Source organism: Acinetobacter sp. SA01, from assembly GCF_011319235.1.
GTDB lineage: Bacteria > Pseudomonadota > Gammaproteobacteria > Pseudomonadales > Moraxellaceae > Acinetobacter.
In genome coordinates, this window is record NZ_WXXM01000001.1 from 286,593 (window position 1) to 401,935 (window position 115,343).

Annotated in this window: 99 protein-coding genes, 2 tRNA genes and 4 pseudogenes (2 of these 105 cut by a window edge); 54 read left to right on the forward strand and 51 right to left on the reverse strand. The window is 41.5% G+C overall.

Annotated features, from left to right (window positions below; translation table 11 throughout):
- Positions 1 to 43, reverse strand: the beginning of a protein-coding gene (locus tag GTU69_RS01505) for a YqfO family protein (protein WP_166167236.1). The gene continues 272 nt to the left of window position 1, outside the view; only the first 43 of its 315 coding nucleotides appear in the window; it begins with the start codon at positions 41 to 43; the stop codon falls past the left edge of the window.
- Positions 44 to 411: 368 nt separating this feature from the next.
- Here GTU69_RS01505 and GTU69_RS01510 point away from each other — a divergent pair, with 368 nt between their 5' ends.
- Positions 412 to 1,026 carry a hypothetical protein gene (locus GTU69_RS01510; protein ID WP_166167239.1) on the forward strand — a complete coding sequence of 205 codons (615 nt, stop codon included), beginning with the start codon at positions 412 to 414 and terminating at the stop codon, positions 1,024 to 1,026.
- Positions 1,027 to 1,247: 221 nt separating this feature from the next.
- Here GTU69_RS01510 and GTU69_RS17270 read toward each other — a convergent pair whose 3' ends face one another.
- Together GTU69_RS17270 and purL are read right to left on the reverse strand one after the other, a co-directional pair.
- A complete protein-coding gene (locus tag GTU69_RS17270) occupies positions 1,248 to 1,379 on the reverse strand; it encodes a KGW motif small protein (protein WP_277343559.1) in 132 nt (43 codons plus the stop codon).
- Positions 1,380 to 1,600: 221 nt separating this feature from the next.
- Positions 1,601 to 5,437, reverse strand: a complete 3,837-nt coding sequence (gene purL, locus GTU69_RS01515) for a phosphoribosylformylglycinamidine synthase (protein WP_166167242.1) — start codon at positions 5,435 to 5,437, stop codon at positions 1,601 to 1,603.
- A gap of 534 nt (positions 5,438 to 5,971) precedes the next feature.
- On the opposite strand from purL, the gene GTU69_RS01520 reads away from it, so the two are divergent.
- The 3 genes from GTU69_RS01520 to ruvB all read left to right on the forward strand — a co-directional run bounded on the left by GTU69_RS01520 (position 5,972) and on the right by ruvB (position 9,295).
- Positions 5,972 to 7,309, forward strand: coding sequence for a deoxyguanosinetriphosphate triphosphohydrolase (locus GTU69_RS01520; protein ID WP_166167245.1), 1,338 nt, complete (start codon positions 5,972 to 5,974; stop codon positions 7,307 to 7,309).
- A 122-nt stretch (positions 7,310 to 7,431) separates the two neighbouring features.
- Positions 7,432 to 8,034, forward strand: a complete 603-nt coding sequence (ruvA, locus tag GTU69_RS01525) for a Holliday junction branch migration protein RuvA (protein ID WP_166167248.1) — start codon at positions 7,432 to 7,434, stop codon at positions 8,032 to 8,034.
- A gap of 253 nt (positions 8,035 to 8,287) precedes the next feature.
- Positions 8,288 to 9,295, forward strand: a complete 1,008-nt coding sequence (gene ruvB, locus GTU69_RS01530) for a Holliday junction branch migration DNA helicase RuvB (RefSeq protein ID WP_166167252.1) — start codon at positions 8,288 to 8,290, stop codon at positions 9,293 to 9,295.
- 11 nt (positions 9,296 to 9,306) lie between these two features.
- Here ruvB and GTU69_RS01535 read toward each other — a convergent pair whose 3' ends face one another.
- Both GTU69_RS01535 and GTU69_RS01540 read right to left on the reverse strand, forming a co-directional pair.
- Positions 9,307 to 9,954: a hypothetical protein gene (locus GTU69_RS01535; protein ID WP_166167256.1), complete on the reverse strand. Its 648-nt coding sequence runs from the start codon at positions 9,952 to 9,954 to the stop codon at positions 9,307 to 9,309.
- Between the two features lie 352 nt (positions 9,955 to 10,306).
- Positions 10,307 to 10,888, reverse strand: a complete 582-nt coding sequence (locus GTU69_RS01540; protein WP_166167259.1) for a hypothetical protein — start codon at positions 10,886 to 10,888, stop codon at positions 10,307 to 10,309.
- Between the two features lie 309 nt (positions 10,889 to 11,197).
- Here GTU69_RS01540 and GTU69_RS01545 point away from each other — a divergent pair, with 309 nt between their 5' ends.
- From GTU69_RS01545 to pal, 7 genes are all read left to right on the forward strand, one after another.
- A complete protein-coding gene (locus tag GTU69_RS01545) occupies positions 11,198 to 12,547 on the forward strand; it encodes an amidohydrolase (RefSeq protein ID WP_166167837.1) in 1,350 nt (449 codons plus the stop codon).
- A 240-nt stretch (positions 12,548 to 12,787) separates the two neighbouring features.
- Positions 12,788 to 13,198 (forward strand): tol-pal system-associated acyl-CoA thioesterase, encoded by a 411-nt coding sequence (ybgC, locus tag GTU69_RS01550; protein ID WP_086196177.1) that lies wholly within the window; start codon positions 12,788 to 12,790, stop codon positions 13,196 to 13,198.
- Between the two features lie 25 nt (positions 13,199 to 13,223).
- On the forward strand, positions 13,224 to 13,922 hold the full coding sequence (tolQ, locus tag GTU69_RS01555; protein WP_086196178.1) for a protein TolQ: 699 nt from the start codon (positions 13,224 to 13,226) through the stop codon (positions 13,920 to 13,922).
- A complete protein-coding gene (gene tolR, locus GTU69_RS01560; RefSeq protein WP_166167262.1) occupies positions 13,922 to 14,371 on the forward strand; it encodes a protein TolR in 450 nt (149 codons plus the stop codon). The genes tolQ and tolR overlap by 1 nt, the downstream gene beginning before the upstream one ends.
- Before the next feature lie 3 nt (positions 14,372 to 14,374).
- Entirely contained in the window at positions 14,375 to 15,718 is a 1,344-nt protein-coding gene (tolA, locus tag GTU69_RS01565; protein ID WP_166167265.1) for a cell envelope integrity protein TolA, read from the forward strand.
- Between the two features lie 206 nt (positions 15,719 to 15,924).
- Positions 15,925 to 17,208, forward strand: coding sequence for a Tol-Pal system beta propeller repeat protein TolB (gene tolB, locus GTU69_RS01570; RefSeq protein ID WP_166167840.1), 1,284 nt, complete (start codon positions 15,925 to 15,927; stop codon positions 17,206 to 17,208).
- A gap of 56 nt (positions 17,209 to 17,264) precedes the next feature.
- Positions 17,265 to 17,834, forward strand: coding sequence for a peptidoglycan-associated lipoprotein Pal (gene pal / locus GTU69_RS01575; protein WP_166167268.1), 570 nt, complete (start codon positions 17,265 to 17,267; stop codon positions 17,832 to 17,834).
- A gap of 38 nt (positions 17,835 to 17,872) precedes the next feature.
- On the opposite strand, the gene GTU69_RS01580 is transcribed toward pal, so the two are convergent.
- Positions 17,873 to 18,067 carry an NF038105 family protein gene (locus tag GTU69_RS01580; RefSeq protein ID WP_086196183.1) on the reverse strand — a complete coding sequence of 65 codons (195 nt, stop codon included), beginning with the start codon at positions 18,065 to 18,067 and terminating at the stop codon, positions 17,873 to 17,875.
- A 186-nt stretch (positions 18,068 to 18,253) separates the two neighbouring features.
- Between GTU69_RS01580 and GTU69_RS01585 the strand changes: the two genes are divergently transcribed.
- From GTU69_RS01585 to GTU69_RS01605, 5 genes are all read left to right on the forward strand, one after another.
- Positions 18,254 to 19,228, forward strand: a complete 975-nt coding sequence (locus tag GTU69_RS01585; protein WP_166167271.1) for a class 1 fructose-bisphosphatase — start codon at positions 18,254 to 18,256, stop codon at positions 19,226 to 19,228.
- 56 nt (positions 19,229 to 19,284) lie between these two features.
- Positions 19,285 to 20,061 carry an RNA methyltransferase gene (locus tag GTU69_RS01590; RefSeq protein WP_166167274.1) on the forward strand — a complete coding sequence of 259 codons (777 nt, stop codon included), beginning with the start codon at positions 19,285 to 19,287 and terminating at the stop codon, positions 20,059 to 20,061.
- A gap of 166 nt (positions 20,062 to 20,227) precedes the next feature.
- Positions 20,228 to 20,842 (forward strand): RNA polymerase sigma factor, encoded by a 615-nt coding sequence (locus GTU69_RS01595; RefSeq protein WP_086196186.1) that lies wholly within the window; start codon positions 20,228 to 20,230, stop codon positions 20,840 to 20,842.
- Complete coding sequence (locus tag GTU69_RS01600; protein WP_166167277.1) at positions 20,839 to 21,162, forward strand: hypothetical protein; 324 nt, start codon at positions 20,839 to 20,841, stop codon at positions 21,160 to 21,162. Before GTU69_RS01595 ends, GTU69_RS01600 begins: the two co-directional genes overlap by 4 nt.
- Positions 21,152 to 21,556: a DUF3106 domain-containing protein gene (locus GTU69_RS01605; protein WP_086196188.1), complete on the forward strand. Its 405-nt coding sequence runs from the start codon at positions 21,152 to 21,154 to the stop codon at positions 21,554 to 21,556. The genes GTU69_RS01600 and GTU69_RS01605 overlap by 11 nt, the downstream gene beginning before the upstream one ends.
- A gap of 61 nt (positions 21,557 to 21,617) precedes the next feature.
- Here the strand turns inward: GTU69_RS01605 and GTU69_RS01610 are convergent, their stop codons facing one another.
- The 4 genes from GTU69_RS01610 to cxpE form a co-directional block, all read right to left on the reverse strand.
- Entirely contained in the window at positions 21,618 to 24,035 is a 2,418-nt protein-coding gene (locus GTU69_RS01610) for a CSLREA domain-containing protein (protein WP_166167281.1), read from the reverse strand.
- A 17-nt stretch (positions 24,036 to 24,052) separates the two neighbouring features.
- Entirely contained in the window at positions 24,053 to 25,855 is a 1,803-nt protein-coding gene (rbtA, locus tag GTU69_RS01615; protein ID WP_166167285.1) for a rhombotarget A, read from the reverse strand.
- Between the two features lie 118 nt (positions 25,856 to 25,973).
- The gene (hda, locus tag GTU69_RS01620; protein ID WP_166167288.1) at positions 25,974 to 26,678 is read right to left on the reverse strand and encodes a DnaA regulatory inactivator Hda; all 705 of its coding nucleotides are present in this window, start codon (positions 26,676 to 26,678) and stop codon (positions 25,974 to 25,976) included.
- Between the two features lie 15 nt (positions 26,679 to 26,693).
- Positions 26,694 to 27,914 carry a chloramphenicol efflux transporter CxpE gene (gene cxpE / locus GTU69_RS01625; protein WP_086196192.1) on the reverse strand — a complete coding sequence of 407 codons (1,221 nt, stop codon included), beginning with the start codon at positions 27,912 to 27,914 and terminating at the stop codon, positions 26,694 to 26,696.
- A 134-nt stretch (positions 27,915 to 28,048) separates the two neighbouring features.
- Between cxpE and purM the strand changes: the two genes are divergently transcribed.
- Together purM and purN are read left to right on the forward strand one after the other, a co-directional pair.
- A complete protein-coding gene (gene purM, locus GTU69_RS01630) occupies positions 28,049 to 29,116 on the forward strand; it encodes a phosphoribosylformylglycinamidine cyclo-ligase (protein WP_166167291.1) in 1,068 nt (355 codons plus the stop codon).
- A gap of 9 nt (positions 29,117 to 29,125) precedes the next feature.
- Positions 29,126 to 29,755 (forward strand): phosphoribosylglycinamide formyltransferase, encoded by a 630-nt coding sequence (gene purN / locus GTU69_RS01635; RefSeq protein WP_166167294.1) that lies wholly within the window; start codon positions 29,126 to 29,128, stop codon positions 29,753 to 29,755.
- Positions 29,756 to 29,827: 72 nt separating this feature from the next.
- On the opposite strand, the gene GTU69_RS01640 is transcribed toward purN, so the two are convergent.
- Both GTU69_RS01640 and sppA read right to left on the reverse strand, forming a co-directional pair.
- Positions 29,828 to 30,631: an alpha/beta hydrolase gene (locus GTU69_RS01640; RefSeq protein WP_166167297.1), complete on the reverse strand. Its 804-nt coding sequence runs from the start codon at positions 30,629 to 30,631 to the stop codon at positions 29,828 to 29,830.
- The gene (sppA, locus tag GTU69_RS01645; protein ID WP_166167299.1) at positions 30,628 to 31,653 is read right to left on the reverse strand and encodes a signal peptide peptidase SppA; all 1,026 of its coding nucleotides are present in this window, start codon (positions 31,651 to 31,653) and stop codon (positions 30,628 to 30,630) included. Before sppA ends, GTU69_RS01640 begins: the two co-directional genes overlap by 4 nt.
- Positions 31,654 to 31,784: 131 nt before the next feature.
- Between sppA and GTU69_RS01650 the strand changes: the two genes are divergently transcribed.
- Positions 31,785 to 32,768, forward strand: a complete 984-nt coding sequence (locus GTU69_RS01650; RefSeq protein ID WP_166167302.1) for a lysophospholipid acyltransferase family protein — start codon at positions 31,785 to 31,787, stop codon at positions 32,766 to 32,768.
- Here the strand turns inward: GTU69_RS01650 and GTU69_RS01655 are convergent.
- The 3 genes from GTU69_RS01655 to GTU69_RS01665 form a co-directional block, all read right to left on the reverse strand.
- Positions 32,763 to 35,210, reverse strand: a complete 2,448-nt coding sequence (locus GTU69_RS01655; protein WP_166167305.1) for a DNA internalization-related competence protein ComEC/Rec2 — start codon at positions 35,208 to 35,210, stop codon at positions 32,763 to 32,765. The two genes, GTU69_RS01650 and GTU69_RS01655, sit on opposite strands and share 6 nt — an antisense overlap.
- Positions 35,211 to 35,294: 84 nt before the next feature.
- Complete coding sequence (lolD, locus tag GTU69_RS01660; protein WP_086196199.1) at positions 35,295 to 35,978, reverse strand: lipoprotein-releasing ABC transporter ATP-binding protein LolD; 684 nt, start codon at positions 35,976 to 35,978, stop codon at positions 35,295 to 35,297.
- Complete coding sequence (locus tag GTU69_RS01665; RefSeq protein WP_086196200.1) at positions 35,971 to 37,206, reverse strand: lipoprotein-releasing ABC transporter permease subunit; 1,236 nt, start codon at positions 37,204 to 37,206, stop codon at positions 35,971 to 35,973. The genes lolD and GTU69_RS01665 overlap by 8 nt, the downstream gene beginning before the upstream one ends.
- Before the next feature lie 23 nt (positions 37,207 to 37,229).
- On the opposite strand from GTU69_RS01665, the gene GTU69_RS01670 reads away from it, so the two are divergent.
- Positions 37,230 to 37,799 carry a PilZ domain-containing protein gene (locus GTU69_RS01670; protein WP_086196201.1) on the forward strand — a complete coding sequence of 190 codons (570 nt, stop codon included), beginning with the start codon at positions 37,230 to 37,232 and terminating at the stop codon, positions 37,797 to 37,799.
- 4 nt (positions 37,800 to 37,803) lie between these two features.
- On the opposite strand, the gene GTU69_RS01675 is transcribed toward GTU69_RS01670, so the two are convergent.
- Both GTU69_RS01675 and GTU69_RS01680 read right to left on the reverse strand, forming a co-directional pair.
- Complete coding sequence (locus tag GTU69_RS01675) at positions 37,804 to 38,715, reverse strand: EamA family transporter (RefSeq protein ID WP_166167308.1); 912 nt, start codon at positions 38,713 to 38,715, stop codon at positions 37,804 to 37,806.
- A gap of 12 nt (positions 38,716 to 38,727) precedes the next feature.
- Positions 38,728 to 39,198 carry a YaiI/YqxD family protein gene (locus GTU69_RS01680; protein WP_166167311.1) on the reverse strand — a complete coding sequence of 157 codons (471 nt, stop codon included), beginning with the start codon at positions 39,196 to 39,198 and terminating at the stop codon, positions 38,728 to 38,730.
- Between the two features lie 270 nt (positions 39,199 to 39,468).
- On the opposite strand from GTU69_RS01680, the gene GTU69_RS01685 reads away from it, so the two are divergent.
- Positions 39,469 to 40,398 (forward strand): hypothetical protein, encoded by a 930-nt coding sequence (locus tag GTU69_RS01685; protein ID WP_166167314.1) that lies wholly within the window; start codon positions 39,469 to 39,471, stop codon positions 40,396 to 40,398.
- Positions 40,399 to 41,120: 722 nt separating this feature from the next.
- Here the strand turns inward: GTU69_RS01685 and serC are convergent.
- Positions 41,121 to 42,200: a 3-phosphoserine/phosphohydroxythreonine transaminase gene (serC, locus tag GTU69_RS01690; RefSeq protein WP_086196205.1), complete on the reverse strand. Its 1,080-nt coding sequence runs from the start codon at positions 42,198 to 42,200 to the stop codon at positions 41,121 to 41,123.
- 351 nt (positions 42,201 to 42,551) lie between these two features.
- Between serC and GTU69_RS01695 the strand changes: the two genes are divergently transcribed.
- The 5 genes from GTU69_RS01695 (at position 42,552) to gltP (ending at position 49,039) form a co-directional block, all read left to right on the forward strand.
- Positions 42,552 to 44,042, forward strand: coding sequence for a TolC family protein (locus GTU69_RS01695; RefSeq protein ID WP_166167317.1), 1,491 nt, complete (start codon positions 42,552 to 42,554; stop codon positions 44,040 to 44,042).
- Between the two features lie 18 nt (positions 44,043 to 44,060).
- Complete coding sequence (locus tag GTU69_RS01700) at positions 44,061 to 45,239, forward strand: efflux RND transporter periplasmic adaptor subunit (RefSeq protein WP_166167320.1); 1,179 nt, start codon at positions 44,061 to 44,063, stop codon at positions 45,237 to 45,239.
- 2 nt (positions 45,240 to 45,241) lie between these two features.
- Positions 45,242 to 46,372, forward strand: coding sequence for an ABC transporter permease (locus tag GTU69_RS01705; RefSeq protein ID WP_166167323.1), 1,131 nt, complete (start codon positions 45,242 to 45,244; stop codon positions 46,370 to 46,372).
- Positions 46,369 to 47,475, forward strand: a complete 1,107-nt coding sequence (locus GTU69_RS01710; protein WP_166167326.1) for an ABC transporter permease — start codon at positions 46,369 to 46,371, stop codon at positions 47,473 to 47,475. The genes GTU69_RS01705 and GTU69_RS01710 overlap by 4 nt, the downstream gene beginning before the upstream one ends.
- Positions 47,476 to 47,743: 268 nt before the next feature.
- On the forward strand, positions 47,744 to 49,039 hold the full coding sequence (gene gltP / locus GTU69_RS01715; protein WP_166167329.1) for a glutamate/aspartate:proton symporter GltP: 1,296 nt from the start codon (positions 47,744 to 47,746) through the stop codon (positions 49,037 to 49,039).
- A gap of 579 nt (positions 49,040 to 49,618) precedes the next feature.
- Here the strand turns inward: gltP and gyrA are convergent.
- From gyrA to GTU69_RS01735, 4 genes are all read right to left on the reverse strand, one after another.
- On the reverse strand, positions 49,619 to 52,624 hold the full coding sequence (gene gyrA, locus GTU69_RS01720) for a DNA gyrase subunit A (RefSeq protein ID WP_166167332.1): 3,006 nt from the start codon (positions 52,622 to 52,624) through the stop codon (positions 49,619 to 49,621).
- A gap of 559 nt (positions 52,625 to 53,183) precedes the next feature.
- Positions 53,184 to 54,116, reverse strand: coding sequence for an FAD-binding protein (locus tag GTU69_RS01725; protein WP_166167335.1), 933 nt, complete (start codon positions 54,114 to 54,116; stop codon positions 53,184 to 53,186).
- An 18-nt stretch (positions 54,117 to 54,134) separates the two neighbouring features.
- Positions 54,135 to 54,887, reverse strand: a complete 753-nt coding sequence (locus GTU69_RS01730; RefSeq protein ID WP_166167339.1) for an electron transfer flavoprotein subunit beta/FixA family protein — start codon at positions 54,885 to 54,887, stop codon at positions 54,135 to 54,137.
- A gap of 501 nt (positions 54,888 to 55,388) precedes the next feature.
- Complete coding sequence (locus tag GTU69_RS01735; protein ID WP_166167342.1) at positions 55,389 to 55,994, reverse strand: LysE family translocator; 606 nt, start codon at positions 55,992 to 55,994, stop codon at positions 55,389 to 55,391.
- Positions 55,995 to 56,107: 113 nt separating this feature from the next.
- On the opposite strand from GTU69_RS01735, the gene GTU69_RS01740 reads away from it, so the two are divergent.
- Positions 56,108 to 56,602 (forward strand): Lrp/AsnC family transcriptional regulator, encoded by a 495-nt coding sequence (locus tag GTU69_RS01740; RefSeq protein ID WP_166167345.1) that lies wholly within the window; start codon positions 56,108 to 56,110, stop codon positions 56,600 to 56,602.
- Positions 56,603 to 56,798: 196 nt separating this feature from the next.
- Here the strand turns inward: GTU69_RS01740 and GTU69_RS01745 are convergent, their stop codons facing one another.
- The 7 genes from GTU69_RS01745 to GTU69_RS01775 all read right to left on the reverse strand — a co-directional run bounded on the left by GTU69_RS01745 (position 56,799) and on the right by GTU69_RS01775 (position 63,005).
- The gene (locus GTU69_RS01745; RefSeq protein ID WP_171521986.1) at positions 56,799 to 57,185 is read right to left on the reverse strand and encodes a hypothetical protein; all 387 of its coding nucleotides are present in this window, start codon (positions 57,183 to 57,185) and stop codon (positions 56,799 to 56,801) included.
- Between the two features lie 271 nt (positions 57,186 to 57,456).
- Complete coding sequence (xerA, locus tag GTU69_RS01750; protein ID WP_166167844.1) at positions 57,457 to 58,350, reverse strand: site-specific tyrosine recombinase/integron integrase; 894 nt, start codon at positions 58,348 to 58,350, stop codon at positions 57,457 to 57,459.
- Positions 58,351 to 58,385: 35 nt separating this feature from the next.
- On the reverse strand, positions 58,386 to 59,009 hold the full coding sequence (locus GTU69_RS01755) for an alpha/beta fold hydrolase (RefSeq protein ID WP_166167348.1): 624 nt from the start codon (positions 59,007 to 59,009) through the stop codon (positions 58,386 to 58,388).
- Between the two features lie 105 nt (positions 59,010 to 59,114).
- Positions 59,115 to 59,957, reverse strand: coding sequence for a diaminopimelate epimerase (gene dapF / locus GTU69_RS01760; protein WP_086196219.1), 843 nt, complete (start codon positions 59,955 to 59,957; stop codon positions 59,115 to 59,117).
- A 14-nt stretch (positions 59,958 to 59,971) separates the two neighbouring features.
- Positions 59,972 to 61,216, reverse strand: coding sequence for a diaminopimelate decarboxylase (gene lysA, locus GTU69_RS01765; protein WP_166167351.1), 1,245 nt, complete (start codon positions 61,214 to 61,216; stop codon positions 59,972 to 59,974).
- Between the two features lie 38 nt (positions 61,217 to 61,254).
- Positions 61,255 to 61,467, reverse strand: coding sequence for a lipoprotein (locus GTU69_RS01770; RefSeq protein ID WP_166167353.1), 213 nt, complete (start codon positions 61,465 to 61,467; stop codon positions 61,255 to 61,257).
- 134 nt (positions 61,468 to 61,601) lie between these two features.
- Positions 61,602 to 63,005, reverse strand: coding sequence for an amino acid permease (locus GTU69_RS01775; RefSeq protein ID WP_166167356.1), 1,404 nt, complete (start codon positions 63,003 to 63,005; stop codon positions 61,602 to 61,604).
- Positions 63,006 to 63,289: 284 nt separating this feature from the next.
- On the opposite strand from GTU69_RS01775, the gene radA reads away from it, so the two are divergent.
- The 3 genes from radA (at position 63,290) to GTU69_RS01790 (ending at position 66,406) form a co-directional block, all read left to right on the forward strand.
- Positions 63,290 to 64,681: a DNA repair protein RadA gene (gene radA / locus GTU69_RS01780; protein ID WP_166167359.1), complete on the forward strand. Its 1,392-nt coding sequence runs from the start codon at positions 63,290 to 63,292 to the stop codon at positions 64,679 to 64,681.
- Positions 64,682 to 64,795: 114 nt separating this feature from the next.
- The gene (locus tag GTU69_RS01785) at positions 64,796 to 65,752 is read left to right on the forward strand and encodes a Tim44-like domain-containing protein (protein ID WP_166167362.1); all 957 of its coding nucleotides are present in this window, start codon (positions 64,796 to 64,798) and stop codon (positions 65,750 to 65,752) included.
- 138 nt (positions 65,753 to 65,890) lie between these two features.
- Positions 65,891 to 66,406, forward strand: coding sequence for a tetratricopeptide repeat protein (locus GTU69_RS01790; protein WP_166167365.1), 516 nt, complete (start codon positions 65,891 to 65,893; stop codon positions 66,404 to 66,406).
- Between the two features lie 129 nt (positions 66,407 to 66,535).
- Here GTU69_RS01790 and GTU69_RS01795 read toward each other — a convergent pair whose 3' ends face one another.
- Positions 66,536 to 67,066 carry a cysteine peptidase family C39 domain-containing protein gene (locus tag GTU69_RS01795; protein WP_166167368.1) on the reverse strand — a complete coding sequence of 177 codons (531 nt, stop codon included), beginning with the start codon at positions 67,064 to 67,066 and terminating at the stop codon, positions 66,536 to 66,538.
- A 53-nt stretch (positions 67,067 to 67,119) separates the two neighbouring features.
- Positions 67,120 to 68,142, reverse strand: coding sequence for a DUF4917 family protein (locus GTU69_RS01800; protein WP_240921569.1), 1,023 nt, complete (start codon positions 68,140 to 68,142; stop codon positions 67,120 to 67,122).
- Positions 68,143 to 68,370: 228 nt separating this feature from the next.
- On the opposite strand from GTU69_RS01800, the gene ahcY reads away from it, so the two are divergent.
- From ahcY to GTU69_RS01830, 6 genes are all read left to right on the forward strand, one after another.
- Positions 68,371 to 69,753, forward strand: coding sequence for an adenosylhomocysteinase (gene ahcY, locus GTU69_RS01805; protein ID WP_166167372.1), 1,383 nt, complete (start codon positions 68,371 to 68,373; stop codon positions 69,751 to 69,753).
- Between the two features lie 226 nt (positions 69,754 to 69,979).
- A complete protein-coding gene (gene metF, locus GTU69_RS01810; protein ID WP_166167376.1) occupies positions 69,980 to 70,816 on the forward strand; it encodes a methylenetetrahydrofolate reductase [NAD(P)H] in 837 nt (278 codons plus the stop codon).
- Positions 70,817 to 70,845: 29 nt separating this feature from the next.
- Complete coding sequence (locus GTU69_RS01815) at positions 70,846 to 71,562, forward strand: 16S rRNA (uracil(1498)-N(3))-methyltransferase (RefSeq protein ID WP_166167379.1); 717 nt, start codon at positions 70,846 to 70,848, stop codon at positions 71,560 to 71,562.
- A 171-nt stretch (positions 71,563 to 71,733) separates the two neighbouring features.
- Positions 71,734 to 74,595 (forward strand): EAL domain-containing protein, encoded by a 2,862-nt coding sequence (locus tag GTU69_RS01820; RefSeq protein WP_166167382.1) that lies wholly within the window; start codon positions 71,734 to 71,736, stop codon positions 74,593 to 74,595.
- 145 nt (positions 74,596 to 74,740) lie between these two features.
- Positions 74,741 to 77,020 (forward strand): NADP-dependent malic enzyme, encoded by a 2,280-nt coding sequence (locus tag GTU69_RS01825; RefSeq protein ID WP_086196232.1) that lies wholly within the window; start codon positions 74,741 to 74,743, stop codon positions 77,018 to 77,020.
- Between the two features lie 81 nt (positions 77,021 to 77,101).
- Complete coding sequence (locus GTU69_RS01830) at positions 77,102 to 78,337, forward strand: multifunctional CCA addition/repair protein (protein WP_166167385.1); 1,236 nt, start codon at positions 77,102 to 77,104, stop codon at positions 78,335 to 78,337.
- Between the two features lie 422 nt (positions 78,338 to 78,759).
- Here the strand turns inward: GTU69_RS01830 and epmA are convergent, their stop codons facing one another.
- From epmA to GTU69_RS01850, 4 genes and pseudogenes are all read right to left on the reverse strand, one after another.
- Positions 78,760 to 79,740 (reverse strand): EF-P lysine aminoacylase EpmA, encoded by a 981-nt coding sequence (gene epmA / locus GTU69_RS01835; protein WP_166167388.1) that lies wholly within the window; start codon positions 79,738 to 79,740, stop codon positions 78,760 to 78,762.
- Entirely contained in the window at positions 79,737 to 80,804 is a 1,068-nt protein-coding gene (locus GTU69_RS01840; protein ID WP_166167391.1) for a 4-phosphoerythronate dehydrogenase, read from the reverse strand. The genes epmA and GTU69_RS01840 overlap by 4 nt, the downstream gene beginning before the upstream one ends.
- A gap of 212 nt (positions 80,805 to 81,016) precedes the next feature.
- Positions 81,017 to 81,581: pseudogene (locus tag GTU69_RS01845) on the reverse strand (CoA transferase).
- Positions 81,582 to 81,714: 133 nt separating this feature from the next.
- Positions 81,715 to 82,572 (reverse strand): SDR family oxidoreductase, encoded by an 858-nt coding sequence (locus GTU69_RS01850; RefSeq protein ID WP_205683421.1) that lies wholly within the window; start codon positions 82,570 to 82,572, stop codon positions 81,715 to 81,717.
- A 125-nt stretch (positions 82,573 to 82,697) separates the two neighbouring features.
- On the opposite strand from GTU69_RS01850, the gene GTU69_RS01855 reads away from it, so the two are divergent.
- A complete protein-coding gene (locus tag GTU69_RS01855; protein WP_166167397.1) occupies positions 82,698 to 83,057 on the forward strand; it encodes a helix-turn-helix domain-containing protein in 360 nt (119 codons plus the stop codon).
- 107 nt (positions 83,058 to 83,164) lie between these two features.
- Positions 83,165 to 83,605 (forward strand): helix-turn-helix domain-containing protein, encoded by a 441-nt coding sequence (locus GTU69_RS01860; protein ID WP_166167400.1) that lies wholly within the window; start codon positions 83,165 to 83,167, stop codon positions 83,603 to 83,605.
- A 62-nt stretch (positions 83,606 to 83,667) separates the two neighbouring features.
- On the opposite strand, the gene GTU69_RS01865 is transcribed toward GTU69_RS01860, so the two are convergent.
- Genes GTU69_RS01865 through GTU69_RS01880 form a run of 4 tightly spaced genes read right to left on the reverse strand, consistent with a single transcriptional unit; the run spans position 83,668 to position 87,265 of the window.
- Positions 83,668 to 84,918: an NADH:flavin oxidoreductase/NADH oxidase family protein gene (locus tag GTU69_RS01865; RefSeq protein WP_166167404.1), complete on the reverse strand. Its 1,251-nt coding sequence runs from the start codon at positions 84,916 to 84,918 to the stop codon at positions 83,668 to 83,670.
- Between the two features lie 18 nt (positions 84,919 to 84,936).
- Entirely contained in the window at positions 84,937 to 85,314 is a 378-nt protein-coding gene (locus GTU69_RS01870; RefSeq protein WP_166167407.1) for a helicase, read from the reverse strand.
- A 49-nt stretch (positions 85,315 to 85,363) separates the two neighbouring features.
- On the reverse strand, positions 85,364 to 86,227 hold the full coding sequence (locus tag GTU69_RS01875) for an alpha/beta hydrolase (protein ID WP_166167410.1): 864 nt from the start codon (positions 86,225 to 86,227) through the stop codon (positions 85,364 to 85,366).
- A 24-nt stretch (positions 86,228 to 86,251) separates the two neighbouring features.
- Complete coding sequence (locus tag GTU69_RS01880; RefSeq protein WP_166167413.1) at positions 86,252 to 87,265, reverse strand: alpha/beta hydrolase; 1,014 nt, start codon at positions 87,263 to 87,265, stop codon at positions 86,252 to 86,254.
- Positions 87,266 to 87,503: 238 nt separating this feature from the next.
- On the opposite strand from GTU69_RS01880, the gene GTU69_RS01885 reads away from it, so the two are divergent.
- The 5 genes and pseudogenes from GTU69_RS01885 (at position 87,504) to GTU69_RS01905 (ending at position 92,121) form a co-directional block, all read left to right on the forward strand.
- Complete coding sequence (locus GTU69_RS01885; protein ID WP_166167416.1) at positions 87,504 to 88,307, forward strand: oxidoreductase; 804 nt, start codon at positions 87,504 to 87,506, stop codon at positions 88,305 to 88,307.
- 52 nt (positions 88,308 to 88,359) lie between these two features.
- Positions 88,360 to 89,358: an NADP-dependent oxidoreductase gene (locus GTU69_RS01890; protein WP_166167420.1), complete on the forward strand. Its 999-nt coding sequence runs from the start codon at positions 88,360 to 88,362 to the stop codon at positions 89,356 to 89,358.
- A 14-nt stretch (positions 89,359 to 89,372) separates the two neighbouring features.
- A pseudogene (locus GTU69_RS01895) lies at positions 89,373 to 90,281 on the forward strand (aldo/keto reductase).
- Positions 90,282 to 90,439: 158 nt separating this feature from the next.
- Complete coding sequence (locus GTU69_RS01900) at positions 90,440 to 90,979, forward strand: PaaI family thioesterase (protein ID WP_166167423.1); 540 nt, start codon at positions 90,440 to 90,442, stop codon at positions 90,977 to 90,979.
- A gap of 59 nt (positions 90,980 to 91,038) precedes the next feature.
- Positions 91,039 to 92,121: an alkene reductase gene (locus GTU69_RS01905; protein WP_166167426.1), complete on the forward strand. Its 1,083-nt coding sequence runs from the start codon at positions 91,039 to 91,041 to the stop codon at positions 92,119 to 92,121.
- A 410-nt stretch (positions 92,122 to 92,531) separates the two neighbouring features.
- Here GTU69_RS01905 and GTU69_RS17360 read toward each other — a convergent pair.
- Positions 92,532 to 92,876, reverse strand: a pseudogene (locus GTU69_RS17360) (short-chain dehydrogenase/reductase); the annotation flags it as partial.
- Here GTU69_RS17360 and GTU69_RS17365 point away from each other — a divergent pair.
- Positions 92,870 to 93,204 (forward strand): annotated as a pseudogene (locus tag GTU69_RS17365) (TolC family protein); the annotation flags it as partial. The pseudogenes GTU69_RS17360 and GTU69_RS17365 overlap by 7 nt on opposite strands.
- Positions 93,205 to 93,510: 306 nt before the next feature.
- Here GTU69_RS17365 and GTU69_RS01925 read toward each other — a convergent pair.
- Together GTU69_RS01925 and greB are read right to left on the reverse strand one after the other, a co-directional pair.
- Positions 93,511 to 93,600: transfer RNA gene (locus GTU69_RS01925), tRNA-Ser, on the reverse strand.
- Between the two features lie 90 nt (positions 93,601 to 93,690).
- Complete coding sequence (gene greB, locus GTU69_RS01930; protein ID WP_166167429.1) at positions 93,691 to 94,185, reverse strand: transcription elongation factor GreB; 495 nt, start codon at positions 94,183 to 94,185, stop codon at positions 93,691 to 93,693.
- 363 nt (positions 94,186 to 94,548) lie between these two features.
- Between greB and GTU69_RS01935 the strand changes: the two genes are divergently transcribed.
- Positions 94,549 to 95,658: a transglycosylase SLT domain-containing protein gene (locus GTU69_RS01935; RefSeq protein ID WP_166167433.1), complete on the forward strand. Its 1,110-nt coding sequence runs from the start codon at positions 94,549 to 94,551 to the stop codon at positions 95,656 to 95,658.
- 96 nt (positions 95,659 to 95,754) lie between these two features.
- Here the strand turns inward: GTU69_RS01935 and GTU69_RS01940 are convergent, their stop codons facing one another.
- Together GTU69_RS01940 and ttcA are read right to left on the reverse strand one after the other, a co-directional pair.
- The gene (locus GTU69_RS01940; RefSeq protein ID WP_086196256.1) at positions 95,755 to 96,138 is read right to left on the reverse strand and encodes an SCP2 sterol-binding domain-containing protein; all 384 of its coding nucleotides are present in this window, start codon (positions 96,136 to 96,138) and stop codon (positions 95,755 to 95,757) included.
- Between the two features lie 225 nt (positions 96,139 to 96,363).
- Entirely contained in the window at positions 96,364 to 97,284 is a 921-nt protein-coding gene (ttcA, locus tag GTU69_RS01945) for a tRNA 2-thiocytidine(32) synthetase TtcA (RefSeq protein ID WP_086196257.1), read from the reverse strand.
- 499 nt (positions 97,285 to 97,783) lie between these two features.
- On the opposite strand from ttcA, the gene GTU69_RS01950 reads away from it, so the two are divergent.
- A complete protein-coding gene (locus tag GTU69_RS01950; RefSeq protein WP_166167436.1) occupies positions 97,784 to 98,650 on the forward strand; it encodes a lytic transglycosylase domain-containing protein in 867 nt (288 codons plus the stop codon).
- Between the two features lie 135 nt (positions 98,651 to 98,785).
- On the forward strand, positions 98,786 to 99,691 hold the full coding sequence (gene htpX, locus GTU69_RS01955; protein ID WP_166167439.1) for a protease HtpX: 906 nt from the start codon (positions 98,786 to 98,788) through the stop codon (positions 99,689 to 99,691).
- Positions 99,692 to 99,859: 168 nt separating this feature from the next.
- Here htpX and GTU69_RS01960 read toward each other — a convergent pair whose 3' ends face one another.
- Entirely contained in the window at positions 99,860 to 100,447 is a 588-nt protein-coding gene (locus tag GTU69_RS01960; RefSeq protein WP_166167442.1) for a DUF4112 domain-containing protein, read from the reverse strand.
- Between the two features lie 236 nt (positions 100,448 to 100,683).
- The gene (locus GTU69_RS01965) at positions 100,684 to 103,779 is read right to left on the reverse strand and encodes a multidrug efflux RND transporter permease subunit (protein ID WP_166167445.1); all 3,096 of its coding nucleotides are present in this window, start codon (positions 103,777 to 103,779) and stop codon (positions 100,684 to 100,686) included.
- A gap of 317 nt (positions 103,780 to 104,096) precedes the next feature.
- Between GTU69_RS01965 and GTU69_RS01970 the strand changes: the two genes are divergently transcribed.
- Positions 104,097 to 104,471: a diacylglycerol kinase gene (locus GTU69_RS01970; RefSeq protein WP_166167846.1), complete on the forward strand. Its 375-nt coding sequence runs from the start codon at positions 104,097 to 104,099 to the stop codon at positions 104,469 to 104,471.
- A 136-nt stretch (positions 104,472 to 104,607) separates the two neighbouring features.
- On the opposite strand, the gene GTU69_RS01975 is transcribed toward GTU69_RS01970, so the two are convergent.
- A complete protein-coding gene (locus GTU69_RS01975) occupies positions 104,608 to 106,212 on the reverse strand; it encodes an isocitrate lyase (protein ID WP_086196262.1) in 1,605 nt (534 codons plus the stop codon).
- 654 nt (positions 106,213 to 106,866) lie between these two features.
- On the opposite strand from GTU69_RS01975, the gene GTU69_RS01980 reads away from it, so the two are divergent.
- The 3 genes from GTU69_RS01980 to GTU69_RS01990 all read left to right on the forward strand — a co-directional run bounded on the left by GTU69_RS01980 (position 106,867) and on the right by GTU69_RS01990 (position 109,632).
- On the forward strand, positions 106,867 to 107,856 hold the full coding sequence (locus tag GTU69_RS01980) for a LysR family transcriptional regulator (RefSeq protein WP_086196263.1): 990 nt from the start codon (positions 106,867 to 106,869) through the stop codon (positions 107,854 to 107,856).
- 127 nt (positions 107,857 to 107,983) lie between these two features.
- Entirely contained in the window at positions 107,984 to 109,309 is a 1,326-nt protein-coding gene (locus GTU69_RS01985; RefSeq protein WP_086196264.1) for a hemolysin family protein, read from the forward strand.
- A 44-nt stretch (positions 109,310 to 109,353) separates the two neighbouring features.
- Positions 109,354 to 109,632 carry a hypothetical protein gene (locus tag GTU69_RS01990; RefSeq protein ID WP_086196265.1) on the forward strand — a complete coding sequence of 93 codons (279 nt, stop codon included), beginning with the start codon at positions 109,354 to 109,356 and terminating at the stop codon, positions 109,630 to 109,632.
- 35 nt (positions 109,633 to 109,667) lie between these two features.
- Here the strand turns inward: GTU69_RS01990 and GTU69_RS01995 are convergent, their stop codons facing one another.
- A complete protein-coding gene (locus GTU69_RS01995) occupies positions 109,668 to 110,174 on the reverse strand; it encodes a hypothetical protein (RefSeq protein WP_166167448.1) in 507 nt (168 codons plus the stop codon).
- Between the two features lie 299 nt (positions 110,175 to 110,473).
- Here GTU69_RS01995 and GTU69_RS02000 point away from each other — a divergent pair, with 299 nt between their 5' ends.
- The 3 genes from GTU69_RS02000 to GTU69_RS02010 all read left to right on the forward strand — a co-directional run bounded on the left by GTU69_RS02000 (position 110,474) and on the right by GTU69_RS02010 (position 111,902).
- Positions 110,474 to 111,205, forward strand: coding sequence for a hypothetical protein (locus GTU69_RS02000; protein ID WP_166167451.1), 732 nt, complete (start codon positions 110,474 to 110,476; stop codon positions 111,203 to 111,205).
- 139 nt (positions 111,206 to 111,344) lie between these two features.
- Positions 111,345 to 111,430, forward strand: a tRNA-Leu gene (locus GTU69_RS02005).
- 106 nt (positions 111,431 to 111,536) lie between these two features.
- A complete protein-coding gene (locus GTU69_RS02010) occupies positions 111,537 to 111,902 on the forward strand; it encodes a hypothetical protein (protein ID WP_166167454.1) in 366 nt (121 codons plus the stop codon).
- 61 nt (positions 111,903 to 111,963) lie between these two features.
- Here GTU69_RS02010 and GTU69_RS02015 read toward each other — a convergent pair whose 3' ends face one another.
- The 3 genes from GTU69_RS02015 to ftsH form a co-directional block, all read right to left on the reverse strand.
- Entirely contained in the window at positions 111,964 to 112,278 is a 315-nt protein-coding gene (locus GTU69_RS02015; RefSeq protein WP_166167457.1) for a DUF5713 family protein, read from the reverse strand.
- A 194-nt stretch (positions 112,279 to 112,472) separates the two neighbouring features.
- Complete coding sequence (gene folP / locus GTU69_RS02020; protein WP_205683422.1) at positions 112,473 to 113,330, reverse strand: dihydropteroate synthase; 858 nt, start codon at positions 113,328 to 113,330, stop codon at positions 112,473 to 112,475.
- Positions 113,331 to 113,463: 133 nt separating this feature from the next.
- Positions 113,464 to 115,343: the 3' portion of an ATP-dependent zinc metalloprotease FtsH gene (gene ftsH / locus GTU69_RS02025; protein ID WP_166167460.1), read on the reverse strand. The gene runs 10 nt beyond the window's last position; 1,880 of the gene's 1,890 nt are visible here — the last part of the coding sequence; its start codon lies beyond the right edge, outside the window; the stop codon is at positions 113,464 to 113,466.

Sequence of the window (115,343 nt, forward strand, 5' to 3'; positions counted from 1 at the left end):
ATTCAAGATGAGATTCAGGAACGTAATAAATCAGTTTAAGCATGCTATCAATAAACAGAATAAAGATAGGATTATCTTAGCGCTTAAACCTGAATTAATCTCTATCAGATTTCATTGAGCTCTTATCAGAACATCAAAAATTAAAATCATTTTAAATACAATTACCTATTACCTTTCTTGACATTTCTCTGACAGTTGAATATTTTAAATTGCTCAAAAAACGATCTATGTTTAGTTCTAACCCTTCGACTTCGATTTTTTCTTTTCATCTCGGTCACCATTATCACCTTAGAATTTCAGCAATAAAAACGGCTGATTGAGGCCGTTTTTATGACTCAAAAAATGATTTTTAGAATAAAAATTATCTTATTTTCAAGTATCATGATCACATTCTGATCATTTATAAAATTTATGAAAAAATATCCATTACTTAATTATGTGGGATCTTATGCCCAAGAACTTTTATATGAAACAAGTAATAGTGCATTGCTCGGAATACCCGAAGCATTAAAGAATACCACTCAAAAAATATATGCTCAGTCAAAATTAAATAATGAAGCTTTATATTACCTTCAAGTCAAAACATTTTTAGAAACATTAGATTTAGATGAGGATGAGGTTTCTCAATTTATGCAGGAGAACCCTAATCACCAAAGATTGGGTTTAGAAATATTCAAAATTCTTGAAAGTACTATTCTTGAAAAACAAGCTCAACTGTTAGCCAAATCATTTAAATATCTTACTAAAAAAGAAATAGATGACAAAACTTTTAATCAATACACTTATATTATTACTAAGCTAAATAATCATCTTATAAACCTTTTACAGGAACTTTATTTTCTAAAAACTAATAACGAAAATCCAGAATTTGAGTTTGATATTTCTAATCCCAATATGGAATTGGTTAGTTTTCAATTCTTAAGAGAAGTTGAATCTCCCCTAGTATTGGATGGTAAAACAAAAATTGCTCGCTATAAAAGAACAGATGAGTTTTATCATTTTTATGAAAATATCTTCAAAGACTAAACTTAACCACATGACTTGTGACATGGATGTCGCTCGTTTGGTAGGGATACAAGGACGTATCCTCTACCAAACATAGCAGTTTTGTTACTTTTGCTGCATCAAAAGTAAAATATTGCTTACGCGTTATTGATTAAAATTTCGCACAATCAGCGCAGCTGTGACTTTATTAAAATATCCAACACAAAAAAAACCACCTCACGGTGGCTTTTTCAATTTAAAAATTAAGAACTTTGCAGCAAATAGCTACCAATCAAAAACAGCATTTGTAGCCCTACGACTGCCATAAAAAATATCCAACCTTTCTTACGTAAAGTCGCTTTATCAACATTTGTATAGATTGCAATTTTTGGCATTGTGTCACCTCACTTAGAGATTCAATCCTGAACTTGTATTTAGTGAACCATCTTTCTTCCATATTGCATCATGATTGTGCACAAAACATACAAATCATCTTTCACACAAATATAAAAGCAAAATCCAAACCAAGTCCAGCGGGAGAAATAAAAATAAAATTAAAAATAGATACAAAATAAAAAAGCCACCCGAAGGTGGCTTTTTTCAAAACACTTCAGAATTAACCAATGAACTTACGTGCATTGCGGAACATGCGTAACCATGCACCATCTTCAGTCCATTCTTCAGGTTTCCATGAATGCTGAACAGCACGGAAGTTACGTTCAGGATGCGGCATCATAATCGTTGCACGACCGTCAGTAGATGTCACACCAGTAATCGCTTCTGGTGAACCGTTCGGGTTCAATGGATATTGCTGTGTAGCATTACCCAAGCTGTCTACATAACGTAAGCTGACTTGATTGCCTGCATTTAACGCAGCAATCTTGTCTTCAGTTGCAACTACACGGCCTTCACCATGTGCTACCGCGATTGGAAGAATCGAACCTTCCATACCATCTAACAAAATAGAGTGAGATTTTTCAACACGAACGTTCACTGCACGCGCTTCAAATACTTCTGAAGTGTTGCGGTGGAAACGAGGCCAGTTTTCCGCACCCGGAATCAGTGGAGCCAATTGCGACAACATTTGACAACCGTTACAGATACCCAAAGAGAAGGTTTCTTGACGATGGAAGAATTTCTCGAACTGGTCACGCAGTTTAGGGTTAAACAATACTGATTTCGCCCAGCCACCGCCTGCACCCATTACGTCACCGTAAGAGAAACCACCACAAGCCACAATACCTTCAAAGTCATCCAGACTGATACGGCCAGCAAGCAAATCGCTCATGTGAACATCAACAGTGTTGAAGCCGACTTTATCGAATGCCGCAGCCATTTCCACATGACCGTTTACGCCCTGTTCACGCAAGATCACCATGTTTGGACGACGTGAATTGATATACGGCGCTTCAACCGGTTCATTCAGGTCAAATGTCGGCTGTGCGATGATACCTTTGTGGTTCTTGTCAGTGATTAAAGCAAACTCAGAATCCGCAGTTTCAGAGTTGTCACGCAAACGTTGAATTTGGTGAGATACTTCAGTCCAAGCCACTTGCAAATCAGCACGTTCAAGTACCAGACCATTGATAGTCAATTGGTCAGTATTGTTCACTTTACCTACTACAGAGATAGCATCTTTAAGTGAAGATTCAGCGATTTCTGCCTGTAATGCTTCCCAATCGCTAGTTGCGATTTGAAGTACTGCACCAATTTCTTCAGCGAACAGGCTTGCAATAGATTGATCTTCCAATGCGACACCCAGACGTGAAGCAAACATCATTTCTGCAACAGTCGCGAGTAAGCCACCATCACCGATGTCATGGTAAGCCTTGATCAGGCCACGGTTGTTCCAGTCTTGAACTAGAGCGAAGAATGCTTTGAAGTCATCGAAGCTATCAACATCTGGAGTTACCGAACCAATGGCTTTATAAACCTGAGCCAGGATCGAACCACCCAAACGGAACTGACCTTTAGACAAGTCGATACGTACCAGTACTGAATCCAGGTTTTTCAATTCAGGGGTCAATGTTTGACGTACATCAGTCACCGGTGCAAATGCAGTAATTACACCAGACATTGGAGATGTTACAGACTTGTTTTCACCTTCGTAATTCCAGGTGGTACGCATAGACAATGAGTCTTTACCAACAGGAATTGCAATACCCAGCGCAGGACACATTTCCATACCGATGGCTTTTACGCCTTCAAATAACGCTTGGTCTTCACCCGGTTGACCTGCAGCCGCCATCCAGTTCGCAGACAATTTAATGTCGCTAATCTGCTCGATTTTTGCAGACATGATATTCGAGATCGACTCTGCAACTGATAAACGTGCAGAAGCCGCTGGATTGAGCAATGCAACCGGTGGACGCTCACCCATCGCCATTGCTTCACCCGTGTAACCGACAAGGCTTGTTGTAGTGACTGCAGCATCTGCTACAGGAACTTGCCAGCGACCCACCATTTGGTCACGCGCAACCATACCGGTAATTGAACGGTCACCGATAGTGATCAGGAACGATTTAGATGCAACGGTCGGGTTTTTCAGAACGCGGAAAATCGCATCTTTCAAATCAGTGACTTTAGCTGCATCAAAGTCATCGCCTTTGCGTTCAATCGTTTCATATGAACGGCTCATGCGTGGTGTACCGCCAAGCATCACCTGCATTGGCATATCCACGGCTTTGTTTTCAAACAATGGATCTTCAACAGTTAAGTGACGTGCTTCAGTCGCTTCACCCAGCACCGCAAACGGACAACGTTCACGTGCACAAAGAGATTCAAACAGGCTTAAAGAACTTGGACGAATCGCCAATACATAACGTTCTTGTGCTTCGTTCGACCAGATTTCCATTGGAGACATGCCTGGCTCAAGTGATGGAATCTTACGAAGGTCAAGCACTGCACCTAACTCGTGATCATTTACCAACTCAGGCATGGCATTTGAGATACCGCCCGCACCGACGTCATGTACAGACACGATCGGGTTGAAATCTTCCATGCGCCAGCAAGCATCAATCACTTCCTGGCAACGACGTTCCATTTCCGGGTTTTCACGCTGTACCGAAGCGAAATCCAGATTTTCACCCAATTTACCGCTATCTACAGAAGATGCTGCACCGCCACCCAGGCCGATCAACATTGCAGGACCACCAAGAACGATTAACAAGTCACCCGGTTGGATCGCATCTTTTTCAACATGGTCAGGACGGATGTTACCGTAACCACCAGCGATCATGATTGGTTTATGGAAACCTTTCACTTCACCATTGACGTTTTGTTCGAAAGTACGGAAATAACCGTTTAACGCAGGACGACCAAATTCGTTGTTAAACGCAGCACCGCCCAATGGGCCTTCAATCATGATTTGAAGTGGAGATGCCATACGTGATGGTTTACCGTAATTTTCTTCCCAAGGCTGTTCGAAACCCGGAATGTTCAGGTTAGATACCGTGAAACCGGTTAAACCTGCTTTCGGTTTACCACCACGACCTGTTGCGCCTTCATCACGGATTTCACCGCCTGAACCTGTCGCAGCACCAGCAAATGGTGCAATCGCTGTTGGATGGTTGTGGGTTTCCACTTTCATCAGGATGTGAGCAGCCTGGCTCTTGTATTTATAAACGTGGTGACCTGTTTCGTTATCTTTTTTAGGATAGAAACGCTGTGTGTCAAAGCCCACGATGACAGATGCGTTGTCTTTATATGCTGACAACACGTCTGTTGGAGATTCTTTATAAGTGTTCTTGATCATTTGGAACAATGACAATGGCTGTTTTTCACCATCAATTGTCCATTCAGAACCAAAGATTTTGTGACGGCAATGCTCAGAGTTGGCTTGAGCAAACATCATCAATTCGATGTCGTGCGGGTTACGACCCAGCTTGTTAAATGCTGCGGTTAAATAATCAATTTCTTCATCTGACAAGGCAAAACCAAATTCAGAGTTGGCTTTCACCAGCGCTTGTTTACCCTGACCTAAAATATCAATGCTATTTAAAGGTTTTGGTGCAGTTTCGACAAATAAAGCCGCAGCGTCATCAATATGATTGAACACGCTTTCAGTCATACGGTCATGTAAAACCTGTTTAACTTCATTGGATACTTCAGAAATACCTTTTAAAGTAAACAAAACACCGCGTTCAAGGCGGTGTATCGGGGTATTACAGTTGGCAAAAATGTCAGTCGCTTTAGAAGACCACGGTGAAATCGTGCCTAAACGCGGCGTAACAAGAATTTGAATTTCATCACTTGCTGCCTGACGAACTTCAAAAGAAGCACCATCGTTTAATAGTTGTAATGCAGATTGATGCTGCTGCTCGTTGAGCGCTTGATCAAACAGATAAATCCATTGACTTTCAATTGATTGAACAGAACTCATTGACGCGAGACGGTTTAAGAGTTGAGTTTTCTTAAAAGAAGAGTGTGCTGGTGCACCGGCCACGATAAACATGCTGATTTTGGCTCCACGGGCAGGTCTATTGGACCCTACCGCCAATGTGACTTAGAGAGAGCGCATATTCTACTGTGTATTGGCAAAATCAGCTAGATAGAAATTCACGAATGTGCCATCTATTCACTCAAGAACATGGAAGAATATTTTATTTTTCAGATAAAAATTTTTAATCTTATATAAATTTAAGCCTGCATTATCTTGTTTCTAAATATTATTTCAATACTACAGCTTATGCTCAATTCCGTATCTTTTAGCCAGTGTTACATAATTCTGCATCTTTTCATTCTTGATATCTTAGAGTTCTTTCATAAATCATTTTTCAATAACCATAAACTATTCTTAAAGTTAAAAGAAAAAATAGATTTTAGCAGACATTGGATTCATGAAAGAGATCTCTTGAGTAAATAATCAAGCTCAAACACTAGCACCCAGCTCAGTGCATTATCAGAAAGACAAATCATGTCGCCCTGCCCTAGTCGGTGAGACTTTTTTTTGGCATGATGAATTCAGCTCTTTACTGAATAACGATAAATGGAACAAATGCGTTGGTTGGAACTGCTTTCGACAGTTCGTATTGGTAGCAAAAAACAAAGTTCAGAACAGGCACGTAGCCCATTCCACAAAGATTATGACCGCATTATCTTTTCACAAAGTTTCCGCCAGCTAAACCGTAAAACCCAAGTGCATCCGCTAACTCAGCACGATGGTATTCACACCCGTTTGACCCATTCTCTGGAAGTCTCCTGTATTGGCCGCTCACTGGGCATGCTGGCAGCGGAAAAAATTAAAGATCAACTCCCGGTGTGGATTTCCCCTGCCGATGTCGGTGCCATTATTCAGGCAGCATGTCTGGCACATGATATTGGCAATCCACCTTTTGGACATGCTGGTGAATACGCGATACGTGAATGGTTTGACGATGCCTCACATGGCAATTTTTTAAAAAAACTCACCCCGGAAGAACAGGCCGATGTACGCCAATTTGAAGGCAATGCCCAAGGTTTACGTTTACTAACCAAAATTGACTATCATCCCAATGATGGCGGCATGCGTCTGACTTATGCCACTTTAGGCGCTTATTTAAAATATCCGTGGCTGTCGAAAACCATTGCATCACAAGGCGACCGCCCGGCCAATCAGCGGGCAAAATTTGGCTGTTACCAGTCTGAAAAAGAGACTCTCAAGCAAATTGCAGAGCAGCTCGGTTTAATTCAGCTTGGTGAATATCAGTATTGCCGTCATCCGCTGACCTATTTACTCGAAGCTGCGGATGATATTTGCTATGCCCTGATTGATCTGGAAGATGGCATTATTTTAAATATGCTGTCTTATGAAGAAGTGGAACCCGTTTTCCTCGACCTGATTGCAGATTATGGCAGGCCTGAAGAATTATCCATACCAACCACCTGGCAGCAAAAAATTGCTGCTTTACGCGGCCGGGTGATGAAACGTCTTGTGGATGAAGTGACCACTGCTTTTACCAAACATCACTTTGAAATTTTATCAGGACAACTCAAAGGCAGTTTATTGCAATATTGTTCTGAAGATATTGAATGGGGGATTGAACGAGCCAAAAATTTAGCGCGTGACAAGATTTTTGAACATCCGCAAAAGGCTGGTTTAGAGATTATTGCCCATCAAAGCCTGCAAAATATTCTGGATGCCTTTATCCCGTTGACGACACCACATAAAACCTTGAGCTTTAAAGAACAGCGTTTAATGTCCATGCTGCAACGTGCCGGAGTCAATTTTCAAAGTAATCACTATGAAAATATTATGCAGGTGCTGGATATTATTTCGAAATTCTCAGACCATCAGGCCTATAACCTGTCGCAAGAGTTACAGGGCAATAAAGCCGGCTTGATGTAAAAATGTTGCAGATATGCTGGCTAAAATTTTCACCAGATTTTAAAAATTATACCTGAGCATTTTGCCTTTCGTGCAAATGCTCACTACTATGCAACCAACGATAGATAAGTGAATAAATAAACATGATTGGATGTCTTATTGGCGAGGTGTTGGCTCTAGAAGCACCGACAGTATTATTAAATGTAAATGGCGTGGGCTATGAAATCGATACCCCGCTTTCCACATTTTGCCAATTACAAAAAGGCCAGAAAGTTACATTATGGACGCATCTCGCCGTTCGTGAAGATGCTCAGCTTTTATATGGCTTCTTGAATGCTCAGGAAAAAACCATCTTCCGTACCCTGCTTAAAGTCAACGGTGTGGGTCCTAAAATGGCTTTGGGTATTCTTTCTACTCTCAGCGTCGACATGCTAATTCATACTGTTGAACATGAAGATGTGAATACGCTAGTTAAAGTACCGGGTGTCGGCAAGAAAACCGCTGAACGCTTGATGATTGAACTGCGTGACCGCTTCAAAGCCATGTCAGCTGGCACGACACCAAGCAATTCTACTGTAGAGCAAATCCAGTTTAGTGGTAACTCTGCGGTGGCAGAAGCTGAAGCAGCGTTACAGTCATTAGGTTATAAACCTGCCGAAGCACAAAAACTGATTAATGCCGTTAAAGCGGACTTTACCGAAGCAAGTGATATTATCCGTGCTGCGCTTAAGTCGATGAACAAGTAATTCAAATAGATAAACCGATCTATCCTTAAGTTTGATACGCGATAGGCGACATGGATGTCGCCAAGTTGGATTGGGATATAAGGACATATCCTCAATCCAACAAAAGATTTTTGTTACTTTTGATCTTTCAAAAGTAAGGCATCGCCTACGCGAAAGTAGTGGATATCTTTCATCATTCGCGGCCGTGCAGCTAAATGTGGTATTTATGACCATAACGCGATAATCAAATTCACGAAAATAGAACTGACTTAATATGCAAGACCGTCTCATCAGTGGTTCTGAAAAACCCGAAGATCATTTTGATCGTGCCATTCGCCCCACTTCCCTCGATGACTACATTGGTCAACCGGTGGTACGCGAGCAAATGGAAATCTTTATTGGCGCAGCCCGTGGTCGTGGCGAAGCACTCGACCATACCCTTATTTTTGGCCCACCGGGTTTGGGTAAAACCACACTGGCCAATATTATTGCTCGGGAAATGGGCGGTAATCTAAAATCGACTTCTGGTCCCGTTCTGGAACGTGCCGGTGATTTGGCTGCTATGCTGACCAATTTAGAAGAAGGCGATGTACTCTTTATTGATGAAATTCACCGTCTTTCTCCTGTAATTGAAGAAATTCTGTATCCAGCCATGGAAGATTACCAGCTTGATATCATGATTGGTGAAGGCCCAGGCGCACGTTCCATTAAACTGGACTTGCCGCCATTTACCTTGGTTGCAGCAACCACGCGTGCCGGCTTGCTCACCTCGCCGCTACGTGACCGTTTTGGTATTGTGCAGCGTTTAGAATTTTATTCAGTTGCCGACTTAACTCATATTGTGTCGCGTTCTGCCTCGTTAATGGACGTTCCCATGACGGATGATGGTGCAAAAGAAATCGCACGTCGTGCCCGTGGTACACCGCGTATTGCCAACCGCTTGTTGCGCCGTGTTCGTGACTATGCACAAGTGAAAGGTACAGGTGAAGTCACCCAAGAAATGGCTCAACGTGCACTGGATATGCTGAATGTCGATAAAGATGGCTTGGATACTTTAGACCGTCGTTATTTAAGCATGTTGTTAGAACGTTTTGATGGCGGTCCAGCCGGTGTAGAAGCTTTGGCTGCAGCAATGGCGGAAGATTCAGGTACATTGGAAGATGTCATTGAGCCATATCTGATTCAGCAAGGCTATACCATGCGTACTGCACGAGGTCGTATTGCCACCAATATGGCATATTTGCAGTTTGGCATGACGCCACCTGAGCCGAAGGACAAATGAGAAAAGGGAGTTTAGACTCCCTCCTTTACCTTGGTTAGTTCACTATTTAAAAAATTGAATATCTTTTCCTTAAATAATCGTACCTCTTCTTTTAAGTCTGATAGATTAATTTCTATTTTTTCCTTTCTAAAACTTGGAGTAATATTAGAAATAGTCCTTCGCTTGAATAAAATAATATCAGCTCTAATTAACTTTTCTTCAGGGGTCGAATTACCTATATATAGTTCTAGTTTAGTACCTAAACTTTCCATTAGATCTCTTTTTTTAGTTAAATCGACTACATATTCAATTGGATAATCTATATCTAAGTTATTTTGTAAGTTTTTCGACTCATATAATAAATTTTCATATAATGAAATAAAATCAGCACTTGCTAAACGAATTGCATCAATTTTTTCCTTGCTTAAATGAATAGCTGTTTCAATTTTATTCTGTTTCTCTTGGCTTTGAATTAGTTCTTGATTCGACTTTATTTGGCTTTCTGTAGACTTTCTCACCACATAAATTGTAATCAAAAAACCAATAAAACTTATAAAAACAGAACAAATAATTGATGCTGCTACAACCCAATCTGTGGAGTGTTGAATATCTAAAAATAATTTCTGCCCATTCGGCTGCTGTAAAACTACTGCCTGCATGCTTTCTTGTTGGTTCGCCAATTCCTACCCCTTAAAAATCAAAATATTACCTAAAATATTTTATTACAACTCATCAACTTATATTTTTATTTTTAGATTCATCACTTTTAAAAAATCAATTGACAGGCGACATGGATGTCGCCCGTTGGATTGGGGTATATGGACATACCCTCAATCCAACAAAGGGATTTTGTTTACTTTTGGCCTCTCAAAAGTAAGACTTTGCCTACACAAATATATTTCAATTTTATTGAAAAATTGTGGCAGTGAAATCTTATAATTTATCTACGCGAATTCTAAAACTTCTTATAAGCACAAAATCAAAGCATGCTGCTGTTTGATTAACAAACTAGCACCACTAAAAATAAAAGCCCTAAGATCTAGAAATCACCCTCACCTCTTCCACCAGCATCAACTCGCACGCACCATTCCCGGTATCTTCACGGCTAAGTGAACTACGCCAAGTCCAGCCATCAGCAGCCGTGACCTCAACCAGCTGTCCTTTTAAATAAATCAAATCATCTTGATCAATAGCTTTGAGCTGCTTTGCAATCTGTTTCGATGCAGGGATCAAGTGTGTATTGGCACTGTGCGTTGAAATTTCATTGACCGGAATGGGCGGTGCATTTTCATAACGCCAGTAATACCAGCGATTACTCTGACTGATCGATAACTGTTTATAAATAGCAGGATTGGTCATGCTGCCCCATCCCAAAGCAAAATCAACTGGACTAAGTTCCGCCTCTCGCCCAAAACTATAATCTTCTCGTGATAAAACCCGAAACTCGCCAGCATACGCTTCCAGATTTTTCATCCTATAGCCATCAAACTGATGAATTCCTTGAGCAGACTGATAATCAGCAGCCTCTGAAATACCTTTATCCGGTTTCAGCCAGTAATTCCACAGTGCAAACCCCAAAGCAAAAATAATTATATATTTCAAAAAGCGACTCATTTTAAACTCGAATGTCATGCAGTGTTGTAATGCCCTAATAATGGATTGAATCAAATAAAATTGTTGTGTCACAGATCCAAAAATTAAGAGGGATAAACAAAATTGATAAAAGCTAATTTCACATAAATCGCAAAGTATTTATAGTCTCGAAGTCCGTATAAAACCTTTGTATTCCAGCAACTAACAACAAATATACCTTAAAAGTATATTAAGAGCACTCAAATAGTTTTGTCTAAATTTCCTTCATTATGCAATGCTATGGATTCACTGAAATGATCTCAACCTTTAAGGATTCGGTAATATATGGACATATACAAGCAGATCTCCCTTTGTCTTCCACTTCTTCTTTGCAGCCAGTTGAGCCTTGCAGACTGGATTGATGATTCCGTTAAAAATGTAGAAGCCCACACCATTCATCTTCGACAGCATATTCATCAAAATCCAGAACTGGGCAATATGGAATTCAAAACCTCCGAGCTGGTACAAAAAGAGTTAAAATCTTATGGAATAGAAGTGCGTAAAGGCTATGCCAAAACCGGTGTCATCGGGGTACTTAAAGGGGCTAAGCCGGGTCCAGTGATGGCTTTACGTGCCGACATGGATGCACTTCCGATTGAAGAAAAAACTGGACTTCCTTATGCCAGTAAAGTCAAAGCCATTTATCAGGGCAAAGAAACCGATGTCATGCACGGCTGTGGTCATGATGCTCATACCGCGATGTTACTGGGTGCAGCCAAGGCCTTAGCAGCCAATAAAGATAAAATTGCAGGTACTGTGGTATTTGTTTTCCAACCTGCTGAAGAAGGCGGTGCTGATATTGATAATTTTACTCAAGGTCATTTGATCGGTTCACGTAAAATGATTGCCGATGGTGCATTGAACAATCCCAAACCGGAAGTGATTTTTGGTATGCACGTAATGGCAGGTATGCCAAGCGGTAATCTCTCCTATAAAGATGGTGCAATTCTGAACAGTGCGGATCATTTACGCATTCAGGTCAACGGCAAGCAGGTACATGGTTCCATGCCTTGGCTGGGTCGCGATCCAATCTATGCTTCGTCGCAAATGATCAACAACATACAAAGTTTGATTAGTCGTAATGCAGATTTGACCAAAGGCATGGGCGTAGTCAGCATTGGTAGTATTCACGGGGGAACAACAGGTAATGTGATTCCCGATCAGGTGAATATGGTGGGTACCATTCGTTCTAACAGTGAAGATGTTCGCCAGAGCATTTTAAAAACTTTACCCAACATGCTAGAACATAATGCCGCTGCCAATCAGGTCACAGCAAAAGTGGAAATTGCACCCTACGCGCCTGTTACAACCAATGACAAAACATTAACCAAGCTGATGCAACCCACGCTGGCTCAGGTGAGTGGCGAAGATAAACTGCATGTGCTGGACAACAACGCCAGTGCCAGCGAAGATTTTGCCTATTATGGTCAGCTGATGCCATCCTTGTTTGTCTTTGTGGGTGCAACTCCTGCCGATCAGGACATGACCAAAGCCGCACCTAACCATAACCCGTTATTTATTGTCGATAATAAGACTTTAAAAACCGGGGTAGAAAGCCATGTGCGTTTTATTCTGGATTATCCAAAAGTTGCAGAACAGGTACAGGCCGACTGGAAAAAGAGACAAACCACAAAAAAATAAGTACATTTAAAAAAGTGAGCATCCTTTGCTCACTTTTCGTATTTACAGGTTTTGCGAATTCAATACAGAATAAATTTCATTTGAAACCTTGTGCCATTGGACTCAATTCTCATAATGATAAACTGCCACGCGTTACACAGCTTGACTCTTGGCAAAAAAACCGTCATTTTCACAGTTTTTTTAAAACCGCTAAAAGCACAGCTAAAACCATAAAACTGAATTGAAAAATGGGACACAATCATGGCGAATAAATTCGAATTCAACATTCGTGTATATATTGAAGACACCGATGCCGGTGGCATTGTCTATCATGCAAACCATATTCGTTTTATGGAACGTACCCGTACCGAATGGCTACGTGCTTCAGGCGTAGATCACTACTGGCACCAAAAAGATTACAACTTTGTCGTTCATAAAATTAACGTGAAATATTCACGCCCTATCCTGATGGATGATCTGATTACTGTTACCGCGAGTGTAGTTTCGTGTAAAGCGACATCATTTGTATTGCAACAGAATATTTATCGTGGTGAAATCATGCTTGCTTCTGGTGAAGTCGAATTGGCATGTATCAGCGTAGATGGTATGCGTCCAACCCGGCTTCCTGAGGAAATCCGTACACTAATTCTGAAAGAGTTAGGACAAGACTAAAAAAATTTATTGGCACATTGTAACTATGGCAACACAACTAGAATCTTCGCTACACGTATCAGATCTTATTTTACAAGCAAGTCCTGTGGTTCAATTGGTAATGCTGCTGCTCCTTCTGGCATCATTATATAGTTGGTATCTGATTGCCAAGTTACATATGAGTTATAAAAAAGCCCAGGCCGAAGATCAACACTTTCAAAAAATCTTCTGGTCGGGGGCTGAATTAAATACCTTGTATAACAATGCCCAGCTCAATTCCAAACGTGTCGGTCTGGAAGATATTTTCTATCATGGCCTGGGTGAATTTTTCAAACTTAAAAAACGCAATGCGCCTGCCCAGCAAAGTATTGAAAGTACTGAGCGTATCTTGCGTGTGGGTCTTAGCCGTGATCAGGGACACCTTGAACAAGGTTTGGGTGCGCTGGCAAGCATTGGTTCAGTTGCGCCTTATGTCGGACTGTTTGGTACGGTTTGGGGCATCATGAATGCCTTTATTGGTCTGGCAGAGGTCGATCAGGTTACACTGGCAACCGTAGCTCCAGGTATTGCAGAAGCATTAATCGCCACTGCAATTGGTCTGTTTGCAGCCATTCCTGCTGTTTTGGCCTTTAACCATTACACCGCAAAAGGTGAAGCAGTTTATTCAGACCGCGCTTTATTTGCTGAAGAAATGGTGGCGCTGTTACAACGTCAAACTGTGGGTTCTACACAGGAAAATGACTGATGGCAATTCAACGTTCCGGACGCTTTGAGCGTATTAAAAAACCATTAAAAAGTGACATGAATGTTGTCCCTTATATCGACGTGATGCTGGTGCTGTTGGTGATTTTTATGGTCACTGCACCCATGATTACGACTGGTGTAAAAGTTGATTTGCCTCAAGCAAATGGTGTACCCATGCAGGCCGAAGACCGCCCTGCCATTGTCACGCTTGAAACAGATGGCACCATTAAACTTGAAGATAAATCACATAATAATGATGTACTCACACTCGATGAATTAAAAGCTGTACTGACTGAGTCACAACGTGAAGCTTCAGCACAGAAAAAACAAATGAGTGTACTGATTAACGGCAGTGAATCTCGTCCTTATGGTGAAGTCATGAAACTCATGTCTGCCTTACAGGATGCAGGATTAACTCAAGTGGGTTTACTGACTGAGCCATTAAAATAATTTATGAAAGATTTTAAAAAGCCGCCTTTTAAACAAAATGCAGTTGCGATTGGCTTCACCCTTGGGGTGCATGTTATTGCAGTGGTTGGCTTGCTTTATCTGGGCATGAGTCAACCACCTGAGCCTCCCAAAAAGATCACTACCATTTTAGTTAAACCTGAAGATTTAAAACCTGTCACACCTGAAGTCACAGAGTTTAATGAAACAGCAGACAAAAATGTCGCTAAACAAATCACCCAAACAGCTGAACCAAGTGTTGAACCTGCTCCTGTGATTCCAGTTGCACCACCTGTTCCAACACCAGCAAAACCTGATAGCAATAAAGCTGCACAGCAAGCGAAGGCTGCTGCTGAAGCGATGCAAAAAGCTGAACAGCAAGCTGCTGAAAATGCCAAAGTTACCGAAGCAAATAAATTAAAAGCCCAAGCTGAGGCTACTGCAAAAGCTCAGGCAAATGCTGCCGAGAAAGCCAAAGCCGATGCTGCAAATAAAGCCAAGGCTGATGCCGCTGCAAAAGTGGAAGCAGATGCCAAACGTAAATTAGATCAGGCTGAACGTGCAAAAGCAGAAAAAGTAAAAGCGGATGCATTAAGAAAAGCAGAGGCGGATAAACAGCACGCTGAAGCTGCTGCGAAAGCTAAAATAGACGCAGCTAACAAAGCCAAGATAGATGCCACCGCAAAAGCAAAAGCCGATGCAGCGAATAAAGCCAAGGCAGATGCCGCCACAAAAGCAAAAGCCGATGCAGCGAATAAAGCTAAAGCAGATGCCGCCGCAAAAGCGAAAGCCGATGCTGCAAATAAAGCCAAGGCAGATGCCGCTACAAAAGCAAAAACTGATGCTGCAAATAAAGCTAAAGCAGATGCCGCTGCAAAAGCAAAAGCTGATGCTGCAAATAAAGCCAAGGCAGATGCCGCTACAAAAGCAAAAACTGATGCTGCAAATAAAGCAAAAGCCGATGCCGCTGCAAAAGCAAAAGCCGATGCGGAAGCACGTGAACGTGCCGCAGAAGAAGCCAAGGCATCAGCCGCCAAACAGGCAGCAGAAGAAGCGGCAACCAGAAAGGCTGAAGCCAAGAAAATTGCCTCAACAGCAAAACGTGATTTTGAAAATAAAATCAAACGTGCATGGGACATCCCAAGTGGCTCATCAGGTCAAAAGGCCACTGCCCGAGTTACTTTAAGTGATAGCGGTTCGGTTCAGTCGGTGATTGTCAACTCGAGCGACCCTGACATGAAAGCCAGTGTAGAAGCTGCTGTTCGGGCAGCTGCACCTTATCCAATGCCTTCAGATCCTGATGCACGACGTGAAGCAAGAACCTTTACTTCAAGCTTTACGGCGAGATAACTAGAAGCCACATCAAATTCTGGTTGATGTGGCTTTTTTTGGCATTTAAACTGGACAGTCGATAAAACAGCCAAAATTTTATTCACTTTTCACAGTCTTATAACAGTTTAGTCATTATGATGGGCTTTCAATCACTCAAAATCATGCCATTATGTGACACAAGCAGATTCACAATAATTTATATTTTTTAGAGTACGTAGCAGATGATGGAAATGACGCGTAAATATCTACTTTGCCTAACCATTTTGGCCGCTTTAAGCCCGGTATTAGCCACGCAATCCTATGCTCAATTACATCTGGAGATTGCCAAGGCACCTGAAGAAGCACCAAAAATTGCCATTATTCCATTTAATAATGATCAAAGTATTTACCCAATCGTCGAAAATGACCTGAACCGTTCCGGTAAGTTTTCCAGTGCTTCCAAAAATCTTCCTGCCACTGCAAGCATGAATAATCCAAATACAGAGGCTTGGAAAGCTGCCGGTGTACCTTATGTGGTAACCGGTACGGTAAAAACTACTGATAATGGCAGTTTTGAAGTTCATTATCAGCTCTATGACATAGAAAAACAGCAATACCTGTTAAATGAATTATTGACGGTCCCGGCTTCACGTATTCGTCAAGCTGGTCATATGATCAGTGATGCCATTTACCAGGCATTGACTGGCATTCCAGGTGATTTCAGCGGTCGTATCGCCTATGTACTGCGTAACCCAGCAACACCGGAACAGCGCTATACCCTGCAAATTGCAGATACCGATGGTGAGCAGCCGAGAACCATTCTGACTTCCCGTGATCCTATCCTTTCACCGGCCTGGACCCCAGATGCGAAAAAAATTGCTTATGTTTCATTTGAAACTAAACGCCCAGCCATTTATGTACAGGACTTGGCTACAGGAAACCGTGAAAAGCTGGCCAGCTTCCGTGGACTGAATGGTGCGCCAAGTTTCTCACCGGATGGCAAGAGCATGCTATTTACAGCTTCCATGCATGGCAATCCTGAAATCTATCAAATGAACCTGGATACGCGTGAACTACAGCGTATGACCAATGACAGTGCCATTGATACTGAAGCACGTTATGCTCCAGACGGTAAATCCTTTATTTTCACCTCTGACCGCGGTGGTTCAGCACAGATTTATAGCTATAATTTTGCCAATAGCACAAGTAAACGTCTAACCTTCCGTGGCGCATTTAATGCCCGTGGTACCTTAAGTGCAGATGGCAAAAAAATTGCTCTGGTCCATCGTCCAAGTGGTAGCAACTATAAAGTGGCCATTCAGGACATCAACACCGGTATTACCAACATTCTTACCCCAACCAGCCTGGATGAGTCACCAAGTTTCTCTCCAAATGGTCAAATGGTGGTCTATGCAACCCGTGAAGGAAACCGTGGTTTATTGTCCATCATGTCACTGGATGGCCGTTTTCGCATGAACTTGCCAAGTGAACAGGGCGAAGTTCGCGAACCGGCTTGGGCCCCTAAATAACAATACAAGCGAATTAATTTTATTAATCTAAAGTAATGATAATCATGGAGATACAGATGAAAGCAATTCAATTATTGGTCCTTCCTGTTCTTGCTACAGCATTGGTGATGACTGGATGTGCCAGCCGCAAGCCTGCTGCTGAAATTCAGGCAGGACAAAATCCGAGCGGGGCCACTACCGTCAGTACTGAAGGTTTAAGTGAAGATGCAGCCTTAAATGCACAAAACCTGGCAGGTGCGTCATCTAAAGGTGTGACTGCTGCGAACAAGGCATTCTTGGCCAAGCGTGTGGTTCACTTTGACTATGACAGCAGTGAACTTTCAAATGAGGACTATCAAACCCTTCAGGCACATGCCCAGTTTCTTGTAGCCAATGCCAACTCAAAAGTTGCTTTGACAGGTCATACCGATGAACGTGGTACCCGTGAATACAACATGGCCTTGGGCGAACGTCGTGCCAAGGCAGTAGAAAGTTTCTTGCTGACTAACGGTGTAGCTGCAACCCAATTGGAAGCCGTAAGCTATGGCAAGGAAATGCCGATTAATCCAGGTCATGACGAAAATGCATGGAAAGAAAACCGCCGCGTAGAAATCAACTACGAAGCCGTTCCGCCTTTATTAAAATAAGGGTTGGCATAAAAAAGCGCTCAATTCGAGCGCTTTTTTTAAGCTTTCTCAGATGCCTGAGATGCTTCTTGCGGATGCTGCATGGATTCAATCAGATCATGCTTGTTGAATTTTTTGTATTCAGGTTTAGCTTCATATGCTTTCCACGCCTCTTTCACTTTTTCGGCAGAAATATCATCTAAACTCATAGCTTCATTTGGCGTTGGAGTCGCATCAAACTTTTGCGTTGTCATAATTATGCTCCTATCACGTTTTCCATAACCTATAGAACTCAACATAGCATTTTCCACAGAACTTACAAGAGTAAAATCGCGACAAATAGCAGAGTTTAATTGTTCTTTTGCCACGTTCTCATCTAAAATAGCTGCCCATATTCATTTGATAATTTTTTATCATTTTCTAATTGGAGCTTTCCTGTCATGTCATACCTCACCCTTTCCCAATATTTACAACAACAAAACGGGAATCTTACACCTGAATTGGCTCAAGTTATTGAAACAATTGGCAATACATGTAAAGACATCGATCAATTATTGCAAAAAGGTGCTTTGGCTGGTGTTTTAGGGAGTGCACAACACGAAAACGTTCAAGGTGAAGAACAAAAGAAACTTGATGTGATTTCAAATGATTATTTAATTAATGCTTTAAAAGTTCATCCACATGTGGGTGGCCTAGCTTCTGAAGAATTAGACGAATTCACTCCTGCACAAGAAAACGGCAAGTATCTGGTATTGTTTGATCCTCTCGATGGTTCTAGCAATATCGATATCAACATGTGTGTCGGGACCATTTTCTCTATTTTACCTGCTAAAAATGCAGTGACCAAAGCTGAAGACTTTATGCAAGCTGGTACAAACCAGGCTGCTGCAGGTTACGTGCTTTATGGCCCATCCACCATGATGGCGCTCACTGTAGGTGCTGGGGTGGTATTCTTTACTTTCGACCCTGAAAGCAAAGAATTTTTAATGACTTCTGAAAATATTCAGGTTGCTGCCGATACTAAAGAATATGCCATCAACGCATCGAATCAACGTCACTGGGAAGCACCGGTAAAACGTTATATTGATGAATTGCTTGCAGGAAAAACAGGCCCGCGTGAAAAAGACTTTAACATGCGTTGGGTGGCGTGTATGGTGGGTGATATTCACCGTATTCTTTGCCGTAGTGGTATCTTTATGTACCCATATGACACTAAAGATCCGAAAAAAGCCGGTCGTCTACGTTTAATGTATGAAGCAAACCCAATGAGTATGCTGATGGAACAGGCAGGTGGTGCATCTACCACTGGTCGCGTACGTATTCTGGACATCCAGCCGACTGAACTTCACCAACGTGTACCTGTAGTGATTGGTTCTAAAAACGAAGTTGACCTCGTAACTGGCTATCATAATTAATTTTTCTTATAGCGGAAGTAAGTCCTCATAACTTGCTTCCGTGGATTTATTCTCCCATGCCGACTATTTTTCTAGAATCAAAAGATAATCCCAAAATTAAACACTTGCGTGGCTTAATTGAGCAGAATTCATATCGCAAAAAACAAGGTCAAACCGTACTTGAAGGCACCCATTTGTGTCTGGCCTGGTTAGCTGAAGATAGAAAAATCAAATCTATTTTTACCACCGAACAGGCTTTAAGCCATCCTGATTTTGACCGTATTGCCGAGCAATACCAAGGTGCAGTCTTTGTCATTGGTGAATCCCTGTATAAAGATTTAAGTACGCTGGGCACCACACTGGCTTGTCTTGCCATCGTCGATTTACCCACTTCCCGCCATGCTTTAGATTTCACGGCAGACACCTTAATTCTGGAAAATATTCAGGACCCTGGCAATGTCGGTACTTTACTCCGCTCCGCTGCTGCTGCCGGTATTCGACAAATTGTCTGCACCAAAGGTTCAGCTTCGCTTTGGTCACCACGAGTACTGCGTGCCGGAATGGGGGCACATTTCTCCTTGCATACTTATGAAAATGTGACACTGGAAGATATTTTGTCTCAATTCAAGATTCCGGTATATGTAACCAGTTCACATGAATCAGAAAGCTTGTATACGAAAGATTTGACCCAATCCTGTGTCTGGATTTTAGGCAACGAAGGTCAAGGGGTTTCTGAGTACGCCCTTGCACATGCACAAGCCGTTTCCATACCCCAGCCCGGCGGACAAGAATCCCTGAATGTTGCTATTGCGGGTTCAGTCTGTTTCTTCGAAATGGTTCGTCAGCGTTTATAAACTGATCTTTCGTTACTTTATTTTAAACATCACTGATGGATGTTAAAAAATAGACTACACTAGAAAAATAATATTATTTTTGTCAACCAAACCATTATTTTCAACGTTATATAACTATGAAATTGGAAATAATGGTGGGTATCCAATGACAGGATTTTCCATCTCTATGGATTCAGCACCAAAACAGTCTCAGTCAGAAAATTTAAGTACTCTGAAGAGTACGGCTGAACAACGCCTGAAGACTTTTATGCAGGATGTGACTGGACGTGCCTTGGTCATGATGGAAAGTGCGACTCAAGGTCAACAAGGTATCGCGATGGATTTGGTACAGGAAGCATTTATTTCCTTGCACAAAGCTTATGCTGATAAATCGACTGATGAATGGTATCCCCTGTTTTACACCATCTTAAACCATAAACTGCAAGACTGGCGCAGAAAAGAAGCTCGTCGGGTGCAACCTTTTTCTTTTTTCAAGAAAGTCAGTCTGGATGATGACGATCTTGAGTTAAATGATATTGTCGATGAGACTACTCCTAGTCCATTCGATTTTCTTAATCAAGCCGTGACTGCCGAAGAAATCAAAGAAGCCATCGCTCAGCTTCCTGTTCGCCAGCAGCAAGCTTTTATGCTTCGTGCTTGGGAAGGTTTTGATACACACACAACTGCACAAATCATGCAGTGCAGTGAAGGGAGTGTAAAAACCCATTATCACCGTGCTATTCAAGGCCTCAAAGCTTCTTTAGCACATTTGAATCCATATCGTGGAGGGTCATCCGAATGAAACAAGATGATTTCTTAAAACAAGTTACTTCCAAACTCGATGGGCTCGCACAACATCACAAAGCCAAACCCCTGGTGATGAATCATGTCATTGAAGAAATTCAAGCACGAGAAACATCTCGTTATGGGCTTTGGAAAATGTCAGGTTTTGCTCTTGCCGCCGCAATTGCAGGATTTGTGGTATTGCCAAACTCCTTTGAAATGTCAGAAAAACCGCAAAATCAACAAGTGGTAGTGACCCCAAAACTATCTCCTCAAATGGTTGAAGATTTGGAAATGTTAATGGTTTTAGGTGAGGATAAGGTTCCACATGGCAGCTAAAAAATTAGCCTTTGCTTTTTGTGCACTCGGATTTTTACAAACCAGTTTTGCTGGTTTCGAACGTTTTTGGATTTTTTCCAAAGATGCTGATACACAAGTTGCAGAAACCTGGGAAACATTATCCGATAGTGAACAACGTGCACTCATTCAACGTTACCAATCGCTCAAAGAATTACCCGAAGCACAAGGCACTACTTTACAGCAGCGTATGGATTGGTTTACCCAACTTCCAGAACAAGAAAAACAGAAAATGCGTGAAACCTGGCAGAAAATGAGCAGCCAAGAACGTAAAGAATTGGGTATTCGTATGCAAAAAGCGACACCTGAAGAGCGCCCGCTCATTCGCGAAGAATATATCAGTAAATATTTCCCACAAACGACTAAAAATCATTAATTATTTGATTATATTTAAAAAATTAAAATCAAAAAAGCCGCTGACTTCAGCGGCTTTTTTATTATTTCATTCGATAACGTCGATATAAAGTTAAACCTAGAATAGCAAATACACCATATACTCCAAATGACCCACCACCACTCGATGATGAATTGGTATTTTTGGCAGTATTGTTCAAATAAATAGTGGCAGTATTTGATCCCAATCCCTCAGCATCATATATTTTATAAGTCACCCGATAATCGAATTGACTGAGATTATTCTTAACTGCAAAATGCAATTTTCCACCATAACATATATTACTGGCATCAGTACCCGGACAAGGACCCTGGCGTTCTGCCGTCATAATCAACCCAGCCGGTAACTTCTCAATTTGGATTGGAATCTCTAGCCCTTGTTTATTTTGGTAAAATGCCGGTTTTGCTGCAGCTACAGTAGAAGTCAGGCCATCACCATTATCATGGTCATTTTCCAGAGGATTAACGGTTACTTCCAGATTAGAACTTGAACTAATAGAATAAATATCATCCTTTGCAACAGGAGTAATATTTACAAAGCTTGCCTGTAAAATACCTGAAGACTGCTTGGCTTCACCACCCTTTTCTTTAAGCGTGTATTTACAATAGGCATAATCAGCAGTATTAAGCAATTCACCACTTGTACGATAGATCATGATCTGTTTGAAATCTGCATTCCATTCGCATTTTAAGTCATCTAGTCCACCTTTTAGCACAGCATTACCATCGGTTACAGTGAGTGTACCAATGCCATAAGGCTCAACCTCAACAGTATAGTTATCGGCTTTTAAACTTTTGATGCGATAATCTTCACCAGATGTATCACTTACCTGCTCTTCTGCGGGAATCGCCAGTACAAATGGGTCAAAATAAATAGCACGGTATTTTTGGTGCTGCTTGGTATATTTCAACAGATTTTCGTATTGAGCTAATTCCTCTTTAAAATCATTGATTCCGGTTGAGTTTTTAACTCCTTCGTCAATTAATGCCTTAAGTTCATCAATATTAGACTGATAAAATTCCAGTAAACTAATAATCGAGCTATTTTTTAAATCTGTAATATCTATAGCGGATAAATTCATACGTTCAACCGAACCGATATCGCAACTATTCTTTTTGCTTGGTTCAAGTTGTAAAACCGTATCTAAAAAACGGCTTAAACCGCGTTGATCATAATCACTACAACCTGAACGATTGACATCAATTAGATCTGCCGCACTTTGATTATCTCTTGGATAATATAAAGGCAAGAACATATTATATGCTGATGATTCCGTCATCTTCGACAGTAAGCTAGAAAAACTAGTGCTAGAGACATCTAAATTTTTCGAACTTTCAACTGTGGACTCTAAAGTAATTTTAGGTAACACACATTGATCTGTTCCTGATGCCAAGTTCAAGGCATTATTGCTTGCAACAAAAATCATTTTTTCACTCGGAACACCATTAACCGAGTTATAACGACAGGATTTATCCGAATTATTAAAAGCCAGAATATTGAATGCGAAAACTTTGCTACCCGATTGATCATATAAAAAGGTGCTGTATGCTGAATTTTCTACGATCGTATTACTAATGGCGGTTAAAGTTGAATAAGGACTAAAACGATCTAAACCGTCACTCACTGCCCGTAAAATACTACCGCTACTTGAGTTTGCTATATTTTGTGCAATCGTATTCGCAGATAAGTTTACCTTTGCAACACCACAAAAATCTAATGCACTCGCACTGGCGATCGAACCATTCTGAATAATACTGCTTTGAGCAATGGTCACCGCAGGTTTGGTATCTCCCAGATTGCCGTAACAGTCCATTGCAATAACACTGCCTTTATTGGCCTGATTCCCTTGAATTAAGCTGTTACTTATCTTGACTTCTTTTTCAATATTTTGCGCAATATTATAAATTGCACCCCCTGCAATATCCGCTTTCGAATTTAGAATTGCACCCTTATTGAAGCTTAAAGCCCCACCGAGTAATAATGCCCCACCCCGACCATTTTCAGCATAACCTTTTTCAAGTTGAATATCATTTAGCGTTAGACTGGTTTCACTAATACTGGTATTAAAAATTCTTGAACGATTTTCACCGCTAATAATAGTTTTTATCTGTTCAAATGCAGGATATTTTTGTGTCAGTTTATCTTTTTCATCATAGTTAAAACGTGAAACGCCACTAATCACCAAAGCCGATTCCGGTACTAGCTCTGAACTTAATTTATATGTACCGGCTTCTAATTGAATTTTATCTGCTACACCATTAAGCGTATTTCCAGCTGTACACCCCCCATAACCTATATTTTTTTTCGCAGTAATGATTGCTTCACGCAATGAACATGCATTACTGTTTTCACCATTTTCGTCTGCAAACGTCGTGACCTTAATGGTTTTATCCTCCGCTGCCATTAATGACATAGCAGATAAAACCATAATGCAGAGCAATCCTTTTTTATAATTGTGCATTACTTTTTTCCTACTTTTTATTTCTTATAATGACGCAGACCAATCAGACCTAATAAAGCCAATAAATTCAACAGCCCAAATGTACCACCTGATGTTTTGACGCTCTTGCTATCCATAGCATTACTTTGCTCTTGCACCATATTTGCACTAAGCACCAGATATTTTTTATTTTCATTAAAACGCGTAGAAGATGTAACGACACGCAGTTCAAAAATATCTGCACCGCGCCAACTACCATTTGGCGTGTAAACCAAATTACCATCAATATCTAAAGTCAGTGAACCTTTGCTCTCCGTTAAGGTTTGATCAACATATACACAGCCATCTTGCCATTGTTCACCATTGGGATGTTTGCCCAATAGCGCTTCACATTTTTCTTTCGGATATAAGTCACTGTCACCCAAGTATTGCAAGATATTGATTTTCGCTATTTCACCTACTTTTAAGTCCTGACCAATACGTGCAATGGTCGTGGGTACAATAATCTCAATAGCACCGCGGTCACACCAGCTGTTATCAGTGGTTCTGCTCTTATCGCGCTGATCTAATCCTTCACAGATCACCTGAACATGCTCAGTATCTGAATCAACTCGCCCTTTATTTAAAATGAGCGTGTCAAACATGTTATTTGCACTAAGTAAAATACGTGGCCGTATATATCCTAAAAAGGTATCTTTTGCTGTTGCATAAGGACAAAGTAAGGCTTCTTGGTCTGCAATGAGTGATTTACAACTGCCCTCGCTACTGTCTCCTGCGAAAAGTTTATTGCCAGTCCAAAATTCATTCGGATAATTGGCATCACCGCTTCTACATTCAGAAGTAACCAAGTTATTTTGCAAAATACTTTTATCATCACTACTAAATTGGCAATTATTATTTGTTCCATTTGGATTACCAATCACAATACTGTTAGCCATATAGCCTTGAGCATTTGGTGCTTCAAACTGCACACCTGCAGTATTTGCAACAATAGTCAGATTATTTAAGCCTATTCCATCCCGAATATTAACAGCATAGCCTGTGTTATTCACAAAGGTACTGTTGGTAATCACATTTATCTTAGAAGGAAAGGTCAGTTTAGATGGGTCTAGAATATTCTTTTCACTAAAAATGTTGGCAGTGCCCGAAGTGGTTTTATTATTTTTAAAAACAACATTGGTGATGGTGAAATTTGGACGTTGACTGTATAAAATACCACCACTCATCGCTTCGTTATTTTGAATCAGACTGTTGCTAATCGATACACGGCTACTATATAGATCGGCATCGGTATTCTCACCTACGTTATAAATAGCTCCTCCTAAACGCGCTATTCCCCCCGTGAGTTTTACATACTTTAAGACCAAGTTTTCATTATTATATAAAATACCGCCGCGATCGGCACAGACACTCTTTTGACAACCTTCAAAACTGACTTCTTGTATGTTTACTATAACGCGTTCTTTGACATTATCATCAATATTAAAAACCTGATCTTGGCCTGTCATACGAATAATGGCGTTATTTAAGCCGGCAACAGCTGTGTCACTAACATTGGTTTCATAATAAGTTTTCAAATTAAGTGCTGATGTAATATTAATTTTACTTGTCAGCGTATAGACTTTTAATTTATCTAACAGAATAGTTGAAGTTGAGTTTTCTCCTCCACAACCATAAAAACCTTCTTTCGGCAACCCCAAATTAACGTATTCTATTGCTTCACGTAATGAGCATTCCTTGTCATCTTTTTTAGTATCTTCAGTCGTGTTTACGATAATATCTGCACTATAAGCATGTCCTGCAAAGCACAACATCCCTATACCTATGCTCCGTTTGAGCATATTACTCTCCTTATATTCTTTAATTTTTTTTATTCTTTAGTTGCAACATCCCTGCAACATCGAACTATTTTGCTGTACTTTGTCACAGCTTGAGTAATTACTCAAGATTTTTTATTTTTTACCGATATTCATCGATCAAGGCATAAATTTGTCTTAAATTCGCATGACTAATCTTAATTTTCTCACCTTTTAATAGCTGAATAAGCTGTTCCAAAGTTTGCAGTAAAACCGAAGTCTGATGAGGCCCATGAGCCAATAAATAATCAATAATCTGCTGGTCAATATGAATTCCCCGACGCGATAACACCGAGTTCACCAATGCATAACGGTCAGCATATAAACTCCCTGAGGGTACCTTGACACTGACTGCCTGAGTCAGGCGGGACTGTAAATCCGGAAGTTCAAGTTTCAATTCAATCGGGGCCATACGGGAAGAAAAAACCAGCTGTCCACCACCTTCATTATTGTAATTAATTAAATGAAAAACTGCTTTTTGCCAATGTGGAACACCGCTGATCGCTTCGATATCATCCAGTGCAACCAGATCATATTGATCTAATGAGCTAATCGCTTCAGTCGGTGCATCCAGCAATTCAAGCAGTGAAACCTGAATTGCAGACTTGCCAATTTCCAGATAGGAATCACAAATAGCAGAAAGCAAATGACTCTTGCCAGATCCTGCACCACCATAGACATAAAAGCGGTTCATTAAACCGGCATGGAGTTGTCGAACTGCATCGATCACATGCCCCCATCCCGGCCCAGAAAAATCGCTAATTCTGGCGTCCAGTTGAGGTTCAATATCGAGTTGCAGTTGACGCATATATGAGTTTTAACCTTAAGGTTCTTTATTATCTATCGATTCAATCTTACTCGATTTTTCAGTCTCTTGCAGATTTTTTGCAGGATGATTTTTGACTTCAATATCAATATCAATCTGTTCGCTTTCAATTGAAACCGACCCTATATCAGTGTTCTCTATCACCACTTGAGGGTGCCCGTAAACACGGCTCTTTTCATAATACTCTCGTGCATGACGTAGCAGTACGACAATGACGGCGGCTACAGGCAAGGCAATCAGCATTCCCAAGAAACCTGCAAGCTGGGCACCTGCCAATACTGCAAACACTACAGCAACTGGTGATAAACCAATTTTATCACCTAACAGGAAAGGTTGCAGAATATAACCTTCTACCATCTGCCCCACCATGAAAACTACAACCACCAAGGCAAGATGGGTCCAGTCCAGACCAAATTGAAATAGTGTGGCGATTACGGCGGCAATGATTCCCACAGCAAAACCCAGATAAGGAATAATACTGGCCAGACCTGCAATCATGCCGATAATCAGACCGACTTCAAGCCCGATCATTTGCAAACCCACTGCATAGACCACGCCCAGCAAAAACATCACCAAAAATTGACCTTTAACAAAAGCACCTAAAACACTGTGACATTCACTGACAATATTCAAAGTTGCCTTTTCATAAGGACGCGGAATCAATCTACGGAAACTGTCCAGCATGCGCTCCCAATCCAGCAGGAAATAGAAAGCAATAATTGGAATTAATATTATTGTTCCACCAATTTGAATAAAATTCAGACCAGACTGGGCAACCTTCAGCACGACCGCCTGAATACTGTCTGCACTGTAATTGGTTTGAATGTAATCCATAATGGCCGAGGACATCTGCTCGGTGTCTATTTCCATCGGCACCAGATTAAATGTATGCGACAACCACGGCAGGAAAGTATAGTTCACCCAGTGCATACCTGCGGGAATACTGGTTTTGGCATACATTAGCTGTTTCCAGACCAGTGGAACCAGATACCACATTGCCCAAGTCAATACGACCCCAATCCCTATAAACACCACACTAATCGACACCCAGCGCGGCAAACCGATACGATGTAACTTATCTACTAAAGGACTAAACAGATAGGCAATTAAAAATGCCCCGATGAAAGGTAATACTACCGGTTTAAGCAGATACAAAACCCAAAGGATAAATGCGATTGCTGCAAGTATAAAAATGCGTCGTGAAGTGCGATCGACCATAGAAACTCGCCTTTTTTCGGTTTATTTGTTCTAGACAGTAAAATATTTTAATAAAGATAGCATTTTAGCGCATAAATAACATAAGAGTTTCGTATATTCGGGTATAATCGCGGCGCGAATGCGGAGACTTCATTATGAGCAACTCAACTTCCCCTAACACTGGTTTAAGCTATAAAGATGCGGGTGTCGACATTGAAGCGGGCGACTTACTCGTCGATCGTATCAAATCTGTCGCAAAACGTACTTCTCGTCCTGAAGTCATGGGCGGACTAGGCGGCTTTGGCGCACTTTGTAAAATCCCTAAAGGTTATGAAGAACCTGTTCTCGTATCTGGCACAGATGGTGTTGGTACAAAATTACGTTTGGCATTGAATTTGAACCGTCATGACACGATTGGTCAGGACCTGGTGGCAATGTGTGTCAACGATCTTCTTGTATGTGGTGCAGAACCATTATTCTTCCTCGATTACTATGCAACAGGTCACTTGAATGTTGATGTTGCAGCAAATGTAGTAACAGGTATTGGTGCGGGTTGTGAGCTTGCGGGCTGTGCACTTGTAGGCGGTGAAACCGCTGAAATGCCAGGCATGTATGAAGGCGAAGACTATGACCTTGCAGGTTTCTGCGTAGGTGTAGTTGAGCAAAGCAAAATTATTGATGGCTCTAAAGTTAAAGCGGGTGACGTTTTAGTGGGTGTTGCATCTTCAGGTGCACATTCAAATGGTTACTCTCTTCTTCGTAAAATTCTTGACGTGAAAAACGTTGACCTCACTCAAATTGTTGACGGTCGCCCACTTGCAGATACAGCAATGGAACCAACACGTATTTATGTGAAGCCAATTCTTGAATTGCTTAAACAGGTTGATGTTCACGCTATGGCACACATCACGGGTGGCGGTTTGCCAGGTAACTTACCTCGCGTACTTCCAAACGGTGCTCAAGCAGTGATTAATGAATCTTCTTGGCAATGGCCGGAACTGTTCAAACTTCTTCAAAAAGAAGGTGGTGTTGAACAATTTGAAATGTACCGCACATTCAACTGTGGCGTAGGTATGGTACTTGCTGTTGATGCAGCAGATGCTGACAAAACTGTTGAGTTGCTAAACCAGCTTGGCGAAAAAGCATGGACCATGGGTCATATCGTCGACAATGCTGAATCTGTTGAAGGTGCAGACGAAAAAATCCGTGTAGTTTTTGCATAAGTACTTCGCATGATTAAAATTGCTGTCCTTGTTTCAGGGAGTGGAAGTAACCTGCAGGCCCTGATTGATGCCAATCTCTCAGGTCAAATTGTCGGGGTCATTTCCAACAAACCTGAAGCATATGCTTTAGAACGTGCTGCAAAAGCGGGCATTCAAACTACCGTTATTGAACACAAGCAATATCCTAACCGTGAAGCCTTTGATGATGTCATGCATCAGCAATTGCTTGATTGGGATGTTGATCTGGTCGTGCTTGCAGGCTTTATGCGCATCCTGAGTGCCAAATTTGTCAAAGCCTGGGAAGGGAAAATGCTCAACATTCACCCTTCCCTGCTGCCGTACTACAAAGGCATGCATACCCATCAACGTGTACTTAACACCGGTGATGTACTGCATGGCTGTACGGTTCACTATGTCACTGCCGAACTGGATGCAGGTCAGGCTTTGGCTCAAGGTGTGTTGAAAGTGAATCTGCATGACAACGTTAGCAGTCTTGCCAACCGTGTGCATGTACTTGAACATGTCATTTACCCGCAAGTGGTGGAATGGATCTGTAATGGAACCATTCAGCATACTGAACAGGGTGTATTGTATCGAGGTCAGACAATGAAAGAGCCGGTGCAATTCTGCAAGTTTTAAAGAATATTAACGTATAAAAAACGCATCCGAGGATGCGTTTTTTATTGCTTTATTTTTTAACAAGCGCAGTAATTATACCGGCTGCCGTTGAATCAGTTGCTTGATCAATTCTACAGTCTCTAGCGGTTTTTCCAGCGGAAACATATGACTTCCCGGAACAACCGTATATGCAATATCAAACTTCTTTTTCGCAATTTGCGGAAAGCCCCGCTCAATAAATGGCCCTTGTTCCGCCATCAGCAGTTGGACAGGCACTTGAGGTTTTGGCTGTGGCAGCCACCATAATGATGGATTGGTTCTAAAAATATTCACCTCATCCATTTTGGAAATGGTCAACTCCACCCCGCCTCGCACCTTGTCTTCCGTTAAAGCATGATCGATATAGGCCTGGAAACAGGTTTCATCAAAATGTTGATAAAAGCCTTTGGGACGCAGCAATTCAGCTGCTTGTTCACGACTTTCCCAATGATCTCTGCGACGTAAGGACAAAGAAGCCGGCGACATTTTATCTACGGCTTTCAGCTTTAAAGTTTTGGCCACGTGCAAAGCAAAGGCGTCTTTCCCCATAATTAAAGGCGGATCAATCATAATGACCTGCTCAAACAGTTCAGGACGTTTTAAGGCTGCCTGAAAAGTCAGCACTGCTCCCAAAGAATGACCAAGGCCAATGACTTTGCTTCCATTAGCCTGGCGCACAATACTGTCAATCACTTGATTGGTCAGACTGTGCCAGTGATTGTCTATGGGATAACGCTTGTCCGGACCCAGTAAAGGCACATAAATAATGTCATATTCATCTTTCAGCCCATCAAACAGTTTTTGATAGACTTTCGATGGCACGCCATTGGCGTGCGCAAAGTGGATTACTGGTTTCATTGCAGTTTTGTCGTTTGTTCAGATTGGACTTGCTGTGAAATCGAGCTAGCAAAACCCTGTCCAATTGAACTCCCCATACGTCCTAGTACTGAATCGAAAGGATTATATTCAATGGTATAATTTACTGCTTTTTCCAGTTTCAGTTCTCGTTTCAAACTATTTAAACTGCCAGTACGGTCTGCAATGCCCAATTTCACTGCCTGTTCACCTGTCCAGAACAAACCTGAGAAGATTGCAGGATCAGTCGATTTCAATTTTTTACCACGGCCTTGTTTTACGGCATTGATAAAATGGTCGTGCACATTATCCAGCACTCCTTGTACATGAGCCTTTTGCGCAGGATCTACTGGCTGAGTCATTGATAAAAGTGCTTTGTTCTCACCAGATGTCATAGTACGGTCTTCAACACCTAATTTCTGCATCAAGCCATTCACGCCATAGTTCGGCATAATCACACCAATAGAGCCGACCAGACTTGAAGGGTTGACAATGATCTCATCTGCAGCAGAGGCGATATAATATGCACCTGAAGCACCGGTATCACCAATAATGGCATACAGTTTTTTGTCTGCATGGGCTTTTTTCAAATATTGAATTTCCTGCCAGATTTCATCCGATTGAACCGGTGAGCCACCAGGTGAATTAATATTTAAAACCACGGCTTTACTTTGCTTATTTTCAAAGGCTTTCTTGAGTGCTTTGATTGTATCGTTACTATTCACGCTTTGCTTGTCTGCAGCAATGGTACCAATAATATCAACCACCGCAATATGTGAGCTGGTGGTTGCCGTTGGATCTGCCGTAGATGTACTGCAGCTTTTAGCCAGTAACACCAAAATAAAAAGAATATAAGCAAAGGTGAGAAATTTAAAAAAGATTCCCCAACGGCGCGCACGGCGCTGTTCTTCTACAGAGGCTAAAACGGCTTTTTCTAAAATATGCCATTCTTTGCCAGTTATATTTTGCGAATTATGTTGTGTATTTTGAATTTCATTTTCTGGTTTTGGTGGCCAATCGGACATGGAAAACGATCCACTGTTAAGTTAAATTAGAGTCATTATATACACTGATCGGGTTAAATCTGTCTAAATTATCTGTTTTCCCTTATAATAAATTTATCTTTTCCATTCCTGATGCAATTGACAATATAACAATGACCGATCGAAGCTCCCAGAATACAACTTATCGTCTTTTGCAATTTATTAGCCGACAACCTATTCAAATTTCTCGATTTATAGCGCGTGGTTTAGCTGGTCTGGTCAATACTCTTAAAATTTCCAAAACGTCAGAAACCATTCAATTGAATTTAAATATTGCGCTGCCTGAACTGAGCGATACAGAGCGGGAAAAAATTACGGCTCAAGCCATCCGTAATGAGCTGATCTCTTATTTTGAATTTTTCAGTATCTGGGGTTCAAGCAATGAGGCCAATCTGGCGCGCATTCATAAAGTGCATGGTAAGCAGCTGCTGCTGGATGCACTCGCAGCAAACAAAGGTGTGGTTTTAATTGTTCCGCATTTTGGTACCTGGGAAATCATGAATGCCTATATTGCCCAATTTACCAAAATGACCATCATGTATAAGCCAGTCAAAAATGAGGCGGCCGATCTGTTTGTGCGTAACGCGCGCAGTCGCGAACAGGCAACATTGGTACCCACCGATGAATCTGGAGTTCGCCAGATTTTTAAAGCCTTGAAACAGGGTGGAACAACGGTAATTTTGCCAGACCATACACCCAATGTTGGCGGTGAAATGATTCCTTATTTTGGACTGCCTTTGGCCACCAGTAATTTAAGTGCCAAACTGATTCAAAAAACCAAAGCCAAAACATTGTTTTTGTATGCACTGCGTAATGATGATCAGGGCTTTGATCTACATTTTGAAGCAATTGATGAACGCATTTATTCGGTTGATACCAATCAAGGCACAAGCATTATTTTTCAAGCCATTGAGAACCTGATCCGTCGTTATCCTGAACATTATCATTGGAGCTATAAACGCTTTAAAGCCAATCCTGAATTGGATGGACTGTATTATCTCAATAAAACAGAGGCCTTAGCACTGGTCGAAAAAGTCCGTGCTGAGACTGCAGCCCAAAATACAATGTTTCCAGTAGAAAATGATCAGGCCTTATGATTTAAGCTTTACTGCTGCACGTTTTAACCATAGCTTTTGTTCACGTGCATAATGTAATTGCATTTGTCCATTGGCCTGTCTGCTAAATTGAATGCTGCCCTGCTGTACTGTGCTCAATACAGGAATATCCAGCTGCTGTAAACGCTGTAGCGTCATTTTACTGGGATGCCCATAACGATTGTTAAAGCCAGCCGAAGCGATCACGATTTTCGGTTTTAATTGCTTTAAAAAAGCATAGGCCGAACTGTGCCGACTGCCATGATGCCCCAAAACCAACACATCAACCTTTAAGTCTGGATAATCCTGCAAAATTTGATATTCCGTTTGCCAACCGGCATCTCCCATGAGCAAAAAATTTCGATAGGGTTGGGCATTTTTCACCTGCACATAAACCACGCAGGACATTTCGTTTTGATCAGTTTTGGCATTTGCCAAATTCTCTGCTTTGGGTGATAACACGGTTATGTTCATCCCATCATTCCACGACCATTGCTGCCCTTGATGACAATAATCAAACTGGCTGCTATCGGGAATGGGAACTTGCTCATTTGAATAAACATACTTAATGGGTAAATCCTGTTTAATCGATGCATACGCCCCGCTATGATCCTGATCTAAATGTGTCAAAATCAGCTGATCCAATTGATCCACACCCTTCACTGATAAAAAGGGCAAAATAATTTGTTTGCCGATACTGAATTTAGCTTCATCATAATTTCCACCAGTATCAATCATCATGGTCCGGTCTTGATCGCGGATAAAAATTGCCTGTCCTTGTCCAACATCCAGTACGTTTAATTCGAATTGATTTTTACTGGCATCAAGACCAATTAAAGGAATAAAACACAATATGGACCAGGTTTTAGGTAACACAGCACGCGGTAAAAACAGGATTATCAAGCCCAGACATAAACTCAGCCACACGGCAAATGTCATCGCAATCGGCTGTAATGTCGGGGCAAACAGCACATCTAAAAGTTGCAATAACCACAGCAAAGCTGCAAGACACAGATCGTTGATTTGAAAAACCAGGCTACCCAAAGGTTCAGCAATGAAATAGCACAACGCTGCGATCACATCTAAGGGAACAATCACCAGACCAATCCATGGAATGGCGAATAAATTGCTCAATGGCGTAATCCATGCAATCTGTTTAAAAAACAGCATCATCAGTGGAAATAAGGCCAGAAATATTTTCCACTGCGATTCGATTAAAAGTTTTAATTGTATTTTTATATATTGAGTTTTGGTCTTTAGCTGATCCGCCCCCCTTTGCTGCAAGGTCTGGTAAATGCGTAGCAACACAAAGCATGCACCATAGGACAGCCAGAACGCAGCCGATAAAATACTAAAAGGATCAAAAATTAATAGAATAGAGGCACTAGAAAGCAAAATATTAAATGGCCGGACCTTTTGCTTGAATAATATAAATGCACTGATCAACAAGCAGCTCAACAGCGTTCTCAACGCTGGAATTTCAAAGCCGACAAATGCACAGTACAGTACTACGCTCGCGCAAAAAGGCCAGATCAGCAGATATTGCTTTGGCCATTTCAAATAGAGTTGTGGTCGATAATAACGGATCAGCTGATGTAGACTCCAACACAGCAGTACGGCAAAAATCAGCACATGTGGACCCGATATGGCCAGTAAATGGCTCATACCAAAGCGCTGAAACAGTTGCTCAGTTTCAAAATCAAGTAAACTTTTATCCCCGGTTAATAAAGCTAGCATCAAACCTTTATGCTGCACGGGCTGCTTATTGATAAAATATCGTAACTCCAAACGCTGCTGTTCAACCCAGAGTTGTAGCTGATTGGAAATCGAATGCTGTTGTCTGAGATATCGTCCATAGCCCAAAGCAGCTATCTGCTGTTCTGACAACTTTTCTATCGCAGATACTTTAAATCCAGACATGATATTTTGCTGGATATACCATTGCTCCTGATCAAAGACACCCTCGGTGGCATAGCTATGGGCCGGCAGGATTTGTCCCTGCAAACGGTAATATTGACCTAACTCAAGTACAGATTTGGAACCAGAATGCATTTCATTTTTTAAAAATGCCTGCCATTGCACGACTGCTGTATGGCGGTTCAGTACCTGAATTTTTTGCTGGATGGTCTGATCGCCTAATTCATTGATATGTTTAATATAGGCAATCACTTCAACCTGTTCAGTCTGCTGCTCTCGAAGCTGCAAACGCTCATTCAGTTGATGATCCGCATAGCTATAGCCGAGTGTGATCCCCAGACTTAGCCCTACAGAAAGCTGTAAAAATTTAAAAGATAGAGTATGAATCTGTTTGAAAACAGTCAGTTTTAAAAGAAGAGTCAGGATGAAAAGAGTGCTACAAGGAAGGAGTAAAGACTGCAATATCAGGAAGGTTTTTCCCATTGTGGCAATACCCAGCACCCAGCCGATACAGATGATTTGAATCATTGTGATTATAATTTTTTTATTTTAGGCAATATTAAAGCCCACCGCAGTGAGCTTCAATTGTTTTTTAAATTTATCGATCAGTGTCTAATCATCAATCCAGACACCGTCTTGCATGTGCAAAATCGAATCGGCAGTCTGGGCCAACTGTTCATCATGCGTCACAATCAGCATCGCCATATTGAACTCATCACGTAACTCACTGAGCAGTTCAAAAATTTTTACTGCCGTTTTACGGTCCAAATTCCCCGTCGGTTCATCCGCCAGCATCAGTTCCGGCTTTGCCACCAGTGCACGTGCCAAGGCTACACGCTGACGTTCACCACCAGACAGCTCACCCGGTTTATGCGTCATGCGATGTGACAGTCCAACCCGATTGAGCAAGTATTCAGCCTGTTCTTTAGACTGTTTATAGGTTGTTCCTGCGCGCAGCATCAGCGGCATGGCCACATTTTCCAACGCAGTAAATTCAGGCAACAGATGATGGAACTGATAGACAAAACCTAAATGCTGGTTACGTAAATAGCCCCGTTCAGCTTCACCTAAATTATCAAAGCGCTTACCATTTAAAAACACCTGTCCTTCTGTTGGACAGTCCAGCCCCCCCAACACATGTAACAAGGTACTTTTACCGGAACCACTGGAACCGACAATCGACACAAACTCGCCTTTTTTGACCTGCAGGGACAAGTTTTTAATCACTTCAACTGTGGTTTTGCCATCGGTAAAACTTTTCGAGATATTTTTCGCTTCGAGAACAAGATTACTCATAACGTAAAGCCTCTGCCGGTTGGGTTTTTGCAGCACGCAGTGCCGGATAAATCGTGGCAAGAAAACTTAAAATAAGTGACAAGCTCACAATCACCACGACATCTTGCCAGCGCAAATAAGACGGCAAGTAATTGATAAAATAGGCATCAAACAGGTTCAAACCAAATGCTGTATTTAACCAACCGATAAAGCCACTAATACTTGAAGCAAAGATAATCCCCAGAATAGCACCGGAAACCGTACCGATCACGCCAATAATGGTGCCCTGTACCATAAAAATCCGCGTGATGGTTGCAGGTGAAGCTCCCAGAGTACGCAGAATGGCAATGTCGGATTTCTTGTCGGTGACGACCATCACCAGTGAGGACACAATATTAAATACTGCCACCAGTACAATCAGGAACAGTAGCAAGCTGACCATGGCCTTTTCCATCTGAATGGCACTAAACAAATTACCGTGGGTAAAAGTCCAGTTCGATGCATAGAAATTGTTTGGCAGATCTTTGACAATATCATCCGCCACTTCTGGGGCAAGGAAAATATCATCCAGTTTTAAACGCACACCTTGAGCACCGTCCGGCAAACGCAATAAAGTGGATGCATCATTCAGGGCGATATAGCCCATCATGGAATCCACTTCTGCCCCAATACTGAAAATACCGACAATCTTGAAACGCTTGAAACGAGGCACCACCCCTGCAGGCGACGGTGTAGCTTCAGGTAGCACTAAAGTAATATTATCGTTTAATCCCAATCCCAGTGAATCGGTCATTTGTTTACCCAAAACAATGCCAAATTCACCTTTTTTCAGGCTATCAATACTCCCCGCAATCATGTGATTCTGGATAATTGACACTTTCTTTTCATATTCAGGTTCGATGCCCGTGACCATAATTCCGGCCACTTGCCCCTGTGCTGTCAGCATGCCCTGTAACTGGGTAAATGGCGCTACACCTTTGACATGCTCATGCTGTTCAACTTTCTTTGCAAGTTCTGGCCAATTTGTTAATATTTGTGTTGAAGAAACAGTAGCTTGAGGTATCATTCCCAATACACGGTTTTTCAGCTCGCGGTCAAAGCCATTCATTACAGACAAGACTGTAATTAACACGGCTACACCCAAGGTGAGACCGATCATAGACACCAAAGCAATAAAAGAAATAAAGTGGTTGCTACGCCGTGCACGAGTATATCTCAACCCGATGTACAGCGAGATTGGTTTAAACATACCATTTAGTCCGAGGAATAATTATGGAAAATTTACAGCATCAAAGCGGCAATATGGAACGCCGCGTTATGTCTCGTATCGATGCTGCTTTGCGAATTAATTATCAGATTATCTCTGATGATGTCGCACTTAATGACCCTTATGATCCTAACTTTGTGCTGCCCCGCTATTTTCTACTACTCGCAGAATTAGATCAATTTGATCATGCTGTAAACTACGAATTAGAACAATTAAATGAAAAAGATCAACAAATTGCTAGAATATTATCCTTATTCAACCAAAAATTAAACCTTATTACCGGCTCTTTATACGATGCAATTGTACAATCCATGTTACCAATCCCGGAACATGTCAATTTTTCCGAAACTGGTTTCAGTTTTTTTAGCGAGCACCCTATTCAGGAAGGCACTTATGTGCATGTGACCTTGAGCCACCCTGAAAATTTCTTCCATATTGCCGCAACCGCTCAGGTAGTCTATAGCCGTACAGAAGATAATGGCAAGTTCCGTACTGGTGCTTATTTCATTACCTTGCATCCACAAGACCGGGTAAAACTTGCCGAGTGTGTCAACCTCAGCAAAAATAAAGATTAGCGATTTAACTGCTGGACTTGATCTTGATGGCGAGATTCTGGCTCGCCTTAAGATCACGATAAAAATAAACAAACAGGCCAAACAATAAAATAAAGGCGCCAACAAAAACCATCACCGATAATTTTTCATTATTCAGCATCGCTCCAAACAACATGGCCAACATGGGTGTCAGCACCGTAGTCAACGATAAGGTGGTCGCCTTAATATTCTGTACCAGTTTGAAATAACAGAACATCGCCAGCAGTGAAGCCATAATCACTGCATAAAACAAACCGATCAATGCCTTGGTATTCGGGATATGATCTGGTGCATGCTGCCAGATCAACGGCAACATGCACAGTGCAAACAGGCTGGAGACCAGAATGGAACCCGTTGCTTGAGCCATGGGTTTCAGCGGTGCATTGACTTTTTTGACCCAGAAAATGGATGCGCAATATACAAAAACACTGATCAACATCAATCCTATGCCCATTGGCTGAACGTGATGGTCACTGCCACCCAGACAGATAATCCCCAGCCCCAATACTGCAATGCACATCCCCAGCCACTGCAAGCGATGCAAATGAACGTTAAAAGCAAAACGGCCAATCAATCCGGTCATAATCGGAGCCAGACCGAACATCAAGGCAATAATGCCTGAACTTAAATAGGCTGTGGCTAAATAGGTAAAAATTTGTGAACCAATAAAACTGCAGGCACCGGCAATATAACTATGCAGGGAGATTCCATTCAAAGGTAATCTGACTTTAAGAACGACCAGCAAGCCCAATGCTAAAGGCAGTGCAATAAAAAAGCGCAGTGCCAACGCCCACAAACTATGCAAGTCCGAAACACTCCAGACAATTGCCAGTGGCGTGGTTGCCCAGATAAATACCAATAAGGCATAGGTGGACATGATATTGGTTTTTGATGGCATGAGGAGCTCAAGTTAGACTGCAGTTTTACGTTTCTGTTTCTGAATGGTTTGATCCAGTGAACTGGAAAATTCGCGCTTGTCCCGTTCAGAAATTGGTGGTGGACCACCCGTATTAACACCTGCTCCGCGTAATGAATCCATGAAATCACGTAAATGCAGACGTGCTTTTACATTAGCCGTAGTATAGATTTCACCGCGAGGATGAATGGCAATTCCACCTTTTTCAATCACTTGAGCAGCCAATGGAATATCTTGGGTCATGACAATATCATGCTCTTTCATGCGCTCGATAATTTCTTTATCTGCAGCATCTGCGCCACTCATCACCTGAATGGAATTAATCCGTACTGACGGGGTAATCCCCACATTTTGATTCGCGACAAAAGTGACTTCCAGTTGATAACGGTCAGAAGCGCGAATGATTACATCACGCAGGATTTTAGGCAATGCATCGGCATCGACCCAAAGTTTAAATGGCAGCACACCACTTCCATAGTCAAAAAAGAATAGCCTGTAGTTTAGCAAATTCCATACGATAGGAGGATGGCTAAATTGATTCAGCTCATTTGCTGTTTTTAGATTTAACTCACATGGTCATGCTTTCCATGGCATACTTGCAGGCTTCATCACATCCAGATACAGGATTTTGAGTTTATTTTAACGACTTTAATGGTTAAATTTAGTCCCTTGACTTGAAATTTAACAATAACCCTCGATTTAATAGATAAATACAGCCCAACATCAATTGTGAATATGAAAAATCAAAATAGACCAGAACTGATCACCATTGAAGACCAGAACTTTGGCAGTCATGTCGAACATTGGAATCTGCTTACAGATCACCCATGTACCGATGTGCCCAAGTGGTTAGGCCTGGCACTTGATGCACCAGTGATGCCAATGGGTTTATGTAAAGAAGAAGCGGATATGGACGCGTCAGCCTGGCTTATTCAAGGACCTAAACAGGCAACCGTGCAAATGACCCAAGTCATTGCTGTTGAAAACAACAAGCCCCAAGCGGTCAAAACCGCCTTTCCAAGTTTTGAAAGTCCCTACAAAGTGAATGCCACCATTGAACGGATTATCACCTGTAAATCCAACACCCAGGCGGTACTGCGCTTGAATCTGGGGGCCAATACCATTGTCTATGCCTTTGACACACTGTATAGCGTCAATCATGACCAGTATGAAAAAGATCAACCCTATCTTGCGCAGCTCAATGCCTGGGCCTATGAACTAGAAGCCGTTTCAGATCATGAACAGCTGGTGGTGGATGATCCGGCCTCCATCAAACATCACCGTGCATTAAATGACATTCTGGCTGCCAATAACGGCGTGGCACCTGCCAATTTGCAGGAACAGATTGATGCCTGGGAGCCCAAATCGGAAGATGACAAAGAACCGGTGACTGTCGATTTTTCCAGAATGGTCGCCTATCTGTATGGCGAAAATATGGGGCAGGAAGATGAAGCCTGGTTCCAGGGCAATATTGTCGGAAAAACCTCGATGTCATTTATGGATCAGGACTATACGCTTTATGATGTCGCCTTAATTCATGATGAAAATCAGGCAGCCACCCTGATTCGTATTGCCACCAAGAATCCGGCTTATAAAGACTTTGCAATTGGTCAATTCATTCGTGGCAATTTATGGATTCAAGTGAATATTTACGCTAAAAAATAAATCTTCTAACAAGAGCAGCACCACAACAGGATTATCCTCTCAGGTTATGGTGCTGCTTTTTATTTTTTTAATACTCTTCTTTCATCATTATTCATTCACTCTTTATTTTTCTCCCTCTGGGAGAAATAAAAGGAATTTATGAAAGAAGTCTAAGTTTTATTATCTCTATCTACAGTGTGATTGAAATTTATCCACAAACCAACATTATATGGGTGGTTTTGAATTTAAATTAAAATAACTTATCCACAATTTTAAATTCAAAATTTTATTTTAAATAAACAGCACAGCTATTATATTTTTAGCCCTTACTTTTATGCCTGCTATCCAGCACAGCCCTGTAGTGGCAATCATCTGACAAGCCAGCTGATCTTCTGGCCAATAAAATAAATATTTTAATTACATATTTTTATTTAGTACTTTATTTAATCAATTTTTTATGATAAAAATAAAAACAAGCAATATAAATTAACGATAAATAAATCGGAATAGAGTTTCCATGAAAATCGTGCAAGAAGAAAATATACAAACAGTTGGCCATCAACTGACTAAACGATTCCAGTTAGACGGCATTTCATCCCTATTTTTTGTCTTGGGTATGTTTATGTCTGCCTATATTTTGCATCACTTTATTTTTTAAGCTTATTTTAACCACTTATTTTTTACCATGCTTATTTCAGCCAATAAAAAGCCCATCATGTGATGGGCTTTTTTAGCTTTAGCAATTAAGCATTGCGTTTGGCAAAGTCATCCATAAAGTTAACCAGAGCCTGTACGCCTTCTAATGGTACAGCATTGTAAATACTTGCACGCATACCACCCACTGAACGGTGACCTGCCAGGTTAAGCAAATGGTTCGCTTCAGCTTCTTTCAAAAATTGCTTTTCAAGCTCCGCTTTTGCCAAGGTAAACGGTACATTCATGATAGAACGGTTGGCTTCTGCAATCGGGTTGGCATAGAAATCACTGGCATCGATATAACCATACAGTAATTTGGCTTTTTCAAGGTTGACCTGATGCATGGCATCGACTCCGCCATTTTCAAGCAGCCATTCAAATACCAGACCAGATAGGTACCAGGCATAGGTAGATGGTGTGTTGACCATAGAACCGTTTTTCGCCTGATCTGAATATTTCAAAATGCTTGGAATTTCAGGTTTGGCCTGATCAAGTAAATCTTCGCGAATAATCACTAAAGTTAAGCCAGCAGGACCAATATTCTTTTGCGCACCTGCATAAATTAAACCAAACTTGGATACATCTAATGGCGCAGATAAAATGCTTGATGAAAAGTCACATACCAGTGGTTTATCTGTTTCAGGAATACCCGCAAACTGAAGGCCACCAATGGTTTCGTTGTCGGCATAATGTACATAAGCCGCATCATCAGACAAGTTCCAGCTGCTTTGTTCTGAAATGGCCAATTTACCGTTAATGCTTGTACCCGCTTCAACAACATTAATGTCGCCGTAGCGTTTTGCTTCTTTCAGCGCTTTTTCTGACCAGATTCCGGTATGAATATAATCAGCCTTGTTGTTTTTACCCAACAAGTTTAAAGGAATAGCAGAGAATTGCAGCGAAGCACCACCTTGCAAGAACAATACTTTATAGTTCTCAGGAATGTTCATCAGTTTGCGCAAATCTGCTTCTGCTTTTTCTGCCACAGCTACATAGTCACTGCTACGGTGACTCATTTCCATGATCGAAAGGCCTTTGCCATGCCAATCAAGCAATTCAGCCTGAGCTTTTTCTAAAACGGCAGTAGGTAATGCAGCAGGACCAGCACAGAAGTTGTACGCGCGCATGATTTTTCCTTTCAAAGTGAAACACAATAAAATGATGGCATTTAACCACAGATAGGCGTGGCTTGCAGTAAATTATCCTGAAAATATTTCAATGCTGTCGGACATTTAAAGTCAAAATCTCAATAAAGATTGATTTTAGCAACTCCTTTTTCACGACTTGGGACGTAGTTTAAAAGTGCAACTGCATCTTATTACTTCTCTTTTCAAATTCTGCTGTCATATCTTCGCATGAGCCATCTAATCACGTGATTGCTATACACATGCACATTAAACAAGACAACAACTTATTGATTAGACATACAATTAAATCTATGCCATATAATTGTTACAAAGAAATTGAGAATTTGAGTGATGTTATTGCGTTTACATGCACAACCAAAAAAAATTGCACTCCTCATACAACAAAATTTTCGTGTTGGCATTTGTACTGTTAGCCTGCTTTTTGCTTGTCCAGCCTTTGCCGAAAGCATCAGTTATGCACAGGCTGAACAGTCGATTTTAAAGGATTCCTATAGCACACAGGCCAATCAGGCTTTGCAACAATCTGCACAATTACAAGCTGAAGCGGTCAAGGGTTTAGGTCTGCCCCGGGTCGATTTAAATGTGCGTGCCTATGCCTTCCATAATGAAGTCGACCTTCCGCTTGATTCTTTTAAAAACAATCTGGAACAGACACTTTCTCAAGGTATCAATGATCGTATTAATCAAGAAAACCTTCCATCCACTATTTCTGATCCTTTAAAGCAAGGTCTGAATCAAACCATTCATAGCGGTATTGGGCTATTCCCCGACTCGGCCAACGTGATTCTGGAAGATCAAGTGATCCGCCCTACCGTTTCAGTGTTAATGCCTTTATATACCGGCGGCCTGACCTCCAGCACCAAGGAAATAGCTCATCTCAGGGCACAGCGTAGTCAATTGAATACTAAGCAACAGCAAGATGTACAACGCTTTGAACTGATTCAGGCTTACTTCAATACGCAACTGCAAAAGCAGCTTTTAGCCTCTAGCCAGTCCAATTTCAACTCCATGCAGACCCACTACAGCAATGCCTTAAAGCTGGAACACCAGGGTTTTATCAGCAAAGGGCAACGTATGCAGTTTGAAGTGGCAAAGAACAATGCCGAGCGTAGCGTGCAAAATGCAACGGCCAATTTCAGATCCAGGCTGTTTCAGCTTAATAACCTGTTACAGCGCAGCCAAATTACCGAACTGAGCACCCCGCTATTTGTCAATTCCAGCCAAAGTCAGAATCTGAATGCCCTATTAAAAAGCTATCCGGAACAATCTACACTGATCCAGAAAATGCAGATGGACACTCAGCTGGCCAATGCCAACGTCAAGGTACAAAGTGCTGCGAAAAAACCTAATTTGTTCGCCTTTGGCGAATACAGTCTGGATGAAAAGCAAAACTGGATTGTCGGTGTAGCGGCACGTTATAACCTGTTTTCAGGCGTTAACAACAACAAAAATATTCAGGCCGCAGAATTGCAACGTTATGCTTCTGAACTGATGACCGAACGCACCAAGCAGGAAGTCGAAAACATCATTTATAGCTCTTACAATGAAATGACCTCAGCCCAGCAAAGTCATCAACTACTGCAACAGAATGTTCAGGCTGCCCAGGAAAATCTGCGTATTCAAACTTTATCTTTTAAAGAAGATATGGGAACGGCCACCCAGGTGATTGATGCACAAAATAGCCTGAATGCTTTAAAAAGCGAGATGGCACTAAATGCCTATAAATATGTGATATCCCTGGCCACTTTGCTGCAAAGCCATGGCTCGATTGAACAGTTTCAAAACTATGTCAGTCAAAGCCATACCAATTATATTCGTTAATTTTTGATGGGGAACAGCATGACTCAAGATCAAAACAGGCCTGATCAAGATGTAGAAAATACCTCATTAGAAGGAACTTCTACCCCTACTTCAGCTCCAAGCCATCAACAAGACACTCAAACGGCCTCTGAACAGCACAGCAAGATAGATGATGGATTTTTCAGTTATTCAGAACAAGCGCAAGCGCCGGCCACTGAAAAGACAGGTTCAAAATCTTCAGCTACCATTAAAATGGTTGGTATCATCATACTGATCTTGCTTTTAGGTCTAATTGGCTTTGGGTTATGGAAAAGTTATCAGCCCAAGCAAGTGGAGCTACAAGGGCGGGTTGAAGCCGAAACCATCCATATCAGCACTAAGGTACCGAGCCGCATTGAAGAAATATATATTCACGATGGACAAAAAGTGCTTAAAGGTCAGTCACTGGTCCGCTTGTTTAGTCCGGAAGTGGAAGCTAAAAAGCAGCAGGCTCTGGCCAGCCTGCAATCTGCTTTAGCCTTGCAATCCACAGCGGATCGCGGTTCACAACAGGAAAATATCGACAGTCTATATGCCAACTGGCAAGCCATGAAAGCCCAGCAAGAATTGGCCCAAACCACCTATCAGCGTGGTGCCAAGCTGTTTAAGGAAGGGGTCATTTCACGCCAGCGCCGCGATGAAATGCAAGCTGCCGCACGATCTGCCGTACAAATGACCGAAGCGGCTTATCAGCAATATGCACGTGCCAAACGCGGCAGCACGCCAGAGCAGAAATCCTCCGCCGATGCACAGGTGGAAATTGCCAAAGCGGCTGTTGCGGAGGCCAATGCGCTGGAAGCTGAAACCAAATTACTTTCCCCGATCAATGGCACCATATCGAAAACTTATGGCAAGATATCTGAACTGGTGGCTATGGGCGTGCCCGTGGTGAGTATTATTCAGGATGATGAGCTCTGGGTCAGCCTGAATATTCGTGAAGATCAATATGCACAGGTCTATCAAACCAAATCGATTGAAGGCTTTATTCCTGCATTAAACAAGAAAGCTCTGTTCAAGATCAAAAAGATTGATGCCGAGGGAGAATTCGCCACCATTAAAACCACACGCCAAACCGGTGGCTATGATATTCGCAGTTTCAAGATTCAGCTCACCCCTGCCCAGCCGATTCAGGATTTAAAAGTCGGCATGAGCGTACTGTTTAAAGTGCAAGAGTCTTGATCATGCTGCATGGCATACTGCGTGAACTTGGTTATTTGCTCAAGCATAAGTGGGATTTATGCATGGTCACCTTGGCACCTGCCTTTGTGATTGTGCTGTTCGCAAGTATGTTTGCTCAAGGTAAACCCAGCCATCTGCCGATTGCCATTATTGACCAGGATCAGAGTGAACTGAGCCGTAATATTGAACACTCTGTCCGTCAGAACAACACCCTGAGCATCAGCACGATTTCCAGCAGTCAGGACGAAGTTGAACAGCTACTCAATCAAAATAAAATCTGGGGTTATATCACCATTCCAGAAGGTGCCGAACAACGACTGGTTCAAGCCAAGGATGCCCAGATCAGTATTGCCTATAACCAAAGTTATTTTAGTGTCGGTAATAGCATTTCATCGGCCATGCTGATCAGCACTTTGCAGGCACTGGCCGACTTTACTGGACACAGTTATTTGCAAAATCAGACTCCTTATTTGGACGCACCTACGCCGAATGTCAAAATTTCGCCGCTATTTAATCCCGGGCTAAGTTATGAATTGTATTTAGAACCGTACATGATCCCGGCGATTTTGCATTTATTGCTGTGTTGCTGCGTGGCTTTTGCCGTAGGACAAGAGTTGAAATTTGGCACGACAAAAATATGGACAACTGGGCAAAATGTCTTCTTAGCTTTGCTTTCCAAAAATATAACCTATGTGCTGATTTTCAGCTTTTGGACCTGGTTATGGATGTTCTGGCTGGTGGAAATTCGCGGCTGGTTTATACAGGGACAGCTCTGGCCTATTCTATTGGGACAATTTCTTCTCTATAGTGCATATGCCTTGATCAGCAGCAGCGTGGTTTTGGTCACACATAATCTGGCGAAAAGTTTTGGTTTTATTGCCGTGTATGGCGGGTCATCTTTAAGTTTTGCCGGGGTGACTTTACCGCTGAACAATGCACCCTTATTCACCCAGTTCTGGTCCAATATTATTCCCTATACGCCTTATGCCAAATTACAGACGGAACAATGGGTCATCGGCAGTCCTGTATCCATTTCACTGTTACCGCTTGCAGTTTTAGCCGTGTATTGCCTGTTTTATCTGGGCACAGCCTACTTCTTCCTTAAAAAATATCTAAAGGGAGTTCAGGCATGAAAACCCTTAAAAACTTTCTGCACTCTTATTTAAAAACATTTAAAGATATTGCTTCAAATAGCTCTATTTTCACCACGTTGGTACTCTCGGTATTTTTATACAGTTTCTTCTACCCGGCTGCCTATCAGGCAGAACATGCAGAATCTTTACCAATTGTGATTGTAGATGAAGAACAAAGCCCGGTAACGTCCCGCATTATTGGCGAAGTGGCTAAAAGCCCCAATGTTGAAATCCGTGCAGTGACTGGTACTTTTTCCGAAGCAAAACAGATGATCAAGCTGCAACAGGCAGACGGAATTTTACTGCTTCCAGATAACTTATCTGGCAGTCTGCGTCATGGTGAAGTGGGTGGCATCGGTTTATATTTAAGTGCCGCCAATTTCTTAAAAACCCAGAAGATCGGTTTGGGACTGGCTGCATCGGTTGAACATGCGCTGGTTGAACAAGCCGAAAAATTTCAGCATATTTCTGAATTTGCTCCGGCGCTGTCGATCCATCAAATTCCCTTGTTCAATACCCTGTCTGGCTATGGCAGTTATATTTTTCCGGCCGTTGCACCATTGATTATCCATCAAACCATTTTGCTGGGTCTGTGCATGTTAATTGCGACTTATCGTGAAAAGCACTGGACACCGAGTCGAACCGAATTCTGGGCATTATTCAGTGCCATTTTGACCATTGGTTTTCTGGGCTGTTTATATTTATTTGGATTTACTTTTTGGCTGAATGACTATCCAAGGGGTGGTAACTTCTGGGGCATGCTCATTGCGGTCCCAATATTTCTGAGCTGCGTGATTGGCCTCAGCATGCTGATCGCCTCTTTTCTGGATATGCCGGAACGTGCAGGTCACGTGATTGTATTTAACTCTATTCCGCTGTTCTTACTTTCAGGTACGGCGTGGCCGCATGCCGCAATGCCGGAATGGATGCAGTGGCTAGGCCAAGCGCTACCTTCCACCCAAGGCATACAGATGTTTATTCAATTGAACCAGATGGGAGTGCCTACCCAGCTGGTCATTCCAAAAATGATTTATCTGGCAACCTTTGCCGGCATTTGTCTGGTTTGGGCATATTTTCGCCTGATCCGATCTGCTAAAAAGTAAGATTTTAGCTATGAACTCATAAGATTATTAAATAAAACTTTACCATTTGGTTATTTTTAATACCAAAATTGATCTTTTTTTGATCTTTTGAATCAATTATGAAGAAAAAAGTTAGATTGAATATACTAATCGATGCAAAATAGCCCCCTGTTCATATTTCATGAATTTTTTTTATATTATTCATTCCCACGCTCCCCGTAACATGCCGATGTGAGATCGACAGTGTTATAGCAGCTTTTTTATTGAAATTTGATTTTAAGGGCTTAGCATGAAAAAGATTAAGATTAGTCTTGCTTGGCAAATCGTCATTGCGCTCATTTTAGGTGTGCTTGTAGGCTCTTTTCTACACTATTCTCCCGAATATCGTGAAACTCTGATTAATAATCTGCTGAGCCCTTTGGGCGCAATCTTTATTAGTTTGATTAAGATGATTGTCATTCCACTTGTACTTTCAATGCTGATTTTAGGTATTGCCAATGCAAGTCATGGTCAAAACTTGGGTAAACTGGGTTTCAAAACTATTGTTTATTTTGAAATTATTACCACGGTTGCGATTATTGTCGGCATAGTTGCTGCAAATGTATTCCAGCCAGGTGCCGGTATTGACATGTCGAGTTTGACCCAAACAGATATCTCTAAATATCAGCAAACCACCCAGGAAGTGAGTAGTCACTCGCATGGTCTGGTCAATACCATTTTATCTTTAATCCCGTCTAATATTTTTGGATCACTGACCGATGGGCATATGTTGCCAATCATCTTCTTCTCCGTGATCTTCGGTATTGGTTTGGGATCTTTAGCGAAAGAAACCAAAAAACCACTGATTGATGTGTTGCATGCGGTTGCTGAAACCATGTTCAAAGTCACCCATATGATCATGCTTTTTGCACCTTTCGGTGTATTTGGCCTGATTGCGGCGACTGTTGCGAACTTCGGCTTTAGCTCACTGCTTCCGTTAGTCAAATTGGCATTATTGGTTTATGGTGCTATTTTCTTCTTCATCTTTGTCATTTTAGGACTTGTTGCCAAATTCTGTGGTTTCAGTATTTGGGAAATTATTAAAATTCTAAAAGATGAGCTGATTCTGTCTTATTCAACTGCAAGTTCCGAGACAGTATTACCGCGCCTGATGGAAAAAATGGAAGCCTATGGTGCACCGAAATCCATTACCAGTTTTGTGATTCCAATCGGTTATTCATTTAACCTGGATGGTTCGACCTTATATCAAAGTATTGCAGCCATCTTTATTGCGCAGCTTTACGGTATTGATTTAAGCATGACCCAGCAAATCATTCTGGTGTTAACCTTGATGATTACTTCTAAAGGTATTGCCGGTGTGCCTGGCGTATCTTTCGTTGTATTGTTGGCAACCTTGGGTAGTGTGGGTATTCCGCTTGAAGGCTTGGCATTTATTGCCGGTATTGACCGTATTCTGGATATGGCTCGTACTGTATTAAATGTGATTGGTAACTCGTTGGCTGTTCTTGTGATCAGTAAATGGGAAGGTCAGTTCGATGCTGAAAAGCAAAAAAATTATGCTGTTGAATTAAAAGAAGCTGCATAATTTATAAATCAAAAAAGGAAGCTTCGGCTTCCTTTTTTATTTCTTAAATATCTTTTAAATCTAATTCTTTAGATAACTTGCATAAGTCAAAAAATTATTTATAGGCTCTTTTAAAAATCAGCATTGCCTCATTTGATTGATTCAATTTTTATGCCTTTGCGTAGGCATTACCTCTACTTTTGAAAGGTCAAAAGTAGACAAAAACCTTTTGTTTCCCATACATGACATCCTTGTCATGATGGGAAACGTGTGGCATCCATGCCACACTCATGACTCCAATAATGAAAGAAGTCTTTTAATCCTGCGACTTACCTTTAAGAATATCAATTAATCTAATTTTGACTCATTGAATCAAATAGCTTATGTAAATCCTAGCTATTGGCTTTTATTATTGTTTTTAAGAATAATGAATCATGCTCTCCTAAAACCATTAAAATCACCTATTCAGAAATTAATTTTTTAAAAATCCAAACATTCTTATTCTAAGTAATAATTATTAGTGGTAAGGAAAACATCCTGCTAACAAATCATAAGCATAAAAAAAGAGCGCCTAAGCGCCCTTCTTTTTGATATCAAAACTTAGTCTTCAGAATCTCTTAAATCCGATTCAGTATCAGCTTCGTCAGCAATGGTTTCATCATCCACCAAAGTTTCAGAATCAATTAAAGCTGTAGAGGCAACAACTTCTTCGCCTTCCACTGCTTCAATAAATTCATCTTCTTCTACAGCTTCAACCGAAACTACGCCTACAAGTAACTCGTCATTACCTAAACGGATCAAACGTACACCTTGTGCGTTACGACCAGTTTGAGCAACTTCAGAAGCACGGGTACGTACCAAAGTACCACCATCAGAAATCAACATCAGTTCTTTAGAGGCATCAATCGCAACTGCACCCACCAACTGACCGTTACGTTCAGAGGTCTTGATCGCAATCACACCCTTACCACCACGTTTCTTGGTTGGGAAGTCATCTACAGGGGTACGTTTACCGTAGCCATTTTCAGATGCACACAGTACTTCACCCGTTTCAGGGACAACCACCAGTGAAACAATACGGCTGATTAAGGCTGAATCTGAACTATCTTCGTCATCTGACTCGATATCGGCATCTTCGGCATCTTCAACTTGCGCTGCACCAATGGTCACACGCATACCGCGTACACCTTTGGCTGAACGTCCCATTGAACGCACATCAGTTTCAGCAAAACGGATCGCTTTACCTTCATTCGAGAACAACATAATTTGCTGTTCGCCATCGGTAATCGCAACACCAATCAAGGTATCATCGCCAGTGAGTTCAATGGCACGTAAACCATTTGAACGAACATTACTGAACTGTTCAAGTTCTACACGCTTGATCGTACCGTACTCGGTCGCCATAAACACATAGAAATTTTTACGTACCGCTTCGGCTTGCTGCGCAAAGTCGACAATGATTTCATCATCCAGATCGCTTGCTGAAAGCTCAACACCCAATTGCTTCAATTGAACACGTAATGCATCAGACAAGTCATCTGCACCATCTTCAAGTTCAGCAAGTGCCGCTTCCAGTTCAGCATAATGTGAATTGATGATTTCATTTTCTTGCAGTTTCGCAGCATTGGCTTTTACAAATGCCTTGAAATCTGCCAGACGTTCTTTGAATTTCTTCGGTGCATCAATCACCGGAAGAATTGCAGTAATGGTTTCGTTGGCATCAAGCGGTAACAGGTTCACCATTGGGCGACCTTTAGCACCACGCGAAGCTTGCGGTACTTCAAATACTTTCAGACGATAAACTTTACCGACATCGGTGAAGCAAAGTACCGTTGCATGGTTCGATGTCACAATCAGATGCTGGATGTAATCATCTTCTTTCATTGAGGTCGCAGACTTACCACGACCACCACGACGCTGCGCAGCATAGTCAGAAAGTGGCTGGGTTTTCGCATAACCGGTTTTAGAAACGGTCAAGACCACCTGTTCTTCAGGAATCAAATCTTCGCGAGAGAAATCAATACGTGATTCAACAATCGCGGTACGACGTGCATCGCCATATTGTTGCAGGATTAACGCCAATTCTTCTTTAATCACTGCCATCAATAAATTGAAATCGTTCAAAATTGCAGTTAATTCAGCAATTTGACCCAAAATTTCAGAATATTCAGCATGTAACTTGTCTTGTTCCAGACCAGTTAAGCGGTGTAAACGTAGTTCAAGAATTGCACCAACCTGTGCTGGAGATAAACGGTAAACATTACCATCTAAACCGAATCGACGGTTTGGATCTTCACCTTCAATCTCATCAGGACGTACAGAAACCGACCCCGCTTTTTCCAGCAAGGCAACTACGCCACCCGCAGCCCATTCACCCGCCTGTAAACGCTCGCGCGCTTCGCCCGGGTTGGCAGAGGTCTTGATGGTTTCAATAATCGCATCGATGTTTGCGAGTGCAACGGTCAAGCCTTCCAGGATATGGCCACGTTCACGCGCTTTACGCAGTTCGAACATGGTACGGCGAGTCACCACTTCTTGGCGGTGACGGATGAACGCAGCAATGATGTCTTTCAGGTTCATCAACTTCGGCTGGCCGTTGTCTAGGCAGACCATGTTGATGCTGAATGAATTTTCTAACTGGGTATTCAGGAACAGGTTATTGACAATCACTTCAGCGTTTTCACCACGCTTCAGGTCAATGGCAATACGCATCCCTTCTTTATCGGATTCATCACGAAGCTCAGAAATCCCTTCCAGTTTCTTCTCTTTGACCAATTCAGCAATACGTTCAATGGTTTTTGCTTTATTGACCTGATAAGGAATTTCAGTGAATACGATGGTGTTACGGCCAGTCTTCTGATCTTCTTCAATGTGATATTTACCACGAATATGAAGACGACCTTTACCTGTACGGTAAGCATCGACAATGCCGGATTTACCGTAAATGATACCGCCTGTAGGGAAATCTGGACCAGAGATATGTTCCATCAAGCCTTCAATGGAAATATTCGGGTTTTCCGCATAGGCCAAACATGCATTGATCACTTCTGTCATGTTGTGTGGTGCCATATTGGTCGCCATACCTACTGCAATACCGGTTACACCGTTAATCAGCAAGTTAGGAACACGTGTAGGCATGACTTGTGGAATGCGTTCAGAACCGTCGTAGTTGTCTTCCCACTCGACTGTGTCTTTTTCTAGATCGGCCAAAAGCTCATGGGTCAGCTTACGCATACGCACTTCGGTATAACGCATTGCTGCTGCACTATCGCCATCAACAGAACCGAAGTTACCTTGACCATCTACCAGTTGATAACGCAGGCTAAAGTCTTGCGCCATACGAACAATGGTTTCATAAACAGCAGAGTCACCATGTGGGTGATATTTACCGATCACGTCACCGACGACACGGGCTGACTTTTTGTATGCTTTATTGTAGTCATTGCCCAATTCGTGCATAGCGAAAAGCACACGACGATGAACAGGCTTTAAGCCATCTCTCACGTCAGGTAATGCACGAGAAACAATAACACTCATGGCATAGTCGAGATATGAGCTTTTGAGTTCATCCTCAATGGCAATCGGTCGGATTTCCGATACGCTCATGCATACTCCTTATTACAAACAACCGTTCAGACTGTTCGTTTTATATAATCAATCTAGCAAAAAATTAACTCAAAATAAGCTGAGTTAAAATCTAAATACAGCCGTAAATTATAGCATAAATTCTGTTGTTTTTGTGCCATATCTCTTATCTTAATCTTGTTAATTTTCTATAATTTATCGTTTATTTTTTAGGCACTTTCATTTGTCGGGATTTTATGTGACTTCGTTCATTTTATTCAGTGTCTAGCTGCAAATTTTGCTGCTAAATGTTCAGGCAGCTTATTCAGTTAAACTGGTCTTTTTTTCCTTTAAAAAAGATATCAATCAATTAAATTTACTCTCTACCCTAAGCATACAAACGCATGAAAGCTGAATCATCATTTTAAGGTCATACAGACAGTCATCTGCTGGAGACTCCTTGGGATAGCTGGCATATTTACACCTTAGAAATAAAAGGGATTAATAAAATCCAGCCACAAAAAAACGCCCCTGAGCAAAAAAGAAAAGCATTGCTTTCACTGCTGCAACAAGAGCGTTATTTTTGAACGGTGTTCAGAAATTAGATTTTAGAAACCAATTCCGGAACTACAGTGTTCAAGTCACCCACTAACCAGTAGTCAGCTACTGTGTTAATTGGCGCTTCTTCATCCTTGTTGATCGCAACGATCACTTTAGACTCTTTCATACCCGCCAAGTGCTGGATTGCACCAGAAATACCAACAGCGATGTATAGCTCAGGCGCAACGATTTTACCCGTTTGACCAACCTGCATGTCGTTAGGAACGAAGCCAGCATCTACTGCAGCACGTGAAGCACCTTGAGCAGCGCCAAGTTTATCCGCTAATGGATCCAGGATTTTGTGATAGTTTTCACCTGAACCCACACCACGACCACCAGAAACCACGATGCGTGCAGCGGTTAATTCTGGACGTTCAGATTTCACAATTTCTTCTGAGATGAATTTAGAAAGACCCGCATCACCAGTAGACGCAGCAGCTTCAACGCTAGCCGCACCACCCTCACTTGCTACAGCATCAAATGCCGTACCACGAACAGTCGCAACAACGATAGATTCACCAGACTCTACGGTTGCAATTGCGTTACCTGCATAGATTGGACGTTTGAAAGTTTTAGGACCTTCGACAGCGATAATGTCAGTGATCATGCTCACATCAAGAAGTGCAGCTGCACGAGGCAGAATGTTTTTACCCGTTGTGGTAGAAGCAGCAAGGATATGGGTATAGCCTTTGCCCAATTCAGCAACAAGTTTAGCCACATTTTCAGCCAACTGGTTTGCATAAGCAGCGTCGTCAGCAAGTAATACTTTGCTTACACCTGCAACTTTAGCTGCCTGGTCAGCAACAGCTTGCGCGTTCGAGCCAGCTACCAATACAGTGATATCACCACCGATTTTTTGCGCCGCAGCAACAACGTTTAAAGTAGCAGCGTTTAATGCTTTGTTGTCGTGCTCAGCGATAACTAAAATACTCATGATTTTTATCCTTCTGTATTAGATCACTTTCGCTTCATTTTTCAATTTTTCTACAAGCTCGTCTACAGACTTCACTTGTACGCCCGCTTTACGTTCAGCAGGAGCTTCAACTTTCACTGTTTTCAGTTTAGTTGTCGCAGTTACACCGAAATCTGCAGGAGACTTGGTATCCAGCGGTTTTTTACGCGCTTTCATGATGTTTGGCAGAGCTGCATAACGTGGCTCGTTCAAACGTAAGTCAGTGGTGATAATTGCTGGAAGTGCAAGTTCAACAGTTTGTAGGCCACCGTCGATTTCACGAGTGACTTGTACTTTGTCGCCTTCAACTTTCACTTCTGAAGCGAATGTACCTTGACCTGCGCCAAGTAGAGCACCAAGCATCTGACCAACCTGGTTAGAGTCGTCATCAATGGCCTGTTTACCAAGAAGGATTAATTGTGGTTGTTCAGCGTCAACAACACCTTTCAGGATTTTAGCCACTTCCAAAGCACCGAGCTGACTGTCATCAGCTTCAACCAGGATACCGCGGTCAGCACCAAGTGCCATTGAAGAACGGATTTGTTCTTGCGCTTCTTTAGGACCGATAGCAACAACAACGATTTCTGAAACAGTTCCTTTTTCTTTTAAACGAACCGCTTCTTCCACTGCGATTTCACAGAATGGGTTAATTGACATTTTAACGTTTGTTAAGTCAACACCACTGTTGTCCGGTTTAACGCGAACTTTAACGTTGGCATCAACCACACGTTTTACAGCAACAAGAGCCTTCATGTAATCCTCGGCTGTTTTAGCAAATGTAAATATTGAGAAAAGTTATAATAACTCTTCACTTAAATTTTTTTAGGTGCCCTATCTTGCAATGTGTACGGCATTTGGGTCAAGTCACAATTATCGAAACAGCTGTAAAAAAGCATCATTTTCCTTGAACTTGGCGTTCATATTTTTTTCACACACTTTTATTAAGATGAAATTCCTGAATATTTATTTATTTTTTAAGCATTGATTTTTAGTATTTTTTTATCTGATTAACTTCATCAAAAGTTCTGATTTAATGCTTGTTTTCGATCAGTTTCTGGCGAGTCTGGCACACATAGCCGACAGAACAGCCAAAGTAATGAATTGTCATTTAAGACAGATTCCGCTAAATTTTTCAGTCTGTTTGCCCTAAAATTGAGCTATTTTTTAAGTTAAATATGTAACAAATTACCTTTTCGGCTCAACACCCTTCCATACAGGCAAGCACGCCATAAAAGCATACTTGCTTGACATTTATCAGTTCATGATCAGCCAGGTTGCAGCCAGCATTAACAAGCCACCTGAAGCGCCATCAATCCATTTCTGTTTACGCTCATCAATATGGGTTTTTTGGGTCACTTTGGCAAAAATCACACTCAAACTGCCATATACCACAAAGATGAGTCCAATAAAGATCAAGGACAGGATTAAACCCTGATTCACCATGTTCCCAGCTTTATCAATAAATTGCGGTAAAATTGCAAAATAGATCAGCATACCTTTGGGGTTCAATAGCGCAGTAAAGAAACCTTTTTTAATGGGACTGGATGATGATTTTCTCTCGATGATGAATTTATTGTGACTGAACACCGACTTAATCAAACTCGCAGACAGAAACAATAGATAAGCGATCCCGAGCCAGCGAATACTTTCAAATAACACCGGGAACGAGACTATAAGGGCTGCAATGCCCAAAGCCATCAAAACAGAGTGGACCAAATAGCCCAGACAAATCCCTACAGTTGCCAGCATGCCTGCTTTTGCATCTTTCCCTATCACTTGAGACAGGATAAACAGCATATCTGGTCCAGGGGTGAAAATAAGTGGAATAACCGTTAAGGCAAACAGTACCAATACAGACATTTTCTTTTCCCTTTCCATGTCTTGAAAGTGAAAATCAGTATCGAACAAATAGTACAAAATAGGATTTCAAATATTCTATAATTATGATTATCTTTCAAATTATATTCTAATTTATGAAACTATCTTCTAAATCTGTTTCAGTAAAGCTGGATCGTATTGATAAAAATATCATTCGTGCCTTGCAGAATAATGGCCGTATGCAAAATAACGATCTAGCCCGTGAAATTGGACTGTCGCCATCATCGTGTCTGCGTCGGGTGAAATTACTGGAAGAAGCAGGCGTAATTCAAAATTACACCACAGTGGTAGACCCGCAAAAAGTTGGCTTGCAGCTGATTTTGTTTTCACGCATCTGGCTGGTAGGTCAGGATGCCGAGACGATTGACTGCTTTATTGAAGCGATGAAAGAGCTTCCTCAAGTGATGGAATGCTATATTATTTTGGGGGAATGTGATGCCATGCTGAAAGTGGTCGTGCCCGACCTGGAAAGTTACCGTAAATTTCAGTCGGCGCATCTCACCAAGAAAAACGGCATAACCAGTGTAAAAACGGATTTACCCAGTCAGATTATTAAACAGAGTTTCCAGTTACCGCTCGATAATCTTTAGGCACATTCATAATTTTTCAGTATGTTAAAAATTGCCGTGCAAATAAATCTGTTATTGCTTAGATTGAAAATTGAAGTGCAGCAACAAGAACTTACTTAGCTTTGAGCTTGATAACCTTATAAAACTTTAGGGCTACATCAATGATATCGCATGAAATCATGTAGCCCTTGATCAAGTCTGCAAATTAAAAGGCTGCTTATACAGGCTGACTTTGTAAAAAGTCACGATGGATATGGCTTAAATCAATTAAATCATAAGCCTGAAGATTAAATATGTTCCAGACTGCTAAAAAGTCTTCTTTTAAATCTACATTTGATGTAGCAATGGGACGCTCCTGCCATTGCAGGTCTGAAATCCACAGATAGGTTTGTTGGGTCACATCATTAATGGCCTGTACCTTACCTTCTGCATTGATGCCCTGGACATGCGCACCTGCAGGTAAAACCGGTTCGATATTAGGCAAACTTATTTCGACAAAATGTTTAACTTGACGAAGGCCATAACCTGCAAAAATTTCTTTTTGCGCAGCCGTTAACTGGTCATATTTCTCTAAAATATCTGCAATCATTGTTTCGCCTATCATTTTCCTTTCCAATATTTAACTGACCAGTAGTGAAAGCATACATAATTTCATTGCTATACATGATTCATGCGATTCACTGTATGGTTAGAGGTGATTCTTATACCTTATAAATTGACTTTTTATTATCCGACAATAGTTCAAAATGTCATCTTTATGCCCTGATATTTTTTCATACGCTTATTTAACTTTAATGAACTCCGGTGACTGCTGCTAAAATAATTAAGCAAAGTCCAAGCCAGATTGATTCAAATTTTAACATTTTTTAATATTGTTACGACTTTTTAACTTGCGCTCGCGGATGTGCCTGATCGTACACCTGAGCCAAATGATCAAAATCAACATGGGTATAAATTTGCGTGGTGGTTAAATTGCTATGTCCCAGCATTTCCTGTACCGCACGTAAATCCCGGCTGTTGGATAGCATATGACTGGCAAAGCAATGACGTAACAAATGTGGATGCAAATCAACATTTACCCCGGCACGCAGGGCTTGCAGTTTCACCCGGTTTTCAATTTGCCGCGCACCCAGCGGATTGCCCTTTTGGGTAATAAACACATGGGCATCCGGGACAAAATCACCGTGCCATAATGGATAGACTTGCAGCCACTTCATTACTGCATCTCGAGCCTTGCTGCCAAAAGGCACCACCCGGGTTTTATTGCCTTTACCGGTAATACGTAACAGCTGACGGTTAAAATCGATATCTTTAATCCGCAAACCTTGCACTTCAGCCAGACGTAAACCACTGGAATACAATAGTTCTAATATGGCTTTATCCCGTAGCCACATTTGTTGCTGTGCTTCGGTTTCAGGTGCTGGCTGATCCAGAATCTGGTTCACGGTTTCAATATCAACCATGCCCGGAAGCGGTCTGGGAATACGTTTTAACTGAAAATCATCCGCCGGATTAAACGCCAGATACTGCCCCTGCTCGGCCCATTTCATAAATTGGCGTATGGATGAGAGCATCCGCTGTAAACTGCTGGAACTTAAGCCTTGCTGTTCCACTTTATGGGCCAAATATTCACGCAGATCTGTGGTTTCGATATTGGCCAGATCCAGTTTTTTAACTTCACAAAAGTTTAAAAAATCGGAAACGTCACGTTCATAAGCCTGCAAGGTATGTCTGGACTGATTTTGAATTTCACGTTCTTTAAGCCACATTGCGAGCAGTTCAGTTGTGTTTGTTTGTAATGACATTAACTATCCCTTGCTCTGCTTTCCAAAGAATTTAAAAAATCAGAGACCCACACTGCTGTCTCTGTAGCGTGCTGCGCAGCAAATAAATGATCTCCACCCTGAATAACCTGAAACGATGAGTCTTTTAATGTCTGATGTAAATACTGCCCAACAGCCACAGGGCTGATGGGATCGGCATCTCCCCATAGCAGTAATGTTTTTTGCTGAATGGCTGAAAGTTGAGAGGAATAATCCAACTGTACAGTAGAAAACCAGTCCGGGTAATTCAGAAACTGGTTTTTATAGGCCGTGCGCCAATCCTCGACTTCAAATGGACTTAAATCAATCCCGCCTGATGTCGCAATCAGTACCATAGCTTTAATTAAATTAGATTTTTTTAATGCAGCCTGTATGGCAAAAATTCCACCCATCGACTGTGCAACCAATACCGAATCTTGCTGAATCTGGTCCAGCACATAATCACTCAGACTATTAAAATCATATACATCATTCTGCACTGGTTCTTGACCGAACCCAGGATAGGCAATCACTTGGACTGTATAATCTGCTGACAGCAGTTCAATCAGTGGCTGCCAAAATTCAGTACTTCCAGATGCTCCTGGAAGAAAAATCAAATGCGTCATTTAAGCTCTAGGCTAAAAGCAATAATCCGTACAGCATAACGCATTTACAGGCATAAAAAAGCACCATCATAGGGACAGTGCTTTTTTCATCAAAACATGAGTTTACTATTGGTAATAACTCAAATCGATACGACCCTGATAGACGTTTGCTGTTGGACCGGTCATCCACACCACATCGCCTTCTTTCCATTCAATTTGTAACTTGCCACCAGCCAATTCGATTTCAACATTATTAGCCAACAGACCACGGCGCATACCGGAAACCGCAGCGGCGCATGCACCTGTACCACAGGCTAAAGTTTCACCTACACCGCGTTCAAAAACACGTAAACGGGCATGCTTTTCATCAATGATTTGCATAAAACCGGCATTGACACGTTGCGGGAAACGCTCATGTGATTCTACTTGTGGTCCAATACGTGCGACATCTGCGGTAATCACATCGGGAACAATAGTCACTGCATGCGGATTGCCCATATTCACGACATCAATAGTCAGCTTTTCATTGTTGGCCAGTTCAATGTCATACAAGTTTTCCGGTTCATCTGCCAAAAATGGAATTTCACTTGGCAAGAATTTAGGATAACCCATGTTCACACGAACCCAGCCATTCACACCCAGCTCAGGCTCTACAATACCAGCTTTGGTCTGCACTTTAATTTTGGTTTTGGTGGTGAGCTGACGCTCATGCACAAAACGTGCAAAACAGCGCACACCGTTTCCGCATTGCTCCACTTCAGAACCGTCGGCATTGAAAATACGATATTTAAAATCGACATTGGGTAAATCAGGCGGCTCAACAATTAGCAACTGGTCAAAACCAATGCCAAAGTGGCGATCTGCCAAACGCTGAATGGTGACAGTATCCAGGTAGGCACGCTGGCTGATCAGATCAACCACCATGAAGTCATTGCCCAGACCATGCATTTTGGTAAATTCTAAAAACATCTCAGACATCTCCATTATGGCAATAAGCGTTCACGTTCCCACAAAGATTCAATGCTTTCGCGCTCACGAATCAGATGTGCCTGATCACCATCCACCATCACTTCAGCAGCACGTCCGCGACTGTTATAGTTCGAGCTCATCACGAAACCGTAAGCACCCGCACCCAACACAGCCAGTACATCATTTTCTTTGATTGCCAGCTGACGCTCTTTACCGAGGAAATCACCCGTTTCACAAATTGCACCGACGACATCCCACTCTTTCGCTTCAACATCACTACGTGGAGTCACTTCCTGAATATCCATCCAGGCTTCATATAAAGCAGGACGAATCAGGTCGTTCATCGCGGCATCAATAATCGCGAAATTACGGTGATTGGTCGGTTTAAGCAAATCGACTTTGGTCAGCAATACACCAGCATTGGCAGAAATACTGCGACCCGGCTCCATATACACTTTTAGACCGAGTTTTTCTAAAGCCGGCTTCAAGGCATTGGCATATTCTTCTACAGATGGAGGCGTTTCATCTTTATAGGTCACGCCCAAACCACCACCGATATCGATGTGTTTTAGATTGATACCTAATTCTTTAAGTTTCTCAATCATCACAATCACACGATCCAGTGCATCGACAAAAGGCTGGGTTTCAGTCAATTGTGAACCGATGTGACAGTCAATCCCTACAACATCAAGGTTTGGCAATGACGCTGCATATTGATAGGTTTCAAATACAGTATCGGAAGGAATACCGAATTTGTTTTCTTTTAAACCGGTTGAAATGTAGGGATGAGTTTTCGCATCGACATCCGGATTGACACGCAAGGAAATTGGGGCTTTTTTACCTAAGCTTGCCGCCACTTTTTGAATACGGTCCAGTTCGGCATAAGACTCAACGTTAAAGCAGGCAATACCTACTTCTAGCGCTTTTTGGATATCCGCTTCAGATTTGCCTAAACCCGAGAATACAATTTTAGAAGCATCACCACCCGCCTTAAGCACACGAGCCAGTTCACCACCAGTAACAATATCAAAGCCCGCGCCACGCTTGGCCAGTACATTCAACACCGCAAGGTTAGAGTTAGACTTTACCGCAAAACAAATTTGATGATCGATAAAGCTAAAAGCACGATCCATATCTAAATAATGCTTTTCAAAAGTCGCTTTTGAATAAACATAAAGTGGCGTGCCAAATTGCTGCGCAAGCTGTTGTAGAGAACATTGCTCGGCATGCAAAACCCCATTGATGCGGGTAAAACTCATGAATGTATCCTTTCGATGACGCGTTTAGATATTAAAAATTAATTCGTTGCAGCAGATGAAGCAGGAAGCTCTGGTGCGGCTTCTTGCTTATTTGAGGATTGCTGTTTTGAATCTACATTGGGATATAACAAATATTTTGCACGTTTGTCGTAATTCGGATCACTCGGTAGCTGCAAAGCTCCAGACTGACCACAACCGACTAAAGCAAAACCTGTCGCCAATAAACTGATGCAGCAAATGACAAGACGCATCTGACCACCTATTTGATATTTTCGAAGAAGTATAACCTGATCATGGGACATGACCAAAGCACTAAACGCTAGAGATTATAGTGAGATAAAAAAAAACGCCAGTTTCAAACTGGCGTTTTCATTTTCTAGCCTGATTATTTATGTTTCGGTTTGTAGAAACCAAAGTAACCAATAATCAAAATAATGAACCAGATCGGGCTGACCATCAGCGCTTTCATGGTGTCTGCTTCTAAAGACAACACATAAATCATGCCAATAAAGAAGATAATCACCACCCAACAGGTCAACAAACCACCCGGTAATTTAAAAGTCGATTTTGCATGCAATTCTGGACGTGTTTTGTAATACACGATATAGCTCCAGATAATCATCAGCCAGACACAGATAAACAGGATGGTTGAAAGTGTGGTTGCAAGAGTAAACGCTTCAACCGTATTCGGTACAAAGTACTGAAGTGCAGCACCGAGTAACAAACACACGGCAGAGAAATACAGTGCATTGGCAGGCACAGCACGTTTATTTAAATGACCAAAGGCTTTAGGACCCTGCTCTTCACGTGACAGACCAAACAGCATACGACTGGTCGAGAACACCCCACTGTTCATAGATGACATCACCGAAGAAAGTACCACCAAATTCATGATAATGGCTGCTGCTGCAATACCTGCCTGACTAAACAGGTTGACGAATGGACTGATGTTCGGATCAATCTTGTTCCATGGCGTAACTGACATGACAATGACCAGTGCCAGCACATAGAAAATGATGATACGAATAGGGATCGAGTTGACTGCTTTAGGCAAGTTCTGTTCAGGATCTTTGGTTTCAGCTGCTGTGGTACCCACCAGTTCCACACCCACAAAGGCAAAAATCGCAATCTGGAAACCGGCCAAGAAACCCGTCACGCCTGTCGGGAATATACCGCCGTGTGACCAGAGATGAGTAAAGGAAGCAACTTCACCTGCGGTAGAAGAAAACCCGGTAAAGATCATCCACAGACCCACAGCAATCAATACGACAATGGCAATAATCTTGATTAAAGCAAACCAGAACTCTAACTCACCGAACAATTTAACGGTAACCAGATTCAGCCCCATAATAAACACAATGGCGGCAACACTGATCATGACCCCTTCACCAGGCGTAAACGGCAGCCCTCCGTTAAAGAACTGCAGGTAATAAATAATGGCCGACAAGTCAGCAATACCAATGGTGATCCAGCACAGCCAATAGGTCCAGCCGACAAAATAGCCCGCCCACGGACCAATCAAATCGGTTGAAAAATCAATGAAAGACTTGTATTTCAGGTTAGACAGTAACAGTTCGCCAAGCGCACGCATGACCAAAAAAACCATAAAACCAATAATCATATAAATGATCAGAATGGATGGTCCGGCCAGGCTGATGGTTTTACCCGACCCCATGAACAAACCTGTACCAATGGCCCCGCCAATCGCAATAAGCTGCAAATGCCGATTCGACAGACTCCGCTGCAGTTCACCACCTTCATTCGGTGAACTATGATTCTCATTTGACATTGTTATTTTCGTCTCTCAATTTCGTGTGATAAAAGTAGCTCAAATTAAAAAAAATAAATAAAGTTTTTTGAGCGTTTGTTAAATATTTTTCAAGCTTGACTGTGTTTTTGTCGCTTTTTCACGCAATTTCGGTCCATTTTGTATTCCTTTTCTGTATTTCCCTTCAAGTTAGCAGTTTACGTGCCAAGATAAAGTTTGGCGAGAATTTATGCAAAAAATTGTATTTCCATACGGCTATTGCTACATTCTTCACCCATCCTCTGATTTATATAGATACCACTCAAATGAGCAAAGTCAAAACTGTTTACCGTTGCGAACAATGTGGAACTGACCATCCGAAATGGGCGGGACAATGTTCAGAATGTGGTGAATGGAACAGCCTGCTCGAAGTCACTCTTGCACCCGCAACAACACACCGTGCCCAGCCTAAAATGGGCGGCGGCTATGCCGGTCAGGCTGCCAACATCACCACTCTGAATAAAGTTTCTGTTTCACATGAAACACGCTTGGCTACCGGGATAGGTGAATTTGACCGCGTTCTGGGCGGTGGTCTGGTCACCGGTTCAGTGGTTCTGATTGGCGGTGATCCCGGAATTGGTAAATCCACGATTCTTTTACAAACGGCGACCCATATGGCAGCTGCGCAGAGTTCTGCACTCTATGTGACTGGTGAAGAGTCGCTGTCGCAAGTCGCTTTGCGTGCCCATCGTCTGGAATTGCCGACTGAGCATCTTAAAGTCATGGCAGAAACCTGCGTGGAACGAATCTGCGAGGTGCTTGCGCAAGAGCGCCCTGCTGTTGCCATTCTGGATTCGATTCAAACCTTATATACTGAAACCTTGCAGTCGGCACCGGGTGGTGTTTCGCAAATTCGTGAATCTGCAGCCTTACTGACCCGTTTTGCCAAAAATAGTGGCACGGCGCTGTTCATTGTGGGTCATGTGACCAAAGAAGGCGCATTGGCGGGACCCCGTGTACTGGAACACATGGTCGATTGTGTGCTGTATTTTGAAGGACAATCCGACTCACGTTACCGAATGATTCGCGCGGTAAAAAACCGTTTCGGGGCAGTCAATGAACTGGGCGTGTTTGGCATGACCGATAAAGGCTTACGTGAAGTCTCCAATCCGTCTGCTATTTTCTTAAGCCGTTATGATGAAGCCATTCCCGGTTCAATTGTGATGATCAGCCGCGAAGGCACCCGTCCCCTGTTGGTCGAAGTACAGGCTTTGGTGGATGATGCGCATGGTCAACCGCGTCGTGTGGCACTCGGTCTGGAACAAAACCGCCTGAACATGCTGCTTGCAGTGATGCACCGTCACGGCGGGGTGCAAACCTCTGGACAGGATGTCTATGTCAATGTAGTTGGCGGTCTCAAAATTACCGAAACCGGTTCGGATCTGGCCGTTTTACTGGCTTGTGCTTCAAGCTTGCGTGGCAAAGCCTTGCCACAACAACTGGCGGTATTTGGCGAAGTCGGACTGTCCGGTGAAATCCGTCCGGTGCCAAATGGTCAGGAACGTTTAAAAGAAGCCATTAAGCATGGTTTTAAATACATTATTTTACCGCGTGGCAATGCGCCACAAAAACCGATTCCGAATGTACAGATCATTTCAGTAGCACGTTTGCATGAGGCCTTGACGGAGGCGATGAACTTGAGTGAAGAGTTGGCTTAAGCTTAAACACATGAAAGGTTATGTAAAAAAATCACCAATTTGATATTGAAATTCGATGCAAATGACTGCATAACTATAAAGCTCTAATTTACTTTTTTATTTAGGAAAAAATCGATGGAAGTTCGACAGCGTGGTTTGATGGCCGGTATTTTAATGGCAGCTATGGTGGTTGCACCAATGGCCGAAGCAAAACGTGCAGGTGGCGGTAAAAGCCATGGCATGAGCCGTTCTGCTGCTCCAACCCAATCTTACCAACAACCGCGTCAAGTTACTCCTGTTCAACAACCTGTTGCACCTACCCAACAAAAATCGGGTTCAGGTGTAGGTAAAATGGTTGCTGCTGGTGTTGCAGGTGCTGCAGTTGGTGCGGTAGCAGCAAATGCTTTAGCAGATGACAAAGCCGCAAGTGATGCACAGACTCAGCAAGAGGAAGAAAAAGGCGGAATTCCAGGCTGGATCTGGATTCTTCTGGCAGCAGCAGTCGCTTTCTTCTTGTTCCGTAAATTCGGAGCAAAAAAAAAATTAGCAGCTAATAATCCGTATGCACCAAACAATGCTGGAAATACAGCACCGTTTGGTCAGCAAACTGCAGCACCACGTAGTTCAAATGACAGCACCAACATTTTTGGTCAGTCTGTAGGTGGTTCTGCAGCAACTCAAGCGCCTTTTGGTGCTGCTTCAACACAAAGCGGCAACCAGCTGCCAGATGGTACTGAGCCTGCTGCATTCCTGCGCGTAGCGCGTCAACGCTTTAACCATATTCAGTCTATGAATACAGCAAGCAACATTGCTGAAATTCAACGTTATTTAACGCCTGATCTGTATCAGTCGATGTATAATGACATTATGGCGAATCAAGATCAGGACGTTGCCGAGTTCTCTAACCTGAATGCAATGGTGGTCGATTCTGCAACTGAAAATGGTCAATATGTGGTGAGCGTACGTTTCACAGGTACAGTAAGTGAAGATTTGAACAGCTTGCCACAGCCGTTTACTGAAATCTGGCACTTTGTAAAACCTGCCGGTTCTAATCAGGACTGGTTGGTTGCCGGTATTCAGCAAGAACACTGAGTGTTTGTGAACACCCTCTCGGTTAAAAGCACTGACATGAGTTGATGTTTTTAGTCACGATACTGTAAAAGCCAATCTTCGGATTGGCTTTTTTATTTCATTCCTTTTAGGCTATAGCAAAAGTTTTTGGATATAGGTATGTCTAACCGAATTTCTCCTCCTGCCTCGCTGATGAATTTAGCCATTACAGGAAATGCAAAAGCGCAATTTGAACTGGCTGAGCTGTATATGCAAAGCGAGCATGATGATGACATTATTCTTGCCGAAGAATGGGCGCTGAAAGCCGCAGAAAATGGCAATGTCGAAGCGATGTACTGGCTGGGTGAAGGTTATACCGTTTATGCCAAAGACTTGGCTGAAGAAGACCCGGAAGAATCCAAAGCACATTTTGAACTCGGCTATTACTGGCTGAGCAAAGCCAATATACAGAAACACCCTGCTGCGACTTTAGAATTGGCGGGTTATTTCCGTCGTGGCGATGTGATTGAAAAAGATGTGGCCAAATCTGTGTCTTTAGTCAAACAGGCTGCTGAATGGGGTGAAGTTCAAGCCATGCGTGATTTGGCCTTTATCTATGAAAATGGTCTAGGCATAGAAACAGATGAAGAAAAAGCGGATTACTGGACTGAAAAAGCACAAGCAGCTGAAAAATAAATTAAGATTGAAAAAGCCCCTCATTTGAGAGGCTTTTTTCTATGCAATCAAAAATTAACCCTCTATCAACGACTTGCATAAGTACTATTATTTATCCAGACGGGAGAAAAAATAAACAGGGTTCAACCATTATGAATGAAGTCTAATATCATCCTGTATATCCACCACAATCACTTGTCGGCAAATCCCTTCTGCTTTTCGTTGCTGTTCAAATATAGCCGCAGGCATCGCATCAAAACTGTCAAAGAAACAGATTTCATCCTCATTTACATCATAAACAAGTGAGTGGTTACCCACATCATCTAAGGTGTCGTAATAGACAATCACAAATTTATTTTGCTCAAATGCTTGTTGGATTTGCTCATAACTTAATGCCGGGAGAATGGGTAAACCCAGTTGTTCAGCTTCTTTATAACTGAGTTTTTCACTGTCCTGAAGATCAGGGTCATGCTCAGTATGAAACTGAACATTGAAACCAAACTTTTTTAGTGCTACAGCTAGACCAATGGTCGTCGTGCCATTTTCTGAATCATATCCACAGACCTCTACCAGCTGCTGAATATCGGCATCAATACCTAAATGTTGCAGCAGCATCCAAACTGCAAAAATTCCGCCATTTGCTTCCAGACGGGCTAATTCTTCAGGCATTTCTAAAGCCATAATAAAAGCTCAAAAATATAATTGTGTTGATAATAATATAAATATTTACTTTATTAAGGATTATTCCAACAACTTGAACTTTGGCTATCAAAAAATTCGACTTCAATATTAGGAGCAATTCCTTTTATTAGTCTATAAACTCTATGACATTCATCTTGATCCTTGTCATATGTTGAAATGGCAACTTTTCCTGATTCTTTATTTTTAAAAATCTGCTGAACTAAATGTGCCTCTTGCTCTCCTACGCTCCACCCATAAATTACTAGATTAGAATTATCATTAATTAATTCTGACAATACTTCATAGAAGACAGTGCTCAAATACGGACTACTTTTTATTGATTCTAGTTTTTTTGTACCAGTTCCTTCTGCAACAAACAAAGGTATTTTGTTATCAATCCATTGTTCAGTAATTACATTGATTAAATTATTGATCCCATCACTCTGCAATTTTATTTCTGAATTATTGATATCTCTAAAAATCGATAAATTTCCATGTTGATAAAAACTTAAAGTTACTTCTTTTTGATCATATATCGGTTCACGCATATCTTTCCAACTACTGCTAAAGATACCGCCGCCCTGAAAACAATCTTTAAATTTATGACCATCTTTCTCACGATTCCCATACATGAGAACCCAATACAGAATCAAATCATAGTTTAAAGAAACTATAGTTTTAAATTGTTTCGTGAATTGATATAGCTGAGGTAATTGAGCAGCAATTTCAGCATGTTCACAATGAACTTCTTTAACAATCTCAATGAGAGCCTCTTTAATATTTTCATAAGCTGAATCAATTTTTTTATCATTGATTCCCAAATAGTTATTAACTAATTTGGCATGCCAAACTAATCTCAATATCAGTTCAAAATCACATGTATCAAATTCAGAAAAAAGTTTAGATATATATTCATTAAAAAGCCCCAATCTCTCGGCTTCTTCTTTTAAAGAACTAAAACCAAACTTGGAGTGCAAAGCAATACTAGCCCCATTACCAATGATTAAACTGCCATTCTTATAATCATCTTTAATCTTCTTCCATTCTTTGATTGGATACTCAAAGCCATCTGTCATGGTTTAGTCTCAAAATTTTCTTATTAGTCAGATATTAATCAATTTCAGATTGGAACAAAATCAATTTCCAAGTACAATACTTCGCTAGTCGAGGGATGCTGCGACGTTTTACAGGTACGAAATGTAAAAGCGCCAGGCTCGACGATCGGTCCATCTTTTTTCTAGACAGACCAACAACGGCATCCGCGAACTGAATGATCAATTTTTGTTTTTTATAAGGAGATCGTGATGAACGCGGTTAATGCTTCATTTACAGATTATAAAGTTGCCGATATTTCCCTAGCTGACTACGGCCGTAAAGAAATCAAACTTGCTGAAGCAGAAATGCCAGCGCTGATCGGCTTACGTAAACGCTACTCAGCAGCAAAACCACTTGCAGGCGCGAAAATTCTCGGCTGTATTCACATGACCATTCAAACTGCAGTTTTAATTGAAACTTTAGTTGAATTGGGCGCTGAAGTTCGTTGGACTTCTTGCAACATCTTCTCTACTCAAGACCACGCTGCTGCTGCAATCGCTGCACGCGGTATTCCTGTTTTTGCCTGGAAAGGTGAAACTGAAGAAGAATACATGTGGTGTCTTGAACAGCAAATCAATGTTAATGGCAAGCCTTGGGATGCCAACATGATTCTGGACGATGGCGGTGACTTGACTGCTCTTGTTCACGAAAAATATCCTGAAGTGTTAGCGAAAATCCATGGTGTGACTGAAGAAACCACTACGGGTGTGCAACGTCTTTATGAAATGTTACGTGACGGCACTTTAAAAGTTCCTGCAATCAACGTAAATGACTCAGTAACCAAGTCTAAAAACGACAACAAATACGGTTGCCGCCATTCTCTAAACGATGCGATCAAACGCGGTACTGACATGTTGATGTCTGGTCGTCGTGCATTGGTGATTGGTTACGGTGACGTAGGTAAAGGTTCTGCTCAGTCTCTTCGTCAAGAAGGTATGATCGTACGTGTTACTGAAATCGATCCAATCTGTGCAATGCAAGCATGCATGGACGGTTACGAAGTGGTATCTCCATACAAAAACGGCGTGCAAACAGGTAAAAAAGAAGACGTAAATGCGGATCTTCTTCAAAACACTGACTTGATCGTAACGACTACAGGTAACTACCACGTATGTGACGCTGCAATGTTAGATACATTAAAAGCAGGTGCAGTGGTGTGTAACATCGGTCACTTCGATACTGAAATCGATACCAACTACCTACGTGGCTACAAATGGGTTGAAGTTAAACCTCAAGTACATCAAGTGTATCGTTCAGAAAATGAAAACGATTATTTAATCCTTCTTTCTGAAGGTCGTTTAGTGAATCTGGGTAATGCGACTGGTCACCCATCACGTGTGATGGACGGTTCATTTGCTAACCAGGTATTGGCTCAAATGCACTTGTTCGCCGAAAAATTTGCTGATCTTCCTGAAGAGCAAAAACAGGCTGCGATTCGTGTAGAACTGCTTCCTAAGAAACTGGACGAAGAAGTTGCTGCAGCAATGGTTGCCGGTTTCGGTGGTGTCTTGACTCAATTGACTCAAGAACAAGCGGATTATCTTGGTGTTCAAGTTGAAGGTCCATTCAAGTCTGAGACTTATAAATACTAATACCCCTCACCCCATCCCTCTCCCTGAGCTTGTTTTAAGCACTGCTTTAAAACAAGTGCAAGAGAGGGTGAGCACCAGATTTATTTCCGATGGATGTTTAATTTCATCATATGAATAAATATGGCTTAAACCCTGCATAATTCAGTAATGAATTCTCCTCTCCCTTTGGGAGAGGTCAGGGAGAGGGTGAAAAATTAAAACAGTACTTATAAAAAGGATTTGAAAAATGACCAAACGTGTTCCAATTTCTTTTGAGTTTTTCCCGACCAAAACTGATGCCGGGGCGGAAAAACTTCGTGTTGTTCATAAAGAATTACAACAGTTAAATCCTGAGTTCTTTTCAGTGACTTATGGTGCCGGTGGTTCCACTCGTGAACGTACACTTGCTGCAATCAATGACTTTAATGGCAAAGGCACACCTGTTGCCCCTCACCTGTCTTGTATTGGTGATGACAAAGCGCGTATCGCAGAATTGCTTGATCTATACAAATCACAAGGCATCGACCGTATTGTGGCGCTTCGTGGTGACTTGCCTTCAGGTCAGGTTGGCCTGGGTGAATTACCTTATGCGCAGGATCTGGTTCGTTTTATCCGTGAACATTCAGGCGATCACTTCCAGATTGAAGTGGCCGCTTACCCGGAAATGCACCCACAGGCAGAAAACTTTGATAAAGACATTCAACACTTTGTCGAAAAAGCCAATGCCGGTGCCAATGCCGCTTTAACCCAATTCTTCTTTAATCCAGATGCCTACTTCTATTTTGTAGACCGTATTCAAAAACAAGGCGTGGACATTCCAGTAGCTCCGGGCATCATGCCAATTACCAATGCCAGCAATCTGATTCGCTTCGCAGATGGTACCGGTGCAGAAATCCCGCGCTGGATTCGCAAGCAATTGGCGACTTATGGCGATGACACGGCAAGTATCAAAGCCTTTGGTCATGAAGTTGTGGTGAAATTGTGTGAACGTCTGCTTGCAGGCGGTGCACCGAGCTTGCATTTCTACACCATGAACACGACAGATCCAACACGTCAACTCGTGACTGATCTTGGTCTAGCTTAATTTATATCTGATTTGTGAGTAATACTTAAATGCCACGTTTTTATATTGAAGCTGACTTAGCAGTGGATATGAATGCTGAATTAACTGAAACGGTTTTTCATCACTGGGTCAAAGTATTACGTGCACAAGTCGGCGAAAAAGCCACCTTGTTCAATGGACGGGGTGGTGAATATGAAGTTATGCTTATTGAAGTCGCAAAAAAATCAGCCCGTGTTTCTGTCGATTCCTTCAATCCTGATGACCGTACTCCAGCTTTTAGTACCTTGCTTGGACAGGTAATGAGTAAAGGGGATCGCATGGATTATGCCATTCAAAAAGCCACAGAACTTGGCGTATCCAAAATCCAGTTGCTGACTTCTGAACGCTGTGAAATGCGCCTTAAATATGATCGTGACCAAAAGAAAATAGATCACTGGCAAGGCATTGCCATCGCTGCCTGTGAGCAATGCGGCATGAACAAAGTTCCCGAAGTGTTAGCACCTGTATCTTTACAAGACTGGTTAGAGACAGAACTACCGACCACAAAACTGGTGCTTGCTCCGAATAAAGATCAAGTGAATGTGCTGGAAAATGCGACACAAGACATTGCGCTATTAATTGGACCTGAAGGTGGTCTAAGTGAAGCGGAAATACAATTATCCAACCAAGCAGGCTTTATAAACTGGTGCATCGGCAATCGTGTATTACGAACAGAAACGGCGCCGATTGTTGCTTTATCTATTTTAAATTATAACTTAACTGTATAGTTCATCAAAATTTGGATGAATAACTTGTGATGTGATTGATTTTTTGCAACAACATTATTACTCTTGAATTAAAGATACAAATGTATATTTAAAATACAGTTTATTTTTTTAACTCAATCAATATTTAGAAAGTAAATTTATTGCAAAATAATAATTAAGGTTTTTGCCTGTATGTCAGATCTTCAAGACGAGTATATTAAACAGCATGTGAATGCTGCACAAATTAGCAATACAATTCGACTTAGCCGCTTCTTTATAGTCAGTATTGTGATTGTATCGGCATATGTTTATGGCATTTACCAATTTTATTTTATAAAACCTTCTTTTTATTTGAATTTTTGGTTTATAGGCACCGAACTCTTGTGTTGCCTGTGTTTACTGATTATCAGTGTTTATTTTAAACCCGACCAATTTGCCTTAGCTCATGCGCATCGTTGGCTACAAATTCAAAGTTTAGTGATTGGTAGCTGTATTGCCTTAGGTATGGGTCTGGTTTACTACTATTTACCTCAATACAACCCTGCCTTTAGTTATGTTCATGCCTTAATTTTGTCAGCATTATTACTGATTGTGAGTCAGGCATTTGCCCTGACCTTTTTAACCCAGCGCTTAACTTATTTCTGTCTGGCATTTATACCTGCTATTTTCCCTTATCTGGCTTCACAATTTATCAGCACAGAAACATCAGATCCTTTATTCTATCTCACCATTAATTTTGCACTGATTGTCATTTTATTATGCGCCAATATCACATCGCGTATTCATCAGCGTATTTCTGCACTTTACTCAAAAAATAACCGTTTAGTTGAAAATGCCAAACAACAGGTTTTATGGACGGATGAATTATGCAAACAGTTACAAGCTGAAATTAATAAATCAAAAGATATAGAGCTGCAATTACAATTAAACAATCAGCTGCTGGAGCAAAAAGTTAAAGAACGAACTGTTGATATTGCCAAAATGAATGCCGATCTGGAAAATCAGCAACAGAATCTGGTTTTGGCGCATGAAATTGCCGGACTGCGCCCCTGGGACTGGAATATCAAAGATCGTGAAATTCTGGTGACGGATGCAAAACAGCAAAAAACCCTGAAGCCCTCTAAACTGCATCATCATCAACTGCAAAACATTATTCATCTGGATGATATTGAGCAGTTCAAGCATGCAATGAAACAACATTTACGTGGTCAGTCACCACTTTATGAAGCCAGCTATCGAATTCAGAACAGCAATGGCAAGTGGAAATGGGTCCATGATATTGGTCGGGTCATTGCTCGTGATCCGGTCAATAAAAAGCCCCTGCGCATGGTGGGTATCCGTCGTGACATTCATCAAGAACGTACCGATCAGGAACGCTTAAAATTAGCTGCCAGTGTACTTCAGCAAGCAACTGAAGGCATTTTTATTCTCGATGATCAGCTATGCTACATTGACGTCAATCCATTTTATGAACAACTCACCGGTTTTACTCACCGACATATTATTGGCAAAAATTTATTTGATATTACGGAAAATTATCAGTCACAACAAAGAAACAGCCACTACTCGATTCTTCAGCAGCTGGGAAAAATCGGTGAGTTTGATGGTGAACTGCAGGAAACATTCCTTTCAGGTGAAGAAGCAACCATCTGGATGCGCATTAATGCCATTAGCGATGAGCAGAACCGTGTTACTCACTATATCGGTATTGTCTCCGATTTAACTGAACGTAAACTGCAAGAACAACGGTTGTCTTATTTAGAAAATTACGATCCTTTAACCGATTTGCCGAACCGTTTTTATTACAACTACCAGTTACACCAATATTTAATTAGTCAAAAAGATTCCATTAAACAGCTGGCCGTTATTCGTTTAAATATCGATCGTTTCAGGCCTTTAAATGAATTTTTAAGTAATAGTGGTGGTGACGAACTGTTACGCCAAGTTGCACAAAGACTGCGACTGACCAATACCGAAGCATTATTTGTAGCGCATCTGAATGGCGATGATTTTGCCATTGTGTATGAAATTTCACCTACTTACCCGTCGATTCAACATCATTGTGAACGTATAAGTAAAGCTTTTTCCTTACCCTTTAACATTTTCGATCAGGACCATATTATCACCCTGTCCATGGGCGTTGCATTCTATCCAGAAAATGGACGTCAGCTGGATTATCTGAATAATTGCGCTGAGCAGGCCTTGACTGAAGCAAAAAACCTGGGCGGCAATGCCTGCTGTTTCTACTCCAATAACAGTAGCGCTTTACTTGAACAAGGTATTTATCTGGAACGCGATTTGCGCCATGCCATCAATAATAACGAGCTGATTGTTTACTATCAGCCGAAAATAAATTTCAGTGATCAGAATATTTACGGTTTTGAAGCACTGGTGCGCTGGAATCATCCAAGCAAGGGCATTATTCCTCCCAACCTGTTTATTCCCCTAGCAGAACAAACCAGCCTGATCTCGGATATTGGCCGGATTGTGATTCAACAAACAGCCAAACAGATCCGCTACTGGAACAATATCGGGTTTGACAATATTTGTATATCCGTCAATGTGGTGGCCCAGCAATTACAACGCGGACAATTGCTGGAAGATTTGGATCATGCCATCCAGACCTATAACATTTGTGGTTCCAGCCTGGAACTTGAAATTACCGAATCATCGTTACTGGAAAATTCAGTCACGGTGAAAAACCTGTTGAATGAAATTAAAAAACGTAAAATTCATATCTCGCTAGATGATTTTGGCACAGGCTACTCTTCCCTGTCTTATCTTGCCGATTTCCCGATTGATATACTTAAAATAGATCGCAGTTTTATATCCAAAATCGGAAAAAATAAGCAGGAAGCGATTGTCAGTGCTATGATCGCCATGGGCAAAGCTATGGGAATGATGGTGGTTGCAGAAGGTATTGAAACCAAGCAACAGCTACAGTACCTGCAAGATCTGGAATGCGATATTGCTCAAGGTTTCTTTTTTTCCAAGCCGCTTCCTGAAAAAGAAGCCACCACATACCTGGAACAACATCGACTTATACCTTCTTGATATAAGTCAACCTTTCACCCCCCAACTTTGCCTGAAAAAGACACATACGCGACTGTGATAAGGTCGCAACAAATGTTATATTCGATGCAACCAAGCAGAAAACCAGCAGCTTTGCTGAATTACTCCAGTAACAAACGAGATACAGATGGAAGATCAATCTTTAAAACAACAGGCATTGTATTATCACGAATTCCCAACACCAGGAAAAATCAGCGTCACGCCTAGCAAGCAACTGGTCAATCAACGTGACTTAGCGCTTGCCTACTCACCAGGTGTTGCTGCACCATGTCTTGAGATTGAACGTGACCCTTCAACTGCTGCCCTTTATACTGCACGCGGTAACCTTGTAGCAGTGGTGAGTAATGGTACTGCAGTACTGGGTTTAGGAAATATCGGTCCTTTGGCATCTAAACCGGTAATGGAAGGTAAAGGCGTACTGTTCAAAAAATTTGCCGGTGTCGATGTATTCGATATTGAAATTGATGAAAACGATCCTGACAAAATTGTCGACATCGTGGCCGCGCTAGAACCTACTTTTGGTGGGATTAACCTTGAAGATATCAAGGCACCAGAATGTTTCTATATTGAGCAAAAACTTCGTGAACGCATGAACATTCCTGTGTTCCACGATGACCAGCATGGTACCTCTATTATTGTGGGTGCAGCTCTTCTGAATGCATTGCAATTCAACGGCAAAAAAATTGAAGAAATCAAGATTGTTGCTTCAGGCGCAGGTGCAGCAGCACTGTCTTGCTTAAATCTTCTTTGTGCCCTGGGTGCTAAGAAAGAGAATATCATCGTTGCCGATTCACGTGGTCTATTAACCACTCAGCGTGAAGGTCTGGATGAATCTAAAAAAGCATACGTACAAGACATCACCGCTACTCAGCTCGGTGAAGTACTTGAAGGTGCTGATATGTTCCTGGGTTTGTCAGCTGCCGGTATTCTCACCAAAGAAATGGTGAAAACCATGGCTGCAAATCCGATTATCTTTGCCTTGGCAAACCCGGATCCAGAAATTCTGCCTGAACATGCACATGAAGTTCGTGATGACGTGATCATGGCAACTGGTCGTTCAGACTATCCAAACCAGGTAAATAATGCACTGTGCTTCCCATATATCTTCCGTGGCGCGCTTGACGTTGGCGCAACCACCATCAATGAAGAAATGAAGATTGCCTGTGTACATGCCATTGCGCGCATGGCACATGTTGAAGCAGACGCAGCATCGTATGGTGAAAAATCAGCATCATTTGGCCGTGATTACTTAATCCCTCGCCCACTCGATCAACGTTTGATTCTTGAAATTGCCCCGGCAATTGCACAGGCAGCGATGGACTCTGGCGTAGCCACTCGCCCGATTCAGGACTTCTCTGCTTACCGTCAACGTCTGTCTGAGTTTGTTTACAACTCTGCATTCATGATGAAACCAATTTTCGCCCAGGCGAAAACTGATCCTAAGCGTATTGCCTATGCTGAAGGTGAAGACCTGCGTGTACTTCGTGCCGTACAAATTGCAGTCGATGAAGGTCTGGCGAAACCAATCCTTGTTGGTCGCCCTGCAGTGATTGAAGCAAATATCAAGAAATTAGGTTTACGTCTTGAAGATGGGGTGAACATCACCATTATCGATCAAGAAAAGAACCCACATTACGAAATGTTTGCTGATGACTACTACAGCATCATGCAACGTAAAGGTGTGACACCTGAGTATGCGCAACGTGAAGCACGTCGCCGTTCTACCTTAATTGCATCTATGCTGGTGAAACACGGTCTTGCAGACGGTATGCTGTGTGGTACCTACTCAAGTTACGACATTCATCTGGACTTCGTAAGCAACATCATTGGTAAGAAAGAAGGTCATAACACATTCTTTACGCTCAATGCATTAATGCTTGAAGACCGTAACCTGTTCATCGCGGATACATACATTAACCGTAACCCGACAGCTGAACAGCTTGCTGAAATGACCATTTTGGCTGCTGAAGAAGTACGTCGTTTTGGTGTAACACCACGTATCGCACTTCTTTCTCACTCAAGCTTCGGTAGTGACCAAGATGACTTAAGCGCGCAAAAAATGCGTAAAGTGTATGACATCTTGTCTGAAACTGCGCCTGAACTGGAAGTTGAAGGTGAAATGCACGGTGATGCGGCACTTGACGAAAACATCCGTCACTTTGCTTTCCCGAACTCACGTTTCAAAGGTTCTGCAAACTTGCTGATTATGCCAAACCTGGATGCAGCCAACATTTCGTTTAACCTGTTGAAATCGACTTCAGGGAATAACGTTACCATTGGTCCTATCCTGTTAGGTGTATCTAAACCTGTCCACATCCTGACACCAACTACGACTACACGTCGCTTGGTGAACATGACTGCATTAACCGTTGCTGAAATTCAGGAAAATGAAAAATTAGCACTTTGATTTAGTCAGCTAGATCACATTTTGTGACTTGAGAAAACCTCTATTCTGTAGCATGATTGCTTGAAGAATAGAGGTTTTTTCATGCAAGTTTATTTAGTAGGCGGTGCGGTTCGAGATCACTTGCTCGGGCACCCCTATCACGAGAAAGATTATGTTGTAGTCGGTGCAACACCGGAACAACTTCTTGCTCAGGGCTATCAGCCTGTGGGTAAAGATTTCCCTGTTTTTTTACATCCAGAAACAAAAGAAGAATATGCACTGGCACGCACTGAACGTAAATCAGGTCGTGGCTATCATGGCTTTGAATTTTATACCGATCCGAGCGTTAGTCTTGAAGATGATCTGATTCGTCGTGACCTGACCATCAATGCCATGGCCATGGACAATGAAGGCAATATTTATGATCCTTATGCGGGTCAGCAGGACTTGGAACAACGCATTTTACGCCATGTATCCGATGCCTTTGTCGAAGATCCGCTACGTGTTCTGCGCATTGCGCGCTTTGCTGCACGTTATAAAAGTTTAGGCTTTAGCGTGGCAGAAGAAACCCTCACCTTAATGAAACAATTGGTGGAATCAGGTGAACTCAATGCGCTAATTCAGGAACGTGTCTGGAAAGAAACTTCCCGTGCGCTGATGGAAGATCATGCCGATGAATATTTTACCGTTTTACGTACCTGTGGTGCGTTAAAAGTCCTGTTCCCGGAGCTGGATGCTTTATACGGTATTCCACAGCGCCCTGAATATCATCCGGAAATTGACAGTGGCATTCATACCATGATGTCATTACAACAGGCCTGTAAAGCCGACTATTCTTTAGATGTCCGCTTCGCAGTGCTGGTTCACGACTTGGGCAAGGCCTTGACACCAGCAGATGAATTACCGCGCCATATCATGCACGAAGAACGCGGGGTCAAACCGGTGACTGAACTCTGTGACCGTCTGAAAGTCCCAACCAATACCAAACAGCTGGCCATTGCAGTCTGTAAAGAACATTTAAAATGCCATCAGGCCTTAAGCCTGAAACCGGGCACTTTATGGCGTTTACTGCAACGTCTGGATGTGTTGCGTCGCCCTGAACGAGTGGAGGCGTTTATACAGGCTTGTGAATGCGACTCCCGTGGCCGTTTAGGTCTGGAAGATCGTGACTATCCTCAGGCCACTTATATACTTAAGGCAATGGAAGTGGTCCGCAATATTAAAGCGCAAGACTTACCTGCCGATGTAAAAGGTCAAGAAATTGGTGAGATGTTGATTGAGCGTCGCATTCAAGCCATTGCAGAACTGAAAGCTCAGCAAGTTGCAGTAGTGGTGTAAGTATAAAAAAAGCATCTAAGGATATTGTTGTCCCATAATTTGATTAAAGACTATTTTTTGAGAAAATAGTTAATTCAAATCATCTTATTTAAGTTAGAAGCTTTCACTGCCGCAAATTTTCAATAAAATCAAAAGGCATTTGTATAGGCGATGTCTTACTTTTGAGAGGCCAAAAGTAAGCAAAAGCCTTTGTTACCCATACATAACCTCCTTGTTATGATGGGTAACGTGTGGCATCCCTGCCACACTCGTATATCCACAGCTTACTTAAATCAAACTATCCTTCACTAACAAACCTGATGGCGCATTTTTGTATCCATATCAATCCCCATAATTCTATCTTTGCACACAAATGGATCCCCCTTTCATAAAGGGGGTTAGGGGGATTTGCAGGAGGTCAACAATTATTTAAATGACTTAAATCAGGAAATATCCGCTGGAAAAGTAATGACTTTTTCAAGCTTCATTTGCTCTGTAGCGACCATCAATAAACGGTCAATGCCTAAAGCAACACCGGAACACTCTGTCATGTGCGGCAATGCAGCAAGCAGATATTCATCAATCGGCATGACATGTAAGCCCAGTTTTGCACGTTCGGCATTATCTGCTTCAAAACGGGAACTCAGTACATCGGCATCAATCAATTCATCATAAGCATTGGCCAATTCCAGACCTTCAATATACAGCTCGAAGCGGGCAGCCACCAGTTCCCCATCCTCATCGATTCGGGTTTTGGCCAAGGAGGCCAGTTCAGCGGGGAAATCGGTTAAAAATACTGGCGTGTCAAAACCCAGGCTCGGTTCGACAAAGTGCGAAAAAAGCAAATCGATATAACCCAGGCGGTCATCACCCAAATCCAGATTGAGTCCAACCCGGTTACAACAGTCTTTCAGCTCTTTTAAACTGGCTTGCAATGGATTGATATTCAGACGATCCATAAAGGCATGCTTATAACTTAAAATGGTGGGACGAATTTCACCAAAGCGCTTTTTTAAAGTCACATTGAGCAAATCGGTTACTTCAAACATCAAATCTTTCAGGCTAAACCCGGGACGGTACCACTCCAGCATAGTGAACTCGCTATTGTGTTTACGCCCATGCTCATCATCACGAAAAACTTTGCAGATTTGATAGATCGGACCACTACCACTGGCCAGCAGCCGCTTCATGGCAAATTCGGGCGAGGTTTGCAAATAGTGGGTGTGTAATTTGCCTTGTAAATGACGCTGTGCCTGTATAGAGGCCAGATGTACATCGGTCACTCCGGCCTGCGATAAGACTGGTGTTTCAACTTCCAGTACATTCCGTTCAGCAAAGAACTGACGGATTTGCGCATACATTTTGGCACGTGCCTGCATGGCCTTTAAGTCACAAGTCGGCTGATAAGCAATAGACTGACTCATGCCTTCGGCCCTCCATGTGCTGCCCATTCACGGCGTAAGGGATAAGTTTTACGCAAATAATCAAAGGCTTTTTGCTCAACCTTGCCATCTTTCAGGCAGGCCCTTAAGTTTGCATCATCACGGGCAATATCATAGATTTGGGTTAAATATTGCTTTAACACAGCCTTTAAATCACGCTCTTTAAAATAGGGTTCACAGACAGGCAATTGCGTTTCAAATTGCTTTGTCGCTGGGTAATGAAAGGTACTGCAGAATGCATCGTAGATCATTTGTGTACCACGTGCCTTTCCTTCCAAGCTATACCCGGCAATATGCGGTGTGACCAAACGAATTAAATTTAACAGCTGTTCTGATATTTCAGGTTCATGTTCAAATACATCGAGAACTACTGCACGCTGGGTTCGTTGAATATCGGCAATTAAAGCAGCTTCTTCTACTACAGGACCACGTGCCGAATTAATTAAAATCGCTGCAGGCTTCATCTGTGCTAAAGCTTCAGCATTGATGAGATGGTAAGTTGGATGATTACCTGTTTTGGTTAAAGGCACATGGGTGGAAATCGCATCGGCTGTTTTTAATAGGGTATTTAAATCTACTTGCTCAATTTGTTCACGCTGTACGAAGGGATCATGACCAATCACCTTCCAGCCCAGAAGTTTGGCCATAACAGCCAGACGTGAACCGACATTGCCCAGACCGATAATGCCCAAAGTAAAGCTGTCATTGGCATCGATCAGTTCAGGTTTTAAATGCAGTAAAGCGGTAATCACATATTCCGCAACGGCCTGCGCATTACAGCCTGCGGCATTCGACCAGGCAATATTGCATTGTTCTAAAGCAGCTATATCCAGATGATCGGTGCCAATGGTCGCACTGCCGACAAATTTTAATTTTGTGTCCTGAACCAGCTCGGCATTGACTTGGGTGACAGAACGCACCAGTAACGCTTCTGCATCTTTCACATCCGCATGGGTTAAGGTTCGTCCTGCAGCCTGCTGAATTTCTCCAAAATCGGCAAAGAAATATTCAGTAAATGCCAGATTTTCATCTGCGACAATTTTCATAATGCAATCCAATGATCTTATGCTGATTATGATAACGCTTAGCACTGCATCTGACCAAGCACCTTGTAGCTATCGCTTTCTTGCATTGGATAATTTCACAAACACCATGATGCATAAAATGGATGTCATTTTTCCTGGCAGAAAAAAGGACCGAATGCTTTAACATTCCGGTCCAACAGAGGCAAAATCAATATGCATCACAAAAATTCTACTTAAGCCACCTCTCCATCAATAATGCCTTGCAATTTTAAGGCATGCAGCTCATCTGCCGCTTTAAAATGTGACAGAATCTGTTGAGTATATTCACCCAACTGTGGTGGTGCATTGCGATATTCTACCGGTGTATCTGAAAGTTTGATTGGCGAAGCAATCACTTTGAAATTTTCATTCAAGGCATGTGGTCCATCCTGACCAAAACCGGTAATCGAGCAATAGACTACATTGGGATTCAGTGCACTTAAATTTGCATAATCAAGTCCACATTTTGCCAGTGAGCCCGCTTTATAGTTTTCAATGACTACATCAGTGGTTTTGGCAATTTCCCGAATAATTTGTTGACCTTGAGCCGAGGCAATATCAACAGAAACCGAATATTTATTGCGATTAGCACACTGAAATAGCCAGATTCACGTGTGGCATGCCCTGCTGGTCTGGCATCCATGATAGTCCCCACATGCGGGTATCATCTCCTACCTGTGGACGTTCGATTTTAATGACTTCAGCACCTAAGTCTGCAAGAATTTGCCCACACCAAGGGCGAAATGTTTGAATAAGAATATAGTTTAATTTGAATAGCGTTGTTTAAACTGCATTGCTCTATATTCCAAATACGTATCCAATTTAATCCAATGTTTAAAGACCTAAATCATAAGAATTTAAGCCTTTTTTAGATACGAATTATAGCGCCAACTTAAGATAAAAATTCTTTAATAGTTTCTTGCATACTTGTAGTAGCACGACCAATTAGCTGATGTAGGTCTTTGCTATCACTATATAAAGCGTCTTTAGATACGCCTTCATCTGAGTTCGCTAATATACTCGCAAAACCTTCTGGTAAACCCACTTGTATCAAGAGCGCTTTATATTCGTCTTCCGATAAATCTTGGTAAGTTACATCTTTTTTACTGATTTCACTTGTCCATTTTGCTACGTCATCAAGGCTGTAACTTGTATCACCAGCAAGTTCATAAACTTTATTTTCATGCCCTTCTTGAGTTAATATTACAGCAGCAGCTGTTGCATAATCTAAACGTGAAGCAGAAGCAATTTTGCCGTGATGCGTTGCCCCGAAAATTTTGCCCTGCTCAACTGCTTGTGCAAGTCCCATTGCATAGTTTTCGCTGTACCAGCTATTACGTAGTAGTGTATGTGGAATATTCGCTGCTTTTAAATATTGTTCAGTCTCAACATGCTCTTGTGCCAATAAAAGCGGTGATGTATCTGCTTTTAATAAACTCGTATAAGCAATAAATTTTACGTTTGCAAGTTTTGCTGCATGAATAACATTCTGGTGTTGTACTGTCCGTTGACCAATTTCACTCGATGAAATTAATAAAAGCCGATCGACACCTGCCAATTGAGCTGAAAGTTTATCTACATCATGTCCATAATCAAAAGCACGGACTTCGATCCCTTTTGAACTTAGTTCTGATGCTTTTTCTGGATTACGCACTAATGCCACAATATTTTTTGCCTCAGTTCGTTCGAGTAATTGAGAAATAATAAGTTGGCCGAGCTGACCTGATGCACCAGTAACTGCAATACGCATGATGAACTCCATCTGATGTAGTTGATATAATTTAATCATCCTAGTACCATACCTAACTAAAAGTAAGTACTTACCTAAAGGTAAGTTTAAAAAAATGTAAAATTTTGTAATTAAGGTGTTATGCGATGAAAGGATACGTTTTTTCAGCAGATTGTCCGTCTCGAAAAATTTTGTTAACACTGACTAGTCGTTGGAGCGTCTTGATTTTAGTTGCGCTTAGAGACCAACGTCTGCGTTTTAATGAATTAAAAAAAATAATTGATGGCATTAGTGAAAAGATGTTGGCTCAAACCTTAAAAACGCTTGAGAAAGATGGTTTTATCTTACGTCAGGATTATGCAGAAATACCGCCTCGTGTAGATTATCAATTAACAGAGTTTGGACGAGAGGCTGCTGAACGACTCTTTGATTTAACTACTTGGCTTGAAAATAATTTATCCAAATTATTAGAAAATCAGCCTAGTACAGACATAGTTCAGAACTGACTTGGGAAACAAAAGGATTCTCCTATGTTAAGCATTCAAACTGGCTTAGCTTAGCACCTTATGTTAGTATTATTTTAGTAGTTACTATTGGATTTATTAATTCGGATATGAGTAAAAATAGCAATCTTGAAGTCTGCCCAATCGCTAGAAGTCTTTCTGTTCTAGGCGATGCGTGGAGTATGTTGATTTTACGTGATGCTCATGCGGGTTTTACACGTTTTGATCAGTTCCGTAAAAGTTTAGGTATTGCACCAACCATGCTAACTAAACGTTTGTCTGTTTTAGTAGAGGAAGGCTTACTCGAAAAGAGACAATATTCTGAACATCCGCCGCGTGAAGAGTATCTATTAACTCAAGCGGGTCAAGATTTTTTACCAGCTTTATTTGTGATTGGAGCTTGGGGACGTAAGCATAAACCGTTTCAAAATCCTGAAAAAATGGTGACTTTTCTGGATGCAGAACAAGGCACTGAAATTAAGCCGATTGTGATTGATCAAATCACTGGTGCCGAAATTGGTACTCGCCCTATTCGCCAAAAAACCGAATAAAATTTTAAATAAAAAGCACTCAATTAGAGTGCTTTTTATTGGGCTCATATAAATTAAATCGGTTATTTTGCCCGTGCCCGTTGGGTTGCATACGTTCCCCAACCACTACGTAAAATCGATTTAATAAATGCCCATAAACCACTTTCATGAGGTTTTGGTTCTTTAGCTTTACCCATACGTTTTAATTGTTGGGTGTACCAAAGTACTTCCATAATACCTAGACTATCGACCTTCTTAATGCCTGTTTTGATTGGATGCACCGACTGAAGACCATTTTTACCTGCCAGCAAATATTTAGGTACATCAGGTTCAATCGCCATAATTCTCGCAATCCCAATAACATCACACGCTTGAGACTGCAAAGCTTGGTTCATGCCTTCTACGGTCCGAAAACCACCTGTAACCATGAGTGGAGTTTTTACAAGTTTTCTTACCTTTTCTGCGAAATCAATAAAGAAAGCTTCACGGGCAATAGTCGAAGCTTTTTGTGGCGCTTTGGCTACGCCAGATTCATAAGTACCGCCTGATATTTCTATAAGGTCAATGCCTGCATCTGCTAAAGCCTGAATGGTTTCTAAGGAGTCCTGTTCGGTAAAGCCGCCTTTTTGAAAGTCTGCCGAATTTAGCTTAATCGCAATCGGAAACTCTTTACCGACTTGTTTGCGGATTTCTGCATATACTTCCATTAAAAAACGATGGCGTTTTTCAGGTGTACCGCCCCACTCATCATTTCTTAAATTATGTAAAGGCGATAAAAACTGATTAATCAGATAACCATGTGCAGCATGAATCTCAACGCCACTAAATCCAGCCTTTTTACAGATCGCTGCGCTACGACCAAAACGCTGAATAATATCGATAATCTCTGTATGTGTGGCTTCATCAGGCGTCGCAAATAAAGATTGCATTTCTGGCCCAAATGGCACTGCCGATGCAGAAATAGTACGGACATTTAATCCTTTGGTTGATTGTTTCCCTGGATGATTTAACTGTGCCCACAATTGAGAACCTTGCACGGTCACGGATTTTGCCCATTTTTGCAAAATCGCAAAATCACGCTCATCCTCGACTACCACATTACCCGCCTCACCTAAGGCACGTCGGTCAATCATAATGTTGCCACTGATGATCATCCCAATTCCTGATGCAGCCCAGCGCTGATATAACCGCACATGTTTTTCGGTTGGATTATTTGAATAGGTGGCTAAAGTTTCACTGGTTGCAGCCTTTGCTAAACGGTTTGGAATGCTAAAGCCATTTGGCAACGTTAAAGGCTGATTCAAGAGATTGGTTTCTAATTGTAGTTGAGTCATGGTCTTCTCTCACACAGTTCAAGATGGTTTTGAATGAGGTTGAATAAAGTCCACTAAACTTTGAAACCACATCACATCCACAAAATTTCCGCTAATGACAAGGTCTTGTGTTTTAAGTGCAGTTAAAAACGTATTCACGCTGTCTTTAGCAGACAATACGGCGAATCCTTTACTTGCAGTCTTAAATGTAAAGATAAAACTAGGTGACTTGGTTAGCCCAGAGTAAGAGTTAATCTTGCCATTCTTGACTTCAAAATAGCGCCCTTCACCACTTGCCGTCTGAATCTGAAAGGTGACATTTTTGTCATTCACATAAGCCGCACATTTCGGATTCTTTTTTACCGCACGCTGCATGAGCTTGGTGAGCATCCACAGCAACAATTTAAATTTCATCATTTTTTGTCTTCTTGATTCATCAAATTAACTGGACAGAACTCAAAAGCATTTATTCATCTAAAAACTGGATTGCATGCTTTACAAAGCGTTCAGGGTATTGAAATTGAGCGCCATGTCCTGCGTCTGGATAGATAAATAGCTGCGCGTTTGGAATGTTAAGTGCCATGTGATAGGCATTGATGGTCGGAATCATCACATCATCAACACCATTTAAAATGAAAGTTGGTTGTTTAATCTCACGTAAATGCGCAAATGGGTCTTGTTCATCAAGCTTAGCTAAAAAATGCATATTGGCTTCTATCTGTGCCTGCATGACTTCAACTGAGCTTGGTATATCTTGATCTTTGCGTTCATGGCGACGTTGCCAAAATTCACGACCCGCTTGAATTGCTTTTGCTGATCGGCCAAAAAATAAAAAGAGAAAGTCTTCTTCGGAAGGCACAGCAGTTGTTGCATGTTTCAATACCAATGCAGCCACTTCTGGGTCGTCACCTCGTGGTTTACCGCCTCTTGGCCCTGTACCTAAAAGCATCAGCTTTCTTACAAGTTCGGGATGACGGCGTACTAAATCTTGTGCCTGAAACCCGCCGAGTGAAAAGCCTAATAAATCAACTTGTTTTAAGCCCAATGCACGAATGACTGCGGCTGCATCATCGGCCATATCTTCAATACGAGTACGAGGCTGACCTGTAGATGAAGCAATGCCTCGGCCATTAAACAAAATGACTTCACGCCCTTGTGCCAAACCATTAGTAATAATTGGGTCCCAATTATCTAAACCACCTCGAAAGTGCTGAATAAAAAATAGCGGTGGTTGCCCTGTGTTTGAGTTACCCCATCGACGATAGGCAAATTTTGCTCCATCTACTTCAATGAATTGGGTCTCGGCTGTTTGGTGTGTAATTGTTGTCATCGTCATTGTCCTAAATTTAAGTTCTTATTTATTTAAGAATGTAAGTGACTGTTTTACAAAATCTTCATGGAACTGAAAAATTCCACCATGGCCTGCATCTGGGTAGAGAACGAGAGCGCTATTCGGCAAGCGCTTTGCCAAATCATAGGTGTTCACGGTTGGAACCATTCGGTCATGATCACCATTAGCAACTAAGACAGGTTGTTGAATCACAGAAAGGTCGGAAGGTTTCTTACTGCCCCATTTTTTGAGTGCTTTAAGCTGAGCACGATAGGCAGAAATGGTGATTTCTTTATCGCGGTTTTCGGTACGTTCGTTAATACGTTGAATAAACTGTTTTGCAGCAGCTTTACCATTTTCTGTACGTGTGAAGAAAAGATAAACCTTAGGGTCTTGACCGGTAGCCATTCCACGGACTAAATCCCAATTAGAAATTCGCCCTACGGTACTAATGCCTGTACCTCCCGCAGGGCCAGTTCCCGACAAAATCATTTTTCGAACTAAATTCGGCTGCTTCAAAGCAATCTCTTGTGAAATCATACCGCCCATCGAGAAGCCAAATAAATCAACTTGCTTAAAGCCTTTTGCTTGAATGAAAGCAATCGCATCGTCTGCCATTTGCTCAATTGACTGAGCTGGTTTACCTGTAGAAGCACCGACCCCACGATTATCAAACACCACCACATGATGTTTAGCCGCAATTCCATCAATAATTCGTGGGTCCCAATTATCTAGAACAGCTGCCAAGTGATTTAAGAAAATGATAGGCGTTCCACAGTTTTGTTGACCATATTCTCGGTAAGCGAAGTTAACGCCACCTGCACGAATGAATTGAGTCGGTACATTCTTCCAATTCGTATCTTGTTGAGCATTTTGCCCTGCTTGCGGATTGCTAACAGCACTTGATAACACTTTATGTGCCTGAATTGATGGTTCACTAAAAGAAACCAATGGCACAACCTCTGCCTGAGTTAAGGGAGCACTAAACATAGATATCGCCGTCAAACTCATAGCAACTGTATTTAATAAAAACTTCATTTCTCTAATCCTCAAATTTAATTCATTGATCTGATTCATCTGTTTTTTATGAGTGATCTTTTAAAGGGAGAAAAGATAAAAAACAGAGTTGGTATCGATTTAATACTAACTATACACAGGCAAAAATATATTGTCACTATATTTTTAGTAGTAACTATTTTAATTTTAGATTATGATCAAAACATCAAGGTGAAATTGGTTATCCAATTACCAACATATTACAAGTGAGAAATTTTGTATGACGAGTAAAGTAGTTCTCATTACAGGCGCATCATCGGGTATTGGCTTAGCAACCGCAGACCTTTTACATGAGGCAGGATTTATTGTTTATGGCACAAGCCGACAAGCAAAAAACTCATCAAACTATAAATTTCATCTGATTGAGTTAGATGTAAATCAAGACGACTCCGTCACTCACGCCATTGAAAAAGTGATTGCCAATGAAGGCCGAATTGATGTCTTAATTAATAATGCTGGGTTTGCAATATCACCCGCTGGTGCTGAAGAAAGTTCAATGCAACAAGCACAGGCTATTTTTGATACTAACTTTTTCGGTGCCGTTCGAATGACTCGCGCAGTTATTCCACACATGCGTCAGAAAAACTCAGGACTTATTTTAAATATCAGTTCGATTCTTGGACTTGTGCCTATGCCTTTTGGCGCTCTTTATTCTGCGTCTAAACATGCACTGGAAGGTTATTCTGAATCTTTAGACCACGAGTTAAGATCACAAGGCATTCGTGTATCTCTGATTGAACCTGCTTATACCAATACTTCTTTAGGATTAAACTTACTTGAAGCAGACAATAAAGTTTCTTTTTACGATGAAGCACGTGAAAAGCTACACAAACAAATGATTCATTCAATTAATAAGTCAGATGACCCAAGTGTGGTTGCCCATACCATTTTAAATGTCATTGAGAGTCAACATATTTTACCACGCTATACAACAGGTAAAACTGCAAAAAACTTAAAAGCCCTTCGACGCTTTGCTCCTGTAAAAGTCTTTGACAAGTTAATTCAGCGAAGCATGAATGTGTAGTACAGAACCAAAATCTAAAAGATTAAAAAGTTCAAAATAATAGAGGTTCCAAATGAAAGCAGCTTATATAACCCGCTACGGCAATATTAATGATGTACAAATTGATGAACAACCTAAACCATCTCTAACCGAAAATGCGGTTCTTGTTAAAGTGCATGCAGCCAGTATTAACCCACTCGACTTAAGAGTTTTAGAAGGTGAATTTAAAGCAATTCTGCCCGTCCGATTTCCTTTCATCTTAGGCAATGACTTTGCAGGTACTGTCGTAGAGGTAGGCTCGAAGGTGTCGCAATTTAAAGTCGGAGATGAAGTCTATGCCAAGACCGATCTGAATGGTGCCTTTGCCGAATACACTGTCGTTCAACAGTCATCACTAGCGCTTAAGCCACAAAATATTTCTATGGAACTTGCAGCATCTCTCCCGCTTGTTTCCTTGACTGCATGGCAAGCCTTGGTCGAAATTGCGAAAGTTAAAGCAGGACAAAAAGTATTAATTCATGCTGGTTCAGGTGGTGTCGGGTCAATTGCGATTCAGCTTGCCAAACATTTAGGCGCAACTGTTGCAACCACGACAAGTGAGAAAAATATTCCTTGGGTCAAAGCATTAGGTGCAGATACGATCATTGACTACAAAACGACTGATTTTGAGCAAGAACTTAAAGACTACGACGTAGTTTTAGATACCCAAGGCGGGAAAACCTTAGAAAAATCACTGAACATTCTTAAACGCGGTGGTCGTCTTATTAGTATTTCAGGACCTCCCGATCATGCTTTTGCAGAGGCAGTTAATCCAAACTGGTTTCTAAAATGTGTTATTCCGCTTTTAAGTTGGTCAATCCGGCATAAAGCAAAAAAACGCGATATTTCCTATTCATTTCTGTTTATGCAGCCGAATGGTCAACAGTTATCTGAAATTTCAAAATTAGTCGAGTCTGGGAAAATAAACCCCGTGGTCGATAATACTTATACATTTAGCGAGATTAAAGATGCTTTCCACTATGTAAATACTGGACGGGCAAAAGGAAAAATCGTTTTAAAAATTTCTGAATAAAAGTGGAGATAAATATGAATTATCAATTATTTGGTCAAACAGGTTTAAATGTTTCACAAATTGCTTTAGGGACTGGTAACTTTGGCACAGGTTGGGGGTATGGTTCCTCACCAGAAGACGCCAAATTAGTATTGGATGCATATCTGGATGTAGGCGGCAATTTTATAGACACAGCAGATGTTTATCAATTTGGACAATCTGAGCAAATTCTAGGTGACTTATTACAAGGTATTCGCCACGAGGTTGTCTTAGCCACTAAATTTTCGGATGGTGCTTCGCTTGATACAAATCAACTACATAAAGGAAATAGCCGAAAAGCAATGCTTTATTCAATTGAGCAAAGTCTACGCAAATTGAAAACGGATTATATTGATCTTTACTGGGTACATCATCCTGATAATGTTACACCGAGCGAAGAAATTCTAAGAGGGCTAGAGGATTTGGCTCGTGCCGGAAAGATTCTCTATGCAGGTTTATCAAATTTTCCAGCATGGCGACTATCTCGTGCAGCAACTATTGCAGAACTTAAAAATACAGTGCCTATTGCAGCGGCACAATTCCAACATAGTTTGGTCTATCGTGAGCCTGAAGCCGATTTAATTCCAGCTTCTCAAGCATTAGGATTAGGGATGGTGACATGATCTCCTTTAGGTGGAGGAATGCTTACGGGTAAATATCGAAAGGGTGAAAAAGGCCGTGAAGAGGGTTTCGGCGGCAAGGTTTTTCAGCAAGAAAATTCGATTCAACGTACAGCAATTTTAGATGCAGTGCTTTCAATTGCTGCTGAATTAAATGTATCTGCTGATCAGGTGGCAATCGCTTGGTCATCTACACATGGAACTGTGCCAATTATTGGTCCAAAATCTCTACAACAAGCAAAAAGTAATTTAGGAGCAATTGATGTTGTATTGTCACCTGATTAAATCCAACTACTCGATTCAGTCAGTCAAATTACAACTTCAGATCAAAAGCGATTACCTATATTAAATATTGATGTAAAGCATAAAGCCATTATTGCTTAAATTTTAGTAACTATAATTAGACATTCTCAATTCTTAGTATTCAAACTGGACTTATAGTTATGGAAGTAAATGACGTTCTCAAAGAATGGGAAGAAACTGAACAGAAAATTCTTAAGCATCTAGGCCCACCAGATTCTGTGCACTTATCAGAGTTAACTCAACGCTCAGGATTAGAAGTTTTTGAGGCTATTTTTTCTGGTGAGCTTCCCTCACCTCCAATTGGAGAAACGCTCGACTATATTCCTGTGCATATGGAATATGGGATTGCAGTCTTTCAAGGCCGGCCACAACGCAAACATTACAATCCATTAGGTAGTGTGCATGGGGGCTGGTTTTGTACTTTACTTGATTCAGCTGTTGCTTGCGCTATTCATACTACACTCCCTGCTGGGAAAGCTTATACCACGCTTGAACTCAAAGTGAATATGGTACGTGCACTAACAGATGCGACCCCTCTTGTACGGGCAGAGGGAAAAATCGTCCATGTCGGACGCCAAACAGCGACTGCTGAAGGACGAATAATAGGGCCTGATGGAAAATTATATGCACATGCGACAACGACATGCCTTATTTTCGATGCTCCTGAAAAAATGTCATAACAAATTTTAAAAACACAGATTTTTTGATTCAACGTCATTATTAAATTTAGAGGTGTAACATGACAGATAAAACTCTTTTTAGTTCTTATCAATTAGGCAACATTGAACTCAACAATCGTATTGTAATGGCTCCACTCACACGCAACCGCGCAGGGAAAGGACTTGTACCAAGTGAGTTTGCTGCTGATTATTATGCTCAGCGTGCTAGCGCAGGTCTTATTATTACAGAAGCAACCCAAGTTTCTCCACAAGCTCAAGGATATCAAGATACACCTGGGCTATACACGACTGAACAAATTGATGCTTGGCGAAAAGTAACAAATGCCGTACATGCAAAGGGTGGAAAAATCTTTGTTCAATTATGGCATGTTGGGCGAATTTCTCATGTTGATTTGCAACCTAATGGGGCAAGTCCTGTCGCCCCTTCAGCGATTCGGGCAGACACAAAGACTTTTGTAAATAATACATTTACTGAAGTATCTGAACCCCGAGCATTAGAATTATATGAAATTCCCGCCATTATTTCAGATTTCCGCCAAGCGGCAGCAAATGCCATTACTGCTGGATTTGATGGTGTTGAAATTCATGCTGCGAATGGATATTTACTAGAACAATTTATAAAAGATGGTGCCAACCAACGTACTGATATATATGGTGGATCTATCGAAAATCGAGCACGATTATTACTTGAAGTGGTTGAAGCTATAGTCAGTGAAATTGGTGCTAATCGAACAGGTGTCCGTATATCTCCTGTATCTCCTGCTAACGGTATAAGTTGTAGTGATCCTCAACCTCAGTACAATTACATTACTGAACAACTCAATCAACTCGGTATCGTCTATTTGCATGTCGTTGAAGGTGCTACAGGCGGACCACGTAACATAGCACCTTTCGATTACTCTGCTATACGCAACCGTTTTGAGCAGACCTATTTAGCCAATAATGGTTATGATTTAGAACTTGCGAATGATCACCTTGAATCTGACGAAGCTGACCTATTTGCTTTTGGAAAATTATTTATTAGCAATCCTGACTTAGTTGAACGTTTAAAACACGGCCTTCCATTGGCTGAATTAAATCCGGCAACATTGTATGGTGGAGGGGCTGAAGGTTATACCGACTATCCGAATTATAGCGATTAAAATACATACTGACTAATTGAAAAGGGCGTCTCGAGATAGTCATTTGTTATTAATAAATTGTAGTAAGAATTTTCCTGCATTTGTATAAATAATAGATATGTTTTAAGCAAAAAAATAAAGGAGGTGAATCACCTCCTTTTGACTAATTCAAAGCCTGTACCGACTGTTGCAACCGTTGCTAAATATCCTCAATAAAAACATTATATTGTTTAAATTAATCGATTTTTAGCCTCTAACTGACTTAGAATTTAAATAAAAATCATCGACTGTATCCAATTCCTCCTCAGAGTTTAGCTCAAACCTCTGATTGCCATAACCCTGTAAGGCCACTTGATCTAAAGCAGATTGGTTAAAACCACACAGTTTACTCTTCTGATAGATCTGATTTATTGAAATAAATAAATTAAAATTTAACTCAAACCAAAAGTCTTTCTAATACTTTTATCAACTGGGCCACTCGGCATAAATCGACGCAATTTACTTAATAAAGAGGCTTGCCCAGATGGTGTACGGCGCATTTGCCAATCATTGAGTGCCGCTGTAACAATTGTCTCAGCAACACTATCGGGCTGAGGTGCCTGATCAATCTGTTTTAAGATGGCATGAGTAGCTAAGTTGCGCTCATTGTCATATTCAGGAATTTTTGAACTTGCTACGGGTGCATTCTTATCTAAATTGGTTTTAGTAAATGAAGGCTGAACAATTGATACACGAATTCCAAATTGGCGAAGCTCATGATCTAAAGACTCAGATAGCTAAAGGGCAAGAAGCTGAAATGCTTGCAACCTATCAATTAGCCGTCTTACATGCAGCAGAAGATGTAGAAAATTCTTTAACAACCCTGTCCAAACAACAAGAGCAGTTAATCGCTCTTCAAGATGGAGAAAATGCATTAAAGCATGCACAGAAAATTGCTCTAATTGCCTATAAAAAAGGATTAACAGTCGAATAGAAGTATTACAAGCAGATTCAAATGCTTTGCAATTTTCAGATAGAAAGCTTCAAGCACAAACTGATTCAGCCCTTGCCGCCGTAACAGTTTACAAATCTCTGGGTGGCGGCTGGCAACCTGAAAAATTTTAAGACAACCCTATTGCAATTGTAGGCACATAATTCATAAAACGAGAATCTGTTATGCGAGAACAATCCGTACGCCAGTCTTTAAGTACACACGATTTAAATCATGCCATCTTAAACGGCCCAATTACCCTTGTAGTGGCATTATAAATATAGTTTGCTTTAGACAGCATTTTTTAAACTGCATTCCTTTATCTTCCGAATACAACTTAATGAAGCCAATTCAATCCAAATTTTAATGTGGGTAGGTTGAGGGCTAAAACTATAGATAAAAAATAAGCCCTTGTAAAAACAAGGGCTTATTTAGACATTTGGCGGAAGCGGTGAGATTCGAACTCACGGAGGACTCACACCCTCGTCGGTTTTCAAGACCGGTGCATTAAACCGCTCTGCCACGCTTCCAATGGCGGCTATAATATAAATAAAATTCCATCTTGGCAAATACTTTTCTATATTTTTCTTACCAACCGCTTAAAATAAAAACAAAATTTGTTAATCTGCTGAATTTTCAGGCTTTTCATAACGAATTTCATTCACATACCAGAGTTTTTCACCCGATGGCGTCAGCACCTTTACTTCATCATCTACCTGCTTGCCCAGTAAAGCCCGTGCCATAGGTGAATCAATGGAAATATGCTGTGGATGATGATCATAAATTTCATCTACCCCGACAATACGCAAGGTTTTTTGCTCACCGTCCTCGTTTTCAATATCCACCCAGGCACCAAAATATACTTTGCCCTCTTGCTCAGGTGAAAAATCAATAATTTTGAGCTCTTCTAAACGCTTACCCAAGTAACGGACACGACGGTCAATCTTGCGTAAAATTTGCTTGTTGTATTGGTAATCCGCGTTTTCCGATCGATCCCCTAGACTCGCTGCCCAGTTCACTTTCCGGGTAATTTCTGGTCGCTCTTCGTGCCACAAATATTGTAATTCTGCGACTAATTTGTCATGTCCAGCACGTGTAATTAAGTTAGATTTCATGATGATTTTTGAAGTTTTGCTTACAATTTCTTTACAAGAATGAGCTATTCTATCCCGTATTTACACACAACTAAAGTTTATAAAATTAATTCTTCAATAAAATTAATTTGTTATGCTACATTTTTCTAAAAATTTTCGTACAAAATTTGACAAGTATATTTTTCAGCCTTATTATGCGCCCATGTTTTTAGTTTGCTTACTTTTTAATCTATGTAGAAATTCTACATGATTCTCCTTTTAATCCTATGTCATTTTGAATGACGTCATGACTGCCCAACCCTTATTGAATTTATCAAACTTGTAAAAGTCTGAGGCCTGTTTGCCTCTGCTTTTAGGGCATAAATTACTTGTAGCGGAGACAACATGCACAGTAGTTCAACTTCTGGGGCGAGGCTTTGCCTTAAACCTTTAACTTCTTCTCTCTCGTTAAAAATTCTTGCATTTAGCACCGTGTTATTTCCATTCCATAGTATCAATGCAAGTAAGTCATTCCAGTACGATGCTGTGGTCAGCGGTAAACAGCTCACCGTGGTTTCAGTTGAAAACCCAACCACAGTATTTAAAGATGGCTCGCACCAGCATGGTTTTGGTTATGACCTGGCACGTAACTATGCCAACAGCTTGAATGTCAAGTTGGTGTTTAAAACCGTACCTGATAATGCCACAGCACTGAAATGGGTTTCACAAGGTAAAGCCAACTTTGCCATGACCACTGCAAATATCAGTGAAATTGAACAAAAGCGTTTAACCTCTTTTTCAGCAACCTGTGGTGATATAAGCAGCCTGCAACAGAATGGTCTAAATACCAGCCTGAACTGGGTCTTTAAACATGCAAATGATCCACTTGCCCAAACTGCAAGTGGCTTTGTCTGTCAGGGCAAACAGTCTGGTGCAATTCGCCAATTGGCATCGTTCTATAATCAGAATGTGGTACAAGAACATTCATGGGATAGTATCCAACGTGACTTAAATCAGCGTATGCCGATTTATAAAGCCAGCTTTAAAAATACCGCAGCAAAATATGATTTAGATTGGCATTTGCTGGCAGCAATTGGTTATCAGGAATCGTATTTAAAACCGAATTCCGTTTCGCCTACTGGTGTTCGCGGATTGATGATGCTGACCAATAGCACTGCAAAAGCCATGGGGGTCAGTAACCGAACCGATCCGGTACAAAGTATTGAAGGCGGTGCGAAATATTACGACCAGATGTTAAGTCGATTTTCAGATGTCCCTTTGCCTGACCGTAACTGGTATGCGCTGGTTGCCTATAATATGGGACCGGGGGCAGTCGAACAGATTCAAAACCGCATTCAGGCTCAAGATAAAAATCCGAACAACTGGGTTAACTTGTATAGTTATTTAGAGCGTAACAAGGCCAGCAATGGTCGTTACCGTCAAGCGGTACAATATGTAACCCGTATTCGTGCCTATCTAGAACATATTAAAACTTCAGAGTTAGTAAATATTTAATATCTTTTAATATCTTCCAGATAAAAAAAGCTTACCCTAGGGTAAGCTTTTTTGTGCTTAAAATAACTTAAGCGATAGTTCTGAAGCAAAAAGCCCTTAAACTGTTTGCTCAAGCACTTTTTTGAATAAATCTTTTTGCTCTTGGCTTGGCTTGGCTGTTTGTAAAGCCATCAATTGTGACATATCGCCTTGAACCTTGATTTTACCAGTCATGAAGGCTTGCATTGCAGCAGCCATATCAAATTCAAGGAACACTTTACGCAGAGTTTCCCCATCCATGTTCAACGTGGTTTTCGCATTTGAAGATAGACCTTTTTTGATTGCACCACCATCAAGCGACAATTCTGTATTGCCTTGAGCATCAGACACCACCAGGTTGATGGCTAAATTTGCCAGTGCAGGTGGCAAGTTTAAATCACCAGCTTGCGCAGTTAATGTTTCTACAGTTGAAAACCAATCATCAGTTAAAAAGGCAGGCATGATCTTTCCTCAATTTATTTGTGCATTTGTGTCGCCTATCCAGACAACATCTTTGTGAAGCTATTTTGCTTGAAGCTTGTTATAGCATGTAAAATTGTTTTCTGCTTAACGTTTTTTGTACGATGCGTTCAATTTTTAAGTTTTTAATACATTTATTAAATAAATCAGATATATAAAGTTATATAAATTAGACACCAATGCTAAAATTGGTGTCTAAAAATGCGCTTAGTCCGCAACAAAACCTAAATTAACCATATTGATCCGTTTGCTTTGCCCTTCTTCTTCAGTTGAACAGCTGCCAGTGAAATCAATTTCACGTTGTGCATCCAAAGCTTCAAAGTCAAACAGTTCACGGTCGGCCAGTTGTGAAGGCGATACATTTTGCATGGCACCAAAAATACTGTGTAAACGTTTTGGATACTGCTTATCCCATTCACGCAGCATGTCGTTAATCATGGCGCGCTGTAAATTTTCCTGTGAACCGCACAAGTTACATGGAATAATCGGGAACTGGCGCATTTCTGCATATTTGATGATGTCTTTTTCTTCCACATAAGCCAGTGGACGAATCAGGATATTTTTCTTGTCAGATGACAACAGTTTCGGAGGCATAGCTTTTAAGCTCCCACCATGAAACAGGTTCAGGAAGAACGTAGCCATAATATCATCACGGTGATGACCTAAAGCCACTTTGGTCGCGCCAATTTCTTGCGCAAAGCCATACAATGAACCACGACGTAGACGTGAACACACTGCACAGTAGGTTTTACCTTCAGGCGTCAGTTTTTTAGTAATACTATAAGTGTCTTTTTCCAGAATATAATAAGGAATTTTATTTTCCTCTAAATAACGGGGCAAGACATCTTCAGGGAAACCCGGCTGCTTTTGATCCAGGTTGACTGCAACCACATCAAAGTTGATCGGTGCAATGCGTTTAAATTGCAACAAAATATCCAGCAAGGTATAACTGTCTTTACCCCCAGAAATACAGACCATTACCTTGTCGCCATCTTCGATCATTTTAAAATCACGAATGGCATGACCGACTTGACGGCGAAGCTTTTTCAACAAACGGTAATATGCCGAACTAGTGGGCAGTTCTGGTTTGAAATTAAATCCTTGTTCGGACTCAACTGGCGAGTACATAGACGAGATTTACCCATAAATAAAAATACCGCGCAATTTTATCCGATTCAGTCTGAACACGCACCAAAAGAATGTAATTTCTGCAAATTGTTTATTACTACCCTTTTCATCTAAAACTCTCACGTTTATTTTGACCTGACGAGTTCATTTTTTAGCCACAATGCTTGCCATTTGTACTTTTCCACAGTTGTCCACAAAACCTGTGGATAACTTTGTGGATTTTAAAACACTTGACAAGGTGTCAGACCTGTTATTTAAGGCTTCTATTTAAATTGATTATTTTTTGATCAATTTAAATATTATTTAAAATCAATTGTTTATATGTGTCAAGTTATCCTGATTAAAAAAAAATTAATATTTTTTTTGATTACTATCTCAACAAACGGTACTTGATTTTTACAAACTATTGGTAAAATTAATGGAGTAATACTTTCCATCTTGTTTTTTTTTGTTAAACTCCACTTGTACTGTTTGGAACAAATGTTTTCTATTTATAAAAATGAAAAATAACTTTGTAAAAATTGGACTTTATTGTTTGGGGTGTGTAGCAGTTCAATCTGTTGCAACGACCAGTCATGCCGGCCAGACCATTTATCAATTAAAAGATTCGAATGGTACGACCTTGCTCACCAACAAGAAAAATCGTTACAACCATCTCAAAGTCGAGAAAAAAACGTATTATCCAGACAGCAATATCCATAGTTATAGTAACTGGGGTTCATCCGAAGCTTCGGTACTGCCGAGTTATAGCCGCAATAAAAATGCTTTCGATTCCATTATTAAACAGGCCGCGTCTCAGCATGGCATATCTGAAGGTCTGATTAAAGCAGTCATGCATACTGAATCAGGCTTTAATGTCAATGCGCGCTCACCTGTCGGTGCCAAGGGCCTGATGCAGCTTATGCCTGCGACGGCAAGACGTTTTAATGTTTCAAATGCCTTTGATCCCTATCAAAATATTATGGGTGGAGCAAAATATTTATCCTGGTTAATGAAACGCTTTAACGGCAATACCTCACTGGTTCTGGCCAGTTACAATGCGGGTGAAGGCAATGTCGCCAAATACGGCGGCATTCCCCCTTTCAGAGAAACCCAGGACTATGTCAGACGTGTGAGCAGCCGTTTTAGCAACTTATATGCCAATGGCTTGGGTCATAGTTCGAACTCAACAAAATCTGCTTCCGATAGCGGCAAAATTGTTGCCCAGTCCGACAATAATAAATCCGCTTCATCACATGCAGCCCGTCGTTATAGTTCACAGCGTCAAATTATCATGGCATCCGATGGCAGTTTCACCGATGCCCCCGGCTCCTATGCCACGGCACATGCGACAGCTTCCGCAAGAATTTCAATTGTTGACAATTAAATTGTTTTACAAACTGCGCCATTATCGAGTTTTATTAATTTTTTCTTGAATTTTTAAGACTTACACCTCATATTTAGAAAGATGATTTTTGATTTATAAATCAGATTATTTTTTTATTATAAGAGGATTTTCTCAATGATGCGGATTGGTTTGTTCTTGCTAACCAACCTCGCGGTACTGGTAGTAGCTGGCATTATCTTGTCACTCTTCGGTGTCGGTAGTTACCATGGCGCGGGTGGCTTAAATCTAGGCAACCTGATGGTCATCTGTTTTGTCTTTGGTATGGTTGGCTCTCTCATTTCGTTGTTTATGTCGAAATGGATGGCAAAAAAATCTACCGGGACAGAGTTGATCGACCCCAATGCTCCGCGTAACCAGGCTGAAGCATGGTTATTACAAGAAATTGCGCAATTATCGCAACGTGCCGGCATTAACATGCCAGAAGTGGGTATTTTCCCATCTTATCAGTCCAATGCTTTCGCTACAGGCTGGAATAAAAACGATGCATTGGTTGCCGTTTCAACAGGCTTGCTCGAACGCATGAATAAAGATGAACTTCGTGCGGTGCTTGCGCACGAAATTGGTCACGTTGCCAATGGTGATATGGTCACGCTTGCCTTGATTCAAGGTGTAGTCAACGCCTTTGTCATGTTCTTTGCACGTGTGGTCGGTGACTTTATTGACCGTAATGTATTTGGTCGCGAAGATGGTGAAGCACCGGGACTGGCTTACTTCGCTATTACCATGGTACTGGATATCGTGTTTGGTATTCTGGCCTCAGCCATCGTCATGTGGTTCTCTCGTCACCGTGAATACCGTGCCGATGAAGCCGGTGCACGTTTAGCCGGTAAACAGGCGATGATTTCTGCCTTACTGCGCTTACAGGCGGAATCAGAACTGCCGGATCAAATGCCAAAAGAAATGAAAGCTTTCTCTATTGCTGAAGGTAAAGAACAAGGTTTCAGCCTGGCTGCTTTGTTCCAGACCCACCCTAGTATTGAACAACGTGTGGCTGCATTACAACAGTTGAATTGCCCATAATCTGTTTAGACTGAATCTGTTTAGATAGACGGGATATAAAAAGCCTCCACGATGGAGGCTTTTTTGTGGCTAAATCCGCTAATAGACGGTCATTGAAATCAATTATGCACACCACTCATACACACGATATCGAGAGCAAAATCATCGATTGATTGATCTTGCATGACCTTAAATATTCAGTGATTGCCACCATTGCCATAACCAGCCAAGTCCCAGCCACATGGCCATAATTAATAAAATGATAAAAACAACGCCCAGTAAATCAGGAAGATGCAGCCAGATCCAGGCCACGACAGGGTTACGCCAAAATGCAGAAGACTGCTGCTTCTGTTCCAGACGTTCATGCAAAAAGGGATGGGTGACATGTGACTCACTACGAATCTGATATTCCTCACGAATATGATCATGCACAATGGCTAAAGCTTTGCGACTAGGACGAATAAAAACGTCAAAAATCGTTCCCGCTACAGGGATAAAACCAACCACAGCATCCATCATGGCCAATCTCAGCACTGGAGTCAGTTTACTTTGCGGTACGCCAATTTGCTTGGCCTTATAGATGGCATAACAGGTCAATGCAAAACCGGCAACATCGCCAGCCACAGGAATGGTACTTAAGGCAGCATCTGCCCCGACACCTTGTTTGGTGAATGGAATCCGTACAACCGAATCCATCATATTCGCGAACTTGGCTAAATCGCGTTCCAAACGTACGACTTCCTGTTGGCTCAATTTTTTTTGTTGTTGCTCTGGCATTGCCACATTCCCAAAAAATAATGATCTAAATAATCGAGATTGCATCATGTCTTTTCTACATGCTGTGTATAGATATGATTAATGTAGTGAAAGCCGGCTGAAATCAAGCTACCTCAGCCTAATTTGACTGAGACATTTACAAAGATATCTTAACTATTGAACAGTCTTATATAACAAGAAAATCCTTCAATATTCTCTTTTCGCTAAAGGAATATTGAAGGATAGAACTAATCAGATTATGTTTTCGGTTTGGTTTTCAACAGCGTACGAATCAGCACATACATAAAGGGAATAAAAATCAGCACCAAAACGGTGGCAAAAATCACCCCACCTAACACGCTGACCCCGATTTCCTGACGGCTGGCAGCACCCGCACCAAAGGCAAATACCAGCGGAATTACCCCTGCACCAAAGGCCAACGACGTCATGAGAATCGGGCGTAAACGCAGACTAGCACCTTCCAGCGCAGCTTCAACAACACTGCTGCCTTGCTGCTCGGCAAGTGCGGCAAATTCGACAATTAAAATGGCATTTTTACAGGACAGGCCAATGGTGGTGAGTAAGGCAATCTGGAAATAAATGTCATTTGGAAAACCGGCAAAATAACTGAACAGGATATTGCCGCCAATCCCCAAAGGAATGGCAGTTAATACTGCCGTAGGGATAGACCAGCTTTCGTACAGTGCAGCCAGACACAGAAAAATAAAGCCAATCGACAATATATACAGCAATATAGCCTGATTACTCGAGCGTTTTTCTTCATAGGACAAACCGCTCCATGCCACATCGATACCCGGGTGCTGGGCCACCAGTTGTTCAACATCCCCCATTGCCACACCCGAGCTAACATCCTTTGTGGTATCTGCTTCCATTTGCAGGGCGGTATAGCCCATATAACGGTTCACTACATCTGGCCCGCCACTCCAGCTGACCGTAGCAAAATTGCTAAAGGACACCATCTGGTTCAAGTCATTGCGCACATACCAATATTGCAGGTCTTCAGGCTTAGAACGGAATTCGGCATCGCCCTGCATCATCACCCGTTTAATCCGGCCGCGATCAATAAAATCATTGATATAGCTGCCGCCCCATGCACTCGATAAGGTACTGTTAATGGCGGTTTGTGACAGTCCATTGGCCATCGCCAGTTTCTGGTCAATATTGACCTTCAAACCGGCTTTATCAGGATTTGAACGCTTATCCAGATTTTCAAAACTGCTGTATTGTTTTGCCTGCTGCTGCAATTGCTTAAACTGGCTATCCAGATAGGCACGACCTTGACCATTGATATCACGAATCCAGAAATCCAGCCCGTCAGTCTGGCCTAAACCACTGACCGAAGCCGGCATCGTCACATTAATCTGTGCATTCGGATTGTTTTTAAAATGCTTTAAGGCGCGTTCCCGAATCGCTTGGGCTGAATTTTCTTTGCCTGAACGTTCATCCCAGGGTTTTAAGGCAATAAAACCCTGACCCAGATTTTGTCCCGTTCCCGCCATATTACGACCATAACGTACCATCACCAGATTTACGTTGTCTTTTTCATTTTGCAGAAAATATTGTCTAATCTGCTCACCAATTTCGGAACTTTTCGACATCGGTGCACCATCTGCCAGCTTAAACTGCACATTGAGAATGCCCTGATCTTCACTAGGAATAAAACTGGTCGGCAAGGCCCGATAAAACAAGGCAAAAACACTGATCAGTGCAGCAAACAGCAGCAAACAAATGGCTTTATATCGCAGGGTTAAGGTAGATAATTGAAGATAGCGCCGTTTTAAGCCATCCAGCTTTTGGTTAAACCAGAGCGCCCACTGGGCAGGCTGTGGATTGGGCTTTAAAATCAGGGCACATAAAGCTGGAGTTAAAATGAGCGCAACAGCCAGAGATAAAGCCATAGCGACAACTAAAGTAATGGAAAACTGGCGGTAAATCACCCCGGTTGAACCACTAAAAAAGGCCATCGGAATAAACACTGCTGTCAGTACCAGCGTGATCCCAACCAATGCCCCACTAATTTCCTGCATGGATTCAAGCGATGCCTGCTGAGCCGTCAGGTTTTTCTCATGCATCAGGCGCTCAATATTTTCCACCACCACAATGGCATCATCGACCAGCAGCCCAATCGCCAAAACCAAGGCAAACAGGGTTAATGTATTGATACTCAAGCCAAGCACATACAATATCGCCATCGTGCCCAGCAGGACCACCGGTACGGTAATTGCTGGAATCAGCGTCGCGCGCCAGTTTTGCAGGAACAGGAACATCACCACAATCACCAGCAACACGGCCTCCACTAGGGTTTTCACCACTTCCTTAATGGATTCTTTGACAAATGGCGTATTATCACGCGGATAAACCAGCTTATAGCCTTCAGGAAGCTGCTTCGAAATCTGATCCACTTCAGCCTGAATCAGTGCTGAAGTCGCCAGGGCATTGGCACCTGAAGCCAGCGAAATGCCCATCCCGGCAGAAGGAAAGCCGTTGATGGTATTCATGGATTGATAATTTTCTGCCCCCAGTTCAATTCGGGCGACATCTTTTAAATAGATAAAACTGCCATCACGCGCAGATTTGACAATGATATTTTCAAATTCCGGCACCGTTTTTAAACGTGAACCAGAAGTGACTTTGGCATTTAAATACTGGTCTGCTACTGTCGGTAAATCACCCACCGCCCCTGCTGCAACCTGGGTATTTTGCGCTTCAATAGCGGCGCGGATATCACTCGGCATTAAATTGTATTGTTTTAATTTTAAGGGGTTTAGCCAGATGCGCATGGCATATTGCGAACCAAAGACATCAACCTCCCCCACACCATCTATACGTGCCAGATCTTCTTCCAGGTGGGTCTGCATGTAGTCGGATAAGGCAATGCTGTCACTTTTTCCCGAAGCATCATATAGGCCAATGACCATGTGCGTGTCACCCAGTGACTTGAATACATTCACTCCCTGACGTTGCACTTCATCCGGTAAACGGTTCAGCACTCCATTAATTGCATTTTGTACCTGAACTTGTGCAGTATCGGGATCAGTCCCATTTTCAAAACTGATGTTAATGCGACTGCGCCCGGATGAATCACTGCTGGAACTAAAATACAGCAGATGATCAATGCCTTTAATTTGCTGTTCCAGCACCTGAGTGACACTTTCTTCCACCGTTTCTGCTGAAGCACCATTGTAGCTGGCACTGACACTAATCCGTGGCGGGGCGATGTCAGGAAAGCGCTCTACCGGTAAATTCAGCGTTGCAAAAAACCCAAAAGCCATCAGGATAATGGCTAAAACACCTGCAAAAATCGGTCGATGAATAAAAAATCTAGACAGCATATATCCTGGTCACTTAAGTGCTAAGGGATAAAAAATTCAACTCGATCATTGAATAACTAAAATGATTGATCTGATCTTGATCATCAATGACAAAACTATAAAAGCCAATCATATTTAACAGAAAAATAAGACATTGCCTTAAATAAGGAGAAAATGTGAAGGAATTTTCTTTATTAAATTACCACGGCTTTTTTTAAAGCAAGCTTAGGACATATTTTTTACTATTGCATTTCAATATTTTAATTAAGTTAACGTAATTAATTTTTGCTTAAGCAAAATCGAATAGGATGGTGCAAATTATTGAATATTTAAGTGCAATGAACTCTTATTCCCCTTTTAAAGGCAAAACCGGTGTTAAGCGTGTATTGAATGCAACCCAGTATTCTCTTGCTGGTTTTAAGTCTGCATTTATCCATGAAGCCGCTTTTCGTCAAATCGTCCTGATCAATGTCGTACTCATTCCAGGCAGTTTTTTTCTTGATGTGACCGCGGTTGAACAGGCGCTCATGGTTGCTGTCTGCTTACTGGCTTTGATTGTGGAATTATTGAATTCAGCGATTGAAGCCGTGGTCGATCGTATTTCTTTGGACAAACATCCCCTTTCAAAAAATGCCAAAGACATGGGCAGTGCTGCACAGTTTGTAGCCCTTGGCATCATCTTCTTTGTCTGGCTGATTATTTTAATCAAGTAATCATTTTACGGCTTTCATCTTTATCAATTTTCAAAAAGCACCTTTTATCAGGTGCTTTTTTTATATCTCATTCTAAACTTTCTTTAAGACATAAAAAAACCCGGCTTGTGCCGGGTTTTTTGAATCAGTTCAGTGCTTAGTGAGCAGAGAATTGGTTCATAGTGTTTTTAGAGTCATCACCAGCTTTAAGTGCATTGTCACCAGCGAAGATTTCTTTGTGGTCGTCACCGATGTCAGAACCCGCCATTGCTTGGTGTTTCACACAAGCGATGGTACCGCGGATTTCTTTACGTTGTACGCCAGCAACATAAGCCAACATACCTTCAGAACCGAAGTAACCTTGAGCAAGCTCGTGAGTAGAAAGAGCAGCTGTGTGGTAAGTCGGAAGTGTGATCAAGTGGTGGAACACACCTGCTTCACGAGAAGCATCTGCCTGGAATGTACGAACTTTTTCGTCAGCTTCAGCAGCTAATTCAGTCGCATCGTACTCAGCGCTCATTAATTTAGCACGGTCGTAAGCAGAAACATCTTTACCTTCAGCAACCCAACGGTCGTAAGCTTGTTGACGGAAGTTTAAAGTCCAGTTGAACGATGGTGAGTTGTTATAAACAAGTTTCGCATTTGGAACAACTTCTTTAACACGGTTCACCATGTGAGCGATTTCGTCAACGTTTGGAGTTGCAGTTTCGATCCAAAGCAGGTCAGCACCATTTTGTAGGCTAGTTACACAGTCAAGTACAACGCGGTCGATTTGAGTGCCTTCGCGGAACTGGTACAAACCAGATGCTAAACGTTTAGGACGGTGAAGTTTACCATCACGTTTGATCAGGATTTCGTCTTCTTGCGCTTCTGAAATGTCAATTTCAGTTGTGTCTAAGTAGCTGATGTATTGAGAAGCGATGTCGCCTGGCTCTTTAACCACTGGGATTTTTTGAGTCAAGTCAGCGCCTTCAGAGTCAGTACGTGCAACGATGATACCGTCGTCAAGACCCATTTCTAAGAATGCATAGCGAAGTGCGTGGATTTTCGCGATGAAGTCTTCGTGTGGAACTGTTACTTTACCAGCTTGGTGACCACATTGTTTAGCATCAGAAACCTGGTTTTCGATTTGTAGTGCACAAGCACCCGCTTCGATCATTTTCTTAGCAAGTAAGTAAGTCGCTTCTTCGTTACCGAAACCAGCATCGATGTCCGCAATAATTGGCACAACGTGAGTTTGGAAACCGTCGATTTGAGCAGTGATTTCAGCAGCTTTAGCAGTGTCACCAGCGTCTTGAGCTTTTTTAAGTGCACGGAACAAATCGTTTAATTCTTTTGCGTCAGCTTGACGTAAGAATGTATAGATTTCTTCGATCAATGCAGGAACAGAAGTTTTTTCGTGCATAGATTGGTCAGGAAGTGGACCGAATTCTGAACGAAGAGCTGCAACCATCCAGCCAGAAAGGTAGATATAACGGCGTTCAGTCGTACCGAAGTATTTTTTGTTCGCAATCATTTTTTGTTGTGCGATGAAACCGTGCCAGCAACCTAATGATTGAGTATATTTGCTAGAGTCAGCATCATAAGCAGCCATATCACGACGCATAATCGCAGCTGTATATTTAGCAATGTCTAAACCAGTTTTGAAACGGTTTTGCATTTGCATACGTGCAGCGTCTTCAGCACTGATGTCTGCCCAAGTATTGCCGAATTTCGCTTTTAATTCGCGGATTGCATCAATCGCTGTTTGGTATGTAGTCATGATATTTTCCTGTAATAATATTAGGATTTCATCAAGCGAAGGCTAAAATCACACTCATATTATTTGTTCAGATTTAGAGCGCTTCGTTAAGATGAACACAGATTAGATTGAGTTAAAAAATTAATCCAATATTCTCGATTAATTCCCAGTATTTATTTAAAAAATATGTAGATCAAAGTCTTATTATATTTATGTTTCAAAATTTTAAATTATTGTTTTAATTAACTTTATTTTAATTACTCAAAATCATTTTTTGCTTACAAAGTGTTCGCAATGCCTATTTTTTCTTCATTAGACTTAAGTCGTGCTTTGAAAGGAAAAAGCTTGACCAGCTACTTTTTTAGTCATTTATGTAAATTTTTAACCAAAATCATCAAAATATGACTGTATTTTATTTATTCTATTTTCTCTTTATAGCTCACTCAATAAAGGCCTTTATCCGCTATTAAAATCCCCGAATTTTTCTCTCTGATTCATTTAACTTTACTTCAATAAGTGTGACGTTTACCCTCGTTAATTCATTCATTAATTCATTTTATCTATATAAAATTCCACGATTATCCCGTCTCTTTTTTCATCAATATTCCTACACAAGCCTTGTCGCTTATGGCATAATCGAAATAATTTCATGAGCTTATTTTCGGTATTTCTTGTATGAATCTGGAGCGGGTCGATCTCAATCTATTAATATATCTTGATGTACTGCTTCGCGAAAAAAATGTCACGCGTGCTGCAGAACAATTGGGTGTAACCCAACCTGCCATGAGTAACATTTTGCGTCGTTTACGCAATTTATTTAATGATCCGCTGTTAATTCGTTCTTCTGAAGGAATGACCCCCACAGAACGTGCTTTGGAATTACAGCCGCGTATCCGTGATGCCTTGTCCGATCTTTCAATGATTCTGGAACCTCGTACCGAGTTCCGTCCTTATACATCGAATCGTGTTTTCCGCATTATGACCTCGGACTATGCTGAAGCGACTTTAGTACCACGTTTGGTTAAAGCCTTACGCTCCGAAGCACCCAATGTGGTACTGGACTTTTTAACCCCCAGTGACGTGTCTTACCGTGACATGGAACAAGGCAAAGTCGATCTGGCGATTAACCGTTTCAATGAAATTCCGCAAAGTTTCCACCAGGTCCTGGTCTGGCGAGACAGTTTTTCCTGTTTGCTCAATAGTAAGCATCCTGCCGCGGGAAATTTAAACCTTAAAAGTTATTTAGATGCACAGCATATCTGGGTCTCTAAAACAGGTATGGGTGTTGGCTTTGGCGTGAACCCTGAAAAACAGGCGGGTCTAGGCTGGATTGATCAGGCTCTGGAACGTATTGGTCAAAAGCGTAAAATTTCGGTCTTTACCCGTCACTATCAAATGCCCGGATTATTGGCTGCCAATGTTGACCTCGTTGCGACTTTGCCAACACGCATTGCACGTTTACAGGCTAAAAACCAGAACCTGCTGATGAAAGACCCCCCCTTCTATATTCCCGAGTTTGAATTGAAGATGGCATGGTGTCCGTTATTGCATCATCATCCTGCACATCGCTGGTTGCGTCAGCTCATTCTGTATGTGGCGCGTCAGATGATTGAAGAAGAAAATCGTGAATTTTTAATGAATAATTCTCAATTTTCTCATTATTAAAAACGATTTTTCTTAAATTCTTATTTTTTAAGCTTATACTGTATTTAGTCAGGTAGTCATTTCATTACTACCTGACGTTCTTTTGTGTTAAAAATATTCATAATAATGATGATCCACAGGTGGATTTGTGAGCCTCTTTCAAAATATTGTCATCATCATCATCCTCATTGCGGGTGCGGGATTCTTATCGCTAACCGAAATTGCCCTTGCGGGTGCACGTAAAGTTAAATTAAAAATACTGGCCGAATCCGGTGATGAACGTGCTCAACAAGTACTAGATTTGCAGGAAAATTCAGCAGACTTTTTTGCAGCATCACAAATTGGTTTAAATGCTGTGGCCATTCTTGGCGGTATTTTAGGTGAAGGGGCTTTCCGTCCTTATTTTCTCGAGCTGGTTTCACGTTTCTATACGGGTGCGTGGGCTGAAACGATCGGTTTTGCCTTGTCTTTTACTTTAGTCACGTCATTATTCATTCTGTTTGCAGACTTGATGCCAAAACGTCTGGCCATGATTGCACCGGAAAAAATTGCTGTGTCTGTGATCAACCCGATTCAAATTTTTATTAGCGTATGTCGTCCACTGGCCTGGTTCATCAATGCCATTGCCAATCTGTTATTTCGCCTGTTCAAGGTCAATACCACCCGTGAAGACAACATCACCTTTGATGATATTTCTGCTGTCATGGATGCAGGTGCGCAGGCAGGTGTATTACAGAAACAGGAACATCACTTTATTGAAAACGTGTTTGAGCTTGAAGAACGTAATGTTCCTTCGAGTATGACAACTCGTGAAAATGTCATCTATTTCACTTTGAAAGAATCTGAAGCCAGTATCCGGCAAAAACTGGCTGAATATCCTTATTCCAAGTTTCTGGTGTGTAGTGAAAATATTGATGATGTGATTGGTTATGTTGATGCTAAAGATATTCTGGTGCGTATTCTGAATAACCAGTCTTTACTGCAACTCAATGAAAGTACCATTCGTAATGTATTGACCATTCCAGATACTTTGACTTTATCTGAATTACTGGACCGTTTCCGTTCAACCAAAGAAAAGTTTGCGGTGGTAATTAACGAATATGCCTTGGTGGTTGGCGTGATTACCTTGTCTGATATTATGATTACTGTCATGGGTGACTGGGTCACGCCAATTGAAGCGGATCAGCAAATTATCAAGCGCGATAACAATTCCTGGCTGATTGATGGCAGCACGCCAATTGAGGACCTGAAACATGCCCTTGAAATTGATGAAATGCCGGATGAAGAAAATTATGAAACGCTTGCCGGTTTCATGATGTACCGTCTACGCAAAATTCCACGCCCTGCCGATACCGTAATCTATGGTAACTATAAATTTGAAGTAGTGGATGTTGACCATTTTAAAATTGACCAGCTCCTGGTCACACGACTTCTAAAGGAAGCAGAAAATAATCATCCTGAAGAATCAGAATAATCTGGTTCTTCTTTTTTAAACTTATAATAATAAAAGGTACGCTGATGAATTTATCTGCTTTGCTGGCCTGTCTCAGTTTTTATTCGGGAATTTATCTGCTCTATTTCTTTTTTGCTCGGCAACAAAATTCAGTTTTGTTACTGATAGGAATGGGTTTACTGCTACTAAGTGTTATTTTAATTCCCTATCCGCATGAACGCAGACGGCGCGGCTTTGACTCTACCTTGACTTGGGGTCAGTATTTTTACTGGCCACTCCTGAGCTGGTGGAGAGTGTTTATTCTTCCGATCAGCTGGCTGCTCTCTCTTATTTACCGGGATTAAAAAAGCACCTCATGGATGCTTTTTTAACGAAATACTTAGTAATTGCTGATCAGCTCATCCAGTACCGCCTGATAGTGAATAGTAATGTCATCTTCCAGAATCTTGTAAGCATTGTCGAACTGTACCATTGGCCAGCCTTCTTTCCAGAATGGGAAAATATTATGCAAGTCGTGAGTCACAGTCGCATCTTCACGGGTAATGGCCTGTGCAATTTGTGATAAAACCTGTGCTGTTTCGGCACCATCAATAGCTAAGTAATCAATGCCGTGCGCTTTTAAAATACGAATACGGTCTTTTTTATAACGAATTTTTTTACTTTGCGCTTCATTTAAATGCAGGGCCAAAGTGACAGCTTCAACAAACTTGCTTTCAAAACTGGCATTTAAAGCAACCAGGGCATTTTTATGTGCCTCTTGACGACCAGCTTTACCCCCATTACGGATCATCTCATTCGCTTCAGTATTTAGCACATCGCTTTTCATGGACTGTAAAATGTCTAAAATTTCGATATCGCTTAAAGATTCAGGAGATTGATCAGTCATGAACTGTCCTTGGACAAAAATAAGAAAGGGCTATTTTCGCATAATTCCTCACTGAATACAGGAATAAAATTAAGCTCCCGAGTCGATTCATCATTTAGCGGTTTAAAACATGACCCTAAGATTAAGTAAATTGGCGCAATACATCTCAGCCATTATAAATATGCTAAAAACTCATGCCTGCATGTGAAATAAATAGAGCTTAGCCTTGAAATAAGGAATCTGTAATTTTCTGATTTTTCTCTGTTAAATGCTTTCAAATCCTTTATATTAGCTCTAATTTTTATGTTTCTTTAATTCTTATGATCAGTAATAAACAAACGGCAATTTTTTTAAATCAATTGCGGGAACAGTACCCGGCAGCATTTAAAAGAAATTATTTGTTTTACAGCATGATCAAAACTAAAGGAATTTTAGATGAACTGAAGGAGCTAATTCCCTGGGTTCTCGCCGCAATGATTTTTATCTCGCTTTCAATGAGTTTGGGTCATTTCATCGCTAGCCAATTTCCGCAATTTAATGTTTTTCGTGCCCAAGGCATTGCTGTTTTAGCCATTATGTTGTTGTTTATGCTTTATACGCCCGTGGTCATCAAACAGATCAAACATAGCTCCACTTCTTTATATCAGCAACTTCGCCATACTCCGGTTAAACTTGCGGTACTCATTGTGCTACAAACCATCAATATCGCTTATATTGAAAGTACAGTTTTACACATTATTCTTTTTTTCTTTGCCTTGAGTTTTGGTTTTGTCCAGTTTTACAAAGAAAATATGTTCCGTGAAGGTACACAAAACGAGCAATATTTTTACCTGCAAGAAACCCGCCGCATTTGTTTTTGGGCTTATAAGCAGGTATTAAAGATTCAGTTAAAAAGCCTATTCATGAGAAAAAACTCACCTGCCCTTCATAGGCTACAACAACAAGAAAAACAGTTTATCGATTTGCATATACAGCTGATTCGTTATGAAAATGAACTGTGCAAAACACACAAGCATATAGATGTCGAAACCTATTTGGATAGCTTGATGTAGATGACATAACCATTTTAAGAGGAAAAGTTTAGTCAAAGCCCTATTTTATAGCGATAAGCACATGAATTGATTGAAAAGAAAGCAAATACATGGAAAGATACTTGCTAAGTTTTATTTCCTCCACTATTATGGCGCACATGCCCGAGTGGTGAAATCGGTAGACACAGGGGATTTAAAATCCCCCGCCCACAAAGCGTGCCAGTTCGAGTCTGGCCTCGGGCACCATTTTAATATATATTAAAGTGGTGCGATAAAAGATCCAGCAATAAGCTGGTTTTTTTATGCCTGAATAATTTAATTATCGTAAACCAATAAAAAAGACAAAATAAAAATGAAGCGAAATAAAATGTATTACCTACTGTATATCAGCCTGTTTATATTGATGAACGCAAGTTTGACTCACGCAATAATAGCGGTTGAAAACTCACAGAGCCAAAAGGTTTATGATTTATTTTCTGGTACCGTTCACGAAGAGCATGGACAACTTGTTTTAACTCATTGCACTTTAGCTAAGTATGCCTATCCCCTGCACTTTAATCATCCAGAAGATGAAAAGCAGATTAAAAGCTTGCTGCGGAAAGCCCCGAACTTTTGGCTCAATTTAAGAGCACAGGCTTATACTGAAAACGAGAGATTTCATTTAATCGTAGATGAGATAGCCGAAATTCATCTTCAGGCCAGTTGCGTTGCCATCTAAGCGATCTTTTGCCTAGTCCGGCCAAACTTTAAATATACAAAACTAACAAATAGAGAGTGACTTACCACTCTCTATTCGATACCAGTTCTTCCATTTCAATATCCATATAACCGTTATCTTGCACTACCATCATCATGGCTTCAGCAATATAATCGGCTGCCGTATCATCCAAGGAAGAATCCAAATCCTCAAATTGCGGTTTCATCTTATTGATTAGAACCACAGTTTCAGCAGCAAAATGATAAATTTCAGCTTCAGATAAATCAGGCTTAGCCACCTTCTTTGCAAACTGTTTTATGGCCTGCTTGACTTCAGCCACAAGAATATCGGGATAATATTCATCATCAAACATCGGGAGAAGTAAATCTTCAAACATACAACACTCAAAAAAGACATGCATTAACGCGAGCTTGTATAACACAAAGCAACAAAATTACCAAACGCTACAATAAAAAAGGTGATTTCCCCCATTTTTATTTACATGTCTTTGAAGCAATTAAATATGAGTCAACAATTACACCTTAAACTAAAAAAGCTCGATACCGTATCGAGCTTTTTTATATACCTAGGTTATACACCCAGATTATTCATCGCCTGCCATACTTTAATGGCATCACTCATTGCCTTGACGTCATGTGCTCGTACCATGCAGGCCCCCTGTTGAATACTAAATAAATGAGCAGCAACAGAACCCATCGCACGATTTTGAGCATCCGCCCCACCCAGAGCTTCACCAATAAAGCGCTTCCGGGAAAGTGCCGATAAAATTGGATAACCCATATCATTCAATTTATAAAATTCATTTAACAGCTTCAAATTTTGCTGTGCATTTTTAGCAAAACCAAAGCCCGGATCAATCACAATATTTTCAGGTTTTACCCCAGCCTGTATTGCATCATCTACTCTCTGCTGTAGCTCTTTAATCACATCAGTGGTTACATCATCATACTGGTCTAAATTATTCATGGTGGTAGGTTCGCCACGCATATGCATAATAATTACAGGAATATTCAGCTCAGCAGCGGTTAGCAAGGCATGAGGACGGGTTAATGCACGCACATCATTCCAGATATGCGCCCCTGCTTGAACAGCAGCTTTTATCACTTCGGGTTGTGAAGTATCAATTGAAATAATGACATTATGCTTAGCCAATTCTTCAACTACAGGCACTACACGGCGTATTTCATCATCCACCTCCACCACAGAAGCACCGGGACGAGTTGATTCCCCCCCAACATCAATTATGCTTGCACCATCCTCTATCATCTGCAAGGCATACGCTATGGCTTGGTCTTTGGTATTATGCTTTCCGCCATCACTGAAAGAGTCTGGAGTGACATTCAGAATCCCCATCACGTGGGGCTGAGACAAGTCCAACTTCATTTGACCACATTGCAGCATTCGATTAGGTAATGGCATCAATTGCATTATATTTCTCCTTCAAGCAATCCGGCTATTCTAACAACTCTACAATTTTACAGTCTGAAATCTTTTCAGACACAACTGCCTTATCCATAAAAAAAAGAGCCTCATTTGAGACTCTTTTTTCTAACCATCCAACTTAGCTCGCTGGTAATGGTGGAGGAGTTGCAGGACCATCTGTTGGTGTTACATCAATCACCGGATTTTCAGCAACATACACTTTAGGTGGTTGTGGTTCACGACCTTCCATGATGTCACGGATTTGGTCACGATCAATGGTTTCCCACTCCATCAACGCTTTCACCATGGCATGTGCGATCTCTTTGTGGTTTTCCAGAACCTCACGAGCAACTTTATACTGTTCATCCAGAATGCGGCGAACTTCGGCATCTACCTGCTGTTGCGTTGCTTCAGAAATAGTCCGACTACCGACATTTCCAAAGAAACCGTTCTGGTTTTCATCTTCATAAACCATCACACCCATTCGGTCAGACATACCGTATTTAGTGACCATTGCACGTGCCATTTTGGTTGCACGTTCAAAGTCATTTGAAGCACCGGTCGACATTTGGTTAATGAAGACTTCTTCAGCAATACGGCCACCAAACAAAATCGAAATTTCATTCAGCATCTTGTCTTTGTAATGACTAATTGCATCTTGTTCCGGCAACTGCCAAGTCACACCCAAAGCCCAACCACGCGGCATAATGGTCACTTTATGTACAGGGTCAGTACCCGGCAAAATTTCAGCCACAATCGCATGACCGGCTTCATGGTAAGCAGTAGCACGACGTTCTTCTTCACGAATCACCATCGACTTACGTTCAGGACCCATATAGATCTTGTCTTTAGCATCTTCAAAGTCATGCATGTCGACTGTGTTCTTGTTACGACGGGCAGCAAATAACGCTGCTTCGTTTACAAGGTTCGCCAATTGTGCACCAGAGAAACCTGGTGTACCACGAGCTAGCACTCTGACATCCACACCAGTGTGTGAAGGCAATTTTTTCAAATGTACATTCAGAATCTGTTCACGGCCTTTAATGTCTGGAAGACCTACCATCACCTGACGGTCAAAACGGCCTGGACGAAGCAAGGCTTTATCCAGTACATCTGCACGGTTAGTAGCAGCGATGACGATAATACCCTCATTGCCTTCAAAACCATCCATTTCTACCAGCATCTGGTTGAGTGTCTGTTCACGTTCATCGTGACCACCGCCAGTACCTGAACCACGGTGACGACCGACTGCATCAATCTCATCAATAAAGATAATGCATGGGGCATGGCGTTTTGCCTGTTCAAACATGTCACGTACACGTGATGCACCGACACCCACGAACATTTCGACAAAGTCAGAACCTGAAATACTGAAGAACGGAACTTTTGCTTCACCTGCAATCGCTTTGGCAAGCAAGGTTTTACCGGTACCCGGAGGACCAACCATCAATACGCCTTTAGGAATACTTGCGCCCAGACGTTTAAATTTAGATGGATCTTTCAAGAAATCTACAATTTCAACAACTTCTTGTTTAGCTTCATCACAGCCAGCAACATCGCTAAAGGTGACTTTAATCTGGTCTTCAGACAGCATTTTAGCTTTCGATTTACCAAAGCTCATCGGACCGCTTTTACCGCCTGCACCACCACCCATGTTGCGCATAAAGAACATGAATAACAAAATGATTAAAAGTACAGGGAAGCTAGCGATAAGAAGTTGCATCAACAAACCTTGACGTTGCGGTGCAGTCCCTTCTACAACAACATTATGTTTAATGAGATTTGGCATCAGTTCCGGGTCTTGAACCGCAGGACGAATACTTTCAAACTCTGAACCGTTTGTTTTTTCACCACGAATTCTTTCGCCATCAATGGTGACTTGCTTAATTTGACCAGCATTCACCGCTGAAACAAACTCTGAATAATTCATTGCAGTCGGTTGATTGCGGTCACTGATGTTACTGAAAATCAGAATCAGCACACCCAGTATAACCAGCCACAATACGGCATTCTTGAAGA

What these genes read in the sequence shown, in the direction of transcription:
- GTU69_RS01510 (WP_166167239.1), top strand. Translation starts at nt 412, where the DNA reads ATGAAAAAATATCCATTACTTAATTATGTGGGATCTTATGCCCAAGAA.
- GTU69_RS17270 (WP_277343559.1), bottom strand. Translation starts at nt 1,379, where the DNA reads ATGCCAAAAATTGCAATCTATACAAATGTTGATAAAGCGACTTTACGT.
- purL (WP_166167242.1), bottom strand. Translation starts at nt 5,437, where the DNA reads ATGTTTATCGTGGCCGGTGCACCAGCACACTCTTCTTTTAAGAAAACT.
- GTU69_RS01520 (WP_166167245.1), top strand. Translation starts at nt 5,972, where the DNA reads ATGGAACAAATGCGTTGGTTGGAACTGCTTTCGACAGTTCGTATTGGT.
- ruvA (WP_166167248.1), top strand. Translation starts at nt 7,432, where the DNA reads ATGATTGGATGTCTTATTGGCGAGGTGTTGGCTCTAGAAGCACCGACA.
- ruvB (WP_166167252.1), top strand. Translation starts at nt 8,288, where the DNA reads ATGCAAGACCGTCTCATCAGTGGTTCTGAAAAACCCGAAGATCATTTT.
- GTU69_RS01540 (WP_166167259.1), bottom strand. Translation starts at nt 10,888, where the DNA reads ATGAGTCGCTTTTTGAAATATATAATTATTTTTGCTTTGGGGTTTGCA.
- ybgC (WP_086196177.1), top strand. Translation starts at nt 12,788, where the DNA reads ATGGCGAATAAATTCGAATTCAACATTCGTGTATATATTGAAGACACC.
- tolQ (WP_086196178.1), top strand. Translation starts at nt 13,224, where the DNA reads ATGGCAACACAACTAGAATCTTCGCTACACGTATCAGATCTTATTTTA.
- tolR (WP_166167262.1), top strand. Translation starts at nt 13,922, where the DNA reads ATGGCAATTCAACGTTCCGGACGCTTTGAGCGTATTAAAAAACCATTA.
- tolA (WP_166167265.1), top strand. Translation starts at nt 14,375, where the DNA reads ATGAAAGATTTTAAAAAGCCGCCTTTTAAACAAAATGCAGTTGCGATT.
- tolB (WP_166167840.1), top strand. Translation starts at nt 15,925, where the DNA reads ATGGAAATGACGCGTAAATATCTACTTTGCCTAACCATTTTGGCCGCT.
- pal (WP_166167268.1), top strand. Translation starts at nt 17,265, where the DNA reads ATGAAAGCAATTCAATTATTGGTCCTTCCTGTTCTTGCTACAGCATTG.
- GTU69_RS01580 (WP_086196183.1), bottom strand. Translation starts at nt 18,067, where the DNA reads ATGACAACGCAAAAGTTTGATGCGACTCCAACGCCAAATGAAGCTATG.
- GTU69_RS01585 (WP_166167271.1), top strand. Translation starts at nt 18,254, where the DNA reads ATGTCATACCTCACCCTTTCCCAATATTTACAACAACAAAACGGGAAT.
- GTU69_RS01590 (WP_166167274.1), top strand. Translation starts at nt 19,285, where the DNA reads ATGCCGACTATTTTTCTAGAATCAAAAGATAATCCCAAAATTAAACAC.
- GTU69_RS01595 (WP_086196186.1), top strand. Translation starts at nt 20,228, where the DNA reads ATGGATTCAGCACCAAAACAGTCTCAGTCAGAAAATTTAAGTACTCTG.
- GTU69_RS01600 (WP_166167277.1), top strand. Translation starts at nt 20,839, where the DNA reads ATGAAACAAGATGATTTCTTAAAACAAGTTACTTCCAAACTCGATGGG.
- GTU69_RS01605 (WP_086196188.1), top strand. Translation starts at nt 21,152, where the DNA reads ATGGCAGCTAAAAAATTAGCCTTTGCTTTTTGTGCACTCGGATTTTTA.
- GTU69_RS01610 (WP_166167281.1), bottom strand. Translation starts at nt 24,035, where the DNA reads ATGCACAATTATAAAAAAGGATTGCTCTGCATTATGGTTTTATCTGCT.
- rbtA (WP_166167285.1), bottom strand. Translation starts at nt 25,855, where the DNA reads ATGCTCAAACGGAGCATAGGTATAGGGATGTTGTGCTTTGCAGGACAT.
- hda (WP_166167288.1), bottom strand. Translation starts at nt 26,678, where the DNA reads ATGCGTCAACTGCAACTCGATATTGAACCTCAACTGGACGCCAGAATT.
- cxpE (WP_086196192.1), bottom strand. Translation starts at nt 27,914, where the DNA reads ATGGTCGATCGCACTTCACGACGCATTTTTATACTTGCAGCAATCGCA.
- purM (WP_166167291.1), top strand. Translation starts at nt 28,049, where the DNA reads ATGAGCAACTCAACTTCCCCTAACACTGGTTTAAGCTATAAAGATGCG.
- purN (WP_166167294.1), top strand. Translation starts at nt 29,126, where the DNA reads ATGATTAAAATTGCTGTCCTTGTTTCAGGGAGTGGAAGTAACCTGCAG.
- GTU69_RS01640 (WP_166167297.1), bottom strand. Translation starts at nt 30,631, where the DNA reads ATGAAACCAGTAATCCACTTTGCGCACGCCAATGGCGTGCCATCGAAA.
- sppA (WP_166167299.1), bottom strand. Translation starts at nt 31,653, where the DNA reads ATGTCCGATTGGCCACCAAAACCAGAAAATGAAATTCAAAATACACAA.
- GTU69_RS01650 (WP_166167302.1), top strand. Translation starts at nt 31,785, where the DNA reads ATGACCGATCGAAGCTCCCAGAATACAACTTATCGTCTTTTGCAATTT.
- GTU69_RS01655 (WP_166167305.1), bottom strand. Translation starts at nt 35,210, where the DNA reads ATGATTCAAATCATCTGTATCGGCTGGGTGCTGGGTATTGCCACAATG.
- lolD (WP_086196199.1), bottom strand. Translation starts at nt 35,978, where the DNA reads ATGAGTAATCTTGTTCTCGAAGCGAAAAATATCTCGAAAAGTTTTACC.
- GTU69_RS01665 (WP_086196200.1), bottom strand. Translation starts at nt 37,206, where the DNA reads ATGTTTAAACCAATCTCGCTGTACATCGGGTTGAGATATACTCGTGCA.
- GTU69_RS01670 (WP_086196201.1), top strand. Translation starts at nt 37,230, where the DNA reads ATGGAAAATTTACAGCATCAAAGCGGCAATATGGAACGCCGCGTTATG.
- GTU69_RS01675 (WP_166167308.1), bottom strand. Translation starts at nt 38,715, where the DNA reads ATGCCATCAAAAACCAATATCATGTCCACCTATGCCTTATTGGTATTT.
- GTU69_RS01685 (WP_166167314.1), top strand. Translation starts at nt 39,469, where the DNA reads ATGAAAAATCAAAATAGACCAGAACTGATCACCATTGAAGACCAGAAC.
- serC (WP_086196205.1), bottom strand. Translation starts at nt 42,200, where the DNA reads ATGCGCGCGTACAACTTCTGTGCTGGTCCTGCTGCATTACCTACTGCC.
- GTU69_RS01695 (WP_166167317.1), top strand. Translation starts at nt 42,552, where the DNA reads ATGTTATTGCGTTTACATGCACAACCAAAAAAAATTGCACTCCTCATA.
- GTU69_RS01700 (WP_166167320.1), top strand. Translation starts at nt 44,061, where the DNA reads ATGACTCAAGATCAAAACAGGCCTGATCAAGATGTAGAAAATACCTCA.
- GTU69_RS01705 (WP_166167323.1), top strand. Translation starts at nt 45,242, where the DNA reads ATGCTGCATGGCATACTGCGTGAACTTGGTTATTTGCTCAAGCATAAG.
- GTU69_RS01710 (WP_166167326.1), top strand. Translation starts at nt 46,369, where the DNA reads ATGAAAACCCTTAAAAACTTTCTGCACTCTTATTTAAAAACATTTAAA.
- gltP (WP_166167329.1), top strand. Translation starts at nt 47,744, where the DNA reads ATGAAAAAGATTAAGATTAGTCTTGCTTGGCAAATCGTCATTGCGCTC.
- gyrA (WP_166167332.1), bottom strand. Translation starts at nt 52,624, where the DNA reads ATGAGCGTATCGGAAATCCGACCGATTGCCATTGAGGATGAACTCAAA.
- GTU69_RS01725 (WP_166167335.1), bottom strand. Translation starts at nt 54,116, where the DNA reads ATGAGTATTTTAGTTATCGCTGAGCACGACAACAAAGCATTAAACGCT.
- GTU69_RS01730 (WP_166167339.1), bottom strand. Translation starts at nt 54,887, where the DNA reads ATGAAGGCTCTTGTTGCTGTAAAACGTGTGGTTGATGCCAACGTTAAA.
- GTU69_RS01735 (WP_166167342.1), bottom strand. Translation starts at nt 55,994, where the DNA reads ATGTCTGTATTGGTACTGTTTGCCTTAACGGTTATTCCACTTATTTTC.
- GTU69_RS01740 (WP_166167345.1), top strand. Translation starts at nt 56,108, where the DNA reads ATGAAACTATCTTCTAAATCTGTTTCAGTAAAGCTGGATCGTATTGAT.
- GTU69_RS01745 (WP_171521986.1), bottom strand. Translation starts at nt 57,185, where the DNA reads ATGATAGGCGAAACAATGATTGCAGATATTTTAGAGAAATATGACCAG.
- xerA (WP_166167844.1), bottom strand. Translation starts at nt 58,350, where the DNA reads ATGTGGCTTAAAGAACGTGAAATTCAAAATCAGTCCAGACATACCTTG.
- GTU69_RS01755 (WP_166167348.1), bottom strand. Translation starts at nt 59,009, where the DNA reads ATGACGCATTTGATTTTTCTTCCAGGAGCATCTGGAAGTACTGAATTT.
- dapF (WP_086196219.1), bottom strand. Translation starts at nt 59,957, where the DNA reads ATGTTTTTAGAATTTACCAAAATGCATGGTCTGGGCAATGACTTCATG.
- lysA (WP_166167351.1), bottom strand. Translation starts at nt 61,216, where the DNA reads ATGAGTTTTACCCGCATCAATGGGGTTTTGCATGCCGAGCAATGTTCT.
- GTU69_RS01770 (WP_166167353.1), bottom strand. Translation starts at nt 61,467, where the DNA reads ATGCGTCTTGTCATTTGCTGCATCAGTTTATTGGCGACAGGTTTTGCT.
- GTU69_RS01775 (WP_166167356.1), bottom strand. Translation starts at nt 63,005, where the DNA reads ATGTCAAATGAGAATCATAGTTCACCGAATGAAGGTGGTGAACTGCAG.
- radA (WP_166167359.1), top strand. Translation starts at nt 63,290, where the DNA reads ATGAGCAAAGTCAAAACTGTTTACCGTTGCGAACAATGTGGAACTGAC.
- GTU69_RS01785 (WP_166167362.1), top strand. Translation starts at nt 64,796, where the DNA reads ATGGAAGTTCGACAGCGTGGTTTGATGGCCGGTATTTTAATGGCAGCT.
- GTU69_RS01790 (WP_166167365.1), top strand. Translation starts at nt 65,891, where the DNA reads ATGTCTAACCGAATTTCTCCTCCTGCCTCGCTGATGAATTTAGCCATT.
- GTU69_RS01795 (WP_166167368.1), bottom strand. Translation starts at nt 67,066, where the DNA reads ATGGCTTTAGAAATGCCTGAAGAATTAGCCCGTCTGGAAGCAAATGGC.
- GTU69_RS01800 (WP_240921569.1), bottom strand. Translation starts at nt 68,142, where the DNA reads ATGACAGATGGCTTTGAGTATCCAATCAAAGAATGGAAGAAGATTAAA.
- ahcY (WP_166167372.1), top strand. Translation starts at nt 68,371, where the DNA reads ATGAACGCGGTTAATGCTTCATTTACAGATTATAAAGTTGCCGATATT.
- metF (WP_166167376.1), top strand. Translation starts at nt 69,980, where the DNA reads ATGACCAAACGTGTTCCAATTTCTTTTGAGTTTTTCCCGACCAAAACT.
- GTU69_RS01815 (WP_166167379.1), top strand. Translation starts at nt 70,846, where the DNA reads ATGCCACGTTTTTATATTGAAGCTGACTTAGCAGTGGATATGAATGCT.
- GTU69_RS01820 (WP_166167382.1), top strand. Translation starts at nt 71,734, where the DNA reads ATGTCAGATCTTCAAGACGAGTATATTAAACAGCATGTGAATGCTGCA.
- GTU69_RS01825 (WP_086196232.1), top strand. Translation starts at nt 74,741, where the DNA reads ATGGAAGATCAATCTTTAAAACAACAGGCATTGTATTATCACGAATTC.
- GTU69_RS01830 (WP_166167385.1), top strand. Translation starts at nt 77,102, where the DNA reads ATGCAAGTTTATTTAGTAGGCGGTGCGGTTCGAGATCACTTGCTCGGG.
- epmA (WP_166167388.1), bottom strand. Translation starts at nt 79,740, where the DNA reads ATGAGTCAGTCTATTGCTTATCAGCCGACTTGTGACTTAAAGGCCATG.
- GTU69_RS01840 (WP_166167391.1), bottom strand. Translation starts at nt 80,804, where the DNA reads ATGAAAATTGTCGCAGATGAAAATCTGGCATTTACTGAATATTTCTTT.
- GTU69_RS01850 (WP_205683421.1), bottom strand. Translation starts at nt 82,572, where the DNA reads ATGCGTATTGCAGTTACTGGTGCATCAGGTCAGCTCGGCCAACTTATT.
- GTU69_RS01855 (WP_166167397.1), top strand. Translation starts at nt 82,698, where the DNA reads ATGAAAGGATACGTTTTTTCAGCAGATTGTCCGTCTCGAAAAATTTTG.
- GTU69_RS01860 (WP_166167400.1), top strand. Translation starts at nt 83,165, where the DNA reads ATGAGTAAAAATAGCAATCTTGAAGTCTGCCCAATCGCTAGAAGTCTT.
- GTU69_RS01865 (WP_166167404.1), bottom strand. Translation starts at nt 84,918, where the DNA reads ATGACTCAACTACAATTAGAAACCAATCTCTTGAATCAGCCTTTAACG.
- GTU69_RS01870 (WP_166167407.1), bottom strand. Translation starts at nt 85,314, where the DNA reads ATGATGAAATTTAAATTGTTGCTGTGGATGCTCACCAAGCTCATGCAG.
- GTU69_RS01875 (WP_166167410.1), bottom strand. Translation starts at nt 86,227, where the DNA reads ATGACAACAATTACACACCAAACAGCCGAGACCCAATTCATTGAAGTA.
- GTU69_RS01880 (WP_166167413.1), bottom strand. Translation starts at nt 87,265, where the DNA reads ATGAAGTTTTTATTAAATACAGTTGCTATGAGTTTGACGGCGATATCT.
- GTU69_RS01885 (WP_166167416.1), top strand. Translation starts at nt 87,504, where the DNA reads ATGACGAGTAAAGTAGTTCTCATTACAGGCGCATCATCGGGTATTGGC.
- GTU69_RS01890 (WP_166167420.1), top strand. Translation starts at nt 88,360, where the DNA reads ATGAAAGCAGCTTATATAACCCGCTACGGCAATATTAATGATGTACAA.
- GTU69_RS01900 (WP_166167423.1), top strand. Translation starts at nt 90,440, where the DNA reads ATGGAAGTAAATGACGTTCTCAAAGAATGGGAAGAAACTGAACAGAAA.
- GTU69_RS01905 (WP_166167426.1), top strand. Translation starts at nt 91,039, where the DNA reads ATGACAGATAAAACTCTTTTTAGTTCTTATCAATTAGGCAACATTGAA.
- greB (WP_166167429.1), bottom strand. Translation starts at nt 94,185, where the DNA reads ATGAAATCTAACTTAATTACACGTGCTGGACATGACAAATTAGTCGCA.
- GTU69_RS01935 (WP_166167433.1), top strand. Translation starts at nt 94,549, where the DNA reads ATGCACAGTAGTTCAACTTCTGGGGCGAGGCTTTGCCTTAAACCTTTA.
- GTU69_RS01940 (WP_086196256.1), bottom strand. Translation starts at nt 96,138, where the DNA reads ATGCCTGCCTTTTTAACTGATGATTGGTTTTCAACTGTAGAAACATTA.
- ttcA (WP_086196257.1), bottom strand. Translation starts at nt 97,284, where the DNA reads ATGTACTCGCCAGTTGAGTCCGAACAAGGATTTAATTTCAAACCAGAA.
- GTU69_RS01950 (WP_166167436.1), top strand. Translation starts at nt 97,784, where the DNA reads ATGAAAAATAACTTTGTAAAAATTGGACTTTATTGTTTGGGGTGTGTA.
- htpX (WP_166167439.1), top strand. Translation starts at nt 98,786, where the DNA reads ATGATGCGGATTGGTTTGTTCTTGCTAACCAACCTCGCGGTACTGGTA.
- GTU69_RS01960 (WP_166167442.1), bottom strand. Translation starts at nt 100,447, where the DNA reads ATGCCAGAGCAACAACAAAAAAAATTGAGCCAACAGGAAGTCGTACGT.
- GTU69_RS01965 (WP_166167445.1), bottom strand. Translation starts at nt 103,779, where the DNA reads ATGCTGTCTAGATTTTTTATTCATCGACCGATTTTTGCAGGTGTTTTA.
- GTU69_RS01970 (WP_166167846.1), top strand. Translation starts at nt 104,097, where the DNA reads ATGAACTCTTATTCCCCTTTTAAAGGCAAAACCGGTGTTAAGCGTGTA.
- GTU69_RS01975 (WP_086196262.1), bottom strand. Translation starts at nt 106,212, where the DNA reads ATGACTACATACCAAACAGCGATTGATGCAATCCGCGAATTAAAAGCG.
- GTU69_RS01980 (WP_086196263.1), top strand. Translation starts at nt 106,867, where the DNA reads ATGAATCTGGAGCGGGTCGATCTCAATCTATTAATATATCTTGATGTA.
- GTU69_RS01990 (WP_086196265.1), top strand. Translation starts at nt 109,354, where the DNA reads ATGAATTTATCTGCTTTGCTGGCCTGTCTCAGTTTTTATTCGGGAATT.
- GTU69_RS01995 (WP_166167448.1), bottom strand. Translation starts at nt 110,174, where the DNA reads ATGACTGATCAATCTCCTGAATCTTTAAGCGATATCGAAATTTTAGAC.
- GTU69_RS02000 (WP_166167451.1), top strand. Translation starts at nt 110,474, where the DNA reads ATGATCAGTAATAAACAAACGGCAATTTTTTTAAATCAATTGCGGGAA.
- GTU69_RS02010 (WP_166167454.1), top strand. Translation starts at nt 111,537, where the DNA reads ATGAAGCGAAATAAAATGTATTACCTACTGTATATCAGCCTGTTTATA.
- GTU69_RS02015 (WP_166167457.1), bottom strand. Translation starts at nt 112,278, where the DNA reads ATGTTTGAAGATTTACTTCTCCCGATGTTTGATGATGAATATTATCCC.
- folP (WP_205683422.1), bottom strand. Translation starts at nt 113,330, where the DNA reads ATGCAATTGATGCCATTACCTAATCGAATGCTGCAATGTGGTCAAATG.